Source organism: Streptomyces griseoflavus (genome assembly GCF_014649995.1).
Lineage (GTDB): Bacteria > Actinomycetota > Actinomycetes > Streptomycetales > Streptomycetaceae > Streptomyces > Streptomyces griseoflavus.
The window spans coordinates 57,672-170,511 of record NZ_BMUC01000001.1; the positions used below are offsets into that span (position 1 = coordinate 57,672).

The 112,840-nt window shown below is 71.0% G+C and carries 105 protein-coding genes, 6 tRNA genes, 2 pseudogenes and 1 riboswitch (2 of these 114 only partly in view); of the genes and pseudogenes, 65 read left to right on the plus strand and 48 right to left on the minus strand.

Going from position 1 to position 112,840, the window contains the following annotated elements; all coding sequences use genetic code 11:
- The 5 genes from IE172_RS00225 to IE172_RS00245 form a co-directional block, all read left to right on the plus strand.
- Positions 1-356, plus strand: partial view of a beta-N-acetylhexosaminidase gene (locus tag IE172_RS00225; RefSeq protein WP_190094977.1) — the final stretch only. It extends 1,303 nt beyond the left edge of the window; 356 of the gene's 1,659 nt are visible here — the last part of the coding sequence; its start codon lies beyond the left edge, outside the window; it ends in the stop codon at positions 354-356.
- 309 nt (positions 357-665) lie between these two features.
- Positions 666-1,559 (plus strand): FAD binding domain-containing protein, encoded by an 894-nt coding sequence (locus tag IE172_RS00230; RefSeq protein ID WP_190094978.1) that lies wholly within the window; start codon positions 666-668, stop codon positions 1,557-1,559.
- Positions 1,556-3,517 carry a 2Fe-2S iron-sulfur cluster-binding protein gene (locus IE172_RS00235; RefSeq protein WP_190094979.1) on the plus strand — a complete coding sequence of 654 codons (1,962 nt, stop codon included), beginning with the start codon at positions 1,556-1,558 and terminating at the stop codon, positions 3,515-3,517. The genes IE172_RS00230 and IE172_RS00235 overlap by 4 nt, the downstream gene beginning before the upstream one ends.
- The gene (locus tag IE172_RS00240) at positions 3,514-5,820 is read left to right on the plus strand and encodes a xanthine dehydrogenase family protein molybdopterin-binding subunit (RefSeq protein WP_190094980.1); all 2,307 of its coding nucleotides are present in this window, start codon (positions 3,514-3,516) and stop codon (positions 5,818-5,820) included. The genes IE172_RS00235 and IE172_RS00240 overlap by 4 nt, the downstream gene beginning before the upstream one ends.
- Positions 5,821-6,053: 233 nt before the next feature.
- Positions 6,054-7,238, plus strand: a complete 1,185-nt coding sequence (locus IE172_RS00245) for an SUKH-4 family immunity protein (RefSeq protein ID WP_190094981.1) — start codon at positions 6,054-6,056, stop codon at positions 7,236-7,238.
- A gap of 45 nt (positions 7,239-7,283) precedes the next feature.
- Here the strand turns inward: IE172_RS00245 and IE172_RS00250 are convergent.
- Both IE172_RS00250 and IE172_RS00255 read right to left on the minus strand, forming a co-directional pair.
- Positions 7,284-7,381 (minus strand) — tRNA-OTHER (locus tag IE172_RS00250).
- Between the two features lie 73 nt (positions 7,382-7,454).
- Positions 7,455-7,526, minus strand: a tRNA-Cys gene (locus IE172_RS00255).
- Positions 7,527-7,744: 218 nt separating this feature from the next.
- On the opposite strand from IE172_RS00255, the gene IE172_RS00260 reads away from it, so the two are divergent.
- The 6 genes from IE172_RS00260 (at position 7,745) to IE172_RS00285 (ending at position 13,514) form a co-directional block, all read left to right on the plus strand.
- On the plus strand, positions 7,745-9,202 hold the full coding sequence (locus IE172_RS00260; RefSeq protein ID WP_190094982.1) for an MFS transporter: 1,458 nt from the start codon (positions 7,745-7,747) through the stop codon (positions 9,200-9,202).
- A 36-nt stretch (positions 9,203-9,238) separates the two neighbouring features.
- Positions 9,239-9,439 (plus strand): ribbon-helix-helix protein, CopG family, encoded by a 201-nt coding sequence (locus IE172_RS00265; protein ID WP_190094983.1) that lies wholly within the window; start codon positions 9,239-9,241, stop codon positions 9,437-9,439.
- Positions 9,436-9,825: a type II toxin-antitoxin system death-on-curing family toxin gene (locus IE172_RS00270; protein ID WP_190094984.1), complete on the plus strand. Its 390-nt coding sequence runs from the start codon at positions 9,436-9,438 to the stop codon at positions 9,823-9,825. The genes IE172_RS00265 and IE172_RS00270 overlap by 4 nt, the downstream gene beginning before the upstream one ends.
- 118 nt (positions 9,826-9,943) lie before the next feature.
- Positions 9,944-11,746, plus strand: coding sequence for a DEAD/DEAH box helicase (locus tag IE172_RS00275; protein WP_435804206.1), 1,803 nt, complete (start codon positions 9,944-9,946; stop codon positions 11,744-11,746).
- 279 nt (positions 11,747-12,025) lie between these two features.
- Positions 12,026-12,667: an IclR family transcriptional regulator gene (locus IE172_RS00280; RefSeq protein WP_190094986.1), complete on the plus strand. Its 642-nt coding sequence runs from the start codon at positions 12,026-12,028 to the stop codon at positions 12,665-12,667.
- Positions 12,668-12,722: 55 nt separating this feature from the next.
- On the plus strand, positions 12,723-13,514 hold the full coding sequence (locus IE172_RS00285; RefSeq protein ID WP_190094987.1) for a S16 family serine protease: 792 nt from the start codon (positions 12,723-12,725) through the stop codon (positions 13,512-13,514).
- An 18-nt stretch (positions 13,515-13,532) separates the two neighbouring features.
- Here the strand turns inward: IE172_RS00285 and IE172_RS00290 are convergent, their stop codons facing one another.
- From IE172_RS00290 to IE172_RS00310, 5 genes are read right to left on the minus strand one after another with little or no spacing between them, the layout of a single operon-like run.
- A complete protein-coding gene (locus IE172_RS00290; protein WP_190094988.1) occupies positions 13,533-14,510 on the minus strand; it encodes a glycine betaine ABC transporter substrate-binding protein in 978 nt (325 codons plus the stop codon).
- A complete protein-coding gene (locus IE172_RS00295) occupies positions 14,507-15,373 on the minus strand; it encodes an ABC transporter permease (protein ID WP_190094989.1) in 867 nt (288 codons plus the stop codon). The genes IE172_RS00290 and IE172_RS00295 overlap by 4 nt, the downstream gene beginning before the upstream one ends.
- Positions 15,370-16,629, minus strand: coding sequence for a betaine/proline/choline family ABC transporter ATP-binding protein (locus tag IE172_RS00300; protein ID WP_190094990.1), 1,260 nt, complete (start codon positions 16,627-16,629; stop codon positions 15,370-15,372). The genes IE172_RS00295 and IE172_RS00300 overlap by 4 nt, the downstream gene beginning before the upstream one ends.
- A gap of 4 nt (positions 16,630-16,633) precedes the next feature.
- Positions 16,634-17,281, minus strand: a complete 648-nt coding sequence (locus IE172_RS00305) for an ABC transporter permease (protein ID WP_190094991.1) — start codon at positions 17,279-17,281, stop codon at positions 16,634-16,636.
- A gap of 30 nt (positions 17,282-17,311) precedes the next feature.
- Complete coding sequence (locus tag IE172_RS00310) at positions 17,312-17,782, minus strand: Lrp/AsnC family transcriptional regulator (RefSeq protein ID WP_190094992.1); 471 nt, start codon at positions 17,780-17,782, stop codon at positions 17,312-17,314.
- 122 nt (positions 17,783-17,904) lie between these two features.
- Between IE172_RS00310 and hppD the strand changes: the two genes are divergently transcribed.
- Positions 17,905-19,053 (plus strand): 4-hydroxyphenylpyruvate dioxygenase, encoded by a 1,149-nt coding sequence (hppD, locus tag IE172_RS00315; protein ID WP_190094993.1) that lies wholly within the window; start codon positions 17,905-17,907, stop codon positions 19,051-19,053.
- A 69-nt stretch (positions 19,054-19,122) separates the two neighbouring features.
- Here hppD and IE172_RS00320 read toward each other — a convergent pair whose 3' ends face one another.
- Positions 19,123-20,520, minus strand: a complete 1,398-nt coding sequence (locus IE172_RS00320) for a tetratricopeptide repeat protein (RefSeq protein WP_190094994.1) — start codon at positions 20,518-20,520, stop codon at positions 19,123-19,125.
- Between the two features lie 104 nt (positions 20,521-20,624).
- Here IE172_RS00320 and IE172_RS00325 point away from each other — a divergent pair, with 104 nt between their 5' ends.
- The 3 genes from IE172_RS00325 to IE172_RS00335 all read left to right on the plus strand — a co-directional run bounded on the left by IE172_RS00325 (position 20,625) and on the right by IE172_RS00335 (position 24,445).
- Positions 20,625-22,040, plus strand: a complete 1,416-nt coding sequence (locus IE172_RS00325; protein ID WP_190094995.1) for an FAD-binding oxidoreductase — start codon at positions 20,625-20,627, stop codon at positions 22,038-22,040.
- A gap of 112 nt (positions 22,041-22,152) precedes the next feature.
- Complete coding sequence (locus IE172_RS00330; RefSeq protein WP_190094996.1) at positions 22,153-23,586, plus strand: RDD family protein; 1,434 nt, start codon at positions 22,153-22,155, stop codon at positions 23,584-23,586.
- Positions 23,587-23,725: 139 nt separating this feature from the next.
- Positions 23,726-24,445: an RDD family protein gene (locus IE172_RS00335; protein ID WP_190094997.1), complete on the plus strand. Its 720-nt coding sequence runs from the start codon at positions 23,726-23,728 to the stop codon at positions 24,443-24,445.
- Between the two features lie 22 nt (positions 24,446-24,467).
- Here IE172_RS00335 and IE172_RS00340 read toward each other — a convergent pair whose 3' ends face one another.
- Entirely contained in the window at positions 24,468-24,767 is a 300-nt protein-coding gene (locus tag IE172_RS00340; protein WP_190094998.1) for a hypothetical protein, read from the minus strand.
- Positions 24,768-25,156: 389 nt separating this feature from the next.
- Here IE172_RS00340 and IE172_RS00345 point away from each other — a divergent pair, with 389 nt between their 5' ends.
- Together IE172_RS00345 and IE172_RS00350 are read left to right on the plus strand one after the other, a co-directional pair.
- Positions 25,157-27,511, plus strand: coding sequence for an immune inhibitor A domain-containing protein (locus IE172_RS00345; protein ID WP_190094999.1), 2,355 nt, complete (start codon positions 25,157-25,159; stop codon positions 27,509-27,511).
- 134 nt (positions 27,512-27,645) lie between these two features.
- Positions 27,646-27,978 (plus strand): hypothetical protein, encoded by a 333-nt coding sequence (locus IE172_RS00350; RefSeq protein ID WP_190095000.1) that lies wholly within the window; start codon positions 27,646-27,648, stop codon positions 27,976-27,978.
- A 94-nt stretch (positions 27,979-28,072) separates the two neighbouring features.
- Here the strand turns inward: IE172_RS00350 and IE172_RS00355 are convergent, their stop codons facing one another.
- Together IE172_RS00355 and IE172_RS00360 are read right to left on the minus strand one after the other, a co-directional pair.
- Positions 28,073-28,666 carry an isochorismatase family protein gene (locus tag IE172_RS00355; protein ID WP_190095001.1) on the minus strand — a complete coding sequence of 198 codons (594 nt, stop codon included), beginning with the start codon at positions 28,664-28,666 and terminating at the stop codon, positions 28,073-28,075.
- An 82-nt stretch (positions 28,667-28,748) separates the two neighbouring features.
- Positions 28,749-30,101: a nicotinate phosphoribosyltransferase gene (locus IE172_RS00360; protein ID WP_190095002.1), complete on the minus strand. Its 1,353-nt coding sequence runs from the start codon at positions 30,099-30,101 to the stop codon at positions 28,749-28,751.
- Positions 30,102-30,207: 106 nt separating this feature from the next.
- On the opposite strand from IE172_RS00360, the gene clpS reads away from it, so the two are divergent.
- The 8 genes from clpS (at position 30,208) to IE172_RS00395 (ending at position 37,081) form a co-directional block, all read left to right on the plus strand.
- Entirely contained in the window at positions 30,208-30,516 is a 309-nt protein-coding gene (gene clpS, locus IE172_RS00365) for an ATP-dependent Clp protease adapter ClpS (protein WP_190095003.1), read from the plus strand.
- Between the two features lie 55 nt (positions 30,517-30,571).
- The gene (locus IE172_RS00370) at positions 30,572-31,174 is read left to right on the plus strand and encodes a DUF2017 domain-containing protein (protein ID WP_190095004.1); all 603 of its coding nucleotides are present in this window, start codon (positions 30,572-30,574) and stop codon (positions 31,172-31,174) included.
- A gap of 366 nt (positions 31,175-31,540) precedes the next feature.
- A complete protein-coding gene (locus IE172_RS00375) occupies positions 31,541-33,076 on the plus strand; it encodes an alanine/glycine:cation symporter family protein (protein ID WP_190095005.1) in 1,536 nt (511 codons plus the stop codon).
- 419 nt (positions 33,077-33,495) lie between these two features.
- Positions 33,496-34,920 carry an amino acid permease gene (locus IE172_RS00380; protein WP_190095006.1) on the plus strand — a complete coding sequence of 475 codons (1,425 nt, stop codon included), beginning with the start codon at positions 33,496-33,498 and terminating at the stop codon, positions 34,918-34,920.
- Between the two features lie 130 nt (positions 34,921-35,050).
- The gene (locus tag IE172_RS00385; RefSeq protein ID WP_190095007.1) at positions 35,051-35,473 is read left to right on the plus strand and encodes a M67 family metallopeptidase; all 423 of its coding nucleotides are present in this window, start codon (positions 35,051-35,053) and stop codon (positions 35,471-35,473) included.
- Positions 35,474-35,592: 119 nt separating this feature from the next.
- Positions 35,593-35,688: a putative leader peptide gene (locus IE172_RS35310; RefSeq protein WP_356079428.1), complete on the plus strand. Its 96-nt coding sequence runs from the start codon at positions 35,593-35,595 to the stop codon at positions 35,686-35,688.
- 103 nt (positions 35,689-35,791) lie between these two features.
- Entirely contained in the window at positions 35,792-36,124 is a 333-nt protein-coding gene (locus IE172_RS00390) for a MoaD/ThiS family protein (RefSeq protein ID WP_190095008.1), read from the plus strand.
- Between the two features lie 6 nt (positions 36,125-36,130).
- Positions 36,131-37,081, plus strand: a complete 951-nt coding sequence (locus tag IE172_RS00395) for a PLP-dependent cysteine synthase family protein (RefSeq protein ID WP_190095009.1) — start codon at positions 36,131-36,133, stop codon at positions 37,079-37,081.
- Positions 37,082-37,141: 60 nt separating this feature from the next.
- Here IE172_RS00395 and IE172_RS00400 read toward each other — a convergent pair whose 3' ends face one another.
- Positions 37,142-37,312 carry a hypothetical protein gene (locus IE172_RS00400; RefSeq protein WP_190095010.1) on the minus strand — a complete coding sequence of 57 codons (171 nt, stop codon included), beginning with the start codon at positions 37,310-37,312 and terminating at the stop codon, positions 37,142-37,144.
- A 202-nt stretch (positions 37,313-37,514) separates the two neighbouring features.
- Here IE172_RS00400 and IE172_RS00405 point away from each other — a divergent pair, with 202 nt between their 5' ends.
- Positions 37,515-38,267, plus strand: coding sequence for an MBL fold metallo-hydrolase (locus IE172_RS00405; RefSeq protein ID WP_190095011.1), 753 nt, complete (start codon positions 37,515-37,517; stop codon positions 38,265-38,267).
- Positions 38,268-38,368: 101 nt separating this feature from the next.
- Here IE172_RS00405 and IE172_RS00410 read toward each other — a convergent pair whose 3' ends face one another.
- On the minus strand, positions 38,369-39,631 hold the full coding sequence (locus IE172_RS00410) for a PTS transporter subunit EIIC (RefSeq protein ID WP_190095012.1): 1,263 nt from the start codon (positions 39,629-39,631) through the stop codon (positions 38,369-38,371).
- Positions 39,632-39,907: 276 nt separating this feature from the next.
- On the minus strand, positions 39,908-41,221 hold the full coding sequence (locus tag IE172_RS00415; protein ID WP_190095013.1) for a PTS transporter subunit EIIC: 1,314 nt from the start codon (positions 41,219-41,221) through the stop codon (positions 39,908-39,910).
- A gap of 187 nt (positions 41,222-41,408) precedes the next feature.
- Between IE172_RS00415 and IE172_RS00420 the strand changes: the two genes are divergently transcribed.
- From IE172_RS00420 to rdgB, 4 genes are all read left to right on the plus strand, one after another.
- Entirely contained in the window at positions 41,409-41,642 is a 234-nt protein-coding gene (locus tag IE172_RS00420) for a PTS sugar transporter subunit IIB (protein ID WP_190095014.1), read from the plus strand.
- Between the two features lie 109 nt (positions 41,643-41,751).
- Positions 41,752-42,489, plus strand: coding sequence for a ribonuclease PH (gene rph / locus IE172_RS00425; protein ID WP_190095015.1), 738 nt, complete (start codon positions 41,752-41,754; stop codon positions 42,487-42,489).
- 144 nt (positions 42,490-42,633) lie between these two features.
- On the plus strand, positions 42,634-43,032 hold the full coding sequence (locus IE172_RS00430; protein ID WP_190095016.1) for a hypothetical protein: 399 nt from the start codon (positions 42,634-42,636) through the stop codon (positions 43,030-43,032).
- A 37-nt stretch (positions 43,033-43,069) separates the two neighbouring features.
- Positions 43,070-43,672 (plus strand): RdgB/HAM1 family non-canonical purine NTP pyrophosphatase, encoded by a 603-nt coding sequence (rdgB, locus tag IE172_RS00435; RefSeq protein WP_190095017.1) that lies wholly within the window; start codon positions 43,070-43,072, stop codon positions 43,670-43,672.
- Between the two features lie 46 nt (positions 43,673-43,718).
- On the opposite strand, the gene IE172_RS00440 is transcribed toward rdgB, so the two are convergent.
- From IE172_RS00440 to bcp, 4 genes are all read right to left on the minus strand, one after another.
- Positions 43,719-43,790, minus strand: a tRNA-Leu gene (locus IE172_RS00440).
- A gap of 15 nt (positions 43,791-43,805) precedes the next feature.
- A complete protein-coding gene (locus IE172_RS00445; protein WP_229885723.1) occupies positions 43,806-44,303 on the minus strand; it encodes an HNH endonuclease in 498 nt (165 codons plus the stop codon).
- On the minus strand, positions 44,300-44,953 hold the full coding sequence (locus tag IE172_RS00450; RefSeq protein ID WP_190095018.1) for an HNH endonuclease signature motif containing protein: 654 nt from the start codon (positions 44,951-44,953) through the stop codon (positions 44,300-44,302). Before IE172_RS00450 ends, IE172_RS00445 begins: the two co-directional genes overlap by 4 nt.
- 137 nt (positions 44,954-45,090) lie before the next feature.
- A complete protein-coding gene (gene bcp, locus IE172_RS00455) occupies positions 45,091-45,558 on the minus strand; it encodes a thioredoxin-dependent thiol peroxidase (RefSeq protein WP_190095019.1) in 468 nt (155 codons plus the stop codon).
- 140 nt (positions 45,559-45,698) lie between these two features.
- Here bcp and IE172_RS00460 point away from each other — a divergent pair, with 140 nt between their 5' ends.
- From IE172_RS00460 to IE172_RS00470, 3 genes are all read left to right on the plus strand, one after another.
- Positions 45,699-46,046, plus strand: a complete 348-nt coding sequence (locus tag IE172_RS00460; protein ID WP_190095020.1) for a DUF3618 domain-containing protein — start codon at positions 45,699-45,701, stop codon at positions 46,044-46,046.
- Between the two features lie 99 nt (positions 46,047-46,145).
- Positions 46,146-46,448, plus strand: coding sequence for a GroES family chaperonin (locus tag IE172_RS00465; RefSeq protein WP_399980417.1), 303 nt, complete (start codon positions 46,146-46,148; stop codon positions 46,446-46,448).
- A gap of 66 nt (positions 46,449-46,514) precedes the next feature.
- Positions 46,515-46,575: riboswitch (guanidine-III (ykkC-III) riboswitch) on the plus strand.
- A 33-nt stretch (positions 46,576-46,608) separates the two neighbouring features.
- The gene (locus IE172_RS00470) at positions 46,609-46,929 is read left to right on the plus strand and encodes a DMT family transporter (RefSeq protein WP_189561340.1); all 321 of its coding nucleotides are present in this window, start codon (positions 46,609-46,611) and stop codon (positions 46,927-46,929) included.
- Between the two features lie 15 nt (positions 46,930-46,944).
- On the opposite strand, the gene IE172_RS00475 is transcribed toward IE172_RS00470, so the two are convergent.
- Positions 46,945-49,296, minus strand: coding sequence for a transglycosylase domain-containing protein (locus IE172_RS00475; RefSeq protein WP_190095022.1), 2,352 nt, complete (start codon positions 49,294-49,296; stop codon positions 46,945-46,947).
- Between the two features lie 251 nt (positions 49,297-49,547).
- Here IE172_RS00475 and IE172_RS00480 point away from each other — a divergent pair, with 251 nt between their 5' ends.
- The 4 genes from IE172_RS00480 (at position 49,548) to IE172_RS00495 (ending at position 53,000) form a co-directional block, all read left to right on the plus strand.
- Positions 49,548-50,348 (plus strand): ABC transporter permease, encoded by an 801-nt coding sequence (locus tag IE172_RS00480; protein ID WP_190095023.1) that lies wholly within the window; start codon positions 49,548-49,550, stop codon positions 50,346-50,348.
- A gap of 64 nt (positions 50,349-50,412) precedes the next feature.
- Positions 50,413-51,177, plus strand: coding sequence for an ABC transporter permease (locus tag IE172_RS00485; protein WP_190095961.1), 765 nt, complete (start codon positions 50,413-50,415; stop codon positions 51,175-51,177).
- Positions 51,178-51,184: 7 nt separating this feature from the next.
- On the plus strand, positions 51,185-52,162 hold the full coding sequence (locus tag IE172_RS00490; RefSeq protein ID WP_190095024.1) for an ABC transporter ATP-binding protein: 978 nt from the start codon (positions 51,185-51,187) through the stop codon (positions 52,160-52,162).
- Positions 52,163-52,217: 55 nt separating this feature from the next.
- Positions 52,218-53,000, plus strand: a complete 783-nt coding sequence (locus IE172_RS00495) for a DUF1707 SHOCT-like domain-containing protein (protein ID WP_190095025.1) — start codon at positions 52,218-52,220, stop codon at positions 52,998-53,000.
- Between the two features lie 136 nt (positions 53,001-53,136).
- Here the strand turns inward: IE172_RS00495 and IE172_RS00500 are convergent, their stop codons facing one another.
- Positions 53,137-54,522 carry an SGNH/GDSL hydrolase family protein gene (locus tag IE172_RS00500; RefSeq protein ID WP_190095026.1) on the minus strand — a complete coding sequence of 462 codons (1,386 nt, stop codon included), beginning with the start codon at positions 54,520-54,522 and terminating at the stop codon, positions 53,137-53,139.
- A 216-nt stretch (positions 54,523-54,738) separates the two neighbouring features.
- Here IE172_RS00500 and IE172_RS00505 point away from each other — a divergent pair, with 216 nt between their 5' ends.
- Together IE172_RS00505 and IE172_RS00510 are read left to right on the plus strand one after the other, a co-directional pair.
- Entirely contained in the window at positions 54,739-56,193 is a 1,455-nt protein-coding gene (locus IE172_RS00505) for a DUF445 domain-containing protein (protein ID WP_438817000.1), read from the plus strand.
- An 81-nt stretch (positions 56,194-56,274) separates the two neighbouring features.
- Positions 56,275-57,753: an MFS transporter gene (locus IE172_RS00510; RefSeq protein ID WP_190095028.1), complete on the plus strand. Its 1,479-nt coding sequence runs from the start codon at positions 56,275-56,277 to the stop codon at positions 57,751-57,753.
- A gap of 215 nt (positions 57,754-57,968) precedes the next feature.
- Here IE172_RS00510 and IE172_RS00515 read toward each other — a convergent pair whose 3' ends face one another.
- Complete coding sequence (locus tag IE172_RS00515) at positions 57,969-58,271, minus strand: hypothetical protein (RefSeq protein WP_190095029.1); 303 nt, start codon at positions 58,269-58,271, stop codon at positions 57,969-57,971.
- A gap of 216 nt (positions 58,272-58,487) precedes the next feature.
- Between IE172_RS00515 and IE172_RS00520 the strand changes: the two genes are divergently transcribed.
- Both IE172_RS00520 and IE172_RS00525 read left to right on the plus strand, forming a co-directional pair.
- Positions 58,488-58,916 (plus strand): Hsp20/alpha crystallin family protein, encoded by a 429-nt coding sequence (locus IE172_RS00520; protein WP_190095030.1) that lies wholly within the window; start codon positions 58,488-58,490, stop codon positions 58,914-58,916.
- Between the two features lie 127 nt (positions 58,917-59,043).
- Positions 59,044-59,547, plus strand: a complete 504-nt coding sequence (locus IE172_RS00525) for a DUF2267 domain-containing protein (RefSeq protein ID WP_190095031.1) — start codon at positions 59,044-59,046, stop codon at positions 59,545-59,547.
- Positions 59,548-59,622: 75 nt separating this feature from the next.
- Here IE172_RS00525 and IE172_RS00530 read toward each other — a convergent pair whose 3' ends face one another.
- Positions 59,623-60,234: a hypothetical protein gene (locus IE172_RS00530; RefSeq protein ID WP_229885724.1), complete on the minus strand. Its 612-nt coding sequence runs from the start codon at positions 60,232-60,234 to the stop codon at positions 59,623-59,625.
- Positions 60,235-60,434: 200 nt separating this feature from the next.
- On the opposite strand from IE172_RS00530, the gene IE172_RS00535 reads away from it, so the two are divergent.
- From IE172_RS00535 to IE172_RS00545, 3 genes are read left to right on the plus strand one after another with little or no spacing between them, the layout of a single operon-like run.
- On the plus strand, positions 60,435-60,812 hold the full coding sequence (locus IE172_RS00535; protein WP_190095032.1) for a VOC family protein: 378 nt from the start codon (positions 60,435-60,437) through the stop codon (positions 60,810-60,812).
- 38 nt (positions 60,813-60,850) lie between these two features.
- Positions 60,851-61,432, plus strand: a complete 582-nt coding sequence (locus IE172_RS00540; RefSeq protein WP_190095033.1) for a sugar O-acetyltransferase — start codon at positions 60,851-60,853, stop codon at positions 61,430-61,432.
- Between the two features lie 19 nt (positions 61,433-61,451).
- On the plus strand, positions 61,452-61,994 hold the full coding sequence (locus IE172_RS00545) for a TetR/AcrR family transcriptional regulator (RefSeq protein ID WP_190095034.1): 543 nt from the start codon (positions 61,452-61,454) through the stop codon (positions 61,992-61,994).
- Between the two features lie 65 nt (positions 61,995-62,059).
- Here IE172_RS00545 and IE172_RS00550 read toward each other — a convergent pair whose 3' ends face one another.
- Complete coding sequence (locus tag IE172_RS00550) at positions 62,060-62,938, minus strand: septum formation family protein (RefSeq protein ID WP_190095035.1); 879 nt, start codon at positions 62,936-62,938, stop codon at positions 62,060-62,062.
- Positions 62,939-63,106: 168 nt separating this feature from the next.
- The gene (locus tag IE172_RS00555) at positions 63,107-63,994 is read right to left on the minus strand and encodes a class I SAM-dependent methyltransferase (RefSeq protein WP_190095036.1); all 888 of its coding nucleotides are present in this window, start codon (positions 63,992-63,994) and stop codon (positions 63,107-63,109) included.
- Positions 63,995-64,069: 75 nt separating this feature from the next.
- Between IE172_RS00555 and IE172_RS00560 the strand changes: the two genes are divergently transcribed.
- Both IE172_RS00560 and IE172_RS00565 read left to right on the plus strand, forming a co-directional pair.
- Entirely contained in the window at positions 64,070-64,705 is a 636-nt protein-coding gene (locus IE172_RS00560) for a TetR/AcrR family transcriptional regulator (protein ID WP_190095037.1), read from the plus strand.
- Positions 64,706-64,832: 127 nt separating this feature from the next.
- Positions 64,833-65,390 carry a DinB family protein gene (locus IE172_RS00565; RefSeq protein WP_190095038.1) on the plus strand — a complete coding sequence of 186 codons (558 nt, stop codon included), beginning with the start codon at positions 64,833-64,835 and terminating at the stop codon, positions 65,388-65,390.
- 488 nt (positions 65,391-65,878) lie between these two features.
- Here the strand turns inward: IE172_RS00565 and IE172_RS00570 are convergent, their stop codons facing one another.
- From IE172_RS00570 to IE172_RS00580, 3 genes are all read right to left on the minus strand, one after another.
- Positions 65,879-66,295, minus strand: coding sequence for a hypothetical protein (locus IE172_RS00570; protein WP_190095039.1), 417 nt, complete (start codon positions 66,293-66,295; stop codon positions 65,879-65,881).
- 267 nt (positions 66,296-66,562) lie between these two features.
- The gene (locus IE172_RS00575; protein WP_190095040.1) at positions 66,563-66,787 is read right to left on the minus strand and encodes a DUF397 domain-containing protein; all 225 of its coding nucleotides are present in this window, start codon (positions 66,785-66,787) and stop codon (positions 66,563-66,565) included.
- Complete coding sequence (locus tag IE172_RS00580; RefSeq protein WP_190095041.1) at positions 66,788-67,633, minus strand: helix-turn-helix domain-containing protein; 846 nt, start codon at positions 67,631-67,633, stop codon at positions 66,788-66,790.
- Positions 67,634-67,849: 216 nt separating this feature from the next.
- Here IE172_RS00580 and IE172_RS00585 point away from each other — a divergent pair, with 216 nt between their 5' ends.
- Positions 67,850-68,470, plus strand: a complete 621-nt coding sequence (locus IE172_RS00585) for an ATP-binding protein (protein WP_190095042.1) — start codon at positions 67,850-67,852, stop codon at positions 68,468-68,470.
- A 64-nt stretch (positions 68,471-68,534) separates the two neighbouring features.
- On the opposite strand, the gene IE172_RS00590 is transcribed toward IE172_RS00585, so the two are convergent.
- Positions 68,535-69,392, minus strand: a complete 858-nt coding sequence (locus IE172_RS00590) for a DUF6551 family protein (RefSeq protein ID WP_190095043.1) — start codon at positions 69,390-69,392, stop codon at positions 68,535-68,537.
- Between the two features lie 404 nt (positions 69,393-69,796).
- Entirely contained in the window at positions 69,797-70,036 is a 240-nt protein-coding gene (locus tag IE172_RS00595; protein ID WP_190095044.1) for a hypothetical protein, read from the minus strand.
- A 402-nt stretch (positions 70,037-70,438) separates the two neighbouring features.
- Here IE172_RS00595 and IE172_RS00600 point away from each other — a divergent pair, with 402 nt between their 5' ends.
- From IE172_RS00600 to IE172_RS00610, 3 genes are all read left to right on the plus strand, one after another.
- Positions 70,439-70,804 carry an iron chaperone gene (locus IE172_RS00600; protein ID WP_190095045.1) on the plus strand — a complete coding sequence of 122 codons (366 nt, stop codon included), beginning with the start codon at positions 70,439-70,441 and terminating at the stop codon, positions 70,802-70,804.
- Between the two features lie 149 nt (positions 70,805-70,953).
- The gene (locus IE172_RS00605; RefSeq protein WP_190095046.1) at positions 70,954-71,280 is read left to right on the plus strand and encodes a hypothetical protein; all 327 of its coding nucleotides are present in this window, start codon (positions 70,954-70,956) and stop codon (positions 71,278-71,280) included.
- A gap of 305 nt (positions 71,281-71,585) precedes the next feature.
- Positions 71,586-72,419, plus strand: a complete 834-nt coding sequence (locus tag IE172_RS00610; protein ID WP_190095962.1) for an alpha/beta fold hydrolase — start codon at positions 71,586-71,588, stop codon at positions 72,417-72,419.
- Between the two features lie 75 nt (positions 72,420-72,494).
- Here the strand turns inward: IE172_RS00610 and IE172_RS00615 are convergent, their stop codons facing one another.
- Positions 72,495-73,508, minus strand: a complete 1,014-nt coding sequence (locus IE172_RS00615) for an SEC-C domain-containing protein (protein WP_190095047.1) — start codon at positions 73,506-73,508, stop codon at positions 72,495-72,497.
- A gap of 241 nt (positions 73,509-73,749) precedes the next feature.
- On the opposite strand from IE172_RS00615, the gene IE172_RS00620 reads away from it, so the two are divergent.
- Positions 73,750-74,073, plus strand: coding sequence for a DUF6412 domain-containing protein (locus IE172_RS00620; protein ID WP_190095048.1), 324 nt, complete (start codon positions 73,750-73,752; stop codon positions 74,071-74,073).
- Between the two features lie 214 nt (positions 74,074-74,287).
- Positions 74,288-75,007: a YidC/Oxa1 family membrane protein insertase gene (locus IE172_RS00625; protein WP_190095049.1), complete on the plus strand. Its 720-nt coding sequence runs from the start codon at positions 74,288-74,290 to the stop codon at positions 75,005-75,007.
- A 105-nt stretch (positions 75,008-75,112) separates the two neighbouring features.
- On the opposite strand, the gene IE172_RS00630 is transcribed toward IE172_RS00625, so the two are convergent.
- Together IE172_RS00630 and IE172_RS00635 are read right to left on the minus strand one after the other, a co-directional pair.
- Positions 75,113-75,595, minus strand: coding sequence for a heme-degrading domain-containing protein (locus tag IE172_RS00630; protein ID WP_190095050.1), 483 nt, complete (start codon positions 75,593-75,595; stop codon positions 75,113-75,115).
- A complete protein-coding gene (locus tag IE172_RS00635) occupies positions 75,592-76,659 on the minus strand; it encodes a Gfo/Idh/MocA family protein (RefSeq protein WP_190095051.1) in 1,068 nt (355 codons plus the stop codon). The genes IE172_RS00630 and IE172_RS00635 overlap by 4 nt, the downstream gene beginning before the upstream one ends.
- 77 nt (positions 76,660-76,736) lie before the next feature.
- Between IE172_RS00635 and IE172_RS00640 the strand changes: the two genes are divergently transcribed.
- The 5 genes from IE172_RS00640 to IE172_RS00660 all read left to right on the plus strand — a co-directional run bounded on the left by IE172_RS00640 (position 76,737) and on the right by IE172_RS00660 (position 81,337).
- On the plus strand, positions 76,737-77,828 hold the full coding sequence (locus tag IE172_RS00640; RefSeq protein ID WP_190095963.1) for an ROK family transcriptional regulator: 1,092 nt from the start codon (positions 76,737-76,739) through the stop codon (positions 77,826-77,828).
- Positions 77,829-77,952: 124 nt separating this feature from the next.
- The gene (locus IE172_RS00645; protein ID WP_190095052.1) at positions 77,953-78,357 is read left to right on the plus strand and encodes a hypothetical protein; all 405 of its coding nucleotides are present in this window, start codon (positions 77,953-77,955) and stop codon (positions 78,355-78,357) included.
- Positions 78,358-78,662: 305 nt separating this feature from the next.
- A complete protein-coding gene (locus tag IE172_RS00650) occupies positions 78,663-79,442 on the plus strand; it encodes an HAD-IIA family hydrolase (protein ID WP_190095053.1) in 780 nt (259 codons plus the stop codon).
- Positions 79,443-79,541: 99 nt separating this feature from the next.
- Positions 79,542-80,204, plus strand: coding sequence for a class F sortase (locus tag IE172_RS00655; protein ID WP_190095054.1), 663 nt, complete (start codon positions 79,542-79,544; stop codon positions 80,202-80,204).
- 101 nt (positions 80,205-80,305) lie between these two features.
- Positions 80,306-81,337, plus strand: a complete 1,032-nt coding sequence (locus tag IE172_RS00660) for a glycoside hydrolase family 6 protein (RefSeq protein ID WP_190095055.1) — start codon at positions 80,306-80,308, stop codon at positions 81,335-81,337.
- A gap of 81 nt (positions 81,338-81,418) precedes the next feature.
- On the opposite strand, the gene glxA is transcribed toward IE172_RS00660, so the two are convergent.
- The 3 genes from glxA to IE172_RS00675 form a co-directional block, all read right to left on the minus strand.
- On the minus strand, positions 81,419-83,359 hold the full coding sequence (gene glxA / locus IE172_RS00665; protein ID WP_190095056.1) for a radical copper oxidase GlxA: 1,941 nt from the start codon (positions 83,357-83,359) through the stop codon (positions 81,419-81,421).
- The gene (locus IE172_RS00670; protein WP_190095057.1) at positions 83,356-85,398 is read right to left on the minus strand and encodes a glycosyltransferase family 2 protein; all 2,043 of its coding nucleotides are present in this window, start codon (positions 85,396-85,398) and stop codon (positions 83,356-83,358) included. Before IE172_RS00670 ends, glxA begins: the two co-directional genes overlap by 4 nt.
- 462 nt (positions 85,399-85,860) lie before the next feature.
- Positions 85,861-85,934, minus strand: a tRNA-Lys gene (locus IE172_RS00675).
- Between the two features lie 684 nt (positions 85,935-86,618).
- Between IE172_RS00675 and IE172_RS00680 the strand changes: the two genes are divergently transcribed.
- Positions 86,619-87,788 carry an SPFH domain-containing protein gene (locus tag IE172_RS00680; protein WP_190095058.1) on the plus strand — a complete coding sequence of 390 codons (1,170 nt, stop codon included), beginning with the start codon at positions 86,619-86,621 and terminating at the stop codon, positions 87,786-87,788.
- Positions 87,789-87,912: 124 nt separating this feature from the next.
- Complete coding sequence (locus IE172_RS00685; protein ID WP_190095059.1) at positions 87,913-88,518, plus strand: lytic polysaccharide monooxygenase auxiliary activity family 9 protein; 606 nt, start codon at positions 87,913-87,915, stop codon at positions 88,516-88,518.
- 53 nt (positions 88,519-88,571) lie between these two features.
- On the opposite strand, the gene IE172_RS00690 is transcribed toward IE172_RS00685, so the two are convergent.
- From IE172_RS00690 to ehuB, 6 genes are all read right to left on the minus strand, one after another.
- Positions 88,572-88,645, minus strand: a tRNA-Lys gene (locus tag IE172_RS00690).
- A gap of 109 nt (positions 88,646-88,754) precedes the next feature.
- On the minus strand, positions 88,755-89,513 hold the full coding sequence (locus tag IE172_RS00695; RefSeq protein ID WP_190095060.1) for an IclR family transcriptional regulator: 759 nt from the start codon (positions 89,511-89,513) through the stop codon (positions 88,755-88,757).
- A 235-nt stretch (positions 89,514-89,748) separates the two neighbouring features.
- Positions 89,749-90,534 (minus strand): ectoine/hydroxyectoine ABC transporter ATP-binding protein EhuA, encoded by a 786-nt coding sequence (ehuA, locus tag IE172_RS00700; protein ID WP_190095061.1) that lies wholly within the window; start codon positions 90,532-90,534, stop codon positions 89,749-89,751.
- Complete coding sequence (ehuD, locus tag IE172_RS00705; RefSeq protein ID WP_190095062.1) at positions 90,524-91,174, minus strand: ectoine/hydroxyectoine ABC transporter permease subunit EhuD; 651 nt, start codon at positions 91,172-91,174, stop codon at positions 90,524-90,526. Before ehuD ends, ehuA begins: the two co-directional genes overlap by 11 nt.
- A complete protein-coding gene (gene ehuC, locus IE172_RS00710; RefSeq protein WP_190095063.1) occupies positions 91,174-91,887 on the minus strand; it encodes an ectoine/hydroxyectoine ABC transporter permease subunit EhuC in 714 nt (237 codons plus the stop codon). The genes ehuD and ehuC overlap by 1 nt, the downstream gene beginning before the upstream one ends.
- Entirely contained in the window at positions 91,884-92,813 is a 930-nt protein-coding gene (ehuB, locus tag IE172_RS00715; protein ID WP_190095064.1) for an ectoine/hydroxyectoine ABC transporter substrate-binding protein EhuB, read from the minus strand. Before ehuB ends, ehuC begins: the two co-directional genes overlap by 4 nt.
- A 186-nt stretch (positions 92,814-92,999) precedes the next feature.
- On the opposite strand from ehuB, the pseudogene IE172_RS35315 reads away from it, so the two are divergent.
- Positions 93,000-93,167: pseudogene (locus IE172_RS35315) on the plus strand (DUF3830 family protein); the annotation flags it as partial.
- Between the two features lie 111 nt (positions 93,168-93,278).
- Here IE172_RS35315 and IE172_RS00725 read toward each other — a convergent pair.
- Positions 93,279-94,226, minus strand: a complete 948-nt coding sequence (locus IE172_RS00725) for a D-2-hydroxyacid dehydrogenase (RefSeq protein ID WP_190095065.1) — start codon at positions 94,224-94,226, stop codon at positions 93,279-93,281.
- 562 nt (positions 94,227-94,788) lie between these two features.
- On the opposite strand from IE172_RS00725, the gene IE172_RS00730 reads away from it, so the two are divergent.
- Together IE172_RS00730 and IE172_RS00735 are read left to right on the plus strand one after the other, a co-directional pair.
- Entirely contained in the window at positions 94,789-95,514 is a 726-nt protein-coding gene (locus IE172_RS00730) for a maleate cis-trans isomerase family protein (RefSeq protein ID WP_190095066.1), read from the plus strand.
- Between the two features lie 97 nt (positions 95,515-95,611).
- Entirely contained in the window at positions 95,612-96,718 is a 1,107-nt protein-coding gene (locus IE172_RS00735; protein WP_190095067.1) for an LLM class flavin-dependent oxidoreductase, read from the plus strand.
- Here IE172_RS00735 and IE172_RS00740 read toward each other — a convergent pair.
- Complete coding sequence (locus IE172_RS00740; protein ID WP_190095068.1) at positions 96,694-98,547, minus strand: putative bifunctional diguanylate cyclase/phosphodiesterase; 1,854 nt, start codon at positions 98,545-98,547, stop codon at positions 96,694-96,696. The two genes, IE172_RS00735 and IE172_RS00740, sit on opposite strands and share 25 nt — an antisense overlap.
- A gap of 478 nt (positions 98,548-99,025) precedes the next feature.
- Here IE172_RS00740 and IE172_RS00745 point away from each other — a divergent pair, with 478 nt between their 5' ends.
- Positions 99,026-100,243, plus strand: a complete 1,218-nt coding sequence (locus IE172_RS00745) for a M6 family metalloprotease domain-containing protein (protein ID WP_229885725.1) — start codon at positions 99,026-99,028, stop codon at positions 100,241-100,243.
- 67 nt (positions 100,244-100,310) lie between these two features.
- On the opposite strand, the gene IE172_RS00750 is transcribed toward IE172_RS00745, so the two are convergent.
- The 5 genes and pseudogenes from IE172_RS00750 to IE172_RS00770 all read right to left on the minus strand — a co-directional run.
- Positions 100,311-100,384: transfer RNA gene (locus IE172_RS00750), tRNA-Lys, on the minus strand.
- A complete protein-coding gene (locus tag IE172_RS00755) occupies positions 100,375-100,968 on the minus strand; it encodes a bifunctional DNA primase/polymerase (protein ID WP_190095070.1) in 594 nt (197 codons plus the stop codon). The genes IE172_RS00750 and IE172_RS00755 overlap by 10 nt, the downstream gene beginning before the upstream one ends.
- 125 nt (positions 100,969-101,093) lie before the next feature.
- The gene (locus IE172_RS00760; protein ID WP_190095071.1) at positions 101,094-101,459 is read right to left on the minus strand and encodes a DUF8844 domain-containing protein; all 366 of its coding nucleotides are present in this window, start codon (positions 101,457-101,459) and stop codon (positions 101,094-101,096) included.
- 149 nt (positions 101,460-101,608) lie between these two features.
- Complete coding sequence (locus IE172_RS00765) at positions 101,609-102,289, minus strand: DUF2238 domain-containing protein (RefSeq protein ID WP_190095072.1); 681 nt, start codon at positions 102,287-102,289, stop codon at positions 101,609-101,611.
- A 163-nt stretch (positions 102,290-102,452) separates the two neighbouring features.
- Positions 102,453-102,668: pseudogene (locus tag IE172_RS00770) on the minus strand (helicase); the annotation flags it as partial.
- Between the two features lie 527 nt (positions 102,669-103,195).
- On the opposite strand from IE172_RS00770, the gene IE172_RS00775 reads away from it, so the two are divergent.
- A complete protein-coding gene (locus IE172_RS00775) occupies positions 103,196-107,311 on the plus strand; it encodes a LamG-like jellyroll fold domain-containing protein (RefSeq protein ID WP_229885726.1) in 4,116 nt (1,371 codons plus the stop codon).
- Between the two features lie 134 nt (positions 107,312-107,445).
- Positions 107,446-112,840, plus strand: partial view of a polymorphic toxin-type HINT domain-containing protein gene (locus IE172_RS00780; protein ID WP_229885727.1) — the 5' portion only. The gene runs 1,541 nt beyond the window's last position; the window shows 5,395 of its 6,936 coding nt (coding positions 1-5,395); the start codon lies at positions 107,446-107,448; its stop codon lies beyond the right edge, outside the window.

Here is a 112,840-nt window from a genome sequence, read left to right on the forward strand (position 1 = left end):
TGCGCACCCTGGAGGACGTCTACCGGTTCGAGCCCGTCCCGGCGGAGCTGACGCCGGAGGAGACCGCACGGGTCCTGGGCACCCAGGCCAACGTGTGGACCGAGGTGATGGAGGACCAGGGGCGCGTCGACTACCAGACCTTCCCCCGGCTCGCCGCGCTCGCCGAGGTCGCCTGGAGCGACCTGCCCGCCCCCGCCGACCGGGACTTCGCCGGCTTCGAACGGCGGATGGAGGCCCACTACCGGCGCCTGGACGCCCTCGGCGTCGCCTACCGGCCGCCCACCGGGCCGCTGCCCTGGCAGCGGCGCCCGGGCGTGCTGGGACGCCCGATCGACGGCCCGCCGCCCCACCGGTAGCCCGCACCCGGCACCCCGGGGCGCCCGCCCGCCCCGGGGCACCGGACGGATCCCGCGCGTGCGTTCGCTCCCGGCCGAACGGGTCGTGCGATACGGGCACGGGAGCGGCCGAAGACCGCCAAGGCGCGCCACACCGGCGATGACGGGCCAAATCGGCCATGTCCGGGGTGAGGTGGGCGAATGCCACCTAGCGGACCCCCGTCTTCGGCGCCTGCCAAGATGTGCCAGAGTTGCCACGTCCGCCCTGTGAGCACGTACCGTACGGCGCACAGGTGGACCAGGTGGGGCCGCGGGAAGGGGCAGCCGGTTTTGAGCACGCACGCACCGCAGGCGGCGCAGGCCGTGACGCTGCCCACGACCCTGGACGAGGCCGTGGCGGCGCTCACCGCCATGCCCGCCGCCGTGCCCGTCGCGGGTGGCACCGACCTGATGGCCGCCGTCAACTCCGGGCAGCTCAGGCCCGCCGCGCTGGTCGGCCTCGGCAGGATCAGCGAGATCCGCGGCTGGCAGTACCTGGACGGCCACGCGCTGCTCGGCGCCGGTCTCACCCACGCCCGCATGGGCCGCCCCGACTTCGCCGCCCTCATCCCCGCGCTCGCCGCCTCCGCGCGGGCCGCGGGCCCCCCGCACATCCGCAACGCCGGCACCCTCGGCGGCAACATCGCCTCCGCCGCCCCCACCGGGGACGCGCTGCCCGTACTGGCCGCCCTGGAGGCGACGCTGGTCGTCGCCGGCCCGGGCGGGATCCGCCGCGAGGTCCCGGTGTCGCACCTGCTGGCCGGAATGGACCTGCTGCGCCCCGGTGAACTCATCGGCTACGTGCGCGTGCCGCTGCTGCACGCCCCCCAGGTCTTCCTGAAGGCCACCGGCCGCACCGGCCCCGGCCGAGCGGTCGCCTCCGTCGCCCTCGTGCTCGACCCCGCCCGCCGCGGGGTGCGCTGCGCGGTGGGCGCCATCGCGCCGATGCCGCTGCGGCCCCTGGAGGCCGAGCAGTGGGTCGCGCAGCTCATCGACTGGGACAACAACCGCGCGATCGTGCCCGAGGCACTGAGCGCGTTCGGGGAGTACGTCGCCGCGGCCTGCATCCCCGACGCCGCCCCCGGCGAGGACGGCACCGTCCCACCGCTTCCGCCCGCGGTACTGCACCTGCGGCGCACCGTCGCCGCGCTGGCCCGACGAGCACTGGGGAGGGCGCTGTCGTGACCGACGACCAGCACGGAGGGGGCACGCCCCCGGGCGGCAGCCGCTGGGACCCGCTGCCCCAGGGCGACTACGACGACGGCGCCACCGCCTTCGTCAACCTGCCCGAGGGGGGCATCGACGCGCTCCTGGACGCCATGGAGAGCCCCCTCGCCGCGCCCGGCCACGGCTACGTGCCGCCGCAGATAACGGTCACACCCGCGACCACCGCGGGCACCGACCCGGCGGCCACCGGAACCTGGTCCGTGCCCGGCGCGCCCGCCGACGGCGCCCAGTGGCACGACCCGCAGGCCTCCGGGGCGGACCCGGCGGCGGACCGGTTCACGTACGACCCGGGTGCGAGCGGGCAGTGGACCTACGAGGAGCCGTCCGCGGAGAACCCCCCGCCGGGCCAGGACGTCACCGGCCAGTGGTCGATCCCCGTGGCCGGCGGCGACCTGCCGGACGAGTCGGGCGAGTTCACCACGTCCTCCCTGGTCGAGCAGTGGGGCGGCGGCACCCCTCCGGCCACCCTGCCGGGCGGCGCCCCGGCCCCCTGGGCCACCACCGAGTCCATCGGCCGCCCGTGGGGTCCCGGCGTCCCGGGCGTCCCCCAGGAGGCCGAGCGGCACGACGGCGGACACGGCCACCGGCCGTCCGGCCCGGACGAGTACGGCGGGCAGCCCGCCCACGACACGCACGGCACGCAGGACACGCACGGCACGCACGAGCAGCCCGCGCACGACGGGCCCCGGCCCGCCGGCCACCTGCCCGAGCCGGAGCAGCCTTCGCCGGGCGAACCCGGCCGGGACGAGACCCGCGCACCCCACCGGCCGTCCGGCCCCGGCGAGTACGGCGGGCAGCCCGCCCACGACACGCAGGACACGCACGGCACGGACGGCACGCAGGACACGCACGGCACGCACGACACGCACGAGCAGCCCGCGCACGACGGGCCCCGCTCGGCGGGCACGCCCCAGCCGCTGCCCGCCGACGGCGCCGCGCAGCCGCAGTGGCGGACCGGCGCGGAGGCCCCCGACGGTGCCCCGGCCGAAGTCCACGAGCACCCGCACCCCGGCGCCCAGGCAGCCGCCGAGCCCCTCCCCGGCCCCGGCGGGACCCCGGAGGCTCCCGAGGACGCCCACGGCTCCCACGACGCCACCGACACCCCGGCGGACCCCGCCCCCGCCGGCGCCCCCGACGCGGCCGCCCACCCGGACGACGCACCCGCGCCCGGCACCCCGGACGGTTCCACGACACCGGGCGACCCGGACGGCCCGGACGGACCCGACGGCGACCCCGGCATCACGGTCGCCCCCCACGACGACCACCCCCTCGCCTCCTACGTCCTCCGCGTCAACGGCACCGACCGGCCCGTCAGCGACGCCTGGATCGGCGAGTCGCTGCTCTACGTGCTGCGCGAACGGCTCGGCCTGGCCGGCGCCAAGGACGGCTGCTCGCAGGGCGAGTGCGGCGCCTGCAACGTGCAGGTCGACGGGCGGCTCGTGGCGTCCTGCCTGGTCCCCGCCGTCACCGCGGCCGGCAGCGAGGTCCGTACCGTCGAGGGCCTGGCCCAGGACGGCCGGCCCTCCGACGTGCAGCGCGCCCTCGCGCGGTGCGGCGCCGTCCAATGCGGCTTCTGCGTCCCCGGCATGGCGATGACCGTGCACGACCTCCTGGAGGGCAACCCCGCGCCCACCGAACTGGAGACCCGCCAGGCCCTGTGCGGCAACCTGTGCCGCTGCTCCGGCTACCGGGGCGTGGTGAATGCCGTCAAGGAGGTCGTCGCCGAGCGCGAGGCGCACGCCGAGTCCTCCGGGTCCGACCCCGACGGCGAACCGGACGCGCCCCGCATCCCGCACCAGGCGGGCCCCGGCGCCGGTGGCGTCAACCCCTCGGTGTTCGGCGCCCCCGGACCCCACGAGCAGCCCCATGACCCGCCGCAGGACCGGCCCTACGGCCAGGACGGAGGCCAGGCGTGAGCAACGAGACCGTCACCGCGCAGGCCGCCGAGACCGCCCCGGAGCCGGAACCGGTCCCGCACGGACTCGGCGTCTCCCTCCCGGCCGCCGACGCCCGCGCCAAGACCGAGGGCACCTTCCCCTACGCCGCCGACCTGTGGGCCGAGGGCCTGCTGTGGGCGGCCGTACTGCGCTCCCCGCACCCGCACGCCCGCATCGTGTCCATCGACACCACGCACGCCCGTGAGATGCCCGGCGTCCGCGCGGTCGTCACCCACGAGGACGTCCCCGGCGACCCGGTGCACGGCCGCGGCACGGCCGACCGCCCGGTCTTCGCCTCCGAGGTCGTACGCCACCACGGCGAGCCCATCGCGGCCGTCGCCGCCGACCACCCGGACACCGCGCGGATGGCCGCCGCAGCGGTGATCGTCGAGTACGAGGTGCTCGACCCGGTCACCGACCCCGAACAGGCCTTCGAGGCCGAACCGCTGCATCCCGACGGCAACCTGATCCGGCACATCCCGCTGCGCCACGGCGACCCCGACGCGGCAGGCGACGTGGTCGTCGAGGGCCTGTACCGGATCGGCCGTCAGGACCCCGCCCCCATAGGGGCCGAGGCCGGCCTCGCCGTGCCCCGCCCGGACGGCGGCGTCGAGCTGTACCTGGCGTCCACCGACCCGCACGGCGACCGGGACACCGCCGCCGCCGCGTTCGGCCTGGAACCCGATCGGGTGAAGGTCGTCGTCACGGGGGTGCCCGGCGCGACCGCCGACCGCGAGGACCGCGGATTCCAGCTGCCCCTCGGCCTGCTCGCGCTGAAGACCGGCTGCCCGGTGAAGCTCACCGCCACCCGCGAGGAGTCCTTCCTCGGCCACACCCACCGCCACCCGACCCTCCTGCGCTACCGGCACCACGCCGACGCCGAGGGCAGGCTCGTCAAGGTCGAGGCGCAGATCCTGCTCGACGCGGGCGCCTACGCCGACACCTCCTCCGAAGCCCTGGCCGCCGCCGTCGCCTTCGCCTGCGGCCCCTACGTCGTGCCGAACGCCTTCATCGAGGGCTGGGCCGTACGCACCAACAACCCGCCCTCCGGTCATGTGCGCGGCGAGGGCGCCCTCCAGGTGTGCGCCGCCTACGAGGCGCAGATGGACAAGCTCGCCAAGAAGCTCGGCGTCGACCCGGCGGAACTGCGCATGCGCAACGTCATGGCCACCGGCGACGTCCTGCCCACCGGCCAGACCGTGACCTGCCCGGCCCCCGTCGCCGAACTCCTCCAGGCGGTGCGCGACTTCCCGCTGCCGCCGCTGCCCAAGGACACCCCCGAGGACGAGTGGCTGCTGCCCGGCGGCCCCGAGGGCGCGGGGGAGCCGGGCGCGGTGCGCCGGGGCGTCGGCTACGGCCTGGGCATGGTGCACATGCTCGGCGCCGAGGGCGCCGACGAGGTGTCCACCGCCACCGTGCGGGTCCAGGACGGCGTGGCGACCGTGCTGTGCGCGGCCGTCGAGACCGGGCAGGGCTTCTCCACCCTGGCCCGGCAGATCGTCCAGGACACCCTCGGCGTCGACGAGGTGCACGTGGTGCCCGTCGACACCGACCAGCCCCCGGCCGGACCCGGCTGCCGCGGCCGGCACACCTGGGTGTCGGGCGGCGCCGTCGAACGCGCGGCGAAGATGGTCCGCACCCAGCTCCTCCAGCCGCTCGCGCACAAGTTCGGCATGTCCACCGAGCTGCTCCAGATCACCGACGGCAAGATCACCTCGTACGACGGCGTGCTGTCCACGACCGTCACCGAGGCGCTGGACGGCAAGGAACTGTGGGCCACCGCCCAGTGCCGCCCGCACCCGACGGAACCGCTGGACGAGGCCGGCCAGGGCGACGCCTTCGTCGGCATGGCCTTCTGCGCGATCCGCGCGGTGGTCGACGTCGACATCGAGATCGGCTCGGTACGGGTCGTCGAACTGGCGGTCGCCCAGGACGTGGGCCGGGTGCTGAACCCGGCACAACTGGCCGCGCGGATCGAGGCGGGCGTGACCCAGGGTCTGGGCGCCGCGCTCACCGAGAACCTGCGCACCCCGCGCGGTCTGGTCCGCCACCCCGACCTCACCGGCTACGCCCTGCCGACCGCGCTGGACGCGCCGGACATCCACATCGTGAAGCTGGTCGAGGAACGGGACGTGGTCGCGCCGTTCGGCGCGAAGGCGGTCAGCGCGGTGCCGGTGGTGACCTCGCCGGCGGCGATCGCCTCCGCGGTGCGGGCCGCCACGGGACGCCCGGTCAACCGGCTGCCGATCCGCCCGCAGGCCGCGGTGGTCACCGCGAACTGAGACCCGCCCCGGGTCTTTTCCGCCGGGAGGCAACGCAAGCGGTTGCTGACGCGTCCTGAGAGGTGACGGGGCGTCGCGTTCGGCGCGCCCCGGTCTTTGAGCCGTTGTCAGTGGTGGCGCGTAGTGTGGCGATCAGTGGGGGACGGCCGCCGGGCCCGGAAGGGCCCCTGCCGTCCTGCCCGGGGCGGGACGTTCGCGGACCCGGGACCGAGCACACGCATCGCGGGGGAATCATGAGCACGACCGACACCGTTGTCGCCGCGGCGATCACACTCACCGACGCCGACCTCGACCCCTCCATCACGCACGCGTCCACGCGCCGCTGGCTGACCGGCCCGGGACTGCCCGCGGACAGCGGCCTGTTCAGCTTCGCCGAGCTGGCGCGGCGGGGCGGCCCGCACACCGTGGCCGACTCGACGGCCGGCCCCGACGACCGGCTCCCGGCCCGGCTGCGGGACCAGTTCGTCATAGGCGGTCTGGTGGGCCCGGCCGGCCTGGAGACGGAGTCGGTGCTGCTCGACGGCGCCACCGGCGAGGTCTCCACGACGTACTTCTTCCACGACCGCCCGGACCTGATGGACCGCCGCCCGCTCGCCCCGTCCCTGCCGACGCTGGTGCGCTTCGCCGCGGCGACGGACGAACTGGCGGGACTGCGCGGCCAGTTCGCCGCCTACGCGGGCCGGTACGGCACCAAGGCGGTCGCGGAGGCGTCCCGCCAGCTGCTGGCGGTCTTCGAGGAGGGCACGGACGGCGGCGAACCGGCCCCGTTCTGGCGGATGGCCGCGCTGATCCGCCCGCTGGCCCTGGTGGCGGGCCCCGGGACGGCCTCCGGCCTGGCCCTGGACCTTCCCCTGCGCCTGCTGGACGAGGAGTTCGGCCGCGGTGGTGTCGTCCGCTTCGAGGAGGTCGACTTCCCCTCGACGCTCACGCACGAGCCGACCCGCCGCTTCCTGCGCGAGACGGGCCTGCCGGAGGACGGCTTCCTCTTCTCCCTGGACACCGACCTGCCGCTGCGCACGCTGGCGGAGTACTACGCCGACGGCTGCCGGGGCGAGCTCCCCGACGCCCTTCCGCCGGCCCGCGCCGAGCGGCTGATACGCCTCGGCCACCTGGTGGAGGACCACAGCCTGGTCGTCGACGGCACCACGGGCGCGGTCCTCAGCTGGAACGAGGGGGAGGAGACCCTCCGCCCCCTCAACACGGACATCTCCACGCTCGCCTTCACCCTCTGGCTCCTGCACCGGGAGCGCTCCCTCGACGAGGCGTCGGGCCACGCGCTGACCAGCGACGCCTACGACCAGCTCGCGCTGACGATGATCCAGGTCCTGTCCTCCATCGACCCCACCGGCACCACCCCCGACCTGGACTGGCACTACTGGACCCAGCTGTTCCAGGACGAGGCGGGCGGGGTGCTCTGACGTGAGGGGGGCGGGGTGCTCCGGGGAGCGCCTCGCCCCGTGGGGAGGCCGTGGCGGGAATGGAACCCGCGTACCTCCCCGCGAGCGGAGCTCGCTGTGGGATGCGGCGCAGGCGAGTCCCTGGGCCACTCGGGCACACGGCCGTGTCGGGAGTGAGCGTCGGGGTCCGACGTGACGGGGGGCGGGGTGCTCCGGGGAGCGCCCCGCCCCGTGGGGAGGCCGTGGCGGGAATTGAACCCGCGTACCTCGCTTTGCAGGCGAGTCCCTGGGCCACTCGGGCACACGGCCGTGTCGGGGGCGGTGCGCCCTGCGGCGCCCCGCCGTTCCGAACCGGTGTGACGACCGTACGGCGGGCCGGAAGCGGTGCTCAAGGGAAAGCCGGGTGCCGCAACGGGACTGCCACACGCCGTTCATGAACGGGCGGACCGGTCCTACGACCAAGGTCCGGTGCCGGTCCCGACCCCCGACAGGCGTCAAAGCGGAGCGTGCGCCTTACTCTGGCGGTCATGACCGCCCCGAACCCGCGCGACACCGATGTCGCCGAGCCCGCCGACGTCCCCTCACCGGCCCCCGCCCCCGACGACACCGTGCTGAGCCGCCCCTACCGGGCGCTGAGCATCGGGGTGGTCTCCGTCGTGCTGCTGATCGCCTTCGAGGCGACGGCGGTGGGTACGGCGATGCCGGTCGCGGCGCGCGAGCTGGACGGGGTGTCGCTGTACGCGTTCGCGTTCTCGGGGTACTTCACCACGAGCCTGTTCGGCATGGTGCTGTCCGGCCAGTGGTCCGACCGGCGCGGCCCGCTCGCCCCGCTGACCTGGGGCATCTCCTCCTTCGCCGTCGGGCTGCTGCTCGCCGGGACGGCCGGGGCGATGTGGCTGTTCATCCTGGGGCGGGCCGTGCAGGGGCTCGGCGGCGGCCTGGTGATCGTCGCGCTGTACGTCATCGTCGGACGCGCCTATCCGGAACGGCTGCGCCCGGCGATCATGGCCGCGTTCGCGGCGAGCTGGGTCGTCCCCTCGATCGTCGGCCCCCTCGCCTCCGGCGCCGTGACGGAGCACATCGGCTGGCGCTGGGTGTTCCTCGGCATACCGGCCCTCGTGGTGTTCCCGCTGGCACTCGCCCTGCCCCAGATACGCCGCCTCGCCTCCGGCCCGGTGGGCGAGGGCACCGACGCCCCCGCCTCCTTCGACGGCCGCCGCATCCGGCTGGCCCTGGCGATCTCCTTCGGCGCCGGGCTCCTCCAGTACGCCGCCCAGGACCTGCGCTGGCTGTCCCTCCTGCCGGGCGCGCTGGGCGCGGCCCTCCTCGTCCCCGCCGTGCTGGGCCTGCTCCCGCGCGGCACCTACCGGGCGGCGCGCGGTCTGCCCTCGGTGGTGCTGCTGCGCGGTGTGGCCGCCGGTTCCTTCATCGCGGCGGAGTCCTTCGTCCCGTTGATGCTGGTCACCCAGCGGGGCCTCAGCCCGACGATGGCGGGCTTCTCCCTCGCGGCGGGCGGCGGCACCTGGGCGCTGGGTTCCTGGATCCAGTCCCGGCCCCGGCTGGAGCCGTACCGGGAGCGTCTGATGGCCCTCGGCATGCTCCTGGTGGCGGCGAGCATCGCGGCGGTCCCGACCGTGCTGATCGAGGCGGTGCCCGCCTGGACGCCGGCGGTCGCCTGGGCGTTCGGCTGTCTCGGCATGGGCCTGGTGATCTCCTCCACCAGCGTCCTGCTGCTCCAGCTCTCCGCCCCCAAGGAGGCCGGCACCAACTCCGCCGCCCTGCAGATCTCCGACGGCCTCTCCAACGTCGTCCTCCTCGCCGTGGGCGGCGCCGCCTTCGCGGCCCTCGGCGGCGGCACGGTCAGCCACGCGGCCACGGAGGCCACCGCCTCCCACCCGGCCGCCTTCGTCGCCGTCTTCCTGCCGATGGCGGCGGTGGCCCTGGCGGGGGTGTGGGTGGCGACGCGGGTGCGAGTCGCTACGTAGTACCACTTTGGGGTCATCAAGCGGTACCGTTTTGGTATGGCTATGAACCTGCGCCTCCGCGACGACCAGACGGAAGCTCTCAAGCTGCGCGCCGAGGAGGAGGGTGTCAGCATGCACGCGATACTGCTGCGCGCCGTGGACGACTACCTGGCCCGGACCGCGCACCAGGCGTTGGTCCGGAAGGCGGCCAAGGAGCAGACTGCCAAGTGGGCCGAACTGCTGAAGCGGCTCAAGTGACGTACGTCTATCTGACGGCCGAGGATGTTCTGGCCATTGCCGAGGACGCCGTCGACGACCAGCGGATCGCGGTGCGCGATGCCGGGCTGCTCGAGTCGGCCGTTCATCGCCCCTCGGCGTCGATGTTTGGGCAGGAGGCGTACGCCGACCTGTTCGACAAGGCGGCGGCACTCCTGCAGTCCCTCGTCATCAACCGTCCGTTCGTCGACGGGAACAAGCGCACGGCATGGGTGTCCTGTGTCGTCTTCCTGGCGCTGAACGAGGCGCAGTTGCGCCCCGACGTCGACGCGGCGGAACGGCTGGTCATCGCCGTGGCGACCGGCAGTCTGGACGAGGTCGAGGCCATCTCCGAGGCGTTGAGGGACTTGGCCGAACAAGGGGTGTGACTTGAGTCCCACCCCGGCCGGTCGCGGCCCGGTACCGGCGCCGCCGCGACCGGGCCCTCGGTAGGGTGGCCCGGTCGTCCCGCGCAGATGCGCCGCACCCGAACCACCCCCGACGGAGATCGTGACTACCACCGCCGGCACCGCGTCCCACTCGCACCACCTGTCCCCGGCCTTTCCCGGGCGGGCCCCCTGGGGTACCGCGGGGAAGCTGCGGGCCTGGCAGCAGGCGGCGATGGACAAGTACATCCAGGCACAGCCCCGGGACTTCCTGGCGGTCGCCACGCCCGGCGCCGGCAAGACGACCTTCGCGCTGACGCTGGCCTCCTGGCTGCTGCACCACCACGTGGTGCAGCAGGTGACCGTCGTCGCGCCGACCGAGCACCTGAAGAAGCAGTGGGCCGAGGCCGCCGCGCGGATAGGCATCAAGCTCGACCCCGAGTACAGCGCGGGCCCGCTCGGCAAGGACTACGACGGGGTCGCCGTCACCTATGCCGGTGTCGGTGTGCGTCCCATGCTGCACCGCAACCGGGTCGAGCAGCGCAAGACCCTCGTCATCCTCGACGAGATCCACCACGCCGGTGACTCCAAGTCCTGGGGCGAGGCCTGCCTGGAGGCGTTCGAGCCGGCCACCCGGCGGCTCGCGCTGACCGGTACGCCGTTCCGCTCCGACACCAACCCCATCCCCTTCGTCACCTACGAGGAGGGCGACGACGGGATCCGGCGCTCCTCCGCCGACTACACCTACGGGTACGGTTCCGCCCTCGCCGACAACGTCGTCCGCCCGGTCATCTTCCTGTCGTACAGCGGCACCATGCGCTGGCGCACCAAGGCCGGGGACGAGATCGCCGCCCGCCTCGGCGAGCCCATGACCAAGGACGCCGTGAGCCAGGCCTGGCGCACCGCGCTCGATCCGCGCGGCGAGTGGATGCCGGCCGTGCTGCGCGCCGCCGACCAGCGGCTCACCGAGGTCCGCAAGGCCATACCGGACGCCGGCGCCCTGGTCATCGCCGCCGACCAGGACTCCGCGCGGGCGTACGCCAAACTGATCCGCGAGATCACCGGCAGCAAGCCCACCGTCGTCCTGTCCGACGACACCGGCGCGTCCAAGAACATCGACACCTTCAGCAGCGGCACCGACCGCTGGATGGTCGCCGTCCGCATGGTGTCCGAGGGCGTCGACGTCCCGCGCCTCGCCGTCGGCGTGTACGCCACCACCATCTCCACCCCGCTGTTCTTCGCCCAGGCCGTCGGCCGTTTCGTGCGGTCCCGGCGGCGCGGCGAGACCGCGTCCGTGTTCCTGCCGACCATCCCGGACCTGCTCGGTTTCGCCAACGAGATGGAGCGCGAGCGCGACCACGTCCTCGACAAGCCGAAGAAGGACGGCGAGGAGGACCCGTACGCCGAATCCGAGAAGGAGATGGAGGAGGCGAACCGGGAGCAGGACGAGGACACCGGCGAGCAGGACATGCTGCCCTTCGAGGCGCTGGAGTCCGACGCCGTCTTCGACCGGGTGATGTACAACGGCGCCGAGTTCGGCATGCAGGCCCACCCCGGCAGCGAGGAGGAGCAGGACTACCTCGGCATCCCCGGACTCCTCGAACCCGACCAGGTGCAGCTGCTGCTGCAGAAGCGGCAGGCCCGGCAGATCGCGCACAGCCGCAAGAAGCCCGCCGAGGAGGCGGACCTCCTGGAGATGCCCGCCGAGCGGCGCCCGGTCGTCTCCCACAAGGAGATGATGGAGCTGCGCAAGCGGCTCAACAACCTCGTCGGCGCCTACGTCCACCAGAGCGGCAAACCGCACGGCGTCATCCACACCGAACTGCGCCGGGTCTGCGGCGGCCCGCCCTCCGCCGAGGCCACCCCGGGACAGCTGCGCCAGCGGATCGAAAAGGTGCAGGAGTGGGCCACACGCATGCGATGACACCGTGGGGACGTAGGGGGACAAACGGAACCACTTCCCGGTGAGAGTGCCCGGATTCTGGACGGAGGCTTCCGCTCACCGGACCGGCTCGCTACTGTCCCCGCAACGCACACGCCCCGTGGCAGCGCCGCCGCGGAGCGCAGCCGTGAAGCGACTGTGCCCGGGGAGACCGCCGGGCCGCCGGCCGATCGGCGGCCTCTGAAGCGCGTGACCGACGGGACTCGGTGACGCATCCGCCGTGAGAGGACCGCCGACCTCACCACTGAAGGAGTGGGCGTCGTGACCGCGGAGACCTCTCAGACGCTCGACAGGGGACTACGGGTCCTCAAGCTGCTCGCCGACACCGACCACGGGCTGACCGTCACGGAGCTGTCCCACAAACTGGGCGTGAACCGCACCGTCGTGTACCGGCTGCTCGCCACGCTGGAGCAGCACGCGCTGGTACGCCGTGACCTGGGCGGACGGGCTCGGGTCGGACTCGGTGTGCTCAGGCTCGGACGGCAGGTGCACCCGCTGGTGCGGGAGGCCGCGATGCCGGCGCTGCGGTCGCTGGCGGAGGACATCGGCGCGACCGCGCACCTGACGCTGGTGGACGGGGCGGAGGCGCTGGCCGTGGCGGTGGTGGAGCCGTCGTGGACGGACTACCACGTGGCGTACCGGGCCGGGTTCCGGCATCCGCTGGAGCGGGGGGCCGCGGGCAAGGCCATCCTGTCCGCCCGGCAGCGGACGGCGGACGACCCCGGGTACACGCTGACGCACGGCGAGCTGGAGGCGGGGGCGTGCGGGGCCGCCGCTCCGCTGCTGGGCGTGACGGGCGTCGAGGGCAGCGTGGGGGTCGTCATGCTGGCGGAGGTCGTACCGGAGCGGGTCGGCGCGAGGGTGATGGACGCGGCCCGGGAGGTCGCCGAGGCCCTGCGCTGAGGCGGCCGCGCCCGCGGGCCGTCGTGCCGCGACCGCCCGCGGCTACGATGACTGCGTGCTCTCCCGCCTCACACGTCCCCAGACCGTGGCCGCCCTCGCCGTGCCGGCGGCGGCCCTGCTGGCCACCGCCGCCTTCGCGCCGCTGCCCTTCTCCGTCGCGCAGCCCGGCCTGACCGCGAACGTGCTCGGGGAGAACAAGGGGACGCAGGTCATCACCATCTCCGGCGCGCCCGTGCGGAAGACCAGCGGGCAGCTGCGGATGACGACCATCGAGGCGACCTCCCCGGACACCCGTGTCGGCCTCACGGACGTGATCGACAGCTGGTTCAGCACCGACCAGGCGGTCATGCCCCGCGACTCGGTCTACCCCAGCGGCGGCGACGTCAAGGAGATCGAGCGGTACAACCGGGAGCAGATGGAGCAGTCCCAGGACGAGGCGACCCGGGCCGCGCTGAACTACCTGGACCGCGCCGACGAGAACATCGACGTCACGCTGAGGCTCGCCGACGTCGGCGGCCCCAGCGCCGGCCTGCTGTTCTCCCTCGGCATCGTCGACAAGCTGAACGGCGACGGCAGCGGCGGCGACCTCACCGGCGGCCGGGTCGTCGCCGGCACCGGCACGATCGACGAGAAGGGCGTCGTCGGCCCCGTCGGCGGCGTCCCCCTGAAGACGCAGGCGGCCCGGCGCGACGGCGCCACCGTCTTCCTGGTGCCGAAGGCCGAGTGCGCCGACGCGCGCACGGAGCTCCCCGAGGGTCTGCGCCTGATCCCCGTGACCACCCTCGAGGGCGCCGTGCGGGCACTGGTCGACCTGGAGAAGGGCACCGGCAAGGTCCCCAGCTGCTAGCCGACGGGACGACAGACCCTAGCCCTCCTTGACGAACCCCTCGTCCACCATCCAGTCCAGCGCCACCTGGTGCGGGTCCTCCCCGTCGACGTCCACCTTCGCGTTCAGCGTCTGCGCCACGTCGTTGTCGAGCTTCGCGGTGACCGGGGCGAGGACCTCGGCGATGGCCGGCCACTTCTCGAACGTGCCGGAGTTGACCGTCGGTGCCGCGTTGTAGTTGGGGAAGAACCTCCGGTCGTCCTCCATCACCACCAGGTTCATCGACTTGATGCGCCCGTCGGTGGTGAAGACCTCCCCGTAGGTGCAGGCGCCCTTGGCCGTCTGGGTGTAGATGATCCCGGTGTCCATCTGCGTGACGTTGCCCGCCGGGATGTCCATGCCGTACGCCTTCTCCATGCCCGGCAGGCCGTCCGCGCGGTTGGCGAACTCGCCCTCCACGCACAGCGTCACCGCACCGGGGTCGGACTTCGCCAGCTCGGCCACCTCGGAGAGGGTCCGGGTGCCGTACTTCTCGAAGTTCGCCTGGTTCATGGCCAGGGCGTAGGTGTTGTTGAGCTCCGAGGGCTCCAGCCAGGTCACCCCTTCCTTCACGTCCGCGTCCCGCACCGCCAGCCACTGCTCGCGCGGGTCGGGGATCGGCTTGCTGTTGCCCTGGTACGTGATCCACGCGGTGCCCGTGTACTCGAACCCGGCGTCCGCGTCGCCGTTGACGACGGCCTCCCGCGAGCCCACGGACCCCTGGATGCCGGTCCGGTCGATCACCTCGGCGCCGGCCGCCTGGAAGGCGATGCCCATGATCGCGCCCAGGATGAGCTGCTCGGTGAACTCCTTGGAGGTGACGGTGAGTTTCGCACCCTCCAGCGGCTTGCCCTCGCCGACCGAACCGGGTTCCACGTCGTCGACCATCGGCGAGCCGCTGGTCAGCCCGCATCCGGGGGCCGCCGCCAGCAGCATCCCGGCCAGGAACAGGCGGACACCGGCACGTGCCCGGCTCATGGCCCCGCCTCCAGGCCCCGCGGCCGCAGCAGCAGTTCCGCCAGCGAGGCCAGCCAGTCCACCAGCAGCGCGAGCGCCACGGTGAGGATCGAGCCCACCACCAGCACCGGCATCCGCTGACTGGTGATCCCGGTGGTGATCAGTACGCCGAGCCCTCCGCCGCCGCCGAACGTGGCGAGCGTCGCCGTGCCGACGTTCAGGACGAGCGCCGTCCGCACACCGGCGAGGATCAGCGGAACGGCCAGCGGCAGCTCCACCCGCGTGAGCACGCCCAGCGGGGACATGCCGATGCCGCGCGCCGCCTCCAGCAGCGTCGGGTCGTTGGCCTTCAGGCCGGCGATCGTGTTCGACAGCACGGGCAGCACGGCGTAGGCGATGATGCCGATCAGGGCGGCCCTGCGGCCGATGCCCAGCCAGATCACCAGCAGCGCCAGCAGACCGATCGCCGGGGTGGCCTGGCCCATGTTGGCCAGCGTCATCGCCACCGGGGTGGCCCTGCGGAACATCGGACGGGTCAGCAGGATGCCCAGCGGGATCGCGATGATCAGCACGAAGAACGTGGAGATCACGGTGAGTTCGATGTGCTGCCACAGGGCCTTGGACACCTGCCCGTTCGACAGCGCGTTGCGGGTGAGCGCGTCGAGGTCCGCCTGCTCGAACCACAGCCAGGTCGCGAGCAGCAGGGCGATCAGCGCCACCGGAAGGAACGTCAGCTTCCGCCAGGTCACCCGGGGGAGTCGCGCGGCCGTGGGCCGGGGGACGGCCCCGGTGCCGTCGCCGGACGGCCCGTCGTCGCCGTCGGGCGGGGCCGGGTCCGGCGTCCCGTGCCCGTCCTCGGGCCGCCACCCGGAAGAGGTCCTCACGCCTTCGCCTCCCCCTCGAAGCCCTCCTGCTCGGCGTGCGTCTGCGAGGCCTGCTGGTCCTGGAGGCCGGCCTGCGCCTCCCTCGCCTCCAGCCGGTCCGCCTCCAGCAGCTCGTGCACGGAGTTCATCAGCGTCTCCACGTCCACGACGCCCTCGTACGCGCCGCGCCGCCCGGTGACCGGGACCCGGCCGGTGTTGTCGGTGAGCACCGCCTCCAGCGCGTCGCGCAGGGTCGCGTCCCGGGTCACCGTGTCACCGACCAGCGCGCCGGCCCGGGCCAGGGACCCCTTGGCGCGCATCATGTCGCCGCGCCGCAGCCACTTGTAGGGGCGGCCCCGCTTGTCGAGCACCAGCACCTCGTTGGTGCCGCCGGAGCGGAGCTTGCCGAAGATCTCCTCCAGCGGGTCGTCGACGCTCACCGTCGGGTAGTCGGTGATCCCCACGTCCCGCACCCGGGTCAGGTTGAGCCGCTTCAACGCCGCTCCCGCGCCGACGAAGCCGGACACGAAGTCGTCGGCGGGGTTGGTGAGGATCGCCTCCGGGGTGTCGAACTGCGCGATGTGGGAGCGTTCGCGCAGCACCGCGATCCGGTCGCCGAGCTTGATTGCCTCGTCGAAGTCGTGGGTGACGAACACGATCGTCTTGTGCAGCTCCCGCTGGAGCCGGATCAGCTCGTCCTGGAGGTGGTCCCGGGTGATCGGGTCCACCGCGCCGAACGGCTCGTCCATCAGCAGCACCGGGGGATCCGCCGCCAGCGCCCGCGCCACGCCCACCCGCTGCTGCTGACCGCCGGAGAGCTGACGCGGATAGCGGTCGTGGAACTCGGCCGGGTCCAGCCCGACCAGGTCCAGCATTTCCTCGACCCGCGCCCGCACCCGTGCCGCCGGCCAGCGCAGCATCCTCGGCACCAGGGCGATGTTCTGCGCCACCGTCATGTGCGGGAACAGCCCGCTCGCCTGGATCGCGTACCCGATCTTGCGGCGCAGCCGTACCGGGTCCATGTCGGTGACGTCCTCGCCGCCGATGCGGATGCGGCCGGCCGTCGGCTCGATCAGCCGGTTGATCATCTTCAGCAGGGTGGACTTCCCGCAGCCCGACGGGCCGACGAGGATCACCGTCTCGCCTTCCCTGAAGTCCATGCTGACGTTGTCCACGGCCGGCAGCGCACTGCCCGGGTACCGCTTGGTCAGGCCCTCCAGCTCGATGGTCGCCCCGACCGACCGGGACTCCGTCTCCGGCGCCGGGGGACCAGCCACGGAATCAGGCACGGATCCCCCCGGGGATGGTGAGCCGCCCGATCAGGACGTACGCGGCGTCGAACAGCAGGGCGAGGACGATGATCCCGAGGGTGCCGGCGAGCACCTGGTTCAGCGCGTTCGAGCTGCCCAGGGAGGCGATCCCGCGGAAGATCAGGTTGCCCAGGCCGGGCCCGGAGGCGTAGGCGGCGATGGCCGCGATGCCCATCAGCATCTGGGTGGAGACCCGGATCCCGGTCAGGATCGGCGGCCACGCCAGCGGCAGCTCCACCCGCGTCAGCCGGGCCGCGCGCGACATCCCGATCCCCTTGGCCGCGTCCACCAGCGACGGATCGACCCCGCGCAGGCCCACGATCGCGTTCCGCACGATGGGCAGCAGCCCGTACAGCGTCAGCGCGATCACCGTGGGCGGCACGCCGAGTCCCACGATGGGGATCAGCAGACCGATCATGGCCAGCGCGGGGACGGTCAGCAGGGTGGCGGTGGTGATCGTGGCGAGGTTGCCCGCCCACTCGCTGCGGTAGGTGACCACCGCGATCACCACGCCGAGCAGGGTCGCCACCACCATGCACTGGAAGACGACGCTGGCGTGCTGGTAGGCGTCGACGAGGATCTGCTGATGCCGGCTCCCCAGGTACTCCCAGAAACTCACAACGGCTCACCCCAGCTCGGCCAGGTCGGGTCACTCGCCGAGCGCGGCCTGCTCCACCAGCGGGATGATCCGCAGCGGAACGGGGTTCTCCATGACGATCGCCGTGGAGGCCCGGACGATGCCATCAAAACCGACCACGCGGTCGATCACCCGCTGGAGATCGGCGTTGGAGCGTGCCACCAGCCGGCACATCATGTCCCCGGTACCGGTCGTGGTGTGCAGCTCCAGCACTTCCGGCACACCCGCCAAGTGGGCCCGCACGTCGGCTCCTTGACCCTGCCGGATCTGGAGCGTGGCGAACGCCGTGACCGGGTAGCCGAGGGCCGCCGGATCCACCTCGGGGCCGAATCCGCGGATGACTCCGTTCGACTGAAGCCGGTCGAGACGCGCCTGCGCCGTCCCGCGCGCCACCCCCAGCCGACGGGACATCTCCAGCACCCCGATGCGCGGCTCGCGCGCCAGCAGCAGGATGATCCGCCCGTCCAGATGATCGATCGCCATACCGGCCTCCCCGATGGTCATCCTGTACAGAAAGCCCGCACCGACGGGCCTCCGGCTGAACACATTGCCCAGTGAACAGGCAAACTATTGCGCACCTTGCAGGGCTGGCCCACCCTGCACCTATGACGCAGACCACAGACCACACTCCCGCAGCGACCGCCCGGCAGGCCGACCCCTTCCCGGTCAAGGGAATGGACGCGGTCGTCTTCGCCGTGGGCAACGCCAAGCAGGCGGCGCACTACTACTCCACCGCCTTCGGCATGAAGCTGGTCGCCTACTCCGGACCGGAGAACGGCAGCCGCGAGACCGCGAGCTACGTCCTGGAGAGCGGCTCCGCCCGCTTCGTGTTCACCTCGGTGATCAAGCAGTCCACCGAGTGGGGCGCCTTCCTCGCCGACCACGTCGCGGCGCACGGCGACGGCGTGGTCGACCTCGCCATCGAGGTCCCGGACGCGCGCGCCGCGTACGCCTACGCCGTCGAGCACGGCGCCCGCCCGGTCGCCGAGCCGTACGAGCTGAAGGACGAGCACGGCACCGTCGTCCTGGCCGCGATCGCCACCTACGGCGAGACCCGCCACACGCTGGTCGAGCGCTCCGGCTACGACGGCCCCTACCTGCCCGGCTACGTCGCCGCCGACCCGATCGTCGAGCCGCCGGCCCAGCGCTCCTTCCAGGCCGTCGACCACTGCGTCGGCAACGTCGAGCTCGGCCGGATGAACGAGTGGGTGGAGTTCTACAACAAGGTCATGGGCTTCACGAACATGAAGGAGTTCGTGGGCGACGACATCGCCACCGAGTACAGCGCGCTGATGTCGAAGGTGGTCGCCGACGGCACGCTCAAGGTCAAGTTCCCGATCAACGAGCCCGCCATCGCCAAGAAGAAGTCCCAGATCGACGAGTACCTGGAGTTCTACGGCGGCGCGGGCGTCCAGCACATCGCGCTGAACACCAACGACATCGTGCACACGGTCCGCCAGATGCGCGCGGCCGGTGTGCGGTTCCTGGACACCCCCGACTCGTACTACGACACCCTCGGGGAGTGGGCGGGGGAGACGCGGGTGCCGGTGGAGACGCTGCGCGAGCTGAAGATCCTCGTCGACCGTGACGAGGACGGCTACCTGCTGCAGATCTTCACCAAGCCGGTCCAGGACCGTCCGACGGTGTTCTTCGAACTCATCGAACGCCACGGCTCCATGGGCTTCGGCAAGGGCAACTTCAAGGCCCTCTTCGAAGCGATCGAACGCGAACAGGCCAAGCGCGGCAACCTGTAGCCGCCCCGACACCGGGCAGTCGTGCCGCCCCGCGGCACGACTGCCCGCGTCAGTCGCGGAGGGCGGCGCTCAGGAGGACTCGGGCCCCGCCTGCACGGAGGGCTCGCCCAGGCCGGCCAGGGCGGCCTCGGCCCGGGGCGCGCCCAGGGGGGAGAACCACGGGTTGATCTGCAGGGCCTCCCTCAGGTGCCGCCGCGCCGCCCCGTACCGCTCCAGCGACCGCTCGATCATCCCCCGGTGGAACACGTACAGAGCACTGCGCACGCCCCCGCCCTGCGTCCCCTCCGTCGCCCGCACGGCGAACGGCAGCGCCTCCTCGTGCTCCCCGGCACGGTGCAGCGCCCATCCCAGCGCGTCCGCCACCTCCGTCGACGGCCCCCGCTCCCACGCCGCACGCAGCCGCCGCACCGCACCGGCCGCGTCCCCGTGGTCCGCCTCGAACCGGCCCAGCACCAGCGACTCGTCCGCCCCGTGCGCCGCGGCCACCCGCACCCGCTCCCGCAGCACCGCGTACTGCGCCTCCGCCGCCCGCTCCAGCCCCAGCGACTCGTACAGCTCGCCCAGTTCGAGCGCGTACTCCGGCCGCGGCTGCCGCGCCAGCGCCGTCCGGTACGCGCCCAGCGCCTCCGTCGTCCGCCCCAGTGACGCCAGTGCCCTGCCCTGGCCGGCCTGCGCCGCCCGCTGGTCGGGGTCGATCCGCACCGCCTCACGGAAGTGCCGCAGCGCGTCCTGGCGGTCACCGCGTTCCCAGGCGAGCTGCCCGGCCCGTTCCAGGTACGCCGCCCGCTCGGCCGGTTCCGCGGCGGCCGACGCCGCGTCCGCCAGCTTCGCCGCCGCGTCCTCCCGCCAGCCCCGGTCCCGGTACACGGCCGCCGCCCGCGCCATCACCGCCGGGCCGGTGCGCAGCCCGGTGAGCCGCTCCAGCAGTTTCCCCGTCTCCTCGTCGTCGCCGAGCCCCGCCGACGCCTCGATGAGCAGCGGGTACGTCGTCCACCGCGTCGGCTCCAGCTTCCGCGCCGCCTCGCCCCACTCGCGTGCCCCCGCGTGGTCCCGCCGCGCGTTCGCCAGCGCCGCGAGCCCCCGCAGCGCCGGGGCGTTGCCCTCCGGCCGCAGTCTCAGCGAGGTGCGCAGCGCCTTCTCGGCCCGTGACCAGTACGCCGGGTCCGCCAGCCGCAGCCCCTGTGCCACCCGGGCCGAGCCGAGCACCGCCCAGGCCGCGGCGTCCCCGGGGTGCCGCTTCAGGCGCTGCTCCCGGTCCGCCACCAGTGCCCGAAGATCCGGCAGCGCGGCCGGTACCCCGCTGCCGACCGCGGCCAGCGCACGGGCCTCGGGGGTCGGCGCGGGCGGCGCCGCCTCGCCCCACGGCAGCAGCACCAGCGCTCCGCCCAGCACGGCGCACCCGGTGACGGAGGCGAGCAGCGCGCGGTGGCGCGTCCGCCGGCGGGGCCCACACGGCTTGTCGTCCATGGCGCACACTGTGCGTCACACCCCGCTTACGTACGATGATCACACCCCGTGGTGACGCGGGTGCCGTACACGGGGTTCACACCGATGGCCCCGGGTGCGACGCTGTGATCATGAGCCGTATCGAAGCGCGAAGCGATGAAGACACGGTGACGGCCGGCCCTCTCGTCGACCGGCTGCTCGGCGGCCTCCCCGCGGACGCCGTCCTCACCGACCCCGACGTCACGGCCTCCTACGCCCACGACATGGCCAGCTTCTGCCCGGCCGGCAGCCCCGCGGCGGTCGTGCTGCCGCGCACCGTCGAACAGGTCCAGCACGTCATGCGCACCGCCACCGAGCTGCGCGTCCCCGTCGTCCCGCAGGGGGCCCGCACCGGACTGTCCGGCGCCGCCAACGCCTCCGACGGCTGCATCGTGCTCTCCCTGACCCGGATGGACCGCATCCTGGAGATCAGCCCGGTCGACCGGATCGCCGTCGTCGAACCCGGCGTCGTCAACGCCGCGCTCTCCCGCGCCGTCGGCGCACACGGCCTCTCCTACCCGCCGGACCCCTCCAGCTGGGAGACCTGCACCATCGGCGGCAACATCGGCACCGCGTCGGGCGGGCTGTGCTGCGTGAAGTACGGCGTGACGGCCGAGTACGTCCTCGGCCTGGACGTCGTCCTCGCCGACGGCCGCCTGATGACCACCGGCCGCCGCACCGCCAAGGGCGTCGCCGGGTACGACCTGACCCGTCTGTTCGTCGGCTCCGAGGGCTCCCTCGGCATCGTCGTCCGCGCGGTCCTCGCCCTGCGGCCCAAACCGCCCGCGCAGCTGGTGCTGGCCGCCGAGTTCTCCTCCGGCGCCGCCGCGTGCGACGCGGTGTGCCGCGTCATGGCCGGCGGCCACGTCCCCTCACTCCTCGAACTCATGGACCGTACGACGGTCAAGGCGGTCAACGACATGGCCCGCATGGGCCTGCCGGAGTCCACCGAGGCGCTGCTGCTGGCCGCCTTCGACACCACCGACCCGGCGGCGGACCTCGCCGCCGTCGGCGCGCTCTGCGAGGCCGCCGGTGCCGTCCGGGTCGTCCCGGCCGAGGACGCCGCCGAGTCCGAACTGCTGCTCCAGGCCCGGCGGATGTCGCTGGTCGCGCTGGAGGCGGTCAAGGGCACCACGATGATCGACGACGTGTGCGTGCCCCGCTCGAAGCTCGGCGAGCTCATCGACGGCGTGGAACGGATCTCCGAGAAGTACCGGCTGGCCATCGGCGTCGTCGCGCACGCGGGCGACGGCAACACGCACCCGACGGTCTGCTTCGACGCCACCGACGCGGAGGAGTCGCGGCGGGCCCGGGAGTCCTTCGACGAGATCATGGCGCTCGGTCTGGAACTCGGCGGCACCATCACCGGCGAACACGGCGTGGGCGTGCTCAAGAAGGAGTGGCTGGCGCGCGAACTCGGCCCGGTGGGCGTGGAGATGCAGCGGGCCGTCAAGAAGGTCTTCGATCCGCTCGACATCCTCAACCCGGGCAAGCTCTTCTGACCCGAAGGTGCCCGAAAGGGGTGGGGTCCGGCCGGACGGGCGGTCAGGCCCCCGCCCGTCTGATAGATGTGGTCCCCCGACCCACCCCATCGAGCAGATACGGGACGACGGAATGAGTGCCCCAACCCCGGCCCCCGGTGACGACAGGCCCCGCGAAGGGTACTACCCGGACCCCTCCATTCCCGGATACGTCCGGTACTGGAACGGCGCCTCCTGGGTCCCCGGCACCAGCCGCCCGGCGCCCCGGGACGGCGAGGCGCTCGCGGCGCCGTCCGGCGCGGGCCCGGCGCTGCCCTCCGTCGAGGAGACCGGCCCGCACTTCTTCGACGAGGACCCGGTGGACGAACCGGCGCCCGCGCCGCCCTCCGCCGCGTCCCCGTCTACCGCGCCGTCGCCCGCCGAGGCGCAGCACGGCAGCAGGCCCGAACCCGCCTCGGCCTGGGGCGCGGACCGCTCCCACCAGTCCGGCTTCGGCGGCGACCAGGACCGCAGGGTCTCCTGGGGCACCGACCCGCGCGTGCCGCACCCGGCAGCGCCGTCCGCCCCGTCCGCCCCGCAGACCCCGGCCGCGGACACCCCGGACCCTGCCGCGGGCCCGGCCGGCGGGGGCACGTTCGTGTTCCGCAGGCCGGGGGCGAGCGACCGCCGGGCGGCCGACGCCGGTGCCGAGGACGAGGGCACGATGACCTTCCGTGCCGTCACCCCGGACGCGGGTGAGCGGAACCAGGGGCAGGGTGCCGCCGCCGGACGCCCCGGCTTCGGTGCCGGAAAGGCCGCGGCCGCCCGCGCCGCCGCCGCCCCGGCACCCTCCGGAGCGCAGCCGGCCACCGCACCGGCCGTCCCCCCGCAGACCGCCGCCCCCGCCCCTTCCGGAGCCCCCGCCGCCCCCGTGGCTGCCGCTGCCGCCGTGTCCGGCTCCGCGCCCCTGACGACCGGCTCCGGTGGCGGTCAGTCCTCCTGGGCGCAGCAGGTGCACCGGCTCGCCGGTGGCGAGGAGCCCCCGGTCGCGCCGTGGAAGCCGCCGGTCGAGGACCCGTTCCAGGCAGCCGCCCGCCGTCAGGCCGAGGCCCGCCCCGCCGCGCTCGGCAAGCGGCTGGCCGCCCGGCTGCTGGACACGCTCGTCGTCGGCGCCGTCACCGCCGCGGCCGCCGTGCCGCTCGGCATCGCGGCCATGGACCACATCGACGCGAAGATCGAGGCGGCCGAACTGTCCGGACGGACCGTCACGGTCTGGCTGCTGGACGGCACCACCGCGGTCCACCTCGGCGTCGTCCTCGCCGTCCTCCTCCTCACCGGTGTCCTCTACGAGGTGCTGCCCACCGTCAAGTGGGGGCGGACCCTCGGCAAGAAGCTGCTGGGCCTGGACGTGCGGGACATCGAGGGCCACGAAGCCCCCGGCTTCGGCGCGGCCCTGCGACGCTGGCTGGTCTACAGCGTTCCCGGGCTGCTCGTCGTCGGTGTCGTCGGCGTCCTGTGGTGCCTGTTCGACAAGCCGTGGCGGCAGTGCTGGCACGACAAGGCCGCGCACACGTTCGTCGCGGGCTGATCCGGCGGGCTGATCCGGCGCGGCTGATCCGCCGGGCTGGTGTGACCGGCTGACGCGCCGGGGGCGCCCGCCGCCTCCGGTACTCCGGACGGCGGCTCGCCGGATGCGGGGGAGCGGGGTTCGCGGTCGACTCGGGTGCATGACCACCGAACCGCCCCCCGGCTCCGGTCAGCAGCCGCCGGACGACGACCCGTTCAAGAAGCACCCCCCGCCGGGCGGCCCCGGCTCCCCGGGGTCCGGCTCCCCGTACGGCCCCGGCCCCGCGGGCGGCGGCGACCCCTACGGCAGTGGCGGCGGTCCGTACGGCGGTGGTGGCGGCCCGTACGGCGGCGGCCCTCCCGGCGGCGGTCCGTACGGCGGAGGCAGCCCCTACGGGGGTGCTCCCGGAGGCCCTTCCGATCCCCTGGCCGGCATGCCCCCGCTCGCCGACAGCGCCAAGCGCACCCTCGCCCGCATCATCGACATGATCCTGGTCGGGATCGTGGTCTTCCTGCTCACCTGGCCGTTCGGCGTCAACGAGTACAACGTCGACGGCAACAACATCAACGTCGGCAACGGCTTCGTGCAGTCCGCCGTCGCCGCCGTGCTCTACATCGCCTACGACACGGTCCTGACCGCCCGTACCGGCCAGACCCTGGGCAAGAGGCTGCTGCACCTGCGGGTGGCCGACCTGTCCGACGGCTCCACCCCGTCCGTGCAGACCTCGCTGATGCGGGCCGCCGTGCTGTGGCTGCCGTTCGCGTTCTGCTGCGCCTGCGTGTGGACCGTGATCTGTGGCGGCTGGAGTTACTTCGACCGGCCCTTCAAGCAGGGCCTGCACGACAAGGCGGCCAGGACCGTGGTGGTCAGCACGGGATGACGCCGGCGGGCGGGGGAACCGGTCAGGAAGCGGCCCGCTCCCGCACCGGCTCGCGCACGGAGTCCCGTACCGGTCCGCGCGCCGGAGCGGGGACGGTGGCCCGGACCGGCCGCGGGGCCGCGGGCCGGGCCGGCGCCGCGGGGCGCCGGGGCGCCGGCACGGTCACGGCGACCAGCAGTCCCAGGGCGAGTGCCGACACGGCGACCACCGCGACGCCCGGGCCCGAACTCGTACCGGACAACAGCAGCATGGCGAGGGTGGAGAAGATCACCGTGCACGAGCCGTAAGCGAACTGAGCCACAGTAGGACGGGGCATGGCCATCGTGTCCTCGGGAGTCGGGGGCTGTCGGCCTGGCTTTCCGCCGGTTCAAGGGCGATGCGCCAAGCGACTCTAACCGCGAGGGTGCCCGAGCGGAAAGCGCGGTAAGCGTGACCTCACCGAAGGGGCCGGTGCACAGGGGGCGCACGGAGTCATGACGTCCACCACGTGGACGGTCGTACGCGCCCGCTCGGGTTCGGTCGGAAGTGTCCGGAAAGCGAACCACGGCTCCGCATAACGCCATTGACCTGTCCAAGTCAAGGTCTGTTTTTTCTGCCGAACCTCTAGTCAAATGTCGTCACTTGACTACACGCGTTGATCACGTGCGTGCGGGACCTTCCACCGACGGAACCTCCTACGGCCGCGCGTGCGCTCGCGGGAGGGGATCTCAAGTGACCAGTAGAACCTGGACGTTCAGAGCGGCCGCGACAGGCGTGGCACTCGCGGCGGTCACCGCCACCTGCTCTGCGTTCACCGTGGCACAGGCCGACACGGCTGACCAGGCCGACCGGCCCGGCGCCGTGGAACGGCACGACCCGGCCGAGCGCCACCACGTCGAGCACGACCTCGAGGGGCCGCTCTCCAAGACGCAGGCGGCCCAGCGAGAGGAAGCCCTCAACCAGGTCATATCCGGTAAAGCCTCGGTCAAGGACCGTCAGGGTTCGAAGGTCGTCCAGCTCAAGGGCAAGAAGGGCGACTCCAAGTACGTCGAGCTCGGCCGCGAGAAGACCGACAAGATCTTCACGATCCTGGTGGAGTTCGGCGACAAGATCGACAGCCGCTACGGCGGCACCCCTGGCCCGCTGCACAACCAGATCGCCAAGCCGGACCGCAAGGTGGACAACTCCACGGCCTGGCAGGCGGACTACGACCAGGAGCACTTCGAGGACCTGTATTTCGGTTCCGGCAAGGGCGTCAACTCGGTCAAGACGTACTTCGAGAAGCAGTCCTCCGGCCGCTACTCGGTCGACGGCGAGGTCTCCGACTGGGTCAAGGTGCCCTACAACGAGGCCCGTTACGGCTCCAACAAGTGCGTCCCCGACAACTGCGCCTGGTTCGCGGTGCAGGACGGCGTGACCGCCTGGGCCGAGCAGCAGAAGGCCGCCGGCCAGACCGACGCCCAGATCAAGGCGCGGCTGTCCCAGTACGACGAGTGGGACCGCTACGACTTCGACGGCGACGGCGACTTCAACGAGCCCGACGGCTACATCGACCACTTCCAGATCGTGCACGCCGGTGAGGACGAGTCCGCCGGCGGCGGCGCCCAGGGCGAGGACGCGATCTGGGCCCACCGCTGGTACGCCTTCGGCACCGACGCCGGCGCCACCGGCCCCGAGCAGAACAAGCTCGGCGGCACCCAGATCGGTGACACCGGCATCTGGGTCGGCGACTACACCATCCAGCCGGAGAACGGCGGACTCGGCGTCTTCGCCCACGAGTACGGCCACGACCTCGGTCTGCCGGACCACTACGACACCCAGGGCGGCGAGAACTCCACCGGGTTCTGGACGCTGATGTCCTCGGGCTCCTGGCTGGGCACCGGCAAGAACGAGATCGGGAACCTGCCCGGCGACATGACCGCCTGGGACAAGCTCCAGCTCGGCTGGCTCACCTACGACACGGCCAAGGCCGGCGTCAACTCCTGGCACAAGCTCGGCCTCGCCGAGTACAACACCAAGCACAAGCAGGCGCTGGTCGTCCAGCTCCCGAAGAAGGCCGTCACCACCGAGGTCGTCGCCCCGGCCGAGGGGAAGACCCAGTGGTGGAGCGGCAGCGGTGACGACCTCCGGAACACGCTGACGCGCAGCGTCGACCTCACCGGGAAGACGTCGGCCGCGCTGACTCTCGACGGCTGGTACGAGATCGAGGCCGACTACGACTTCCTCTACGCCGAGGCGTCGACCGACGGCGGTGTCAACTGGACCGCCCTGGACGGCACGGTGGACGGCTCGCCGATCCCGCGCGACGGCAGCGACAAGCCGGCCCTGCACGGCACGGTCGACAGCTACAAGAAGCTGGCGTACTCCCTGGACGCCTACGCGGGCAAGAAGATCGACCTGCGCTTCCGCTACCAGACCGACGGCGGCGTGGCCCTCAAGGGCTTCGCGGCCGACCGCATCACGGTGACGGCGGACGGCTCCGCGCTCTTCACGGACAACGCCGAGACCGCCGACGCCGCCTGGACGGCGAAGGGCTTCTCCCGCATCGGCGCCTCCTTCACCAAGGACTACGCGCAGTACTACATCGCCGAGAACCGGCAGTACGTGTCGTACGACGAGACGCTGAAGGTCGGCCCGTACAACTTCGGCTTCGCCAACAGCCGTCCGGACTGGGTGGAGCACTTCCCGTACCAGAACGGTCTGCTGATCTGGAAGTGGGACACCTCCCAGCAGGACAACAACACCAGCGTGCACCCGGGTACCGGTCTGCTCCTCCCGGTCGACTCGCACCCGGCCGCGCTGAAGTGGTCCGACGGCACGCTGATGCGCAACCGCATCCAGACCTACGACGCGCCGTTCAGCACCTACCGCACCGACGCCCTGACGCTGCACAAGGCGGACGTGGCGACGTGGATCCCCTCGTCGAAGGGTGTGTCGGTCTTCAACGACCGCACCAGCACCTACTACGACGAGTCGAACCCGACCGGCGGTGTGAAGGTCACTGACACCAACACGAAGATCAAGATCGTCAAGGAGGCCAAGAACGGCTCCACGATCGAGCTCGAGGTCGGTCCCGCGGGCAGGTAAACAGCATCCTCGCAGGTCAGACCACGATCGGCGGTGACCCCCTGGCGGGTCACCGCCGATCCGTGTTTAGGTGCCTCCTGTGACTCTCTTATTGACACCTGTTCCGACACCGGCTGACACGGGGGTGTGACCGCATGGCCGCAGGAGGTTTCTGCAAGCTGCCGAACGGCACGGTGGTGGTGGCGCTGAACCTGCCCAGCCCCGCCGCCGGCGCACCCGCCGGGGTCCGGGTCCTCGTCCACGCCCAGAACCGCGCCCGTGCCCTGACCAGGCTGCGCAACCTGGGCCTGCGGGCGATCTACCTGCGGGGCAACGCGGCCCCGCCGACCCCCGACGAGATCACCGCGGTCCTGCACCACCCCGACGGCCTCATATGGCGTACGGCGCCGGAGGCCGACCCCCTGACGGTGGAACTCTGGCACCCGATCAGGGCCCTGCTCGGACGTCCCACGGGGGCCCAGGCCTAGCGGCCGACGCCTCCCGGACGCGGGCAGTCGTGCCGCCGGGGGGTGGGCGTCCGGTGCCGCGGGCCGCGGCACACCCGGGCCCGCCCCCGCCCGGTCACTGCACCACGGGCTTCCCGGACATCTCCACCCCCGCCGAGCGCAGCTCCTCCAGCGCCCGCTCCGTCGTCCCCGCCGCGACCCCCGCCGTCAGGTCCAGCAGCACCCGCGTCCGGAACCCCTCCCGCGCCGCGTCCAGCGCGGTGGCCCGCACACAGTGGTCGGTGGCGATCCCCACCACGTCCACCTCCTCGACCTCCCGCTCCCGCAGCCACTCCGCCAGCGGCGTCCCGTTCTCGTCCGCCCCCTCGAACCCGCTGTAGGCGGCCGCGTACGCGCCCTTGTCGAACACCGCGTCGACCGCCCCGGACGTCACCGCGGGAGCGAAGTTCGGGTGGAACCCGACTCCCTCCGTCCCGGCGACGCAGTGCGCGGGCCAGGACCGCTCGTAGTCGGGGTTGTCGGCGAAGTGCCCGCCGGGCGCGATGTGGTGGTCGCGGGTGGCCACCACATGCTGGTAGCCGCCGGCCGAGGCGGCCTGGCCGATCAGCTCGGTGACGGCGGCGGCCACATCCGCCCCGCCGGTCACGGCGAGGCTGCCGCCCTCGCAGAAGTCGTTCTGCACGTCGACGACGATCAGTGCGCGGCGCATGGCGTTGTCCTTCGCTGAGGGGTCGGTCAAGTGGGGTGAGAGGGGGACGACACGGACGGGGAGGCGGTGGGGGGCACCGCCTTTAGCTACCCGAGGGCCCGGGCGCGTACTCCGTCGGAAGCACGGGTTCCCCGCGGGACAGCTGTGTAGCGGACAGCGGCAGCGAGGCGCGCGCCGCGGCGTGCCGGTCGCGGACCACGTCGAGCGGCTCGCGGACGAGCACCTCGCCGCCCTCGACCAGCGGCACCAGCAGCTGCTGTCCGGCCAGCTCCTCGGGGACCTCGCCGGTGCCGACGACCTCCGCCTCGGCGACGCCGTACGCGTCCAGCCGCCGGGCCGCCCACTTGCGGCCGCCGACGGAGGTCTTGCCGCCGGTGGACTTCTTCGCCACCGGCACCAGCGGCGCCCCGGGATCGGCGGACTCGGCGCGGGCGACCAGCTTGTACACCATGGAGGCGGTCGGGTGGCCCGAGCCGGTCACGAGCTGCGTCCCCACCCCGTAGGAGTCCACCGGTGCCGCCGCCAGCGAGGCGATGGCGTACTCGTCCAGGTCCGAGGTCACGGTGATCTTCGTACCGGTGGCGCCCAGCTCGTCGAGCTGCTGGCGCACCCGGTGCGCCACCAGCAGCAGGTCACCGGAGTCGATCCGCACGGCGCCCAGCTCCGGCCCCGCGATCTCGACGGCCGTGCGGACCGCCTCGGCCACGTCGTACGTGTCCACCAGCAGCGTCGTGCCGCCGCCGAGGGAGTCCACCTGGGCGCGGAAGGCGTCCCGCTCGCTGTCGTGCAGCAGGGTGAAGGCGTGCGCGGAGGTGCCCACGGTCGGGATGTCGTAGCGGAAACCGGCCGCCAGGTCGGAGGTGGAGGCGAAGCCGCCGATGTAGGCGGCCCGGGAGGCGGCCACCGCCGCCAGCTCGTGGGTGCGCCGGGCACCCATCTCGATCAGCGGCCGGTCGCCGGCCGCCGACGACATCCGGGACGCCGCGGCGGCGATCGCCGAGTCGTGGTTGAGGATCGACAGGATCACCGTCTCCAGGAGCACGCACTCCGCGAAGCTGCCCTCGACCCGCAGGATCGGCGAGCCCGGGAAGTACACCTCGCCCTCCGGGTAGCCCCAGATGTCACCGGAGAAGCGGTAGCCGGCCAGCCAGTCCAGGGTCGCCCCGTCGACGATGCCCTTCTCGCGCAGGAACGCGAGGACGTCCGGCTCGAAGCGGAAGTTCTCCACCGCGTCCAGCACCCGCCCGGTCCCGGCCACCACACCGTAGCGGCGCCCGTTGGGCAGCCGCCGGGTGAAGACCTCGAACACGCTGCGCCGTCCGGCCGTACCGGCCTTCAGCGCCGCCTGCAGCATCGTCAGCTCGTACTGGTCCGTGAAAAGCGCCGTCGACGGCACACCCACCCGTCGGCCACGCCCAAGGTCTGCTGTGGTCATGGCAGGGATGCTACCCCCATTTCGTCAGTTTGACGATTTCAGTTCGGGGGGCCGGAACAGCGGGCCGGTTTGTGCGACCACCCCCCTGCGGTGGCAGCATGGGGATGTGACGTCACCCGCACCCCTGGAGATCGAACGCACCGAGTCGGCGGAGGAGGTCTTCGCCGTACCCGAGCCCGACGTCCCGTGGGTCACCATCGTCCACAACGACCCGGTCAACCTCATGAGTTATGTGACGTACGTCTTCCAGTCGTACTTCGGCTACTCCAAGGACAAGGCCACCAAGCTCATGATGGACGTCCACCACAAGGGCCGGGCCGCCGTCTCCAGCGGTACGCGCGAGGAGATGGAACGCGACGTGCAGGCCATGCACGGCTACGGACTGTGGGCCACCCTGCAGCACGACCGGAAGTGACCGAGCCGGACATGACCCGACCCCTCCCGCAGGACCGGAAGTAGCGATCGCCGCCATGCCAGGAACCTTCGAACCGCTCCCCGGCGGCGGCGCGGCCGTCGCCCTCGACGACGTCGAGATCTCCATCATCCGGTCGCTGGCCGTGCAGATGATGGAGCTCATCGGCCCCGGGCCCGCCGGTGAGGGCTCCGGCGACCCGCTCGCCGACCTCTTCGCCGAGGGTCCGAGCGAGCCGCCCTCCGACCCCGTGCTGCGCCGCCTCTTCCCCGACGCCTACGGCGCCCCCGGGGGCACCCCGCAGCCGGCGGAGGCCGAGGAGCAGCGGGCGCACTCCGCCGAGTTCCGCCGCTACACCGAGAACGACCTGCGGGCCGGCAAGCGCGACAACGCCCTCGCGGTGATCCGCTCCCTGGACGCGCTCAGCCCGGCGGGCCGGGGCGACGCGGTGCTCAAGCTGTCCCCCGACGAGTCCCGCCAGTGGCTCGGCGCGCTGAACGACCTGCGCCTGGCGATCGGTTCCCGGCTGGAGATCAGCGACGAGGACGACAGCGACCTCCTCTTCCACCTGCCCGACGAGGACCCGCGCAAGCCGATGGTGATGGCGTACCTGTGGCTGGGAGGGCTGCAGGAGACGCTCGTCGCGACGCTCATGCCGTAAACATGCTCGATACATCCATATATATCCCCTGATGTGTTCGCTCAGGAGAACCTCAAGTCCGGATAACGATCCCGTCACCGCCCCTGCGTTTTTGCCGCGTAGGGGCGTTTTCGTGTGATCCGCATCACTCGTCGCCAGGTAAACAGCGTGGTAAGAATCGGCAACTCGCTTGCGGCCCACCCTCAGCCGTGAGTGAGGAAGCCGGCCACCGCCGGCGTGGAGAACCAGCACGACAAGAGGACGACGGCCCCGGCCCACCGGGTCCGCCGCCCACCGCCGTCGCCGAACGGGACGGGGCCCCCGCCCACGACGTCACCCGCTCCGCTGCGCACGCCAGCACGTCCCCGCGCCACCTGAGGAAGTTCGATGTCACTCGACTCCATCACGCAAAACATCGACGACGCCGTAAGTGATTTCTTCGACCCTGTCGCGACCACCGTCGGCGACATCGTCTTCTACACCGTCCCGGTCGGTGACGCGGATCTTCCGCTCATCGTCGCCTGGCTCGTGATCGCCGGCCTGGTCTTCACCGGCTGGTTCGGTCTCGTCCAGGCGCGCAAACTGAAACTCGCCCTCGACGTCGTCCGCGGCAAGTACGACGAGAAGGACGCGCCCGGCGAGGTCAGCCACTTCCAGGCACTGACGGCCGCGGTCTCCGGCACCGTCGGCCTCGGCAACATCGCCGGTGTCGCCGTCGCCGTCTCCATCGGCGGCCCGGGAGCCACCTTCTGGATGATCCTGTGCGGCCTGCTCGGCATGGCCACCAAGTTCGTCGAGGTCACCCTCGGTGTGAAGTACCGCGAGGAGCACGCCGACGGCACCGTCTCCGGTGGCCCCATGCACTACCTGCCCAAGGGCCTCGCCGAGCGCTTCGGCCGCGCCGGCGCCAGGCTCGGCAAGGTGCTCGCCGTCCTGGCCTCCGCCATGATCCTCTTCTTCGGTCTGTTCGGCGGCAACCTCTTCCAGACCAACCAGAGCTACGCGCAGATCTCCTCCACCTTCGGCGGCGAGGACGGCTTCCTGGCCAGCTCCGCCGGTGCCGTGCTCTTCGGTCTCCTGGTGGCCACCCTGGTCGGGCTCGTGCTGCTCGGCGGCATCCGCTCCATCGCCTCCGTCACCAGCCGCCTGGTCCCCGCCATGGCGATCATGTACGTCGTGGCCTGCCTGGTCGTCATCCTGACGAACGTCACCGCCGTGCCCGACGCGATCGGCAGCATCTTCCAGGGCGCCTTCGAGGCGGACGGCGTCGCGGGCGGCATCATCGGCGCCCTGATCGTCGGCTTCCAGCGCGCCGCCTTCTCCAACGAGGCCGGCATCGGCTCCGCGCCCATCGCCCACTCCGCGGTCAAGACCAAGCACCCCGCCAGCGAGGGCCTGGTCGCCCTCCTGGAGCCCTTCATCGACACGGTCGTCGTCTGCACCATGACCGCGCTGACCATCGTCATCGCCAACCCCGCCAGCTGGGGCGAGGCCCGCGAGGGCGAGAACATCGGCGGCGTCACCATCACCTCCGACGCCTTCGCCACCGTCCTGCCCTGGTTCCCCCACCTGCTGACCGTCGCGGTGCTGCTGTTCGCCTTCTCCACGATCCTCACCTGGGGCTACTACGGCCTCAAGGCCTGGACGTACCTCTTCGGCCGGAGCAAGGCCAGTGAGATGACGTTCAAGGCGACCTGGAGCGTGTTCGTGATCGCGGGCTCCCTGCTCTCCCTCGACTCGCTGATCAGCCTCGCCGACTCGGCGCTCTTCCTGCTCGCCGTGTTCAACATCATCGGCCTCTACCTGCTGGCCCCCGTGGTCAAGCGCGAGCTCAACTCCTTCCTGGAGTACACCCGGACCCGCCGGACCGGGTCCGGCGCCGAGGCCGAGAACGCCGAGGTCAAGGTCACCGACGCGCCCTAGCGGCACGGTCCTGACCCGAGGGGCCCGTCCGTACCGTCACCGGTGCGGACGGGCCCCTTCCCCTTGTCGTTCCACCTGCGACGTGTGCACAGACGTTCGCTCAATGGACTCTCAAATCCGAATAACGATCGCGTCAAACGAGCGGCCGCGTTTTCGTTCCACGGTCACCTTTCTCCCTATTTTCCTGTGATCCGTGTCTCACCGAACACGGCGAATCGGTCCGGCCGCCGTGGTAGACCTGCACAACCGCCCGGCGAACGCCACCCGAACGTTCGGCCGGGTGCGCCATCGAGCCGGTCACCGCCGGCCAGGCACGAGCGGGCTTGCCGAGTCGGCTCAGCTCCATCAGTCCGGGGGGACCGAGACCCGATCCGCGGCCGACAGCGGCCCGGGTCGGCATGGAGAAAGGCGCAGCACACATGGCCTCACCGCAGGTCGACACGGAGTCCGTCCCCGAGGAGGGGTACGAACGCGGCCTCAACAGCCGCCAGGTCCAGATGATCGCGATCGGCGGCGCCATCGGCGTCGGACTCTTCCTGGGAGCCGGGGCGAACATCGCCAAGGCCGGCCCCAGCCTGATCGTCATGTACGCCCTCGCGGGCGTGATCATCTTCTTCATCATGCGGGCCCTCGGAGAGCTCCTGCTCTACCGCCCCGTCTCCGGCTCCTTCGCCGAGTACTCCCGCGAGTTCCTCGGCCCGTTCTTCGGCTACTTCACCGGCTGGACGTACTGGCTGATGTGGGTGGTCACCGGCATGGCCGAGCTGACCGCCGCCGCCATCTACATCAACTACTGGTTCCCGGCGATCCCGCAGTGGACGTCCGCGCTGGTCTTCCTGATCATCCTGTTCGGCGCCAACCTCATCTCGGTGAAGCTTTTCGGCGAGATCGAGTTCTGGTTCTCGATGGTCAAGGTCACCGCGATCATCGGCATGATCGTGATCGGCCTCGGTGTCCTCACCCTCGGCTTCAGCCAGGCCGGTGACACCGCCGCCGTCTCCAACCTCTGGGCCTTCGACGGCTTCTTCCCCAAGGGCATCGGCTCCTCCCTGATGACCCTCCAGGGCGTCATGTTCGCCTACCTCGCCGTCGAGCTCGTCGGTGTCACCGCCGGCGAGTCCGAGAACCCCGAGAAGACCCTCCCCAAGGCGATCAACACCCTGCCCTGGCGCATCGCCCTCTTCTACGTCGGCGCCCTCACCGTCATCCTGTGCGTGGTCAAGTGGACCGAGTTCTCCGCCGACGCCAGCCCTTTCGTGAAGGCGTTCGCCGTCATCGGCATCCCCGCCGGCGCCGGCATCGTCAACTTCGTCGTGCTCACCGCCGCCCTGTCCTCCTGCAACTCCGGCATGTACTCCACCGGACGCATGCTGCGCAACCTCGCCGACAACGGCGAGGCCCCGCGGCGCTTCAGCCGGCTGTCCTCCCGCAAGACCCCGGCGCTCGGCATCGTCACCTCCGTGGTCTTCATGGGCATCGGCGTCGTCCTGAACTACGTCGTCCCGGAGAAGGCCTTCGGCTACGTCACCTCCATCGCCACCGCCGCCGGCATCTGGACCTGGCTGATGATCCTGATCAGCCACGTCCTCTACCGCCGCAAGGTCGTCGCGGGCCGGCTGCCCGCCTCCTCCTTCCCGGCACCCGGCGGCTCGGTCTGCTCCTACATCGCGATCGCGTTCCTGCTGTTCGTCACCGTGCTGATCGCGATCGACGCCGACGCCCGGATCTGCCTGTACGTGATGGCCGGCTGGGCCATCGCCCTCGGCACCGGCTGGGCGGTCCTCAAGAGCCGCAACCCGCAGGTCACCCGGCGCGACGAGAGCCACTTCGAGAAGGTGGGCTGACCCCCACCCGGGACGCCGGCCGCGGGGAGCACTCGTGGGCCTCCCGCGGCCATCCGCTCAAGGCGTCCGGCATGCGGGCCGTTCCGTACCACCCCTCGGTACGGAACGGCCCGTTGCCTATCCTGGGCCCATGCTGACCATCACCCAGGCGCTGTACGACCAGATCGTGGCCCACGCCCGCGAGGACCACCCCGACGAGGCGTGCGGCGTGGTGGCGGGCCCGGTGGGCGCCGGCCGCCCCGAGCGCTTCATCCCCATGCTGAACGCCGCCCGCTCGCCCACGTTCTACGAGTTCGACTCCCAGGACCTGCTGAAGCTGTACCGGGAGATGGACGACCGCGACGAGGAACCCGTGGTCATCTACCACTCCCACACCGCGACCGAGGCCTACCCCTCCCGCACCGACGTCACCTACGCCAACGAGCCCGGCGCCCACTACGTCCTGGTCTCCACCGCCGACACCGACGACGCCGGCGAGTTCCAGTTCCGCTCGTTCCGCATCGTCGAGGGCGAGATCACCGAGGAGGAGGTCAAGGTCGTCGAGGCCTACTGACCGCCGCCCGGCCCGGTCCCGCGGCGCGAACCCCGGCCCGTCCCGTATCGCGGAAGCGAGGTGTCCGTACAGTGAGATCACACTCCGGAAGCCCGTCCGGGAATCGATACGATGACCCCATGGTTCTTCTCGATGTGAGCGACACAGCGCCGGGCACCCTGCTCGTGGCGCGGCTGCACATCGATCTGTGCCGGCTGAACAGCGCCATCTGTTGACCCCCGCTGCCGCCGTACGGCCGAGAGCCGCGGCGGGCTTCCGCGTGCCGCCGCGCGCCCTTCCCGAACCCACGACAGACACATCCGACAGGAGCCCTCAGCCATGGCCATCGAGGTCCGCATCCCGACCATCCTCCGCCAGTACACCGACGGACAGAAGGCGGTGGAAGGCACCGGGAGCACCATCGCCGAGCTCTTCACCGACCTCGAGACCCGGCACACGGGCATCCACGCCCGCATCGTCGACGGCGAGCAGCTGCGCCGCTTCGTGAACGTCTACCTCAACGACGAGGACGTCCGCTTCCTCGACGGCATCAACACCAAGCTGTCCGACGGCGACAGCGTGACGATCCTGCCGGCCGTGGCAGGAGGTTCTGCCGCGGCGAAGCCGCGTCCGGTCGGGGTGGCGGCCGGGCGACGGGCGGGAATGGCCTGATAGCCGATGCGTTACGACTCCCCGCTGGCCGCGGTGGGCAACACCCCCCTGGTGCGCCTGCCGCGGCTCTCGCCGTCCGCCGACGTCCGCATCTGGGCGAAGCTGGAGGACCGCAACCCCACCGGCTCCATCAAGGACCGCCCCGCCCTGTTCATGATCGAACAGGCGGAGAAGGACGGCCGCCTCACCCCCGGCTGCACCATCCTCGAGCCGACCAGCGGCAACACCGGCATCTCCCTGGCCATGGCGGCCAAGCTCAAGGGCTACCGCATGGTCTGCGTCATGCCCGAGAACACCTCGCAGGAACGCCGTGACCTGCTCGGCATGTGGGGCGCGGAGATCATCTCCTCCCCGGCCGCCGGCGGCTCCAACACCGCCGTGCGCGTCGCCAAGGAACTCTCCGCCGAACACCCCGACTGGGTGATGCTCTACCAGTACGGCAACCCGGACAACGCCGGCGCGCACTACGCGACCACCGGCCCCGAGATCCTCGCCGACCTGCCGTCCCTCACCCACTTCGTCGCCGGCCTCGGCACCACCGGCACCCTCATGGGCGTCGGCCGCTACCTGCGCGAGAACAAGCCCGACGTCAGGATCGTCGCCGCCGAGCCGCGCTACGACGACCTCGTCTACGGCCTGCGCAACCTCGACGAGGGCTTCGTCCCCGAGCTCTACGACGCCTCCGTCCTCACCACCCGCTTCTCCGTCGGCTCCGCCGACGCCGTCACCCGCACCCGGGAACTCCTCCAGCAGGAGGGCATCTTCGCCGGCGTCTCCACCGGCGCCGCCCTGCACGCGGCGATCGGCGTCGCCAACAAGGCGCTCAAGGCGGGGGAGTCCGCCGACGTCGTCTTCGTCGTCGCCGACGGCGGCTGGAAGTACCTCTCGACCGGCGTCTACACGGCCGCCACCACCGAAGAGGCCATCGACACCCTCCAGGGCCAGCTCTGGGCCTGACACCGCGGCGGTGTCACCACACGGCGTCACCAGGGGCCGGAGACCCTCGTCTCCGGCCCCTCACGCGTCCCCGGAACCGTGATCCGGCCCGCCGCCGTCCCGGGACCCGCCGCGCCTCCCGGGCGCGCGCCGCCGCCGGGTCCGGTGCCCCCGCCCCCACCCGTCGACGAGCGACGTGACGAACGCGAGCAGCACCACCGCGACGAGCGCGAGCCACCAGGCCGTGTCCATGCCCAGACCGTACCGGCGCCGACCACCCCCACGCGTCTTTCCCGTCACCGGCATGTACGGCTTCCAGCCGAACCGGTGACAGCACAGGTGAGTTCGCCCACAACAGCCCCTGGTGGAGGAGCGACCGAAGGTTTCGCGCCTTACGCTCGACAAACCGCACGACCCCCGTCTCTCCACACCCGCCAGCGGAGGTTTCTGCTTCATGAAGCTCACCGTCGTCGGCTGCTCGGGGTCGTTCCCGTCCGCGGAATCGGCCTGCTCGAGCTACCTCGTCGAGGCCGACGGCTTCCGGCTGCTCCTCGACATGGGCAACGGTGCCCTGGGCGAGCTGCAGCGCCACTGCGGTCTCTACGACCTCGACGCGATCTTCCTCAGCCACCTGCACGCCGACCACTGCATCGACATGTGCGGCTACTTCGTCGCGCGCTACTACCGGCACGACGGCGGCCGCTGCGAGCCCATCCCGGTCTACGGACCCGAGGGCACCGAACACCGGCTGACCATCGCCTACGCCGACACCCCCTCGGCCTCCTCCATGAGCGAGGTCTTCGACTTCCACACGGTCAAGCCGTCCACCTTCGAGATCGGCCCGTTCCTCGTCCACACCGAACGCGTCGCGCACCCCGTCGAGGCGTACGGCATCCGCATCGAGCACGGCGGGAAGACGCTGACCTACTCCGGTGACACGGGCGTGACCCCCGCCCTCGACGACCTCGCCCGCGACGCCGACCTCTTCCTGTGCGAGGCCGCCTTCACGTACGGCAAGGAGGACATCCCGGACCTGCACCTCAACGGCCGGGAGGCGGGGGAGACGGCGGCCCGCGCGGGCGCCCGCCGCCTGATCCTCACCCACATCGCCCCGTGGACCGACCCGCAGATCAACCTCACCGACGCCCGCGCCGTGTACGACGGACCGGTGGGCCTGGCGTCGCGCGGAGCCACCTACGTGATCTGAAGCAGGACGCCGGCGGACGGCACACGGGACGCCCGCGGACAGCACGAAGGCCCGGCCGGATCGGCCGGGCCTTCGCGCGCGTCAGCGGGCGGGGGCGGGGGTTACTTCGCCTCCGCCTTCTGCAGTTCCGCCAGCTCCTCGTCCGACTCCCGGCCGGGCGTCGGCAGGTTGAACCTGGTGATGGCGAAGCGGAAGACCACGTAGTAGACCGCCGCGAAGCACAGGCCCACCAGAGCCAGGCCCCACGGGTTGCTGGCGATGCCGAGGTTGAGGAAGAAGTCGACCGCGCCGGCCGAGAAGCCGAAGCCGTCCTTCATCCCCAGCGCCCACGTGAGCGCCATGGACACACCGGTCAGCACCGCGTGGATGGCGTAGAGCACCGGCGCGATGAACATGAAGGTGAACTCGATCGGCTCGGTGACACCCGTCACGAACGAGGTGAGCGCGAGGGAGAACATCATGCCGCCGACGACCTTGCGGCGCTCGGGCCGGGCACAGTGCACGATGGCCAGGCAGGCCGCCGGCAGGGCGAACATCATGATCGGGAAGAAGCCGGTCATGAACTGGCCGGCGGTCGGGTCACCGGCGAGGAAGCGCGCGATGTCACCGCTCTTGCCCTCGTACTCGCCCGCCTGGAACCACGGGAAGGAGTTCAGCAGGTGGTGCATGCCGATCGGGATGAGAGCGCGGTTGGCCACACCGAAGACACCGGCGCCGACGGCCCCCGAGCCCACCAGCCACTCACCGAAGTTGTGCAGGACGGTGCCGAGGACCGGCCAGATGTAGCCGAAGACGATGCCGATCAGCAGACCGGCGAAGGCCGACAGGATCGGCACCAGGCGGCGGCCGCCGAAGAAGCCCGCCCAGTCCGGCAGCTTCGTGCGGTAGAAGCGCTGGTAGAGCAGCGCCACCACGATGCCCATCACCACGCCGCCGAGGACCTTGGCGTCCACCGGCGCGTCCACCATCACGACCTTGCCGTCGACGGCCGTCGCCACCTGGGGAAGGTTCTCGTCGGTGAAGGTGCCCAGGACGTTCTTGAAGACCAGGTAGCCGACGACCGCCGCGAGAGCGGTCGAACCGTCCGACTTCTTCGCGAAGCCGATCGCGATGCCCACGGCGAACAGCAGCGCCATGTTGTCGAGGATCGCGTTGCCGCCGGCCGCCATGAAACCGGCGATCTTGGTGACGAAGCCGGGGAACGAGTCGCGCCCCAGCATGTCGTCGTTGCCGAGGCGCACCAGCAGCGCCGCCGCGGGCAGCACCGCGACCGGCAGCATGAGGCTGCGGCCGATGCGCTGCAGGACGGCCATCGCGCCGGCGCCCCTCTTCTTGTCGGCGGTTGCCGTGCTCGCCGTGGTCATCGTGTTCCTCCTGTGGGCAAGGCGCCGCCAGGGGACCACATGAGGACGGCGGCGTCCCGAACGCGCGGCGGGAAGCCCGCGCGCAAGGTCTACACCACCAAGTGGTGTAGACCTTTTGTAGCACGATGAAGGCCCCGTAAGGAACCCGCGATTCCGCCACCACCGGGCTACGCACCGTGCCCGCCGCCGACCCGGAGCCGACCGTTCACAGGCGCACCGAAAAGCCCCCGGACCACAGGATCCGAGGGCTCGAACAGCCACCTCCACCCCAAGAGCTCACGCCTTCGTCGTGTCCTCCACCTCCTCCTCCGCCTCCCGCCCCGGAGTCTTCAGATCGAACCGCGTGATCGCGAACCGGAAGATCACGTAATACACCACCGCGAAGCACAGACCGATCGGAACGATCGCCCACGGCCTCGTCGCCAGATTCCAGTTGATGACGTAGTCGATCAGCCCCGCCGAGAAACTGAACCCGTCGTGCACCCCCAGCCCCCACGTCACCGCCATCGACACACCCGTCAGCACCGCGTGCACCACGTACAGCAACGGCGCCACGAACAGGAACGAATACTCCAGCGGCTCCGTGATCCCCGTGACGAACGACGTCAGCGCCACCGACAGCATCAGCCCGCCGACCTCCTTGCGCCGCGCCGGCCTCGCACAGTGCGTGATCGCCAGCGCCGCCGCCGGCAACGCGAACATCATGATCGGGAAGAAACCCGACGTGAACTGCCCCGCGTCCGGATCACCCGCCAGGAACATGTTGATGTCACCGTGCACCACCGACCCGTCCGGCTTCGTGTACGAACCGAACTGGAACCAGATCGGCACGTTCAGGAACTGGTGCAGCCCCACCACCAGCAACGCCCGGTTCGCCACACCGAACACACCCGCGCCCCACGCGTCCAGACCGTCCATCCAGTCACTGAAACTCTCCAGCGCGTCACCGATCGGCGGCCACACCCACAGACACAACGCCGCGAACACGATCGCCGCGAACGCCATGATGATCGGCACCAGACGCCGCCCGTTGAAGAAACCCAGCCAGTCCACCAGCCTCGTACGGTGGAACCGCTGCCACAGGAACGCCGCCATCAGCCCGATCACGATGCCGCCGAACACCCCCGGATTCTGGAACGTGAACGCCGTCACCGTCCCCGACCCGTCGGTCACCCGGCACCCCACCTGCGGCACCGCCACCGAACCCTCCGGACAGTCCTCGGGGAACTGACGCAGCACATTGAAGTAGACGAGGAACCCCGCCACCGCCGCCAGCGCCGTCGACCCGTCCGACTTCCTCGCCATCCCGATGGCCACACCCACACAGAACAACAGCGGCAGCCCCAGCGAACCGTCCAGCAGGGCACCCCCCGCCCCCACCATCACCTTCGAGACGTCCGTCCACCCCAGACCGTCGTCCCCGAACACATCCGGCTGCCCCAGCCGGTTCAGGATGCCCGCCGCCGGCAGCACCGCGATCGGCAACTGCAGACTCCGCCCCATCTTCTGCAGACCCAGGAACAACCGGCTCCACCGCTCCCGCGCCGGACCCGCCGTAGGCTCGGCACCGGCGGAACTGTCGGCACTCATCCGGCCCCCTTCGCTGGAACACGGCCACGACGGGTTTGTCGACAGTCCGCCCGGTGGTGTAGACCAGTGGGCGGGGGCGGACCCGCCGTCGTGACGCCATCATTCGGCACCCACGACAAGGCCGCTCGCAAAGCTGGGCCAACTGTGGGTTACTGCGACAAAGCGGTTCGCATCAGGGAGAACGAACATGGCCACCAAGGCTGAGAAGATCGTCGCCGGACTCGGCGGCATCGACAACATCGACGAGATCGAAGGCTGCATCACCCGCCTCCGCACCGAAGTCGTGGACCCCGCCAAGGTCGACGAAGCCGCCCTCAAGGCCGCCGGCGCCCACGGCGTCGTCAAGATGGGCACCGCCATCCAGGTCGTCATCGGCACCGACGCCGACCCCATCGCCGCCGAAATCGAAGACATGATGTGAACCACCGCACCTGAACCACCGCACCCGAACCACGGCCAAAGCCACACCTTCAGGGCCCCTCCCCACCGCGGAAGGGGCCCCTCCGCCGTCTACGGCTAGGCTCGGCGCCATGTCTCGAATCGACGGCCGCACCCCCGACCAACTCCGCCCGGTCACCATCGAACGCGGCTGGAGCAAGCACGCCGAAGGATCCGTCCTCATCTCCTTCGGCGACACCAAAGTCCTCTGCACCGCCTCCGTCACCGAAGGCGTCCCCCGCTGGCGCAAAGGCAGCGGCGAGGGCTGGGTCACCGCCGAATACTCGATGCTCCCCCGCGCCACCAACACCCGCGGCGACCGCGAATCCGTCCGCGGCCGCATCGGCGGACGCACCCACGAGATCAGCCGGCTCATCGGCCGCTCCCTGCGCGCCGTCATCGACTACAAAGCTCTCGGCGAGAACACCATCGTCCTCGACTGCGACGTCCTCCAGGCCGACGGCGGCACCCGCACCGCCGCCATCACCGGCTCCTACGTCGCCCTCGCCGACGCCATCACCTGGGCCCAGGGCAAGAAACTCATCAAGCCCGGCCGCCGGCCCCTCACCGGCACCGTCAGCGCCGTCTCCGTCGGCATCGTCGCCGGCACCCCCCTCCTCGACCTCCGCTACGAAGAAGACGTCAAGGCCGACACCGACATGAACGTCGTCTGCACCGGCGACGGCCGCTTCGTCGAAGTCCAGGGCACCGCCGAAGCCGAACCCTTCGCACGCGACGAACTCAACGCCCTCCTCGACCTCGCCGTCACCGGCTGCACCGAACTCGCTACCGCACAACGCACCGCCCTTGATACCGTCCTCCAAAAGTAAAAGGCAGACCAAGGACAGTGGCCGACGCGGAGCAACCGCGCCGGCCACCCCCGCGTCTGACCCCATACGGGAGCCCGGCCCCACCGGCCGCCACCCCGCCGACGCACCCGGGCCCCACCGGCCCGACGAGGGAGGGACCGATCCATGGCCGCGAGCCGCCGACGCCGCACCACAGCCGTCGCCGCCACCCTGGCGGCCGTCGCGCTGACCGCCGGACTCACCACCGGCTGCGCCGCCGTCGACAAGGCACTGGACTGCGTCCAGACCGCCGACGCCATCGCCGACAGCGTCACCGAGATGCAACAGGCCGTCGAGAACGCCGGCAACGACGTCACCCAGCTCCAGGAGTCCCTCGACTCCATCGACAAGAACCTCACCGACATCGGCGAGAAGACCGACAACGCCGACGTCTCCAAGGCCGTCGACAACCTCGACCAGGCCGTCGGCAACGTCCGCACCTCCGTCGAGAACGGCGACGCCACCCCCGACATCAGCCCCATCACCGACGCCGCCGGCGAACTCACCAAGGTCTGCACCCCGTAGCGGACCGGCCGCCCGTGGGCCCGGACATACTGGGCCCATGACCCGCCTGATCCTCGCCACCCGCAACGCCGGAAAGATCACCGAACTCCGCGCGATCCTCGCCGACGCGGGCCTGCCCCACGACCTCGTCGGCGCCGACGCCTACCCCGACATCCCCGACGTCAAGGAAACCGGCGTCACCTTCGCCGAGAACGCCCTGCTGAAGGCCCACGCCCTCGCCCGGGCCACCGGCCTCCCCGCCGTCGCCGACGACTCCGGCCTCTGCGTCGACGTCCTCGGCGGCGCCCCCGGCATCTTCTCCGCCCGCTGGTCCGGCACCCACGGCAACGACGAGGCCAACCTCGACCTGCTCCTCGCCCAGCTCTCCGACATCGACGACGCCCACCGCGGCGCCCACTTCGCCTGCGCGGCAGCCCTCGCCCTCCCCGACGGCACCGAGCGCGTCGTCGAGGGCCACCTCACCGGCACCCTCCGCCACACCCCGGCCGGCACCGGCGGCTTCGGCTACGACCCGATCCTCCAGCCCGACGGCGAGACGAGGACATGCGCGGAACTCACCGCCGAGGAGAAGAACGCCATCAGCCACCGGGGCAAGGCCTTCCGCGCCCTGGTACCGGTGGTGCGGGAGCTGTTGGGCTAGTGCAGAGAGGGGTCCTGCCTCTGTCGAGACAGGACCCCTTCATGTGTACGCCCGGTCGGATTCGAACCGACAGACACGACCACCTAAAGGTCGCCGCTCGCCGTTGGCGTACGGGCGCCAGCACGGGTCCACCTTACTGGGCGGAAGTCCACCGTCGCTGGCCTCCGCGGCACCAGGTGTCCGTAGCGGAGTGGCAATTGGGGCAAAGCAGTCGCAAGTTCTCCCTGCGATCATCGCTCCAGTCCCCGTTGATGTGATCGATCTCCAGGGTCATCGGCTTGCCGAGCCACTCGGGCCCCGTACCGCATTCGGCGCACTTGTTCGGCACGCCCACCTCGTGGAGCGCCCGACGCAGGAGCACCGTCTTCGTCCGCCGTTCGCCGTCGTGCTTGACCAGGATGTCCGCGGACGTCCTGAGTGGGGTCGTACCGGGCCTGCCCCGCTGATGAGCCTGCCCCAGGAAGTGCGCCGTCGAGATGTTCTCCTCACTCAGCCACTGCCGCAGCAGGAGGCGCTGAGTGCCGCTGTCAGGGCGCCCCAGCCGGCGCAGTGCCGCGGCGATCGAAACGGACTCGGCAACCGCCTTGCGCAGTTCTTCGGTGGCAGGCCGCGCCCGCTCACGGGCGTTCACGCCGTGCTCCCGGTGGTACGCCGCTTGGCTCTGCCACGGTAGTTGTCCGTGGTCGCATGGCAGTTGGGGCACAGCATGCGGAGGTTGCCGATGCGGTTGTCGCGCCAGTTGCCGTCGATGTGGTCGACCTCGAGGGGCAGTGCGCGGCCTCGCCACGAGGGGTCCGTGCCGCACAGCGCGCATCGCTCCGGTACGCCCGAGGTCCTCATCGCCCACTTGAGCCGGTCGCTCGGAATGCGTCTGGCCTGGCCGGTCGGCTGTTCGACGAGGAGCTTGTCGGCTGTCCGTCGCTGCCGGGGTTTGCCGCGGCGGGTGGGGATCTGGAAGTGCGAGGTGTCGATGCCGTACGACTTGATCCGGCGGCTGATGTGAGTGTGGTGTCCACCGACCACTTCCAGTCCGAGGTACCTCAAGACCTCGCACATGTTCGTCGAGTCCGAGACCGCCTCCTGGAGCAGTTCCCGAGTCCACTTCACCCCCTCCCGCTGGAAGTGCGACGTCTCGACACCGAGTCGCTTCATCCGTCCCAGCACGTACTGCCGCGTCGAACTCCTCGGATCCACCCCCAACCGCACCAACGCCTCCGTCAGCGTCCGTGCCCCGCGGGCGGCCTCCTCCAGCCGCTCCCTGGTGTACGCACTGGTCCCCATCGGGCCCCCTCCGTCTCTCGGCCACCCGTTCGTGGCGTCGTACGGAGTAACGAACCGGATATCGGACGGTCACGTGCGGAAAGCGGAGCGGCCCGTACCGGTGAGGGGTGGTACGGGCCGCTGCGGGGAAGGACGGGTCAGATGCCGAGGTCCTTGATGATCTTGGCGACGTGGCCGGTCGCGCGGACGTTGTAGAAGGCGTGTTCGACCTTGCCCTGTTCGTCGACGACGATCGTGGAGCGGATCACGCCCACGTAGGTCTTGCCGTAGTTCTTCTTCTCGCCGAAGGCGCCGTAGGCGTCGAGGGCCTGCTTGTCGGGGTCGGCGAGGAGGGTGACCTTCAGGGACTCCTTCTCGCGGAACTTCGCGAGCTTCTCCGGCTTGTCGGGGGAGATGCCGATGACGTCGTAGCCGGCGCCGGCGAGCAGCTCGAGGTTGTCGGTGAAGTCGCAGGCCTGCTTGGTGCAGCCGGGAGTGAGGGCGGCCGGGTAGAAGTAGACGATGACCTTGCGGCCCTTGTGGTCGGCCAGGGACACCTCGTTGCCGTCGGCGTCGGGCAGGGTGAAGGCGGGGGCCTCGTCCCCGGGCTGGAGGCGTTCGCTCATCGGTCTGGGTCTCCTCGTACGTACGCGCTGGGTGGATCGGGTGCCGGGATCGAGGGTAACCGGGGGTCCTGACAGTGCGTGGCGGCGTGGAGCTGACAGACTGTCCGGCACAGGTATCAGCGGATTTCGGAGGCGGCACGGTGGCGGACACGGCGGACACCAGAACCCCGGCGCAGATCGAGGCGGACATCGAGCGCCGTCGTGCGGTGCTGGCCGAGACCCTGGACGAGATCGGGGTGCGGGTGCACCCGAAGACGATCATGGGGGACGCGAAGGCGAAGGCCGTGTCCCACGTGGATCACACGCTGGGCCGGGCGTATGTGCGGGTCAATGGTGTGGTGAGTGGGGTGAAGGGCCAGTTCGTGGACGCGGAGGGTTCGCCGCGGCTGGAGCGGGTCGTGCCGGTGGCGGTGCTGCTGGTGGGGGTCGTGGGGCTGCTGGCCCTGGGGTCCCGTCGGCGGTCCGTGCCGGCGCGGCGTCGGCGTTGACCCCTCCCGGGCGGGTTCGGGGCGAAGGCAGGTAGGTTTCAGGTCGTGAGCGCCAAGAGACACGAGCAGGGTTCCCAGGACGACAAGCTGCCCATTCGGATGCTGCACGATCGCGTGCTGGTGCGGCAGGACACGAGTGAGGGTGAGCGGCGTTCGGGGGGCGGCATTCTGATTCCCGCGACGGCGGCGGTGGGCCGTCGGCTGGCCTGGGCCGCGGTGGTCGCGGTGGGGCAGAACGTGCGGACCGTGGAGCCGGGTGACCGGGTGCTGTTCGATCCGGAGGACCGGGCGGAGGTCGAGGTGCGCGGGACGGCGTACGTGCTGATGCGGGAGCGTGATCTGCACGCGGTGGCCGCGGACCGTTTCGAGGGTTCCGAGGATTCGACGGGCCTGTACCTGTAGTTCTGTGAGTGAGGGGGCTGGTGACCATGGTCACCAGCCCCCTCACCGTGTTCTGGGCTACGGTGGTGGGACCCATGGGGCCCCGACGAGACGCGCCGTACCGGGGTGAAGGCAAAGACGACGCACCCCCGTTTCGGTTCGTGTTCCGGAGGTGTCCGTCATGGCGTGGGTTCTGTTGGTGGTGGCCGGTCTGCTGGAGGTCGGCTGGGCGATCGGTCTGAAGTACACGGAGGGGTTCACCCGGCTGGTGCCGAGTGTGCTGACCGGTGCGGGGATCGTCGCGAGCATGGTGTTGCTGTCGTACGCGGCTCGTACGCTGCCGATCGGTACGGCCTACGGCGTGTGGGTGGGGATCGGTGCGGCGGGGGCCGCGGTGATGGGGATGCTGGTGCTGGGTGAGCCGGTGACGGCTGCCCGGGTGTTCTTCATCAGTCTGCTGGTGGTCGCGGTGGTGGGGTTGAAGGCGACGTCCGGGCACTGAGCGGGGGCGTCGGGGTCATTCGTCCCGGCGGGTGTGCTGGGTCAGCGCGCCGGTGAGGCCGGCGGGGCCGGTGCGGTGGTCGTCCCCGTTGCTGTCGCTGTAGCCGGTGCCGCCGCCGGTGTCCGTGCCGCTGTCGGTGGTGCCGCCGTCGCCGCCGGTGGTGTCGCCGGGGGTGCTGCTGTCGTCGCCGGGTGTCTCGCGGGTGGGTTCGTCGCTGTCGTCCGGGGTGCTGCTGCGGGTGTCCTCGTCGTCCGGTGTGCCGCTGTCGCGGTCGGTGGGGCGGCCCGAGGAGGAGGGGCTGTCGCTGGAGTCGGAGGGGGGCGGCTGGCTTTCGAAGGCGCCGGGTTGCATCCGGAGGTTGAAGCCCTGCACGGGGTGGCCTTCGAGGGCTTCGCGGGTGTACTGGCCCCAGATCTCGGCGGGTGCGCCGCCTCCGTTGATGCGGGGCAGGCCCATGGCGCCGTAGAGGGATTTGTGGCCGGCGGTGACGGGGTCCTGGCCCATGACGGCGACGACGGTGGCGAGGTCGGGGGTGTAGCCGGCGAACCAGGCGGCGGTGTCCTCCTCGGCGGTGCCGGTCTTGCCGGCGGCGGGGCGGCCGGCGGTCTGGGCGGCGGTGGCGGTGCCGCTCTCGACGACGCCGCGCAGGACGGCGGTGGTGGTGTCGGCGGCCTGGCGGCTGACGGCCTGGCGGGTGCGGCGTTCGGGCAGGTCGACGGTCTTGCCGCCGTAAGTGACCTTTTCGAGGAGGGTGTAGCCGCTGTTCTTGCCGTGGTTGGCGAGGGTGGCGTAGGCCTCGGCCATGTCGAGGACGCTGGCGCTGGCGACGCCGAGGGCGATGGAGGGTCCGGCGTCGTCGAGGCTGGGGGTGTTCTCGGACAGTCCGAGGTCGATGGCGGTGCGGCGGACCTTGTCGGGGCCGACGTCGACGGCCATCTGGGCGTAGACGGCGTTGACGGATTTGTCGGTGGCTTCGCGGACGGTGATGTCGCCGTAGTCGCGGTGGTCCTCGTTCTCGGGGGCGTAGCGGGCGCCGGGCCAGCCCTGGACGGGGCGTTCGCTGGTGCCGTCGTAGAGGGTGGTGGGGGTGATGCGGCGGCCGTCCTGGGTGCGGGACTTGTGTTCGACGGCGGCGGTGAGGACGAAGGGTTTGAAGGAGGAGCCGGTCTGGAAGTCCCGGCGGGTGGCGTTGGGGGTGTACTGCTTGACGTAGTCGATGCCGTTGTACATGGCGACGACCTTGCCGGTCTTGGGTTCGACGGAGGCTCCGCCGGCGCGGACGTAGGTGTCGACCTTGCGGTTCTCCTGGTCGAGCCGGTCCATGAGTTTGTCGTTGACGGCGTCGACGAAGGCGTCCTGCTTGTCCTTGTGGAGGGTGGTGGTGATGCGGTAGCCGCCGGTGTCGAGGGTGTCCTCGTCGACGATGTCGTTGTCGGTGAGGTACTTCTTGACGACGTCGACGATGTAGCCGCGCTGGCCGGACATGCCGGTGGAGTGGGTGGTCTCCTTGGGGGTGGGGAACTTCATGCCGGCGCGTTCGGTCTCGGTGAGCCAGCCTTCGTCGACCATGCCGTCCAGGACGTAGTTCCAGCGGTTCTCGACGGTCTGCCGGTTCTCGGGGTGGGTGATGACGTCGTACTGGCTGGGGGCGTTGAGGAGGGAGGCGAGGTAGGCGGCGCGGCCGGCGTCGAGTTCGGAGGCGTCCATGTCGTAGTAGGCGTGGGCGGCGGCCTGGATGCCGTAGGCGCCGCGGCCGAAGAAGCTGGTGTTGAGGTAGCCCTCGAGGATGTCGTCCTTGCTCTGGTTGCGGTCGAGTTTGATGGCGATGAAGAATTCCTTGACCTTGCGGGTGACGGTCTGTTCCTGGCGCAGGTAGTAGTTCTTCACGTACTGCTGGGTGATGGTGGAGCCGGACTGTTTGCCCTTGCCGGTGGCGGTGTTCCAGGCGGCGCGGACCATGGCCAGGGGGTCGACGGCGGACTCGGTGTAGAAGTCGCGGTCCTCGGCGGCGAGGATGGCGTGCTGGGCGTCCTCGGAGATCTGGCCGAGGGTGACGTTCTCCCGGTTGACGTCGCCGTCGCGGGCGATGACGGAGCCGTCGGCGTAGAGGTAGACGTTGGCCTGCTGGGTGGCGAGGGCGTTGGCGGCGGGGATCTGTACGAGGTGGTAGCCGAGGAAGAAGCCGCCGATGACGAGGGCGGCGGTGACGAGGGCCGCGGCGAGTACCGTGCGCCAGGTGGGGACGTAGCGGCGCCATCCGGTGCGTGGGGGTTTGGTGCCCTTCTTGCCTTCGGGGGCGTCGGCCGCCTGGGGCTTCTTCGGTGCCCAGCCCTTTCCGGGCTGTCGCGGCTGCGGCTCGTCGCTCATGTCGTGCTCGGACTCCTGTTTCGCCTCGTTCGTTCCTGTACGCCTGATGCGTCCCCCTTATTCAAGACTGTCGCATCCGGTGGCGCGTTCCGCGGCCTCGGCGCGCGTCGTGCGCGCTTGCGGCTTGTCACACGCATGGCCCCGCCGGGGGTTGTCATGCGGTGGATGGTGTGGAAATCGCGTGGCCGGTGGGCGGGCGGGCGCACTAGGCTCCTGCGCTTCGGTGCCGGGCGCGGGAGGGAGGGGCGGGGGTGGGTTCGTGGCGTGTGTACCCGGCCGTGGTGGTGGGGGGTTTCCGGCGGTACGCGACGTATCGGGTGGCGACCGCGGCGGGGGTGTTCACGAACACGGTGTTCGGGCTGATCCTGGTGTACACGTATCTGGCACTGTGGGAGGCCCGGCCGGGTCTGGGCGGGTACGACCAGGCGCAGGCGGTCACGTATGTGTGGCTGGGGCAGGCGCTGTTCGCGATGCTGGCGTTCCAGGGCGGCGGGTTCGAGGTCGAGCTGATGGAACGCATCCGTACGGGTGAGATCGCGGTGGACCTGTACCGGCCGGTGGATCTGCAGTTGTGGTGGCTGGCGAACGATGTGGGCCGGGCGGTGTTCCAGCTCCTGGGGAGGGGGGTGGTGCCGTTCGTCTTCGGTGCGCTGTTCTTCCCCACGGCGTTGCCCGGGGAGGTGGCGGTGTGGGGGGCGTTCCTGCTGGTGCTGATGGCGGCGCTGGTGGTGAGTTTCGCGATCCGTTATCTGTTCGCGTTGAGTGCGTTCTGGCTGCTGGACGGGCAGGGTGTGGCGCAGGCGCTGATGGTGACGGGGCTGTTCTGCTCGGGGATGACGCTGCCGTTGAACGCCTTTCCGGGTGGTCTGGGTGAGGTGGTGCGGGTGCTGCCGTGGGCGGCGCAGTTGCAGGTGCCGGCGGATGTGCTGATGGGGGAGTCCGCTCTGTGGGAGGCGTTGGTCTTCCAGGGGGCGTGGGCGGTGGCGTTGCTGGCGGTGGGCCGGCTGGTGCAGTCGGCGGCGACGCGGCGGGTGGTGGTGCAGGGTGGCTGAGGTGGGGGTGCGGGGGGCGTCCCGGGCGGTGGAGGGGGTGCGGGCGTACGGGCTGATCGCGGGGATGTGGATCCGGTCGACGATGGCCTACCGTGCCTCGTTCGTCCTGACGGTGGTCGGCAATCTGCTGCTGACGGGGTTGGACTTCGTGACGATCCTGCTGATGTTCTCGCAGGTCGACGCGCTCGGTGGGTGGACGCTGCCGGAGGTGGCGTTGTTGTACGGGCTGTCGGTGACGGCGTTCGGGATCGCGCAGCTGGCGTTCGGTTCGGTGGCGTCGCTGGGTGGCCGGGTGCGGGACGGTTCGTTCGACACGCTGCTGGTGCGGCCGGTGCCGGTGCTGGCGCAGGTCGCCGCGGACCGGTTCGCGTTGCGGCGGGTGGGCCGGGGCGTGCAGGGGGTGGTGGTGCTGGGCTGGGCGCTGGTGGCGGTCGAGGTCGACTGGTCGGTGGGGAAGGTGCTGCTGGTGCCGGTGACGGTGGTGTGCGGTGCGGTGATCTTCTCGGCGTTGTTCGTGGCGGGCGGTGCCTTCCAGTTCCTGGCGCAGGACGCGGCGGAGGTGCAGAACGCGTTCACGTACGGGGGGACGACGTTGCTGCAGTATCCGCCGTCGGTGTTCGGCCGGGACCTGGTGCGGGGGGTGACGTTCGTGCTGCCGCTGGCCTTCGTCAACTGGGTGCCCGCCGCCCATCTGTTGGGGCGTCCGTATCCGCTGGGGCTGCCGGAGGGGGCGGCGTTCGCGGGGCCGCTGGTGGCGCTGGTGTGTGTGCTGCCGGCGGCGGCGGTGTGGCGGCTGGGGCTGAGGTCGTACCGGAGTACGGGGAGTTAGGCGGGTCGTGGTGGAGGCGTTCATCGAACTGGAGCGGGTCGAGAAGGTTTTCGAGGTGCGCAGGAGGACGGGGTTCCTGAGGAGGGAGCGGCGGCAGGTGCGGGCCGTGGACGCGTTGTCGTTCACGGTGGCGCGTGGGGAGATGGTCGGCTACATCGGGCCGAACGGGGCGGGCAAGTCGACGACGATCAAGATGCTCACCGGGATCCTGACGCCCAGCGGGGGGCGGCTGCGGGTGGCGGGGATCGACCCGTCGCGGGAGCGGACGCGGCTCGCGCACCGCATGGGGGTGGTGTTCGGGCAGCGTACGACGCTGTGGTGGGACCTGCCGCTGATCGACTCGTACAAGCTGATGCACCGCATGTACCGCATTCCGGACGCCCGTTACCGCGAGAACCTGGACCGGCTGGTGGAACACCTCGACCTGGGGGAGTTGTTGGACGTGCCGGTGCGGCAGCTCTCGCTCGGTCAGCGGATGCGGGGGGACATCGCGGCGGCGCTGCTGCACGATCCGGAGGTGCTGTACCTGGACGAGCCGACGATCGGTCTGGACGTCGTCTCCAAGACGCGGGTGCGGGACTTCCTGCGGGAGTTGAACGCGGAGCGGGCCACGACGGTGCTGCTGACCACGCACGATCTGCAGGACATCGAGCAGTTGTGTTCGCGGGTGATGGTCATCGACCACGGTCGGCTGGTGTACGACGGCGCGCTCGCCGGGCTGCACGAGGCGGGGGAGGGCGAGCGGACGCTGGTGGTGGACCTGGAGCGGGAACTTCCGCCGATCGAGGCGCCGGCGCCCGCGCGGGTGGTGCGGGTGGAGGGGCCGCGGCAGTGGCTGGCGTTCCCGGCGTCGGAGCCGGCTGCGGGACTGGTGGCGCGGATCGTGGCGGAGTACCCGCTGGTCGACCTGTCGGTGCGGGAGCCCGACATCGAGGCGGTGATCGCGAAGATGTACGCCGACCGGACGGACCGGGCCGTTCCGTGACCGGGCCCGGAGCCCTCGTAGCCGTGTGACGGGGACAACTCGTAGGCTGCTCCGTATGACCGACGACGCAGCCGCACCGGACCTCCGCGCATCCGACGCCGACCGTGAACGGGTCGCCGACATCCTGCGGGACGCCCTCGCGGAGGGCCGCCTCGACATGGAGGAGTTCGGGGAGCGGCTGGACGCGACGTACCGGGCGCGCACCTACGGGGAGCTGACGCCGATCACCCGGGACCTGCCGGGCCACGGCACGACGGCGGTGCCCGCGGTGTCCCTGACGAAGGACACGGAGCCGGGGGGCGGCTGGGGTGAGCGGATCGTCGGCGCGAGCGACTCGGGCTCGTCGTCGTGGGCGGTGGCGGTGATGTCGGGCTTCCAGCGCAAGGGGCACTGGACCGCTCCGCGGCGCTTCAACTGCTTCGCCTTCTGGGGCGGCGGTGAGATCGACCTGCGCGAGGCGTACTTCGAGGACCGCGAGATCGTGATCAACGCGGTCGCGATCATGGGCGGGGTGGACGTCATCGTGCCGCCCGGCGTCGAGGTCGTGGTGCGCGGTGTCGGCATCATGGGCGGCTTCGACCACCGCGAGGAGGGCGTGCCGGGCGAGCCGGGCGCGCCCAGGGTGGTCGTCACGGGCCTGGCCTTCTGGGGCGGCGTGGGCGTCCAGCGCAAGCTCCCCCGGGCGGAGAAGCAGCGCCTGCGCGAGGAGCGGCGCCGGGAGAAGCTGGAACGCAGACAGGACCGTCGCCGTGAACTGGGGTCGTCCGTGCAGGACCACATGGACCGGTACAACGACCTGATCAAGAAGCGTCACCCCGACCGCCACGAGGACCACTGACCCGCCCCAGCCTCTCGGCTCCCTCCGCCCTTCCAGCCCCTCCGGCGTTTGAGGAGCGGGGGTCCGGGGGCAGCGCCCCCGGGGACGGGACGGGAAGGGGCGGCGGGGGCGAAACAACCCCTCGGGGGCCGCCCTCTCACAACTCCGCCGGCACGCCCCCCTCCAGCACCCCCGGATCGAACTCCTTCGCCATCCGCACGTACCCCCGGTCGCTCAGGTGCAGATGGTCACCCGAGTCGTACACCCCCCGCAGCCGCCCCGGATCGTACGGATCCCGCACCGCCCCGTCGAAGTCCACGACCGCGTCGAACACGCCCCCCGCCCGGATCTCCGCGTTGATCCGCTGCCGCACGGCCTCCCGCGCCTCCGTGTACCCCCGGTGCCCCCGGAACGGCATCAGCGTCGCCCCGATCACCCGCACGCCCCGCCCGTGCGCCCGCCGCACCAGCGTCTCCAGCCCGGCCACGATCGGCTCCGGATCGGCGGCCCCCGGTGTCCGCAGGATGTCGTTGATGCCGAGCACGACCACCACGGCCCTGACGTTCGTCCGCCCCAGCACGTCCCGTTCGAACCGGTGCAGCCCGCTGGGGTTCTCGGCCGGCCGCCCCAGCCCGTCGGCGAGCACCCGGTTCCCGCTGATCCCCGCGTTGACGACGCTGTAGCGCGGCACGTCCCGCCCGGCGGCGACCGCCGACCGCAGCCGGTCGGACAGCACGTCCGGCCAGCGGGTGTTCGCCCCGGTGGTGGAGGTGACCCCGTCGGTCAGCGAGTCCCCGAGGACGACGACGGTCCCGTCGGCCTCGTTGCTCAGCACGTCCAGCGCGGTCGCGTACCGCCAGACCTTGCTGCGCCCGGTGTAGGCCGCGCCGGTGGTGTCCCGGGTGTGCTCGCCCGGGGCGACGTAGGAGATCTGGCGGGCGTGCCGGTGGTAGGTCACCGGTCCGGATTCGGCGGGGGAGTACGTCGTGATGAGCACGTCCCCGTCGTGCGGGACGGCGATGCGGACCGCGTCGCTCGTCACCTCGCCGCCGGCGGGGACGACGACCGACGGGCGTCCGGCGAAGGTGAGCCGCCGCATGGTGTCCGCGAGGGCCTGTGCCGTGTCCGGGTCGGCGGAGACGGCGAGGGAGGCGTGGGAGACGGTGAGCGGTGACTGCCCGTAGAGGTTGGACAGGGTGACGCGGGCGCCGCTGCCGCCGGCGCTGGTGTGCACGACGTTGCGCACGGAGCGGCCGGCGAGTCCGGTCAGTTCGGTGCCGGGTTCGCCGCCGACCGGGGCGGCCGTCCAGGAGGTGACCCAGGTGCCGGTGGAGACGGGAGCGGCGGGGTTGTTCAGGGCGCCACCCCCGTTGACGTCGCCCATGCCCCTGGCGACGGTGTCATGGCGTTCGGTGCCCTCGTCGGCTGCGACCCCGACGTAGATGGTGGCGGAGACCGCCACGATCGCGGCGACGACGGCGGCGAGCAGGGCGCGCTGCCTGGCGGGAGGGGCTCCCGCGCCCTCGTCACGACCCCGGGTCATGCTGTTCGGTTCTCCTCGGGAGACGGGAGCCGGATGCTCCGATCTGATGAACCCATGATGTGTCATGGGCCGGGCAGGTTGAGGGGAGGGACCCTTGGGTGACGGGACCCTTGGGTGATCCCCCTGGACAAACCCCCTCCGGACAGACGCCGGGAACTCCTGTTCCGTTCCAGGAGTCGGTCAGGAAGGGACAATGTGTGAGGGATCACCGGACGGGTGGAGCGGATGGAACGGACTGGATCGGCGCGCATGCCGGAAGCATCGGAGCCGGCGGGCCCCGCGCAGCGGGACGCCGGGAGCCGAGGCGGGGCCGGAAGCCGGAGCGACGCCGAAAGCCGGAGCGAAGGCCGGGGCAACGGCGGCGACCGAGGCGAGCATGCCCGCCCCGGCGCCTTCACCAACCGTGCGATGAACACGTTCAGCCCCGCGGACGAGGAGAAGCGGCGCGGAGTGCGCCGGATGAAGCTCACCGCCACCGGCCTGCTGGTGTTCGTCGCGGTGGTGTACGTGCTGGCCAAGTGGGCCTCCCACCAGGGCGCCGGCCCCTGGGCGGGCTATGTCGCCGCCGCGGCCGAGGCCGGCATGGTCGGCGCGCTCGCCGACTGGTTCGCCGTCACCGCCCTCTTCCGTCATCCCCTCGGCCTGCCCATTCCGCACACGGCGATCATCCCCAGGAAGAAGGACCAGCTCGGCGTCTCCCTCGGGGAGTTCGTCGGGGAGAACTTCCTCTCCGAGGACGTGGTGCGCGGGCGGCTGCGCGCGGTCGGCATCGGCAGCCGGCTCGGGACCTGGCTGGCCGTGCCGGAGCACGCCGACCGGGTGACGGCCGAGCTGTCGGCGGCGCTGCGCGGCGCGCTGACCGTGCTGCGCGACTCCGACGTCCAGGCGGTGGTCGGTGAGGCCATCACCCGCCGCGCCGACGCCCAGGAGATCGCGCCCGGCATGGGCAAGATGCTGGAGCGGATCGTCGCCGACGGCGGCCACAAACGGGCCGTCGACGTGATCGTCACCCGCGCGCACGACTGGCTGGTGCTGCACAGCGACACGGTGATGGACGCCGTCCACGGCGGCGCCCCCGGCTGGACGCCCCGGTTCGTCGACCGCAAGGTCGGTGAGCGGGTCTACAAGGAGCTGCTGCGCTTCGTCACCGAGATGCGCGACATGCCCTCGCACCCCGCGCGCGGCGCCCTCGACCGTTTCCTCACCGACTTCGCCTCCGACCTGCAGGCCGACACCGACACCCGGGCCCGGGTCGAGCGCCTCAAGAGCGAGATCCTCGGCCGCGGCGAGGTGCAGGACCTGATCGCCTCCGCCTGGACCGCCGTTCGCGCCATGATCGTCTCGGCGGCGGAGGACGAGCGCAGCGAGCTGCGGCTGCGGGTGCGTGCCTCGCTGCTCTCCCTGGGGGCCCGTCTGTCCCTCGACCCGAAGATGCAGGGCAAGGTCGACGGCTGGCTGGAGAGCGCGGCGGTGTACGTGGTGACCACCTACCGCAAGGAGATCACCTCGCTGATCACGGACACGGTGGCGAGCTGGGACGCCGAGCACACCACCAAGAAGATCGAGGCCAACATCGGCCGGGACCTGCAGTTCATCCGGATCAACGGCACGGTGGTCGGTTCGCTGGCCGGTCTGGTGATCTACACGGTGTCGCGGGCGCTGGGGGCGTAGGGCCACCGGTGGGGCGGGGGGCGTAGTACCGCCGCTTAGGGGGCACCCGACGGACGTTCACTTTCCCGGAGGAGGGCGTCCATGGCCGCAGCGCAGTCAGCGTCGGGTCGCACGATCACCACGGACATCTCGGCCCGTCTGGACCGGCTGCCGTGGTCGCGCTGGCACTGGTCCATCGTCATCGGTCTGGGCACCGTCTGGATCCTCGACGGGATGGAAGTCACGATCGTCGGCAACATCGCCAGCCGGCTGGCGGAACCCGGCAGCGGTCTGGACATCTCCTCCGGCCAGATCACCGGCATCGCCGCCGCCCTCTATGTGACCGGTGCCTGTACGGGCGCGCTGTTCTGGGGGCGGCTGACCGACATCTACGGCCGCAAGAAGCTCTTCCTGATCACCCTCGCCGTCTACCTCGCCGCCACCGCGCTGACCGCGATCTCCTTCGACACCTGGTGGTTCTTCCTCTTCCGCTTCCTCACCGGCTTCGGCATCGGCGGCGAGTACGCGGCCATCAACTCCGCGATCGACGAGCTGATCCCGGCGTACTACCGGGGACGCGTGGACCTGATCATCAACGGCAGCTACTGGCTGGGCGCCGTCGGCGGCGCGCTGCTGTCGATCGTCGCGCTGAACACGTCGATCTTCCCGGCGAACGTCGGCTGGCGGCTGACCTTCGCCCTGGGCGCGGTCCTCGCCCTGGTGATCCTCCTGGTGCGTCGGCACGTCCCGGAGAGTCCACGATGGCTGCTGATCCACGGCCGGGAGGACGAGGCCGAGGCGATCGTCCGCGACGCCGAGAAGATGATCGAGGCGGAGAAGGGCGAACCGCTGCCCCCCGCCGAGGGCGAGATGGTCATCCACCAGCGCAAGCGGACCACCTTCACCGAGATCGCCCACACGGTCTTCGCCAAGTACCGCAAGCGGTCGGTCCTCGGCTTCTCCCTCTTCATCGGGCAGGCGTTCCTCTACAACGCCATCACCTTCGGCTACGGCGCGATCCTCACCCAGTTCTTCGACGTCCCCTCCGGGAACACCGGGTACTACTTCGCCGTCATCGCCATCGGCAACTTCCTGGGCCCTCTGCTGCTCGGCCACCTGTTCGACACGGTGGGGCGGCGGATCATGATCTCCGGGACGTATCTGCTCTCAAGTGTGCTGCTGTTCGCCACGGCGTGGCTCTTCGACCAGGGCTCGCTGAGCGCGACCACCATGACGGCCTGCTGGTGCGCGGTCCTGTTCTTCGCGTCGGCCGGCGCGTCCAGCGCCTACCTCACGGTCTCGGAGATCTTCCCGATGGAGACCCGGGCCATGTCCATCGCCTTCTTCTACGCCATCGGCACCGCCGCGGGCGGCATCAGCGGGCCGCTGATCTTCGCCGAGCTCACCGGCTCCGGCAAGGTGCCCGACGCGGTCCTCGCCTTCCAGATCGGCGCGGGTCTGATGTGCGCGGCGGGCATCGTGGCCGCGTTCCTCGCCGTGAACGCGGAACGCCGCCCCCTGGAACACGTCGCGAAGCCACTGTCGGCGGCCAAGGTCGAGGGGGAGCCGGCGGAGAAGTGACGAGGCCGCGGAACGGCGCCGCCGGACCCGCGGAAGCACATCGATCACGTCACGTCAGGGCGCCCGAGCGTCGTCGCCGGGCGCCCACGGCACGGGCGCGGCACGACCGCGCCGTTCACGACCCCGTGCCGTCCAAGGCCGTTCCGTCCCGCGTCGGACAGGCCCCCCGCCCCTCCGGTCCCCCCGCCCCTCCGGGCCCCGGGCCCGCCCGGCCCTCATCCGCGCCGGTCGGCCACCGCCCACGAGGTGAGCGCCACGGCGCCCGCCACCCCGAACACGGCCGGCCACGCGCCGACCTTCTTCGCCAGCGGATGCGATCCCGCGAACGCGGCGACGTACGCGGCCGACAGCACGCCCGCGGTCACCCCGCCGGCCCGCTCCCGCCACTCCCGCGCCGCCGCGACCCCGGCGGCCGCGAGGACCACCCCGCCCAACTCCCGCTTCCGCGTCCACCGGGCCACGCCGTACCCGCCGACGAGCCCTCCGGCCGCCATCACCGCACCGGGAACCTTCGCCATGCCGTCTGCCTCCTGCCACTGCGCCCACCGGGGCCGGCGTCTGCCGGACTCCCGAGGCTAACGCGCGCACCGGCACCCCCCGCGACCAGGCCCGGAACACGCCCACCCCACCCAAGCTGAGTCAGGTGTTGTCAACTTTCCTCTCCATGGGCTATATAAATAAGTGACCCCGTAAGGGCATCGCACCGATGACACCGCAGAGAGGAGCGACCTGTGATGCTCATGCGTACCGACCCCTTCCGCGAACTCGACCGTTTCGCGCAGCAGGTCTTCGGTCCGGCCTCCGCAGCCCGCCCGTCGGCGATGCCGATGGACGCCTACCGGGCGGGGGACGACTTCGTCGTCCACTTCGACCTCCCCGGCATCGACCCCGAGTCGATCGAACTCGACGTCGAGCGCAACGTCCTCAACGTGCGCGCCGAGCGCCGCTCGCCGGCCCCCGAGGGCGCGGAACCGGTGGTCGCCGAACGGCCCACCGGCACCTTCACCCGCCAGCTCTTCCTCGGCGAGACCCTGGACACCGAGCGCATCGACGCCTCCTACGAGTCCGGCGTCCTCACCCTGCGCGTCCCGGTGGCCGAGCAGGCCAAGCCGCGCCGCATCCACATCACCGGCGGCGACAGCCGCAAGCAGATCAGCAGCTGACAGCACCCCGAGCGTCCCGCGGGCGACCGGCCGGAAGAGCGCCGCCGGTTCGCCCGCGGGACGCACCCCCGTGCCCGTCCGTCCCCGGGTGGGCGACCAGGCCCCGCAGAAGGAGAGGAGCCCGTACATGACCACCCTGACCCCGGACCGCCCCGCCGTCACCGGCCCGGACTCGACGCTCCCGGCCCCGAGGCCCGTCACCGACCCCGGCGGCCGCGGCCGCCGCCGGGACGACGGCTGGCGCGAACTGGTCGACGCGGTCCGGGAGTCGGGCCAGTACCCGACGAGGGCGGAGGCCGAGAGCGTCACCCGCGTCGTCCTGTCCGCCCTCGGCGGCCACGTGGTCGGCGACGAACGCGTCGACCTGGCCCGCGCCCTGCCCGAGGAGGCGGCGCGCGTGGTCGCCTCCCAGGTCCCGGCGACCCGGGTGCTGACGGCGGCGGAGTTCGTCGACTCGGTGGCGCGCCGCGTCGAGGGCGCGACCCCGGCCACGGCCCGCTGGGACGTCAGCTCCGTCCTGAGCGTCCTGCCCGCCCTCGTGGGCGACGCCCTGGTGACCCGCGTCCTGGCCCAACTGCCCCCGGGCTACGCCCTCCTCTTCGGCCGGGCGGAACTCACCCCGGTGGGCTGACCCCCGCCCTCGGGCCCGGCCTCGGAACCCCGGCTTCGGGGCCCCGGCCTCATGGCCCGCTTCGGGACCCCCGCCTCAGGGCTCCTGCCGGGCCCCGCCCCCGGTGCCCGTGTCCGCTGCTTGGGCTCCGGTGCCCGTGTCCGTGTCCGCCGCTTCGCCCCCGGCACCCGCACCCGCACCGGTGTCCGTGTCCGCCGCTTCGCCCCCGCCCGCCGCGGCCCGCGCCCGGCGCTCCGAGATCCAGCCCGCCGAGACGGCCGACGCCACGGCGGCGAGGGCGAAGCCCGCCAGGCCCGGGTTGACGTACCCGGGCACGTCACCGTTGTCGTAACTCCCGCCGTCACTCGTCTCGCACGCGAACCCGAGCGGGACGAAGCCCACCCGGTAGCCGGTGATCTCCACCCCGGCGGCGGCCCGCTCCTCCCACCCGGCCGTACGGCATGACCGGGGCGGGGACGAGTCCGTCCCCCCGTCCTCCGCCGTCACCACCGCCCCGAGGACGGCCAGCAGGCCCCAGGCGTAGAGGGCCGCCGCGCCGGCCGCGGACAGCGCCGCGAGCCCCCGGAGCGCGGCGTGACGCTCCTTGAGCCCCGACAGCCCGTCGGCCACGGCCCCGACGCCGTACCCCACCAGCCCGAAGAAGGCCCCGACCAGAACCAGCAGGAACAGCGGAGCCAGAAACCACACGACGGGCCTCCCCGGCACGAAGATCGAATCCGCACAGTCCACCAGCCCCACCCGCGCCCGACCGTGGCGGAAGCCACAATTCCGGTAACAGCCAAGTCACAGGGCTTCCCCCAGTGGACCGGAAACCGTTCGACCGTCCTCCGTCCCGTACGCGATGCTGCGAGCCGACACCCCACCGACTCGGCCCGCCCGGAGGACCGTTGAACCCCACCATCCGCCACATCACCATCGACTGCGCCGGCGACCCGTACGACCTCGCCCGGTTCTGGAGCGAGCTGCTCGGCAGGCCGCTGGCCGAGGACGACAAGCCGGGCGACCCGGAGGCCCTGATCGCGGACCCGCAGGGCGGTCCCGCGCTCCTGTTCGTCCGGGTCGGCGAGGGCAAGACGGCCACCAAGAACCGCCTCCACCTCGACCTCTGGCCGACGGGCCGCACCCGCGCCCAGGAAGTGGCCCGCGCCGTCGGGCTCGGCGCCCGTCAACTCGCCGACCACACCCGGCCCGACGGAACGGGCTGGGTCACCCTGGCCGACCCCGAAGGCAACGAATTCTGCATGGAACGGGGTGAACCGCACTAACCCCGCGGAACCGGAGCCGTGAGCGTACGATCGTACGCATGGCGACGGACTACTTCGCGGACGACCCGCGCACCCACCTCGAACGGATGCTCGCAGGCGACCTCTACATCGCCGATGACCCCGAGATCGCCCGGCGGCAGCGGCAGGCCATGCGGCTCGCCGCCCGCTACCAGGCCGCCTACCTGGAGGACCCCGCCGAGGCCCGGACGATCCTCGCCGAACTGCTCGCCTCCGCCGGGGAGGACATCGACGTGCGCCCGCCGCTGTACGTCGACTACGGCAGCAACATCAGCATCGGCGCCCGTACCTTCGTCAACTACAACCTGACCGCGCTGGACGTCGCGCGGATCACCATCGGCGAGGACTGCCAGATCGGACCCAACGTCCAACTCCTCACCCCCACCCACCCCGTGGAGCCGGGCCCCCGCCGCGACAAGCTGGAGGCGGCGCTGCCCATCACCATCGGGGACAACGTCTGGCTCGGCGGCGGAGTCATCGTCTGCCCCGGGGTGAGCATCGGCGACGACTCCGTCATCGGCGCCGGCGCGGTGGTCACCAGGGACATCCCCGCCGGTGTCGTGGCCGTCGGCAGCCCGGCCCGCCCGGTCCGCACCCTCTGACGGCGCGGCGCCCGCACCCATGGCCACCGGACACACCGACCCCCAGCGCCGGGACCGCATCCTCGCCGCCACCCTCGACCTGATCGCCGAGGAGGGCGTCGCCGGCGTCTCCCACCGCAAGATCGCCGCCCGGGCCCGGGTCCCCCTGGGCTCGATGACGTACCACTTCACCGGCATCGACGACGTACTGCTGGAGGCGTTCACCCGCTACTCGGACCACGTGGTGACCCTCTTCGAGCAGCACCTGTCCGCCGCCGCCACCCCCGACGAGGCCCGCGAGGCCGTCACCGACCTCATCCACACCCTCTCCGAGGGCCCCCGGCGCGACCTGATCCTCACCCAGGAGCTGTACACCCTGGCAGCCCGCCACGAGCCCTACCGGGCCCTCTGCACGCGCTGGATGCGACGCAGCCGCGACCTCCTGGAGCACCACTTCCCGCCGCCCACCGCCCGCCAACTCGACGCGCTCATCGAGGGCCTGACCCTGCACCGCGCCCTGGACGACGCACCGCCCGACCGCGACCTGACCCGGGAAGCGGTCCGGCGCGTCACGGCCCCGTAGCCCGGCAGCCGGACCGCCGCCGTGCCCGGCGGCGGTCCGCGATCCGGAACCCGCCCGGCGGGGCGTCAGCCCGCCCAGACCTCGGCCTCGTCGGCCGGGACGGTGGTGGCGAGCCCCAGTTCCTTGCGGGCGGCGACCGACGCGTTCGGGTCGATGCCGGTGAACGCCGGGTCGTAGGCGGTGTAGAACGCGTCGACGTCGGCCGCGTTCGCGGCCTTCTTCCAGTCCCCGGCCGCCTTCTCCAGCGTCCCGCGGAGCTTGCCGACCTCGGCGCCCTCGATACCGCCCAGGCCCTTGACGTGCGCGTCGAGGGCGGCCGCGACGGCCTTGGCCTGCGCCTTGTAGCCGGCCAGGTCCTCCTCGACGGTCTCCTTCTCGGGCTGGTTCGCCCACAGCGCCTCGTACAGTGCGTTCGAGCCCTTGAGGTACGTGAGCTGCTGCGGCTCGAGGGACTTCGCGGACTCCAGCGAGCCGCTGACGGTGGTCGTCTCCGCCGTGTACGTGCAGCTCACCGCACGGTCCCCGGTCACCCAGCTGTCCGCCGTCGGCGTGTAGTAGAAGAGCGCGACGCCCTTGGGGAGCGCCCAGGTGTCCGGGGCGTACTTCTGCGCCTCGACCGGGCAGCGGTCGTCCGCGATCGCCGTGACCCCGTCGTCGCCGGGGTACTCCTTGCCCTCGTCGATCGCGAACTCGCCGACGACCTGGCCCTTGTGCGCCTCGTCGCACGGCACGACCTCGACGGTGTACGCCGTCCCCTCCGCCTTGCCGTTCGGGTTGTAGCAGTCGCCGACGTCCAGCGAGTACACCGAACGCTGGCGGGCCACCTTCTTCGCGCCGTCCTTGGCGCTCTCGGTGAGGTCGGAGCATCCCACCGCGCCGATCGCGAGCAGGGCGACAACAGCGGATATCCCACGAAGGGAACGGGGCGGGCCGACGATAGCCATGGCGCGTACATCCTCTTATCTGATCTTTATGAAGGCGCGCGCATCGTATGCCATCCCAGTGACCCGGCTGTGCGAGGGCCCTCACCTCGTCGCAGCATCTACGACTCGCCATCGGCCGAGAGGGTTGTACGCCCCCTCCACGCAGGTCGAGGCGCGAAGGGGGAGGGGTCACGCCGGCCCGCGCCCCCCGGCCGTCCGCCGCCGTCCGTCCTCCTCCCCGCCGCCCGGCGAAGCGGTGACGATCCACACGGACCCGGGGATACGGACACCGCCGGCGGTCTCGAAGTCCTTGAGCCCCTCGCGCACTTCGGACCGGAGACGGGCGACGACGGCCGCGTCTACACCGCGCAGGTTGTGGCGCGTGGGCCCCATGGAGAAGAGGAAACCGGCGGCGTCCTCGGCGTCCGTGCCGAAGGCCATGGGCGCCTCGGCGGGCGTCACCTCCACGTCCGTGAAACCGGCGTCGGTGAGCACGTGGCGGATGCGCGCGGGGTCGAGGAGCGAGCCCATGCCCCGCGCGGCGGGGGACGCCTCGCGCAGGTACGGCGTCAGCGCGGCGGTCGCCCGGGCGTAGGCGCTGTCCGGACCCCCGGGGTGCGGCCCGAGGAAGGCGAGCCGGCCGCCCGGCGCCAGCGCCCGCCGGAGGTGCGCGAAGGCCGCGACGGGGTCCGCGAAGAACATCACCCCGCCCCGGCTGAGGACCACGTCGAACGCGGCGCCGGGAAAGGGGTGCACCTGGGCGTCACCCTGCTCGAAGACGACGTTGCCGAGACCCTCCGCGGCGGTGGACCGGCGGGCCCGCTCCAGCATCGGCGCCGACAGGTCGACCCCCACGACGCTCCCGTAGCCCGCCCGCCGCGCGGCGAGACGCGTCGTCCGTCCCGTGCCGCAGCCGACGTCCAGGACCCGGTCGCCTGCCGCGATGTCCGCCGCGGCGAACAGGGGCGCGTTGAACGCCTCCAGCATCGCGTCGTACCGCTCCGGATGCTCGGCCCAGTGGATCCCCTCCCAGTCGTTCCACGCCTCTGCCTGCTGACGGTTCGCGATGGCACGCACGGCCCACCCTCCCTCTCACCGGAGCTTTCACTAGGGCGTAACTCTAGAGTCGCACTCTAGATATAAACTCCAGTCATGGCTGAGGGCAAGAGGAAACGGGGCGACAAGGCCCAGGAGACGCGCCGCCGGATCATCGACGCGGCCGGCGCGCTGTTCGTGGAACAGGGGTACGGGGCGACCCGACTGCAGGAGATCGCCGACCGGGCGGGCGTCGCGGTACAGACGATCTACTTCGTCTTCCGCAACAAGCCCTCGCTGCTCAAGGAACTCGTCGACGTCGCGATCGCCGGCGACGACGACCCCGTGCCGACCCTGGACCGCCCCTGGTTCACCGAGGTCACCTCCGCGCCCACCGCCGCATCCGCCCTGGCCGCCCTGATCCCGGGCACCCGCGCCACCCTCGAACGCGTCGCCGCCCTCGCCGAGATGGTCCGCGCCGCGGCGGCCACCGACCCCGAGATCCGCGACCTGTGGCCCGAGCACACGGACCCCCGCTACACGGTGCTCGCCACGGCCGCGAAGGCCCTGACCCGGAAGCCGGGCGCCCACCCCACCCTCTCCACCGACGAGGCGGCGGACATCCTCTACGCCGTCCTCAGCCCGGAACTCTTCCTCGTCCTCACCCGCGACCGCGCCTGGCCCCCCGCCAAGTGGGAGCGCTGGGCCCACGACACCCTCAGCTCACAACTGCTCGCCCCGAAGGGGACGTGACCGGGTGGAGACGTGCCCTCGGCGGCCGCGCTGCCCCTCCCCGGCCCTACTAGGACAAGATCTGACCTCTTTGACTCCTAGCGTGGTACTCGACCGACGGAGCAGCACTACCGGAAGGCGAAGAACCATGAGCCGCAACGAGCAGACCACCCCCGAACCGGCCCCTACCCCGGCCGTGACCGGCGAGCGCGCCGACCTGCTGGAGGTCCTGGCCAAGCACCGCCACTTCCTGCGCCTCACCACCCGCGACCTGACCGACGAACAGGCCGGCCTGCGGACCACCGCGAGCGAGCTGTGCCTGGGCGGCCTGATCAAGCACGTCACCGCGGTGGAGCGGGGCTGGGCGCGCTTCATCGTGGAGGGACCCTCGGCGATGGGGGACTTCGCGGACAAGACCGAGGCCGACCTGGCGCGCTGGGCCGACGAGTTCCGCATGCTGCCGGGCGACACGCTGGCCGGTGTCCTCGACAACTACGCCGAGGTGGCCCGCCGCACCGACAACCTGGTCGCCACCCTGCCCGACCTCGACGCCGCCTGGCCCCTGCCGAAGGCCCCCTGGTTCGAGCCCGGCGCCCACTGGTCCGCCCGCAGGGCCTTCATGCACATCGTCGCCGAGACCGCCCAGCACGCCGGCCACGCCGACATCATCCGCGAGTCGCTGGACGGGGCGAAGTCCATGGGCTGAGACCGGCCGACGGGCCACGGGGCCATGGGAGCGGGGCGACATCCGGAGCCGCCCCGCGGCTCTGCGGCCGACCCGCCGCCGGCGGTGGCGCCCCCGGGCGCACTCCGGGCCCCGCCGTCCCTGCGCACCCGCCCGGACCCCCGACCCGCTGGCGTCTCCCCTCACCGGCATCGACGACGTACGAGTCGGACCCGCCGCCTACACTCCGGGCCCTGAGCGTCTCCCTCTACTACTCCGCGTACCGCGCCACCCCGTTGACGAACGACGAGACCGCCGCCGTCGAACGCGCCTTCGCCGCCCACATGGCATCGTTCCCGTACGAAGACGAGCCAGGACACGGGCCGACGTCCCGCCCGGCAGCACCCGGAACTCCGCGGCCCGTCGGGCCCGGTCCACTCCGGTCAGGGCCGTGAAATCCATGGCCAGAGGCCGGTCAGGACGAGGGCCGCGCTCACGATCACCTATCCCTTCGTGTTCCCCGCCTTCTTTCAGAAGTCAGGAGTGGAATGCAGGATGTAAGGAGGCCATGAGACCGAACCCTTTTTGGCGTTCATTGCGCTGGAGCGGTTCCCGAAGAAGTACCTGAAGGTCCGAACCCGCTTGCTGTCGTCTCCGGCGAGTTGGCTGTTGGTGACCTTCACCTCGCAGTACCTGTCGGATCCCCAGTCGGTTTTCTCTTCGGAGGACACCTCGAAGACGAGGCTGGCCACCTCGTACTTCATCCGGTCTTCCCGCAGGTTCTTCTGGTCGTCCAGGCAGGCGGCGTAGAACGTCCTGACTATCGCCTTCCGTGCTTTCCTCTCACTTGCCCACCCCTTAACAGCGGTTGCAGCCAACCCAACTGCCGCACTAGCGAGCGCGCCGCCCACCTTCAGGTCCCGGTTCGGACTGTTCGAAGAACTCATCCAGACCCCCCCTATCGAAGTCGCGTTCTATTCGACCGGTTTGACCTCCTGAGTGATACCCAACTTCCCGGAGCGACAACATTTCTACGGGACGGTAACCGCTTGGTGGTGAGAAGCATTCACCATGCCGCGATCATTTGTGAACGAGCATGACCGATTCAACCTCGGTCTTGCATGAGGGCCCACCGGCGGAATCGGTGGACCCTCATGCAAGATCGAGGTTAGACGCGTCGCTTCGGGCAACGCGCACCGTCGGGAGCGGAGTTGCTACCTACTGTGGGGCATCGCCGGCTGTTTCCGCCTCAGCCCTCCCACGAAGCAGCGCCATGCACTGGCCTCGACAGACACGACAGAGCCGGCCGCATCCTTGGAGTCACGTATGAGCACACCGTGTGCGACATGTGCGCACTCCACGCACTCGGTTGCGTTCGCGCCACTGTAAGACGACTTGAACCATGTGCGTTCATCACGGGCGGGAGAGCGGGCGGGCATCTACAGCTCCTTGCGTGCGCGGTGGATCAGGGTGGAGGAAGCCTCCATGTCCAACGCTTGTGCGCGAAGGTACTCGAACGCAAGTCTGTATCGCTCCAGTTCCTCGTCCTTTTCCAGGAAGAGGGATCCGGTGTGGAAGTCCACGTAGACCACGTCGAGAGCTGACTCCGTACCGCCGATGATCACGAAGCTGCCAAGAGCGGCACCATGGGCTCCGTTCGAGAACGGCAGCACTTGTAGTGTGACGTGCGGTGACTCATTGGCTTCGAGTAGTCGCCCGAGCTGCTCCTCCATGATCTCCGGTGAGCCGACAACCCGGCGGATCACGGACTCATCGAGGATGGCCCACAGCCGGAACGGCTTTGGACGGGTGAGGATCTCCTGGCGTTTCATCCGGATGTCCACCAGCCGCTCGATCTCGGCCGGTTCCAGAGGGATCTCGTTGGCCTTCTGCAGAGCGGTGCTGTAGGCGCGGGTCTGAAGCAGCCCGGGGACGTAGACGCAGGAGAAGTGATCCTCACGTACGGCCTCGTCCTCAAGAGTGAGCAGGAGGTTCATGCTCTCGGGGATGGCGTCGGCGAACGAGCTCCACCACCCTTGCTGCTTGGCGTCCTTTGCCAGGCGCACCACGGCCTCACGCTCGGCGTCCGTGGCGCCGTACTCACGGCACAGCGCGTCCACGACGATCCACTTCACCGGCCCCGCCTGCGTCTCGTACCGGCTGACCGTTGCCTTCGATACGCCGACCAGTCCGCCGGCCTCTTCCAGGGTCATCCCCTTGCGGGCGCGCAACTTGCGAAGCATCGCTCCGAGTTGGCGGCGGCGTGTGGTGGTCCGTACGGACATGGAACTCCTCAGGCGCTGACCCGGGCAGGTGCTCGGGGTGTGAACAGGCTAGGTAGCGCGGCAGCGCACTCACTATGCGATTCACTCGATCGAGGACCATGAGAAGTTACATGGCGAGAGTTCTCTGTGTCATTCTCGGTGACGGACAGCTACGCAATGCAGCCGTTCGGACACGGCAGGCGCAGCATGCGCGTGGCACGGGAGGGAGAACCGCTTATGCCCGGGATCGACATCAAGGACCGTCAGCGCCGCTGTGTCCTGCCGTTCGAGGCGCTTCCGGCGGAAGTACGGCTGCTGCGGCGGGCCGCCGTCACTCAACTCAGCCAGTGGGGAGTGCCGACCGCCGACGACGTGACGCAGCTCCTCGTGACGGAGCTGGCGACGAACGTCATCAAGCACGTGGGTGAGGGATCGCCGGCGACCCTGATCCTGGAGTGGAAGCGCGAGCGGCTGCGCGTCGAGATGCACGACAAGGGCAGCTCGCTCCCCTCAGTGCGCACCGTCGACTGTGATGCGGAGTGCGGCCGCGGCTTGCACCTGCTCGCTGCCATGGCCGTGGATTGGGGGACCGTTGTTACGGCGCTGGGCAAGGCGGTGTGGTGCGAGATCGAGCTGGGCTCGGATGCCGTGTGCCTGCGTACGGAGCGGGCCATCGACGCATTGGAACGCTACCGGGAACGAGGCGGGAGCGTCCTGCACGGGCGGTGCGAAGCAGTGCTGGAGGAGTCGGCGGTCGAGCTGATCGCCGACCTGCTGCACTGGACGTCCGCGCGTGGCCTGGACCCGGATGACGTACTGGACCGGGCGCAGATGCACTACGAGGCCGAGGCGGCCTGAGAGTTGCCCCGTAGATCATCTACGGGGCAACGCCTGCGCGGTATGGCCGCTGAAGGGTGTTCGGCTACTCGAAGATGTTCGGGACGGGGATGCGGTTGACGCGGCGGCTAGCGTTCCAAGCTGATGCGACTGCCAAGTGGGCCGCTTTGAGGCGGCCCTTGGTGCCGTCGTGGCGCGTGTTGTTGTTGGTGGCGATGGTCTGGATCTTGGCTCTGAAGGATGTGGGATCACCCTGGCGCTTGAGCTTCTGTGCCAATTCCTGAGGATTCACTACATCGTGATGCTTGGACATTACGGTGGCGATCCCGCCGATGGTGACGGAGTGCCAGGTGTCGGAGGTGCGGCCCCAAGCATCCTCAGCGATGGTGAGCGACAAGTCCAGCATTTCAGGACCGTGCTCCATGACGATGCTGAGAATCCCCTTGATGCCGCGCACGCCGTTCACGCTGCTGCTGCCAACCTTGAGCTGATGCTTTTCCAGAACGGTATGAGTGTCCTGGAAGAGCGGATGCCCGGCCAGTACGCCGATCCTGAACTCGTCGTTCGGTCCGACTTTCGAAGACTCCTTGTTCTTGATAATGAACAGCGACGCCTCGTTGGCCATCGAGAGGCCGGAGTGGACCTCACAGGTGATGCTCTGGACAGCCTCGCGGACTTCCTCCGCGGCCGAGACCGTTTCGTTCAGGATGAGCTGGCAAGCGTAGACGCGGTGCATACCATCTACGGCGTACAGGCCGTCATGGCGGCGCGAGAGGATCGGTGTTCCCAAGGCGGTGGGGACCAGCTTCTCGGCGATGGCCGCAGCACGGGCCTTATTGAGGTTGCGCTGCGCGCGGGGGTCGAACTTGACGGTCCGCGGATCCACCTTGATGTACTCGATCGAGTGGTCCGGAATGTCGTAGCTGTAGTCCTTGCTGGGCAAGGCTTCTCCTCTTGTGTCAGCACCCCAATGGGGGTGACGGCGACACATGTCAGCTCCCGAGTGCGGGAGACGGCGACTGGGTAGCGATCATGCTAAGAGCCAACTGGGTTGGGAGGAAGGCCAGTTAACAATCTGGGACACGTGTCTCTGAGCTGAGCATGCCGGACTGCCCAAGGGTGTGAGCATGGGAGGCGCCACTGAGGGCGGATGCCGGGGAACGTGGCCGCTCTGCGTGACGCGGCAGCCCTCACCGCACCGCAGCGAGCGAGACTGTCCGCGTGGCGATCGGAGCGTTCCTCTCCTCCGGGAGGCGTAGCTGATCACCCGATTAAGGGCCGAAGGGGCGGTACCCCGGAAGGCGAGTGTCGGGCCCCCGCCTGAAGCGCCAGCACGGTCGCAATGCGTCAGTGAACGACATCCGGGAAAGCCTCGGTGATGATATCGATCAGCGCGCGGGCGCCTGCGGCGTCGAGTTGAACACTCTGGCTGATCTTGTTAGGGATGGCGCGGTCGGTGGATCCGTAGGTGTCTAGCTGGAGGATGCGACGACCATCGATGGTGAACGCTCGATAACCGCATGTGACCGGTCCGTGGACCTTCTGGGCGTCCGATGGAACCCGCTGAAACTCTTCGATCAAGGCCATGCGCACACCTTGCCATGCGCTTAGAGGGCCTTCAACTGCCGTGTCTGCACAGTCTGTCCGGAATCGCCGTCTCGTTCATAGATCCTCTGGCGCTGGCTTAAAGTCGTGCAGGCGCAGTCCGAAACCTGTGGCTTCAAGCGCGGTGTCGCTGAGGCTAACTCTTCATGATCTCTGCGGTATGTGGATGGCGTGATGTAGTCGCCAGAAGTCGGACGGGACCACGAACGGCTGTCCTCAAGCGAGAAGTTGGGAATGTATGCGTCCTCCGGTTTGCCCAGGCCGACGACGTCGGCCATTGCGCCGGACCTGCCGGTCAGGGTCCACCCCCGGTCTTGCTAGTGATCTTCGAGGTCAGACTTGGTGAGGATGCCCTGTGTTTTGCCGCCGCCCTAAACTCCCCACATGGTGCAAAGCTCAGCGCAGAACGTGGACGCCTACCTCGCCGAGGTCCCCGACGGGCGCAGGGACGTGCTGGCCAGGCTGCGTGAGCTGTGCCGGGCCGAGCTGCGGGGGTTCGACGAGGTCATGGCGTACGGCATGCCGGTGTATGAGCGGGGCGGTGTCGCGGAGGTCGCGTTCGCGAGTCAGAAGCAGTACATCTCGTTCTATCTGATGCGCGGCGATGTCCGGGACGCGTTCGCGGAGCGGCTGGCCGGGCGGGACATGGGCAAGGGGTGTCTGCGGTTCCGCAAGCCGGAGGGTGTGGACTTCGTGTTGCTGCGGGAGCTGTTGAGGGCTGTTGCGGCTGCTCCGGGGGCGGTCTGCTGACGGGCCCTCGTTCGGCAGTCGGGGCGTGGCGGAGATTGCCTGGTCCTGCCCTGGTCGGGTGCTGTCCGGTGGGGCGAGCATGGGGGGATCTTCGAGCCGGCGGCGTCGCTCTCGTTCCGGTTCTCGTCCGCGGGGAGGGGAGTGGCCTCATGGTGTGGGTGGTGGGGATCGGCGTGCTCGTGGGGTTGCTGATGCTCGCGTCGGGGGTGGGCGCGTTGCGGACGGGGTGGGTTCTGCCTTCGGCGCGCCGTCATGTCGTCAGGCCGAAGCTCTACGGCCTCGGGGCCCTGTTCATGGGTGTGTCCCTTCTTTTGCAGGGCCTCTTGTACTTCCGCGTGCTGCCGGGTGTTCCCTCGGAGGTCCGCTACGCCGGCGGCAACGCCCTTCTGCTGGGAGGGCTGCTTCTGGTCGCCCTGAGTCAGGTGCTGCCGCGGCGCGGGGGCGGCTCGGTCGGCGCGGGGCCGTCGGGAGGCTGAGGGTCGGTGATGCCGGGGGTGGCCTCCTGCAACCACCGGTAGAGGGGTGATCTCGGCCCGTCGGAGGAGGGGTGGGCCGGTCGTGGCGGGTGGAATGGGGTGGTGCGGCCGGAGTGATCCGGTGGTGCCCCTCGGGTGGGGAGGCGGGCCGGTTCGTCGGTGGGGCGGTCCCGGCTCAGGCCGCAGGCTGCCCGGGCGGACGACGAACAGATTAGTTGCGCACAATTTAGTTGTGCGCAACTGGATTGGGCGTTAGGTTCTATCCAGTGCTCGACACCGACCCCTCACGGAAGGCAGCAACCACCATGCCGTTCATCACCGTCGGCCAGGAGAACTCGGCCTCCATCGACCTGTACTACGAGGACCACGGCAGCGGGCAGCCGGTCGTGCTGATCCACGGGTACCCGCTCGACGGGCACTCGTGGGAGAAGCAGGCCGCGGCCCTGCTGGACGCGGGGTACCGGGTCATCACCTACGACCGGCGCGGGTTCGGCCGGTCCGGTCAGCCGACCGCCGGCTACGACTACGACACCTTCGCCGCCGACCTGAACACGGTGCTGGAGACGCTCGACCTGCGGGACGCCGTTCTCGTCGGGTTCTCCATGGGGACCGGGGAAGTCGGGCGCTACCTGGGCACGTACGGGTCCGGGCGGGTCGCCAAGGCCGCGTTCCTCGCCTCGCTGGAGCCCTACCTGCTCAAGACCGACGACAACCCCACGGGCGTCGACGGGAGCGTTTTCGAAGGCATCGAGCAGGCCGTCACCGAGGACCGCTACGCCTACTTCAGCGCGTTCTTCCAGGACTTCTACAACCTGGACGAGAACCTCGGCACCCGCATCAGCGAGGAGGCCCTGCGCAACAGCTGGAACGTGGCCGCCGGATCCTCCTGGTACGCCTCGCGGGCCTGCGTGTCGACCTGGACCACCGACTTCCGCGGTGACCTCGGCAAGGTCGACGTGCCGGCGCTGATCCTGCACGGCACCGCCGACCGGATCCTGCCGATCGAGGCCACCGGTGAGCCGTTCCACCGGGCGCTTCCCCAGGCCGAGTACGTCGTCGTCGAGGGCGCCCCGCACGGCCTGCTGTGGACCCATGCCCGGGAGGTCACCGACGCCCTGCTCGCCTTCCTGGCCAAGTAGCCGACCGGAGGGAGGAGCAGGGGGCGCCCGTCCGCAGGTCCCAGCCGGGCGGGCGGGCGCACCGTCCGCGGGCGGTCAGTCGGCGCCGTGGCAGTCGCCGTACGTCCGGCCCGAGCCGCACCAGCAGGCCGCCGTCCGCTCCGGCGGCCAGGCCGTGGCCCGGCCCCGGGCCGCCAGGGTGGTCGCGTACTGGGGGAGGAGGGCCGGGTCGGCGGGGGAGGTGAGCTCCGAGGCGGCGAAGGCCTCGTACGACGGGACGGTGCCCGTCACGATGCCGAGGTTGCCGGTGCCGGAGGCGGAGAGTTCGCGCAGGTCGGCCTCTATCGACGCCAGATGGGCCTCGTAGGAGGGGTACTCCTCGGCGAGGGCCGGGTACGCCTCCGTCAGTTCCGTCAGTTCCGCGGCCGGCCAGTGCAGGACCGCGACCGGGAACGGGCGGGACATGGCCTCACGGAACGCGCCCACCTCCGCGCGCAGGCGGAGGATCTCCGCCTGCAGCTCCGCCGGGTTCTCCGAGCCCAGGGACCACACCCGCTTGGGGTCGTGGAGCTCGTCCAGGGTGATCGGGAGGGTGTGGACGGTGTCCGCCAGGGCGTCCCACTCGTCGTGCGTCGCGCCGAGCATCCGGCGGACGCGGTGGCGGCCGAAGAGGAGGGGGTGGGCGGCGCGCGGGGGCTGCGGCGCTCCGGTCAGCAGGAGGCGTACCGCCTGCGTGTACGTCTCGTGCGCCTGCTCCAGCTCGTCGTGCGCCTCCAGGGACTCCGCGACGATCACCCAGGGGGCGGGGTCGCGGGGGGCGGCCGAGCGGATGCCGGTGATGATCGCGCGGGCCTCGGCCTCGTGGCCGTACTCCCAGAGGTTGGAGGCCTTCAGGGCGCGGACCAGGAACGGCTGCTCCAGGGCCGCGTCCGAGGCGAGGAGGCGGTCGTAGAGGGTGGTCGCGGCGGGGCGGTCGCCGGAGAGTTCGCGGTGGGCGGCGGCCCGCAGGAGCAGGGCTTCGGCGTCCTCGGGGTAGAGGTCCGCGGTCCGCTCCAGGCGGGCTGCTTCAGCGGTGTGGTCGACGTTTTCGGCAGGCGTGTCGGGGCGCATGGGGGACACCGTACTGCCGACGGGTGACAGAAGGTGAGGGCGCAGGGGGGCCGCAGGGGGGCCGCACGGGGGCGGCGGGCGTTCCGGGGCGGGCGGCCGGGGGCGCGTTTCCGGGGCGGTGCCGGCCGATTTTCGGTTCGGTGGAACCGTCGGGCACCTCCCGTGCGTTGTGGGGGGTGCGGAGGCGAGGCCGGGCTCCACCCGGCGCGAGAGAGGGACGCGGGAGAGGGAGGGGCGGCGAGTGATCCGGCACCGGGTGACCGTGCGGTCCGCCTTCGGCGTGCTCCTCCCGCTGCTCCCGCTCCTCCTCGTCCTGCTGCCGGCCGCCGGCGGGCTCTCCGTGGTCGACGTCGCGCTCGCCGCGACCGCCGCCGCCGGCAGCGCGCTCACCGTCTGCTCCGTCGTCGCCGCGCGCAGCGCGCCCGTCGTGCCGCCCACCCGGGTCCGTACGGCCATCCGCGACCGTGACCGGCGCACCGCCTTCCTCGCCCAGCGCGACCCCGACGCCAAGGGGCGCACCCGGCCCCGGGCTCCGGGACACGCCCTCCTGGCGACCGCCGCGTAGGGCACCTCTTCCGGGTTCCTCCCCGTATCTTCCGGGGCCTTCCCGCACCCTCGGGTTCCGTCCCGCACCTTGCGGGGCCTTCCCGCAGCTTCCGGGTTTCCCTCCCGCACCGTGCCCTGCCGCGGGTCGTCATGCCGCCATCCCCCACGTCCGCCCCGGTGCCCCCGGGACTTCCGGACTTCCGGCACGACGAGACCCCCGGAGGGCTCACCCCATGTCCGTCTTCGCCGGCCTGGTCGAGAACCTGGCCGCCCTGCTCCAGCCGCTGTTCGGCGCCTTCGCCGCGGCTGCCGCGATCGTCCTGTTCACCGCGCTCGTACGCCTCCTCGTCCACCCCCTCTCCCGGGCCGCCGCACGTGGCCAGAAGGCCCGGACGGCGCTCCAGCCGCGCATCGCCGAGCTGCGCCGCAAGCACGCCCGCGACCCCGAGAAGCTCCAGCGGGCCGTGCTGGAACTGCACACCCGGGAGAAGGTGTCGCCGCTGTCCGGATGCCTGCCGAGCCTGTTCCAGCTGCCCGCGTTCTTCCTGCTGTACCACCTGTTCTCCAGCGAGACGATCGGCGGGCGCGCCAACGAACTCCTCGGCCACCGGTTGTTCGACGCGCCGCTGGGCGGACGGTGGGCGGACGCGCTCGCGGACGGCGGGGTGTTCGGCGGGGCCGGGCTCGTGTACGTCGGGCTGTTCGCGGTCGTCACGGTGGTCGCCTGGTTCGGCTACCGGCTGTCCCGGCGGATGACGGACGCCGCCCGGGCCCTCACGGCCGGTGCCGACGACGCGCGGCAGGTGCCGGGGCTGGCGGCCGTCACCAAGGTGATGCCGTTCATGTCCTTCTTCACGCTCGTCACCGTCGCGGTGATGCCGCTGGCGGCGGCCCTGTACATGGTGACGAGCACGACGTGGAGCGTGGTGGAACGGTCCGTGCTGTACCGGTGAGGGCGGCGGCGCGGGGTGGGTTCTCCGCCCCCGCCGCCCCTTCCCTTCCCGTCCCCGGGGGCTACGCCCCCGGACCCCCTTCGCGCAGTTCCCCGCGCCCCTAATTCACTGAGCGTTGGTCAGGAAGTGGTGCAGGGCTTCCACCACCAGGTTGTGGTCCTCCAGTTGGGGGAGGCCGGAGACGGTCACCGCGCCGATGACTCCCGCGCCCCGGACGGTGAGGGGGAAGGAGCCGCCGTGGGCCGCGTAGGTGTCGGGGTCGAGGCGGGAGGAGGCCTCGAAGGTGGTGCCCTTGGCGCGGTGGCGGGCGCCGACCAGGTAGGAGGCGGAGCCGTAGCGCTCGACGACCCGGCGCTTGCGGGCGATCCAGGCGTCGTTGTCGGGGGCGGAGCCGGGCAGCGCGGCGTGGAAGAGCTGCTGGCCGGCGCGGTGGATGTCGATGGCGACGGGGGCGCGGCGCTCGCGCGCCATCTCCACCAGCAGGGAGCCGAGGGCCCAGGCGTCGTCGTGGGTGAAGTGCGGGAAGACCAGGCGGCGTTCCTGCGCCTCCAGCTCCTCCACGGTCGGGGTCGCGTCGGGGGTCGTCACAGGGTCACCGTCACCTTCTCGTCGGCGGAGCGGCGCGCCGCTTCCAGTACGTCGAGGGCGGCCGCCGCCTCCAGCGCGGTCACCGGGTTGGGGCCGCCGGACAGCAGGGCCCGTGCCACGGCCGCGTAGTAGGCGGGGTAGTCGCCCGGGAGGGTCGGTACGGGGTGGCCGCCGCCGGTCACCGGGGACTCCCCGGCGCCGATGCGGCCCCACAGCTCCTCGGGCTCCAGGCCCCAGCCGGTGCCGGGGCGCAGGCCGTCGCGCAGGGCGGCCTCCTGGGGATCGAGGCCGTGCTTGACGTAGCCGGATGCGGAGCCCAGGACCCGGAAGCGCGGGCCGAGCTGGGCCGTGGTCGCGGAGACGTACAGGTGGGAGCGGACGCCGCCGGCGTGCGTGAGCGCGATGAAGGTGTCGTCGTCGGTGCGGGCGCCGTCGCGGCGGATGTCCGTCTCGGCGTAGACGGAGGTCACCGGGCCGAAGAGGACCAGCGCCTGGTCGACGACGTGGCTGCCGAGGTCGTAGAGCAGACCTCCGATCTCCGCGGGGTCGCCGGACTCCCGCCAGCCGCCCTTGAGCTGCGGGCGCCAGCGCTCGAAGCGGGACTCGAAGCGGTACACGTCGCCGAGTGCGCCCTCGTCGATCAGCTTGCGCAGGGTGAGGAAGTCGTTGTCCCAGCGGCGGTTCTGGAAGACGGAGAGGAGCAGGCCGCGTTCCTCGGCGAGCGCCGCCAGTTCGCGGGCCTCGGCCGCCGTGCCGGCGATCGGCTTGTCGACGACGACCGGCAGGCCGGCCTCGAGCGCCGTCCGGGCGAGCGGGACGTGCGTCCGGTTCGGGGACGCGATGACGATCAGGTCCAGGTCGCCGGCGCGCGCGAACAGCTCGTCCGGGGTCGCGGCGACGCCTGCGTCGGGGAACTCGGCGCGTGCCTGCTGCTGCCGCTCGGGGTTCGAGGTGACGACCGTGTCGAGCGCGAGGCCCTCGGTCGCGGCGATCAGCGGGGCGTGGAACACGGAACCCGCGAGGCCGTAGCCGACGAGGCCGACGCGGAGGGGAGTGCCAGTCATGCCCCCCACTTTCGCAACGCTGTTGCCAAAGTGCAAGCGAACGGGAGAATGGACGGGTGAACAGGACGAACGACGGCATGGGCGGGGCCCAGCAGGGGGCGAACCTGCTCGCCCTGCGCAGCCACAACACCGCGCTCGTGCTGGACCTGCTGCGGACCGCCGGGGCGGACGGCATCAGCCGGCTGGAACTCGCCGAACGCACCGGGCTCACCCCGCAGGCGGTCAGCAAGATCACGGCCCGGCTGCGGGAGGACGGCCTCGCGGCGGACGCGGGACGCCGGGCGTCCACCGGCGGCAAGCCGCGCACGGTGCTGCGCCTGGTGCCGGAGGCGGGACACGCGGTGGGCGTGCACCTGGACCGGGACGAGACCCGGGCGGTGCTGGCCGACCTCGACGGGACGGTGGTGGCCCGGCGGAGGGCGCCGCTGGACCTGGGCGCGGGGGCGGAGGCGGTACTGGCCGGAGTGGCCGGCGTGGTGGAGGCGCTGAGGGGCGACGGGGCGGGAGCGCGGACGCCGTTGGGCGTGGGGGTCGCGCTGCCCGGGCCGCTCGATCACCGGCGGGGTGTGCTGCACCGGGTGACGGGGTTCCCCGAGTGGGACGGCTTTCCGCTGCGGGACGCGCTGGCGGAGGTGCTGGGGGTGCCGGTCGTCGTCGACAAGGACACCAACGCGGCGGCGCTGGGGCTGGCGGTGGGCGGCGAGGGCGGCTCCTTCGCCTATCTGCACCTCGGTACGGGGCTCGGTGCGGGGCTGGTGATCGGGGGGAGCGTGCACCGGGGACCGCGCACCGCGGCGGGGGAGTTCGGGCACCAGGTGGTGCAGCTCGACGGGCCGCCGTGCGGGTGCGGCGACCGGGGATGCGTGGAGGCGCTGTGCCTGGGGGCCGTGGCACGCGGCGAGGTGGGGGAGGCGGCGCGCGTGCTGGGGGCGGGGGCCGCGAACCTGGTGGGGCTGCTCGACATCGACCGGATCCTGCTGGGCGGGCGCACCGTGGAGGCGGACTCGGCGGCGTTCGTACGGGGCGTGCGGGCCGTGCTGGACGCCCGTGCGGAACGGACGGGGGACAGGGCGGTGCCGGTGCGGCTCGCCCCCGGGGGCACGTTCGGGGTGGCGGAGGGGGCGGCGCAGCTGGTGCTGGCTCCGGTGTTCGGACGGGGGGACGCGTGAGGAACCCCGCGGGCGGGGGCGCGGAGCGGCGCCGCCGCGCACCGCGCACGGACGGTGCCGCGGCAGGCCGCCGAACGGACACGGACCCGCGAGGCGGCGGCGGCCTTCTGTCATCCTCCTTGCCATGTCCGCACGAAGACGAAGACTGCCCCGGCACCGTGCCTGGCCCCTGACCACCACCGACGTCACCGAGTGTCTCGGCCCGCACATGAGCCGCGTCACGGACCTGCGGTTCCTCACGGGACACGACAGCGGGACCATCGTCCTGGGAGCGGCATGGGTCGCCCCGAACCCCCGCAACTACGGCCGTGGCATGGACCCGGACATGGTCGGCTTCCGCATCGACGTCCACCCGGTCGACGCCACCGTTCGTGCCGCCACCCGCGCCGTTCTCCGGGAGTCGGCCCTCCCGCAGCTCCACGCATGGGTCACGCGGGCGATCGCCGCCGACGAGACGTGGCAGTTGACCGACCACCAGCGTTACTGGCGGCTCACCGACGGCCGCCTCACCCACCACGACGAGGCGTGAGAAACGAACCGCACCGGGCTACTTCGCGGTCAGCGCGGTGACCAGTTCGTCCAGACCGCCGAACCGCCCGGCGGGCTGGTCATCGCCGTGCCGGGGGCGTCGCCGCCCGCCGGCCGGGCCGGCGGGGGACGGGGGCGCGTCACGCGGGGCGGCGCCGGCGGGTGCGGGCGGGGTGGACGGGCAGCGCGAGGGACGCTCGTGGTGTGCGCGTCGGAGCGGGGACGCACGGCGGCCGTTCCCTCGTGATCTCGGTCTGTTTAGGCTGGGGCGCACGGCAGGACCGCGTACGGCAGGAGATCCCGCACATGGCAGACCGCAAGCCCATCGCATCGTGGCTCACCGACATGGACGGCGTGCTGATCCACGAGGGCGTACCGATCCCCGGCGCCGACGCGTTCATCAAGAAGCTGCGCGAGTCCGGCCGGCCCTTCCTGGTCCTCACCAACAACTCGATCTACACCGGGCGTGACCTGCACGCCCGGCTGCGCCGCATGGGCCTGGACGTCCCGATCGAGAACATCTGGACCTCCGCCCTCGCCACCGCCCAGTTCCTGGACGACCAGCGCCCGGGCGGGTCGGCGTACGTCATCGGCGAGGCCGGGCTCACCACCGCGCTGCACGACATCGGCTACGTCCTCACCGACCACGAGCCCGACTACGTGGTGCTGGGGGAGACGCGGACGTACTCGTTCGAGGCGATGACCAAGGCGGTCCGGCTCATCAACGACGGCGCCCGATTCATCTGCACCAACCCCGACGAGACCGGCCCGTCCGCCGAGGGCCCGCTCCCGGCGACCGGCGCGGTGGCCGCGCTCATCACCAAGGCCACCGGCAAGCAGCCGTACTTCGCGGGCAAGCCGAACCCGCTGATGATGCGCACCGGGCTGAACACCCTCGGGGCCCACTCCGAGAGCAGCGCGATGATCGGCGACCGCATGGACACCGACGTCCTGGCCGGCATGGAGGCCGGAATGCAGACGTTCCTGGTGCTCACCGGCCTGACCCGGCCGGAGCAGGTGGAGGACTTCCCCTACCGGCCGTCGAAGGTCGTCGACTCCATCGCGGACCTCGTCGACCTGATCTGACGGCGTTCACCCGTCCGGAGCAGGCGTCGCCCGCGCGGGCATGCGGGACCCGGCCCTCCGGGGGACCCTCCAGATGTCTGGAGGTTCACGATGGGTTCGGTGCGTGACACGCTCCGTGCGGACGAGGAGTGCCGGGACCGGCCTCCCTCCGGTACGGGGCGGCTGTTCGCCGGAGTGGCCTGGCTGGTGCTGCTGCTCGGGCTGTGGACGTGGGGCGGCGGGGGACCGGACGGCTTACCCGCCGGGAGCACGGCGGGGCCCGCCACCGGAGACATGGCGGCCGCGGGGCGGCCGGACCCCCCTGCCGCGGACAGCCCGGCCACCGCGGCTACTGCGGCAACCCCGGCCACCGCGGTCCCCGCGGTGCCGCGGCGTCCGGAGATCCCCGGCCTCGGCCTGCGGGCGCCCGTGGTCGCCGGTGCGCCCAACGCGCGGGGCGTCCCGCGGCCGGCGGGGCGGGCGGGCGCGGTCGCCTGGTACCCGGACGGCGCGACCCCGGAGGCCGCGGGCCTCGTCCTGCCGGCGGGCCCGTCCGGCGCCGGGGGCCGGATCGCCGTCGGACAGGAGGTGCGGGTGGTCCGCGCGGACGGCGGGGTCGACGGGTTCACCGTCGCGGAGGTCCGCGGCGGGAGCGACGCCCGCCAGGTGTCCGGAGCGCGGCGCGACGGGCTGCGGCTGATCCTCTGCGGCAACGACGCCGGCCGGACGTCCGGCGGCTGCGCGAGCCCCGTCGTCGTCCTCGCCCGTCCGACCGGCGGGTGACCGCCCGGGCGAGGCGGGCACACGGCCTCGTGGGTGCCGCGGGACGTATGTCAGGATTGGGGCTCGGAAAACATGGAACAAGTGCACCCAAGGGGGGTTGGATGTACGGCAGCAGGGGGGTCGGGGCGTTCGCCGGGAGGCGGGCGTCGGCAGCGGTGCTGGGGGCGGCGCTGCTGGTCACGGGGTGTTCCTCCGGTGACGGCGACGGCGACGGCCGGGGCGACGCGGCCGACGCGGCCGTCACGCAGCAGCCGAAGGAGACCGACCCCTTCTGGGTCAACCCCGACGGCCTGTCCGTCCGCAAGGTCGCCGAACTCCAGGGCGACGGCAAGAAGGCGGAGGCCGAGCAGATCCGCAAGATCGCCGAGCAGCCCGTCGGCGAGTGGATCAGCCCGGAGAAGCCCGAGGAGCAGGCCCGCGGTTACACCGAGGGCGCCGAGAAGGCCGACCGCACCGCCCTGCTGGTCCTCTACAACATCCCGCACCGCGACTGCGACCAGTACTCACGCGGCGGCGCCGCCGACGGCGACGCCTACCGGGACTTCGTCGACGCCGTGGCCCGCGGCATCGGGGACCGCCCGGCGACGGTGATACTCGAACCCGACGCGGTACTGCACCTGGTGGACGGCTGCACCCCGCAGCAGTACCACGAGGAGCGCTACGACCTGCTCAGCGGCGCCATAGACAAGCTCAAGGGCCTGAAGAACACCAAGGTGTACCTCGACGCGGGCAACGCCGGGTGGGGCAACCCCGACCAGATCTTCGACCCGCTCAAGCGGGCCGGCATCGACCGGGCCGACGGCTTCTCGGTGAACGTGTCGAACTTCTACACCACCGAGGAATCCATCGCCTACGGCAAGCGGCTCTCCGCCAAGGTGGGCGGCAAGCCGTTCGTCATCGACACCAGCCGCAACGGCAACGGCCCCTACACCGAGGGCGACCCGAAGGAACGCTGGTGCAACCCGCCCGGCCGCGCCCTGGGCGAGACCCCCACCGTGGACACCGCCGACCCGCTGGTCGACGCCTACCTGTGGGTGAAGCGGCCCGGCGAGTCGGACGGCGAGTGCAAGGGCGGCCCGAAGGCCGGCCAGTGGTGGGCGGACTACGCCCTGGAACTGGCCAAGGGCTCCTGAGAAGCAGCGCGAAGTGCCCCGCACCCCCTCGGGGGTGCGGGGCACTGACGTGCGCGCGGCGCCAGGGGTGTCGAAGTCCCCCTAGGGCACCTGCACCCACTGCGCCTTGCTGGGCGTGCCGTCACCGGTGTTGACGAAGAGCATGTACCAGCCCGCCTGCACCAGGTTCCGGTTCTTCGGGACCGTCACGGTGATCTTGTCGCCGTCGGTCGTGAAGTCCAGCTCGATCGACCGCTGGTCCACGTCGGTCACGTGGGTCGAGGCGCTCGGCCGGATCAGCCGTACGCTCTTGACCGACGCGGCGTCCTTCGAGGTGAAGGTGCCGGACCCGCCCCGCTTGATGGTCCCGGGACCGTCCTTCAGTTCGGGCTGGGCCTCCTCGCCGTACAGGTACGGCGGGGTGTAGATCTCGACGCGCTGCTCGAACTCGCCCGGCTTGGTGTTCGCCTTGTCGGCGTAGAGCGAGTCGGAGCCGAAGAACATCAGGCGGCCGTCGGGCAGCAGGATGGAACCGGAGTGGTAGTTCCGGCCCACCAGCGGGTCGGCGACCCGCCTCATCTCGTTCTTCGCCGTGTCGTAGATCCGCGCCTCGAGGATGTTGGAGTCGCTGCGGCCGCGGTAGTCCTCCGAGCCGCCGGAGATCAGCACGTCGTCGTTGGGCAGGATCGAGGCCTGCGGGTAACGGGTGCCCTTGTCCATCGAGGGACCGTCGACGAACTTCGGGTCGTCGGCCTTGAGGTCGACGATCCGGGTCTTCTCACTGGCCAGCCGGGACTCGCCGACCCCGCCGCCGCCGATCACCATGTACTTCTCGTCCTGCGCGGGCGGCAGCAGCACCGTGCCGGAGGTCTCCAGCATGTTCGGGTCGCTCAGCCCGGGGACCTTCTCGAACTTGTTGGACTCCACGTCCCAGATGCCCGGGTCGCGGCCCACGTCGTCCGGCCCGTAGCCCGCGTTCGAACCCGAGTAGAACACCTTGCCGTTCTGCATCAGGAACAGCGCCGGGTACGTCGGGAACTGGCGGACCTTGTCGGTGTAGGTCCACTTCTTGGTCTCGGGGTCGTAGATCTCGTTCTTGCCCGGGACCAGCTGGCCGATGTCGTCGAGGCCGGAGACGCTGAGGATCTTGCCGTCGCTCAGGGTGGTGAGCGTCGGGTACCAGCGCGACTCCTTCATCGGGTCGACCTTGATGTACTTCTCGGCGATCGGGTCGAACTCGAAGGCGTCGTCGATGCCCTGGAAGTCCTTCTTGTCCAGGGCGAGCTTCTCGGCGATGCCGTACGTGTTCTGCGCGTCCTCGCCGGAGAGCCCCTGCACGGTGTAGTTGTCCTGCGTGCCGGTGGCGTACTTGTTGCCGTTCTTCTCCGCCTCGACGTAGGTACGGCCGTAGCCCGGGGTGTTGCCCAGGAACGCGCCGGTCTCCTTGTCGAAGTTCTTCGTCGCGCGCGGGACGAGCACGGGGTCCTTCGAGACGAAGGTCTTGCCGTTCTCCTTGCCGACGAATTTGGTCCCCGCCGGCAGGGTGATCGGCTTGTCCGGGTTCTCGTTGTGGACGACCATCAGGCCGCCCGCCTTCTTCACGTCACCCTTGAGCTTCTCGTACCGCTTGGTGCCGCCCGCGATGAGCAGGTTGCCGTTGGCCAGCTGGGTGTGGCCGGTGCAGAACAGGTCGGCGGGCGTCGGCACCTTCTTGATGGTCCCCTTGACCGGGTCCCAGATCCGGGTGTCGTACTGCTTGGCGTCGAAGTTGTCCTGGTTGTTGCCCGAGCCCGCGACGAGCAGCACCTTGCCGGTGCGCAGCAGCGCCGCGTGGATCGTGTTCTGCCGGTACTCCTCGGGAAACTCGACGATCTCCCACTTGCCGTTCGCGGCCTTGTACTCCGGCTGGTTGATCTTGTACTGGTGGTATTTCTCGGTGCCGACGCGATACAGCCACGGCCCGTTCATCCCGGCCAGCGCTAGTACCACCGCCGTGCCTATCGCGATACGACGGGCGCGACGGCGGCCTGCACGGTCAGTCATTCCTTACGTCCCCCAAGTCCACCAAGGGCGATTTGCATGGTCTGGTCGTTACCGGGGTTGGCGCCCCCGGGCCCTCCCGGCCCTTCGGGGCCGCCCGATCCGCCCGGTGCGCCGTGGGAGCCGGCCCAGCTGGGCCGGGCGTGCGGCTCGTGCGGGGCGTACGGCTGCTGCGCCTGCGGCAGCTCCTGCGTCCGGGGCGCCTCGGCGGCGTCCGGCTGCCGTCCCCCCGCGTGGGCACCGGGCTTCTTCCGGTCCTGCCGCATGCCGTGGCGCCAGGCGAACATCGGCGCGGCGGTGATGAGCAGGGCGAAGGTCGCCCAGATGACCATCGCCGGGTGCGAGTGTCCGTAGACGAAGCCCGCGGCGATGGAACCGGCGAAGATCAGGATGAAGTACCAGTGGTACCGGAAGGTTCCGAACCAGGTGTCCGGGCTGGCCGAGTCGCCCTTGGGGGTGACCACGAACTTGCTCTTCTTGCGCAGGACGGAGTCGATCAGCGCCTTCGCGTAGAGCGGTGCCGACAGCGCGGACATCACCATGCCGGCCACACCGCCGGAGCCCTCCGGCTCGTGCGGCGAGACGTTGTGGCGGCGGTTCCAGATGTAGAGGCCGATCTGCAGCGCCGAGGCGTTGCCGTAGAGCATCAGCCAGATGGTGGGGTCGATGTTCACACCCGAGGCGCCCAGGCCCAGGAACAGCGCGCAGCTGATCGCCGCGAGGATCCAGTTGAGGGCCGACATCGGATAGAAGATGATCATCATCGTGTAGTTGAAGAGCTTGCTCGGCGGGAGCGAGTAGAAGCCCTTCCAGTACTGGCCGATGATCGTCTCGTACGTGCCGCGCGACCAGCGCATCTGCTGGGTGAAGAAGTCGGTCCAGGCGTTGGGGCCCTCACCGACGGCGAGCACGTCCGGGGTGTAGACCGAGCGCCACTTCCTGCCCGTCGCCGGGTTCTTGTGGCGGTGCATCTCGAAGCCGGTCGCCATGTCCTCGGTGATCGAGTCGTACAGACCGCCGATCTGCTTGAGGGCCTTGATGCGCACCGCGTTGGAGGTGCCCACGAACATCGGCGAGCCGTAGCGGTTGCCGGCGCGCTGGATCAGCGCGTGGAAGAGGAACTGCTGGGACTCGGCGGCCTTGGTGACGAAGTTGTCGTAGTTGCCGTAGACCTGCGGGCCGATGACGAAGCCGACGTCCGGGTCGCGGAAGAAGCCGAGCATCCGCTCCAGGTAGTTCGGCAGCGGGATGTGGTCGGTGTCGACCGACGCGAAGTACTCGTAGTCGTCGCCGTGCGCGTCCAGCCAGGCGTTGTAGTTGCCGTGCTTGGTCTTGGCGCGGTGGGCGCCCTTCTTCTGGTTCCACTTCGCGACGCCCTTGCGGGAGAAGTGGCGCACGCCGAGCCGGGCGCAGACCTCTTTCACCTCGGGGTCGTCGCCCTCGTCGAGCAGCCAGACGTGCATGGTGCCCCGGTGGCGGATCTTGACGGCCGCCTCCAGGGTCTTCGTCACCATCTCGATCGGCTCCTTGCCGGGCACGAACGAGGTGAGGAAGGCCACGCGGGTGCCGGTCTCGGGCACCACCGGGATCGGGTCGCGGGCGACCAGGGTGGCGTGCGCGTTCGACAGCACGTTCATGCAGCGGAAGAACTCGATCAGGCCGATCGAGACGAGCATGACGATGTCGAGGGCCGGCAGCCACTCGAACTCGACGTAGTCCCGCTCGGTCCAGTGCGCGGGCTGGAGCAGCCACACCAGCAGCACCAGCGACAGCACCGGGGCCGCGGCCAGCATCAGCGCGATGCGGATGCGGTGCGGCTCCTGGCCGATCAGCGAGCGGTACTGGACCTTGTAGGGCTTGTTCGGATCGGGCTGGGTGAGGGGACCCGCGAGCCGGCTGTAGTGCTCGTAGTCGTATCTCGGCAGCGTCTTCTTGATCCGGCGGAACGTGCCCGTGTTTCCTGTCCTGTGCGCAGGCACCCTGAGCTGGGTGGTCTCGGACGGGTCGTCGTCCTTCCGGGCGCCCGTCGGCGTCGACGTCATGAGTCATCCCCCCACACGCGCCCCGCGCGTGTTTCGTCGCTTCCTTACGTCCGCGGCGGTCCCCCTCGACCTCCACGTACGTGTCAATGGTTGACCGCTGTCACCACGTCACCCACACCTTATAGACACGGCACAGCGCTCTTCCGGTTGCATGATGCCCCCCTCGGCATCACCCGCCGAACGGGGTCCCTGACCCCGCTCCGCCGGCAACCGGTTCCCTTTCCCCCCAACAACCGCGCATCCGCGGTTTCTTGAAGAGACCAGGGTCTACGGTGTTCATCATGATCGCAAGGTGCGAAACACGGTGTACACCGGGCATACGCGGCCATTGTGACGCCCGGGGAAGAGCGGTGGGGCCGCTGTTCCATACGGGGCGCGAGGGGGTTCCGCTCAACGGGCGCGAGGGGAGAACCGGCCAAAACCGACGGGCCCCCCGTCTGCACGAGGGGCCCGTCCTGTCGGTGCGCCGCCAGGGACTCGAACCCCGGACCCGCTGATTAAGAGTCAGCTGCTCTAACCAACTGAGCTAGCGGCGCGCGCTGACGGCGTAACTCTACAGGACCCCGGAGGCTGCCTCGGACCACCCGGGCCGCGCGGCGTCCGAGGCCGTCCCACCCGGGCGCTTACGTCGTTCGGACCGTCAACATGCGCGTGCGCTGGACGGTTGCCAGACTGGCCGTCGTGCGCAGTCGTGGAGGAACCGGCCGGGAGTGTGAGGGGAATCGCATGGAGTCTCCGGTGTTCGCGGACGTCGCCCCGGCCGGTGACCGCGACCGTCCCGGCCGTGTGTTCGACGTGGCTTGTTCTGATCCCGGCGCGCACGACACGTACGTCACGGAACCCGGCCGGACGCCCGTCCGCCGCGGTGCCGGGCCGTACCGTGCCCCGCTGCCGGGCCGACGCCGGACGGCGGAGACCCGCGGGGTGTGCCAGGAGGCGCGGGGGTGGCGGGGCGCCGCCGCCGCGGACGGGCCGCCGGGCCCGCCGGCCCGCGAGTCACCGGTGTCGCGGGAGGGTCGGGGAGGCCGTTGCGGAGCTTCCGCTTCCGCGTGGGGCGGAGGGCTCCTCGTGCCGGGCCGGCCGGGCCCGGACACCTGGCGGCAGCTCTTCTCCTGACGGTGTCCCCGGCCCGCAGGCAGTTCCACCGGCCACCGGGCACTGACCGGCGGCCGGGTCCCCGAACGTGACGCATCTGGCGCGGAGGCTGGAGGCAGGCGCGCATGACCACGACGACGTCCCACATCCCCGAGCACGTCCCCGAGCCCGGGCAGCCGCCGGACGGTGCGGCGGCCGCCCGGCCGGTCCGGCTCATCCACACCGAGTCCACCACCGAGATCCCCCTCCACCTGCTCTTCCGTGACGACCGGGGCGGTGACGACGCGTCCGGGCCGGGCCCGGTGCGGGTGCGGCCCGCGGTCGTCGCGCACCGGCCGGGCGCGGGGCGGGACAAGGGGGAGCGGTCCCGCCCGGGGGTCACCGACCGGTCCCGCCCGGCCGTCGCCCAGGTCGATCCCGCGCTGGTGGAGCGGCCCGCCCGGGTGCTGCCCGGAGCCGTGGGAGTGGTCGCGGGACTGGTCGGGACGGCCGGGTGCGCGGCCGCCGCCTGGTGGGCGGGTGTGACACCGGCGTTCGCCGTGGAGGGGCTGGGGGTCCCGGCGCGGGCCGGTGCGGCGGGGCCCGGTCCCGCCCAGTGGGCGGCGTTCGCGGGCGCCGGGACGCTCGGGCTGTTCGGGTTCGGCGGGCTGGCCCGCGGCAGCACCGGGCGGGCGTGGGTGCTCGGCCTGTTCGGCCGCTACCGGGGGACGGTGCGGCGCACGGGCCTGATGTGGGTGAACCCGCTGCTGCTGCGCCGCCGGGTCGACGTGCGGCTGCGGCACTGGCGGGGCGAGCCGATGCCGGCGGCCGACCGGGGCGGGGTCGCGCTGCGGGTGGCGGTGCAGGTGGTGTGGCGGGTGCGGGACACCGCGCGGGCCACGCTGGGTGTCGAGGACCACGAGCGCTACCTGCGCGAGTGCGTGGAGTCGGCGCTGCTGCGCGTCCCGGTGGCGGCGCCGGGGGCGGGGCGCGGTGAGGTGGAGGCGACGCGGGACGCGTTGACCCGGCTGGTGGCGGCGGACACCGGGCCGGTGGGGGTGGAGGTGTTCGCGGTGCGGCCGGTGCGGGTGGAGTACGTGCCGGAGGTGGCCGCCGCGATGCACCGGCGCCGGATCGCGGCGCTGGACGCCCAGCACCGGGCGAGTGTGCTCAGTTCGGTCGTGGATTCGGTGGAGGACACGGTGACCCGGCTGACGATGCGAGGGCTGGTGGCGCTCGACGACCACGAACGCAAGGTGCTGGTGAAGGATCTGACGGTGGCGTTCTGCGCGGGCCGGGGGGAGACGGGGCCGTGAACGGAAGGAGAACCGGGCCTGCGATTGGTATGGACATGTTCAAGGGGCGCCCATAATCTGAACTTGGTCTAGACCTACTCGCACGGCTCACCGAAACTCCCCCACGTTCACCAGGAGCGGCAGCATGCGCACACGGACCAAGCTGTACGCAGCCGCGGTGGGACTGGCCACGACCGGAGCACTCGTGTTCTCCTCCGGTGGTGCCAGCGGCCACGGCTACACCGACCTGCCGGTCAGCAGGCAGAAGCTCTGCCAGAACGGCACGGTCACCAACTGCGGATCCATCCAGTGGGAGCCGCAGAGCGTCGAAGGACCGAAGGGCTTCCCCGCCTCCGGGCCCGCCGACGGACGGATCTGCTCGGCGGGCAACACGCCGTTCGCCCAGCTCGACAGCCCGCGGACCCCGTCGGGCGGTGCCTGGCCGACCACCCGCGTGTCCGGCGGCCAGAACTACACCTTCCGGTGGCAGTTCACGGCCATGCACGCCACCACCGACTTCAAGTACTACGTCACCAAGCCGGGCTGGAACCAGAACCACAACCTGGCCCGGTCCGACCTCAACCTCACACCGTTCCTGACGGTGCCCTACAACGGCCAGCGTCCGCCGGGGACCCTGTCGCACAGCGGCCGGCTGCCGTCCGGGCTCAGCGGCCACCACGTGATCCTCGCGGTGTGGACGGTCCACGACACGGGCAACGCGTTCTACGCCTGCTCCGACGTCACGTTCTGACCCCGCCCGAACACGTCAAAGGGCCTCTCGCTCCCACGAGAGGCCCTTCCAGGTGCGCCGCCAGGGACTCGAACCCCGGACCCGCTGATTAAGAGTCAGCTGCTCTAACCAACTGAGCTAGCGGCGCATGACTCCCGCCGTCCGCTTCCGCGGTCGGCGACAGAAAAATACTACCCGGTCCCGGGGGGTGGTTCCGACCACCCGCCCGGGCGCCGGACAGGGCCGGGACAGCACACCTAGATCGTCAGCGAGAGCAGGACCGGCGCGGCGTTGCGGTTGAGGGTGTCGGCGGCCCGGCGCAGCCGGTGGGCGTGCTCGACCGGGAGGGACAGCGCCAGACAGCCCACCGAGGAACCGGCCGTGATCGGGACGGCCGCGCAGACCGTGCCCACCGCGTACTCCTGGAGGTCCAGGACCGGCACCGTGGGCGGCTGCGACGCGAGCCGGGACAGCAGCAGCCGGTCGCTGGTGATGGTGCGCGAGGTGAGCCGGGCCATCCGGTGCCGGGCGAGGTGGTCGCGCCGGCCGTCGTGGTCGAGCTGGGTGAGCAGGCTCTTGCCCATCGCGGTGGCGTGCGCCGAGGAGCGGAAGTCCACCCACTCGTTGACCTTCGGGGTGGCCGGGCCGTCGGCGTACTGGGTGACCTGTACCTCGCCGTCGACGTACCGGGTGATGTAGACGGCGGCGCCCACCGAGTCGCGGAGCCGGTCCAGGGTCTGCTGGAGCTGGTCGCGCAGTGCCCGCTCGTGCCCCTCGGCGGAACCGAGGCGGGCGAAGGCCGCCCCGGTGACGTACGCCCCGTCGGCCGTCTGCTCCACGTAGGCCTCGCGGCGCAGCATCCGCAGCAGCGTGGTCAGCCGCTCCGCGGGAATGCCGCTCTCGCGGGCGAGTTCGGTGTCGTTGACTCCTGTGCCGCGCCGCGCCACGGTCTCCAGGACGCGCAGGGCGTCCTGGACCGAGTGGTACGACGCGCTCGGCTCCTGCCTCAGCGCCACGGTTTCCCCCTGCGCTCGCTCGTGGGTCCTCTCGTCACGTCCCCGTCCGCCCGGACACGGCCAAGGGCCGCGATCCGGTCAGCCAATCCCCTCCACGATAGCCGTCAAGCGGCTTCCGGGAAGCGGGGGTTGACGAGATCGCGGCCCTCCCAACTGCGACGCCGACCCACTGGCATATGCCAATGGGATGACCCAGAGCGTGGACCTCGGGCGTTGCCCGCGTCACGGCCCGTGACTACAGGACCGCGCTGAGAAATTCCCGCGTCCGGTCGTTCTCCGGCTCGTTGAAGATCTTCTCCGGCGGACCCGTCTCGATCACCCGGCCCGCGTCGAACATCAGCACCTGGTCGGAGATGTCCCGGGCGAAGTTCATCTCGTGCGTCACGCAGAGCATGGTGATGTCGGTGGTGCGGGCGATCTCCCGCAGCAGGTCCAGGACGCCCGCGACCAGCTCCGGGTCCAGCGCCGAGGTCACCTCGTCGAGGAGGAGCACCTTCGGCCGCATCGCCAGCGCCCGCGCGATCGCCACGCGCTGCTGCTGGCCGCCGGAGAGCTGGGACGGGCGGGCGTCGCACTTGTCGGCCAGGCCCACCATGTCGAGCAGGCCCTTGGCCCGCTCCGCCGCCTCGTCCTTGGACATGCCGAGCACGGTGACCGGAGCCTCGGTGATGTTGCGCAGCACGCTCATGTTCGGGAACAGGTTGAACTGCTGGAACACCATCCCGATCTGCTTGCGCACCTCCCGCCGCTCCTTCTCGGTCGCCGGGAAGAGCTTCTGCCCGTCCACGGTGATCGTGCCCTCGTCGGGCTTGAGCAGCGTCATCAGCAGCCGCAGGATCGTCGTCTTGCCCGACCCGGACGGGCCGATCAGGGTGACGTGCTTGCCGGCGTCGACGGAGAAGTCCAGGTGGTCGAGGACGGTGTTCGTCCCGAACCGCTTGGTGACCTGCTCCAGGCGTATCAGCTCGCCGGAGCTGCGCCCGGGGCTTTTCTCGGGGTGGGGAAGAGTGTCAGTGGGCAAGGCGTCGCTCCAGGGCTCGCAGGGCAAGGGAGGCCAGGTAGGAGACGATGATGAAGGCCACGCCGATCACCGTCAGGGGCTCGGTGAACTGGAAGTTCTGCTGCGAGAACAGACGTGCCTCGCCGAGCATCTCCAGCACCGTGATCGCCATCAGCAGCGGCGTGTCCTTCAGCATGGAGATCACGTAGTTGCCGAGGGCCGGGACCACACGGCGGATCGCCTGGGGCAGCACCACGGCCGTCCAGGTCCGCCGCACCGGCAGGTTGAGCGCCGTCGCGGCCTCCCACTGGCCGGCCGGCACCGCCTCGATGCCGGCCCGGTAGACCTGCATCGTGTACGTCGAGTAGTGCAGCCCGATGGCGACCACACCGGTGGTCAGCGCCGAGAAGGTCACGTTCCACTCGGGCAGCACGTAGAAGAGGAAGAACAGCTGCACCAGCAGCGGGGTGTTGCGGACGAACTCCGTGACCGCGCCGACGGGCCAGGTGACCCAGCGCGAGGGCACCCGCATCAGCAGCGCCCACACCAGGCCGAGGACGAACGACAGCAGCGACCCCAGGACGAGGATCTGCAGGGTGACCAGCAGACCGTCCCAGAAGTGCGGCATGAAGTCGGAGACCGCGCTCCAGTCCCATTCCATCAGGCGGCACCCCCCACGTTGCTCGTCTCGGGCCGCTTCAGCTCCGTGTCGGGCTCGCGCACCGGTGCCTTCCCCACGCCCGTCTTCAGCTTCTTCTCCAGCCCGCGCATCACCCGCGTCAGCAGGAACGCGATCACGAAGTAGATCAGCAGGACGTACGTGTAGATCTCCGCGCTCTCCTGCAGCGCCAGGCGCACCAGGTTGCCGCTGAACGCCAGGTCACCCATGCCCATGATCGACACCAGGGCGGTGCCCTTGAGCAGTTCGATCAGCAGGTTGGAGAACGGCGGGATCATCTCCGGCACCGCCTGCGGCAGCAGGATCAGCCGCATCCGCTGCCAGGGCGTGAAGCTGAGCGCGATGCCGCCCTCCTTCTGCGCCGGGTCGACCGCGCCGAGCGCGCCGCGCACGATCTCGGAGCCGTACGCCCCGTAGGTCAGGCCCAGCGCCAGGGTGCCCGCCCACATGGGCACGAGCTGCCAGCCGAAGGCCGGCGGCAGCACGAAGAACACCCAGAAGATCATCACCAGTGCGGAGGTGCCGCGGAACACCTCGGTGTAGAAGCCCGCGAGGAAGCGGACGATCCACAGGCGGTGGGTGCGCGCGACGCCGACCACGAAGGAGACGGCCGTCGCCAGCAGCGAGCTGAAGAAGAGCAGCTGGATCGTGACCCAGACACCCTCGAGTACCAGTTCCCACAGTCCGGATGTCATCCGCCGCACAACTCCTTCGCGGTCAGATCGGTCATCTCGTCCTCGGTGAAACCGAAGGGCTTGAGGATGCGCAGCAGTTCGCCGCTCTTCTTGAGCTTGTGCAGCTCGACGTTGAAGGCGTCCCGCAGGTTGGTCTCGTTCGGGCGGAAGGCGAAACCGCCGCCGTCGGTGTGCGGCTCGCCGTCGACGAGGGGCTGGAACGCCTCCGTCGCCTCGGTCTTCGCCGACTTCTTGACCACCTCGCGGACGGTCAGGGCCGTGCCCGCGAAGACGTCCACGCGCCCGGCCTCGACGGCGTTCAGGCCGGCCACCTGGTCGGGCACGATGAGGATGTCGCTCTCCTTGATCCCGGCCTCCACCGCGTAGGCGATCTCGGCGTATCCGGTACCGGTCGCGAACTTGGCCTTCTTCTCCACGACGTCCTTGTAGTCGCGCAGCCCGAGCGGGTTGCCCTTGCGCACGATGAAGGCGTCGAGCATCTGGTAGTCGGGGTCGGAGAAGATGACCTGCTGGCAGCGGTCGGGGTTGATGTACATCCCGGCCGCCACCACGTCGAACTGCTGCGACGCCAGACCCGGGATGAGGGAGCCGAACTCCGTCGGCACCGGCTGCACCCGGTCCACTCCGAGCCGCTTGAAGATGACCTTCGCGAGCTCCGGCGCCTCGCCGGTCAGTTCTCCGTTCCTGTCGATGTACCCGAAGGGGATCTCGCCCGCGATGCCGAGCCGGGCCACACCCTGCGCCCTCAGCCGTTCCAGGAGGTCGCCGCCCTTCACGTCGGAGGCGGTGGCCACCCGTGAGCAGCCGGCGGCCCCCAGGGCGCCGAGCGCCGCGACCCCCGCGAGCAGCGACCGGCGAGTGGGCCCGGCTGTCTGGAACCTTCGGTCGGATATGCCCCCCGGAGGGGTTCTGTGTGGTGGAGCCATGGGCGCGCAGCTACCCGAAGCCAGTCCGGTTATGCCGATCTTTTTCAGTCCGATGTCCCGGCCCGGCGCCCCTGACCGCGGGGCCGCCGCGCACCGCCGTGCAGGGTCCGGACGACCGCTGCGGCGCAGTCCCGCTGGTCACGCGCGGCGTCGCCCGCACGGTCCGGCTGCCGGCGACGGGCCCCGGTCACCTGTGCGACCGTCCGGAAAACGCTGCCCCTCCACGGTGACGCCCATTACTCCATATGGGGCGGTAACGAACTCCGCGCACCATTTCCTCTCAAAACGGATATATGGCCACCCCGCGAGGGCCCGGCCGTCACGCCCGTTCCGGGCGATCCGTGCTGCTTCCCCCGCGCGGGCGCCGAGCCGGACACCGCGTCCCCCGGTGACGGCCGCGAGGCCCGCCCCGGCATCCACCCCGGTGGACCCGGCCCTGTCCCGCGAGCGCCACGGCCTGCGGCGTCAGTGACCCGGTACGTACCCGCGCTGCTTGTCGACCACGTTCACCAGGGGCTCGCCCGCCACCCACCGCTCGAACAACTCCACGAACTGTGCGCCGAGTTCGTCCCGCCAGCCGACCGTGTCGCCGCTCATGTGCGGCGACACGACCAGGCCCGGCAGCTCCCAGAGCGGGCTGTCCGGAGTGAGCGGCTCGGTCGCGAAGACGTCCAGCGCGGCCCCCGCGATCCACCGCCCGCGCAGCGCCCCGGCCAGCGCCTCCTCCACGACCAGCTGCCCGCGGCCGATGTTGACGAAGTGCGCGGACGGCTGCATCAGCCCGAACCGGCGGGCGTCGAACATGCCCCGCGTCCCCTCGGTCAGCGGAGCGGCCGCGATCACCCAGTCCGCGCCGGCCATCAGCCGGTCCAGGTCCTGCGGGCCGTGCACGCCGGACCGCGCGGTCCGCCCGACCAGCGCCGTCCGCACCCCCAGCGCGCCGAGCGTGCCGGCGATCGCCCGCCCGATCGGGCCCGAGCCCACCACCACGGCGCGGGTCCCCGCGACCCGGCGCGTCTCCCGGTGCCGCCAGGTCCGCTCCCGCTGGAGCTCCAGCGTCCGCGGCAGGTCCTTGGCGAAGGCGAGGACGAGGGCCGCCACGTACTCGGCGATCGGCCGGTCGAAGATCCCCCGCGCGTTGGTGACGACGGTGTCGGACGCGGCGAGTTCCGGACAGAGCAGATGGTCCACGCCCGCGCTCGCCGTGTGCACCCAGCGCGGCCGGGGACCCTCACCGGGCCACGCCCCGCGCACCGCGTCGGAGGTGAAGTCCCACACCAGCAGCACGTCCGCGAACGGCAGCCGGCCGGCGAGCGTCGAGGCGTCCGCGTGCTCCACCCTGACCCGGCCGGTGAGCCTGCCGAGACGGGGGAGCGGATCGGCGTCCAGGACGAGCAGCGTGGGGGTGGTCAAGGGGTTCGCCTCCAGGCTCTCCGGGCACGGTGCGGCTCCCCGGCGGCAGCCGGTGACGACGGGTCGACCAGGCGCTGACCGGTGGATGACCAGGGCGGACCGACCACGCTCGCACCCGGGCCCGCCTCCGTCAACACGGGCGTTCCCCCGATCCGTTGCGCGCTCCTCCCCGGGGCGGGGCCGGGGCCGGCCCGGACGTCTCCTTCACCGGCCGCGCCCTCACGGGCCCGGCCCCTCCTGAAGGTCACCCACCGGGCGGTGGTGGACTTGGCCCGGCGGGCGGCGGACGGCCTTACGCGCGGCCCGGACGCGCTGTTCCCGTCCCGCACCGGCCCGCCGGCCCATGAGGCCGCCCCCGGCCGGAGGCGGAACCGCGCATACCGGCCATCTCGGCCAACCAGGTGACCATGTGGGCGGCGCTGCGCCGATTGGGTACCCGAGCGGTGGGACCGTATCAGGCGCTGATCGACGCGTCGGCGCGCTCCGGGACCGTTTCGCCGGGCCGGGCGTCCGGTCCGGTACCGCCGGACGTGCCGGAAGAGAAGCAGCAGGAAGGCTGGACATGACCGCACTGGGATTCCTCTATCCGGGCCACTCCGCAGAGGACGACTATCCGCGCATCGAGCAGTTGCTGGGCAGCGACGTCCGGGTGGACCTGGTGCACACCGACATCGGCGAGGACGCGCAGCGGATGGACACGCTGCTCCAGATGGGCGCGCCCGACCGCCTGGCGGCCGGCCTCCAGCAGCTGCGCCTGTCCGGAGCGGACGCGGTGGTGTGGGCCTGCACCAGCGGCAGCTTCGCGCACGGCTGGGACGGCGCCCACGAGCAGGTGCGCAGCCTCGCCATGGCGGCCGGCATGCCCGCCTCGTCCACGTCCTTCGCCTTCGTGCACGCGCTGCGCGAGATCGAGGCGCGGCGGGTCGCCGTCGGCGCCACCTACCCGGACGACGTGGTGGCGCTCTTCGCCGACTTCCTGCGCGCCGGCGGCGTCGAGGTCACCGCCACGCACAGCTCCGGCACCGCCGCCGCGGCCGGCAGCTGGGGCGAGGAGGAGCTGTTCGCGCTGGCCCGCGCGGCCGACACCCCCGACGCCGACGCGGTGCTCCTGCCCGACACGGCCCTGCACACCGTCGCCCACATCCCCGCCCTGGAGAAGGAACTGGGCAAGCCGGTCCTCACCGCCAACCAGGTCACCGCCTGGGAGTGCCTGCGCCTGGCGGACCGCCGGGTGAACGCCCCCGAGCTGGGCGCCCTGTTCACCCGGGAGCCGATCGTCCAGGTGTGACCGCGGACCGCGTCCGGGCCGGTCACGGAATAGAAGGGGTGCCGCGCCTGTTGTCGAGCGGGAACAGAGCACGGCGACACACAGGAGGCACCCCACCGTGGCCGCAGACGACACCGCAGCCGACGGGATACGAGGCACGGCCCACGGGGACGCGCCCGTCCCGCTCTCGGTCCTCGACCTGGTCACCGTGGGCGCGGGCAGCACCGCCACCGACGCGCTGAGGACCAGCGTGGAGCTGGCCCGCCTCGCGGAGTCCCGCGGCTTCCACCGCCACTGGGTCGCCGAGCACCACTCCATGCCGGGCGTGGCCTCCTCCTCCCCGGCGGTCATCCTGGCCCACCTCGCCGCCCACACCGAGCGCATCCGCCTCGGCTCCGGCGGGGTGATGCTGCCCAACCACGCCCCGCTGGTGATCGCCGAGCAGTTCGGCACCCTGGAGGCCCTGGCCCCGGGCCGGATCGACCTCGGCCTCGGCCGCGCCCCCGGCACCGACGGGGCCACCGCGGCCGCCCTGCGCCGCACCGACCGGCTGAACGAGGGCGCCGACGACTTCCCCCAGCAGCTCGCCGAGCTCACCCGCTTCCTCGACGACGACTTCCCCGACGGCCACCCCTACGCCCGCATCCACGCCGTCCCCGGCCCGGTGCAGGCGACCTCGCCCGGCGGCGTGCAGTCCCCGCACCGCCCGCCCCTCTGGCTGCTCGGCTCCTCCGGCTTCAGCGCCCGGCTGGCCGGCATGCTCGGCCTGCCGTTCGCCTTCGCCCACCACTTCTCGGCGCGGAACACGATCCCGGCGCTGGACCTGTACCGCGACTCCTTCCGTCCCAGCGAGGTCCTGGACGCGCCCTACGCCCTGATCGGTGTCTCCGCGCTGGCCGCGGACGACGAGAAGGAGGCCCGCCGCCAGGTGCTGGCCGCCGCGCTCAACATGGTCCGGCTGCGCACCGGGCGCCCGGGGCTCGTCCCCACGCCGGAGGAGGCGGAGGCGTACGACTTCTCCCCGGCGGAGCGGGAGTTCGTCGACTCGTGGAACGCCAACGTCGTGCACGGCACCGCGGACGAGGTCCGCGCGGGCCTGGACGCACTGCGCGAGCGCACCGGCGCCGACGAGCTGATGCTCACCGCCAACGCCCACGGCGGTGACGTACGGCTGCGCTCCTACGAGCTGATCGCCGACGTCTACGGATTGCCCACGCCCGCCTGAACCCCGGGCGTGCCCAGCAGTTCGGAGATGCGGTCCGGCGACACCGGCCTGGAGTACAGCCAGCCCTGACCGGTGTCGCACCCGATCCGGCGCAGCCGGGTCGCCTGCGCCGAGGTCTCCACGCACTCCGCGGTGACGGTCAGGCCGAGCCGGTGGGCGAGCTGCACCATCGCCTCGACGATGACCTCGTCCGCCGGGCTCGCCTTGGCGGTGCGGTCCTCGATCTGGAAGCCCCGCACGAAGGAGCCGTCCAGTTTCAGCACCGACACCGGCAGCCGGCTGAGGTAGGCCAGGTTCGAGTAGCCGGTGCCGAAGTCGTCGATGGCGATGCGCACGCCCATGTCGCTGAGCGCCTTCAGGGTCTGGATCGGCCGGCCGGAGGAGCCCATCACCGCCGACTCGGTCAGCTCCAGCTGGAGCAGTTCCGGCGCGAGGCCCGTCTCCCGGAGGATGTCCGCGACGTCCGCCACCAGGTCGGAGTCCCACACCTGACGGACCGCCACGTTGACGCTGACGAAGATCGGCGGCCCGTCCGGGTGCTCCACCTGCCAGGCGCGGGCCTGCCGGCAGGCGGTGCGCAGCACCCAGCGGCCGAGCGGCACGATCGAGCCGTCCTCCTCCGCCAGGGGGATGAACCGGTTCGGCGTCAGTGTGCCGAAGCGGGGGTGGTGCCAGCGGACCAGCGCCTCCACCCCGTGCACCCGGTCGTCCTCCATGCCCACCAGCGGCTGGTACTCCAGCGCGAACTCGCCCCGGTCGATGGCCGGGCGGAGCGTGGAGGCGAGTGCCTGCCGGGTCACCCGGTGGGCGTTGCGTTCCGGGTCGAAGAAGGTCCAGCGGGCCTTGCCGTCGGCCTTCGCCCAGTACAGCGTCGTGTCGGCGGCCTGCATCAGCGCGGTGGGGGTGGTCCCGGCGGCGTGCCGCTCCACCACCCCGATCGACGCGGAGACCGACAGCCGCCGGCCGGACAGGTCGAACGGCGCCTGGATCGCGTCGAGCAGTGACTCGGCGAGGTCGGCGAGTTGTTCGGTGCCGGTGGAGTCCTCCACGAGCAGCGCGAACTCGTCCCCGCCGAGCCGGGCGACCAGCGGTGTGCCGGTCCTGGCCGCGTCCTTCGCGCACCGGGTGAGCCGCTCGGCGACGGCGGTCAGCAGCTGGTCGCCGACGCGGTGGCCCAGGGTGTCGTTGACGGCCTTGAACCCGTCCAGGTCGAGGTAGCACAGCCCGATCCGGCCGGTGCCGCTCTCCTCGTACGATTCCGCCTCCAGCGCCTCGGTCAGCCGCTCGAAGAACAGGGCGCGGTTGGGCAGCCGGGTCACCGGGTCGTGCATCCGTACGTGCCGCAGGCGCTCCTGGAGTTCCCGGTGGTCGCTGATGTCGGCGACCGACAGCAGTACGCCCCCGTCGTCGGCGGGCAGCGGGGCGACCGTCACCCGCACCCACAGCGCGTGTCCCTCGGGATGTTTCAGCCGCCGGGTGCAGCGCAGCCGGGCCCGCCGTCCGCGGAGCATCTCCCGGTAGGCGTGCCAGGCGCGGGTGTCGGAGGTCAGGTCCACCAGGTCGGCGGCGACGGCCCCGGTCAGGGTGTCCTGGTCGCGGCCCAGCAGGCCGGCGAGGGCCGCGTTGGCCCCGGTCACCAGGCCCTCGCGGTCGACCACGGCCATCGCGAGCGGCGCGGCCGTGAAGACGGAGCGGTACGACGGGGGAGACGGCGCGAGGGCCCGCACGACGGGGGGTCCCGCACCGGCAGAGGTGATGATCTCACTCTCCGTGACGACCCGCCGGTCGAGTTCCGCCGCGGGCGCCGGCCCTTCGGACGTTCCGCTCACCACTCGCTCCCGCAGTGCACTCGATCGCTGTCCGCCGCTGTCCGTGCAGGAAAGTCTCTCAGTACCAGGAAGTGTGCCGATCATAGAGGTCCGCGCCGGGGCCTTCCAGCCACTGTCCGGTCTTCCGTACGGATCCGCATCTCCGCCCGATCGTTTCTGCCCACGGGTGCACGGCTTATGCGGCCCTCCGACCAGTTGTGACGTTCCGTGAGTGAACAGGGTGTCGACCCCGTTCGGCCCCGTTCGGATTTCCGCCGTTCTCACCCGTCCGGTGCAGTTGAACAGGGCGCAGTATGACAAACCACCACAGTCTGGGGTGCGGTGTCCCGCGAACCGTCTCCCGGAGGTCCCCGTGCCGCGTCAGCTCACCCCGGGACGGCTCGGTCGTGAGGCACTGCGCGACCGGTTCCGCCGATCGGGTGCACGGACCCTGGCGGGCCGGCCGGGCGCACGGCCCCGTCTGCGCACGACCGCGGCGATGTGCACCACCATGTCGGCGCTCGCGGCGACCTCCATGGTCAGCGTCCCCTCCCACCCCGAGCCGTTCTCCGCGGCACCCTGCGCCCTCACCCGCACCGACGCCCACCACTCCGAGGGTCTGGACACCTGGAACGCCGCCTACCCCCGCCCCACCCGGTCCCTGGACGCGGTGATGGTGTTCCTCTCCTTCCCCGACTCCCACCCCCTGACCACCCCCGCCGAACTCGCCGCCGACCACTTCCCCGCCACCAGCCGCTTCTTCCGGCAGGCGTCCTACGGCAAGTTCACCCTGCGCCCGCACCCCCTGCGGCAGTGGATCCGCATGCCGCGGCCCTCCACCGCGTACGCCATAGAGCGCGACTGGACCGTCGCCCACCGGGCCGCCTACCTGCGCGACGCGCTCGCCGCCACCGACCGGCACGTCGACTACGCGCGCTACGACGTCGTCTACTTCGTCGCCGACCCGGACGCGCCCGGGGTGGACTCCGACGCCACCAAGGTCGTCAACCTGGACCGTCCGCTGCGCGCCGACGGCACCGACATTCGCCGGGTCGTCACCGTGTTCGAGAACCACCCCCCGGACCGGCTCGTCCTCGCCCACGAGACCGGACACGTCTTCGACCTGCCCGACCTCTACCACCGGCCGGTGGACGGCAAGGGCGACTGGGACACCCACGTGGGGGACTGGGACCTGATGGGCAGCCAGTTCGCCATGGCCCCCGACCTGTTCGCCTGGCACAAGTGGAAGCTGGGCTGGCTGGAACCCCGGCAGGTGCGGTGCGTGCAGGACGCGGGGCCGGTGCGGCTGACGCTGGAGCCGCTGGCGGCGGGGCCCGGGACGCCGGTGACGGGGGCGGCGGGGGCGCCGTCCTTCGGCCTCGGGCGGGGCACCAAGCTCGCCGTCGTGCGCACCGGCGCCGACAGCGCGCTCGCCTTCGAGGTGCGCGGCCGGGCCGGCAACGACACGGCGGCCTGCCGGCAGGGGGTGCTGGTCTACCGGGTGAGCGCCGGCACCCGCTCCGGACGCGGCCCCATCGAGGTCGTCGACGCCCACCCGCACACCGAGGCCTGCGGGGAGGACTCCGTCTACCCGCCCCTCGCCGACGCGCCGGTCGCCCTCGGCGAGAGCTTCACGGTGCCGGGGACGTCCGTACGGGTGGAGGTGGAGGGGCGCACGGCGTCCGGGGCGTGGACGGTGAAGATCAGTACGCGGTAGCCGGGCCCTGTGGCCTGTCCGGACACGAGTGAGGCCCCTCGCTGCTGCGAGGGGCCTCACTCTGTCGTGCGCCGCCAGGGACTCGAACCCCGGACCCGCTGATTAAGAGTCAGCTGCTCTAACCAACTGAGCTAGCGGCGCCTGCTGACGTCGTAGACATTAGCATCACGATCCGCGGGAGGAAAAATCGATATCCGCACGGCCGCGCGGGCCGCCCGCACGGCCGCCCACAGCAGCACCTCCGGACCCGGCAGCCAGGGGCGACGCGTGTCGGGGGCGACCAGCCAGCGGGCGACCGGCACGGCGCCGGCGGAGCCCGCGGGTGCGGGCGCCGGGACGGTCACCGCGTCGCCGGCGCCGTGGCACAGCAGTGGCGGAACGCCGTCCGTCCGCGCGCCCCGCGCACCCCACTCCTCCCACTCCAGGAGGACCGGCAGCCGCTGTGCCGTGCCGGGCGCGGCGAAGAGCAGCGTCCGCCCGCGGAACTCGGCCACGGGGCCGGACCCCGGCCCCTCCTCCCACATCCGGTCCAGCATCCGGCGCCCGAACGTCGCGGGCACGCTCACCACGTCGAAGACCACACCGCAGGGCAGCACGACCGGCGCGTGCGGCCGCTCGCCCCAGTGCGCGAGCGTGCCGCGCTGACACGTCCCGGCCGAGGCGAGCCAGGCGGCGCCGTCCGGGGTGACACCGCTGACGTCGGAGACCTTCCGTGGGCTGCTCATGGGGATACGTCTACCGCCAGTGAGGGAACGGTTCCGCAGAGTTGCGGGAACCGGGGACGCGGCCGTGGGCGAGGAGGTATCGTGCCCACCCGGCATATGCCACGCCCGTTCGAGCGGCATGCCGCTCAGGCGGGTTCGACCTGCCCCGGCCCTTCCCCGCTCCGCATCAGATCCCGGCCGAACTCGACCATCTTCTTCGCGTAGTCCTCGGTCCACTCGGCGCGCTCGGCGATGTCCGCCGCCGTCAGCCGGTCGAAGCGCCGCGGGTCGGCGAGCTGGGCCGCCGCCATCGCCTGGAACTCCGTCGCCCGGTCCGCCGCGGCCCGGAACGCGAGCGTCAGCTCGGTCGCCCGCTCCAGCAGCGCGCGCGGATCCTCGAGCGACTCCAGGTCGAAGAAGTGCTCCGGATCCGAGGCCGCTGCCGCGGGCTCGAACAGCAAGGGCGCGGGGCGTAGCCGCGGCTGTTCCCGACGCGGCGCCTGCTCCGCCATGAGATCTCCTCCACGTACGACGAACGACCCCCGGTAGGCGGGCCACCGTCCATTGTCCCGCGCCCGCGCAAGAGGGCGTCGGCACACGTCGGGATCCGCCGGGCTCGCCGGGGAGCAGGGGTACGGCGGCCACGTGGGGGGCGCATCCGTCAGTCCTTGGCGGTGACCCCCAGGCGGGTGAGGCTGCGGTCGTGGGGGCGGCTGAGGAGGAGGAGGGCGGTGGTAGCGCCGATCAGGGCGCAGAACATGTCCCACTGGGTGTCCCAGACGTCGCCCTGCGTCCCGAGGAACGCGTCGGCCGCCTGTCCTCCGATCACGGCCGCCAGCCACTCCAGCAGCTCGAAGGTGGCGCTGAAGGCGAGGCAGGCGCAGACCGCCAGCGGGGCGAGCCAGCGGCTGCCGCGCAGGGGCGAGGTCCGCATGAGGAGCTCGCGGACCAGGATCGCCGGGACGAAGCCCTGCATGAGGTGCCCGAAGCGGTCGTAGGGGTTGCGCTCCAGGCCGAGCCAGTCGCGTACCCAGTCACCGGCCGGGACCTCGGCGTACGTGTAGTGGCCGCCGACGACGAGGACGACGGCGTGGGCGGCCAGCAGGCCGCAGAGCAGGCCGCTCAGCGGGAACCTGCGGCGCAGCAGGACCGCCATCGGCAGGCCCACCATCACCCACACCGTCTCCAGCACCCAGGTGGTCGGGTCCTTGGCGCCGAACGCCGACGCCACCAGCGCCACCGCGACGAGGACCGCGAGAACGGCGGGCAGCCGACGGCCGCCACGGCCCGGGACGGACAGGGTGCCGGCCGGTGATCCGGCGGGCGCGGGGAAGGACGGCATCAGTGGCTCCTCATGTCCAAGGCCCCCGACTGTCCGGCCGTCCGGCCGCCCGGGGTGTACGGCCATCCTCGGCACGCCCTGACACCCGGGCATGAGTACGCCTACTCAACTACCCGCCCGCAAAACCTCGTTGGCGCCCTGAGTGGGCCGGCCCCGTGGACGGTCAGGGCCGCCAGGGCACCCGGTGTTCGGACAGGTGGGCGAGGACCGCGTGGTTGGCCTCCCAGCCGTCCGGGAATTTGACGAGGGTGCCGAGCTGGACGGGTTCCGTGGACGGGTAGTCGTCCAGGAGGTCGGTGACTCCCTCGCGGCAGACCACGATGCAGGCGTGGCGGTGGCGGGAGGCGAGGACGCACAGGCGGCCGGTCTCCAGGTGGAAGACGGGAGGCCGCTACGGCACCGTGCAAGTGGCTTCCGCAGTCGAGTGCGAGCTTTCAGCAGCTGCTCGCCCTCGCGTCCTGCGGCGTGGACGAAAGTGACGACGACGCACTCGAACGGGTGCCCTGGGCTACGTCGGCAGCGCCTCCGACCGAACCTGGGTGGGGCACGCCGTACCTAGGTCGTTACGTGATCAAGCCTCTCAAAGCAATTCCCAAACGTAACGATCATCACGCGCGTTACGCGCAACTGGGGGTCATTGTCCCTTTACTGACCGTTGACCTGACGCTGCGTAAGGGGGTTAGTTACGGAAGGCAACTATGTGGGCGCTGTGGGTCGGGTGTGGCGGGGATGTGGAGCCGAAGGCGAGGCAGTCGCAGGGCTGTTGGCGTCCTGATGGGCGTGGCATTGGCTTTTGGGTTGACTCCGGCGCTGACCGGTGAGGCCGTGGCGGGTGTACCGGCATCGCCAAGAAACACGGCGGAGGCTGAGGGTGCAGGCGGTCTGACCGAGGCCGATGCGATGGCCATGGCCAAGAAGACCGGTGAACCGGTGGAGATTGCCTCGCTGCGGGGGGAGGCGAGCGAGGTCTTCGCGACTCCGGACGGTCAGTTGCAGGCGCGTGAATACCTACGCCCCGTCTGGACAAGGGACCGCGGTGGTTGGGTGCGCATCGACACCGATCTGACGGCCACGAAGGAAGGCGCCATCGCTCCCAAAGCGTCGGCGACGGACCTGGAATTTTCCGGCGGAGGAGAGAGCCCGCTCGTGCGGATGCGACGCGCCGGGCGCGAGCTGAGCCTGACGTGGCCGACACCGCTGCCAAAGCCCACGGTGGAGGGACCGGAAGCTACGTACCCTTCGGTACTGCCGGGCGTCGATCTGCGCATGACGGCACAGGAGGACGGGTTCACACAGCTCTTGGTGGTCAAGTCGGCCGAGGCAGCTGCGAGCCCTGAACTGACGCAGGTCCGGTTGGCGCTGCAGACACAGGGCTTGTCGGTGGAGGAGACCGACGAAGGGGGTCTTCACGCACTCGACAAGGGGTCCGACGCGCCAGTATTTGAGGCCCCGAGGCCGGTGATGTGGGACTCCAGCCCGGGTGAGGCCCCCGCGGGTGCCGAGCCGGACAGGACAGCCCAAGATGCCGAATCGGCGGTGGTGCAGAACACTGCAGCCGCGACCACAGGCCTTGCGGGCGAGAGCCCAGGGGCTGGAGAGTCGGGCAAACTTGCCCCTGTCGGGGTTGAGGTGCCGGACGGACAGAACGAACTGGTCCTGACGCCGGATGCCGAGATGCTGAAGGGTGAGGACACCACATACCCCGTCTTCATCGATCCGCAGTGGTACTCGCCCAAGGCCTCCGCATGGACGATGGTGTCCAAGTACTGGGCCTCTTCGCCGCAGTGGAAGTTCAACGGCGACTCCGATTCGGGCATGGGCTACTGCAACTGGAATTACTGCAAGCCCAATGACACCAAGCGCCTCTTCTACCGCCTCCCCGTGTCCAAGTTCGCCGGCCGCAGCATCCTGTCGGCCGAGTTCGTCGTGCGCAACACCTGGTCGGCGTCGTGCTCCGCTCGGGGTGTGCAACTGTGGCGCACAAAGGACATCAGTTCCTCGACCACATGGAACTCCCAGAACAGCTCGGGTTTCTGGATCGACCACCTCCAGACCTCCAGCTTCGCGTACGGACACGACGGGTGTGCGGCCAAGGACGCCGAGTTCAACGTCAAGTCGGCAGTGCAGCAAGCCGCGAACGGCAAGTGGTCGACGATGACGTTCGGTCTTCGAGCGTCCAGCGAGACTGACGGCTACGGGTGGAAGCGGTTCTCGGACGACGCCTTCCTGCGGGTCGAGTACAACCGCCCGCCGCCGCAGGTCAAGATGTCGCAGCTGACCATGGAGTACGGCGGCGCCTGCAAAAGCCACTCCGCCCCGGCTCGCATTCGTACGCTGGGCAAGCTGTACGCGGACAACGTCACAGACCCCGACGGCGACACCGTCGCCGTACAGTTCCAGGCCAAGTGGGACTCGGGGGACGGCAAAGGGCTCATCGTCCGCTGGTCTCCCAAGCTGACCAGCTACAAGAAGTCCGGTTCGAACTTCTCCATCACGATGCCCTCGGTGCCGGCGAACAAGACGGCCCACTGGTACGTGAGGTCTCACGACGGCGCGCAGTACTCGCCCTGGTCGACCACGGGTGACCCCACGGCCTGCTACTTCGTCTACGACACCGCGGTGCCGAGGGCGCCCGCTGTCTCCTCCGGGGAGTATCCGGCCTCCGACCCGGACAACCCGGAGGACCCTTGGTATGACGGTGTTGGCAAATACGGCTTCTTCGACATCAAGGCAGCCGACACCGATGTGACCAAGTACTGGTTCGGCATCAACAGTGATCCGACCTCGAAGAACAGCCTCACCACGACATCGGGCGCAGCGAAGACGGCCCCGGTACTGCCGGCCAAACCCGGGCTCAACTTCTTTACAGCTCAGGCCTTTGACGCAGCCGGTAACGGCAGTGAGGTCCGCACCTATCAGTTCAGGGCCAAAGCCGGACAGCCCGAGCGAGCGACCTGGCAGTTCGACGAAGGAGCGGGAGCCACCCAGGCCGTGGGCTCCGCCGGAGCCCGCACCGCCATGCTGCACGGAAACGCCACCATGGGAGCGGAGGGCAAGAAGGGCACTGCTTTGCACGTGGACGGCGCCAGCGGGTACGCGGCCACTGATATACCGACGGTCAACACCGCGAACGGCTTCAGCGTGTCCGCTTGGGTGAAACTCGATGAGATGCCCACGGATGCCGCTGTCGTAGCAGCGCAGCCAGGTAATCACTCACCCGGTTTCGAGCTGTACTACTCCCTCGGCTACAACCGCTGGGTCTTCAACCAGTACACCTCCGACACCCCCGGGGCCTCCATCGCCCGTGCCATGGCACCGCAGGCGGGTGGGGTGAGCGCTGGGGATTGGACTCACCTGGTGGGGGTGTACAGCGGGGGTGACAAGGAACTTCGGCTCTACGTCAACGGAACCCTGGCAGGGGCGACGCCGTACACGACGGCCTGGGACGCACGCCGCGGCCTGCAGATCGGAGCCGCCAACCTCAACGGCAGGGTCACGAACTACTTCCCCGGCACCATCGATGAACTGAGGCTCTTCGACAAGCCGGTCAGCGCTACCGAGGTGACACGCCTGTACGGCCTCGAACCCATCGGTAACGGGCGTACTGCCCGCGCTGTATTCGGCATGGACGAGGAAGCCGGGGCCACCGAGACCGTCGGATACGCGGACACCCAGCCCTTGAAGCTCGTCGGCGGCGCACAGCTCGGAACACCCGGGGTCGCACGCCGCGCGCTGTCGCTGAACGGCAGCAGTGACTACGCCCACACCACTGCTCCGCATGCGGACACCCAGCGGCCCTTCACCATTTCGGCGTGGGCCAGGTTGGATCGCACCCCTGACCAGGCGGCCACGATCGTGGCGCAGCTGGGGCAGAACCGTCCGGGATTCGAGCTGTACTACTCGAAGACCCACAACCGCTGGGGCTTCACGCAGTACTCCGCCGACGTCGCCGGAGCCACCCAGATCCGTGCTCTTCAGCCCGATGGAACCACCGCACGTGTGGGCGAGTGGGTGCACCTGGTGGGCGTCCACGACGCCGTCGCCGAGACCCTCACCCTGTACGTCAACGGGGCGAAAGCCGGCAGCGTCGCGCAGACCAAGCCCTGGTACGCCGGTGGCCGGGTCCAGGTGGGCGCGCTGAGTATCGACGGTGGCCGGCTCATTCAGTACTTCCCCGGTCAGATCGATGACGTGCGAGTGTTCGACCGGCCGGTCTCTGCCGACGAAGTGGGACAGCTGTTCCGGCAACGCCCCCTGGTCAAGGGTCGCTGGTTGCTGGACGAGACCACCACGACCAGTCCAATCACCAGTCCGGACGCCTCCGCCGAGAACCGAGCACTGATCCTGGGCGGCGGTGCGAAGACCGGGGCCGGATGGGTGGACGACGGTGCTCTCGAACTGGACGGGATCGACGACCACGCCGCCACCGCCGCGCCCGTGGTCGACACGAGCGCCAGTTTCACAGTGATGGGCTGGGCCCAGTCCGCAGGTGTGCCGACTGGAAGTGCGGCGGTACTGAGCATGCCCGGCGCTGCCAGCAGCGCCTTCACGGTACGGCACGTACCCGCGCCCGAGGGTGATCAGAGCGCAGGACGGTGGCAGCTTTCGATACCGGATTCCGACGCGGCGGGCGCAACGGTCGTGAGCGTCGAAAACAGCCAGTTCTACGACGCACGAGACTGGAACCACTTGACGATCGTCTACGACGGCTTCACCAAAGAGGCGAGGCTGTACGTGAACGGGGAGTTGGAAGAGGTCGCTTGCGCGGACACCGACGGCGACGGCGAGTCCGACAACTCCACCTGCGCCGACCGGATGTCATGGTCCGAAAACGTGTTGTCGTACAAGGCGGCAGGAGGACTGCAGATCGGCAGAGCCAGAACCTCCGGCGCGTGGGGCGAGTACTGGCCCGGAGCTGTCGACGACGTGTGGGTCTTCCAGGGTGCGCTGAGTGAGTTGCAGATCGCCCGTCTGTCACTGGGCTGGCCCGGGGCCCCCACCGAGGTGCCCGGTACTGACTGAGCCAGAGGAAGTGCCCGGCCCGAAACCGCGGTCATCCAGGAGCCGGCACGGCCACCTTCCTGAGAACGCCAGACAGGCCGTCGGCCTTCTCCATTCGAACCCCACCGCACGGCCCCGTATGACGAAGGACGAGGATGAACGGTAGATCACTGACGCGACTCCGTGCGCTGCGCCGCCGCGTCGCCCTGGCCTCGGCCACGGTCATGGTCGGCACGTTGCTCCAGGCGGCAGCCCAGCCCACCTCGGTCGCGGCCGACCGCGGTACCGGCCGCCCTGACCTGCCCGTGTCGGACAAGCCGGTGGCGGTCTCGGCGGTCCCGGTGACCCCACGAGACCAGACGAAGGGCCCTCGCACACCCGCGAAAGCGCCTCGAGCGGCTTGGCCCCTGGGGGGTGTAGCGACTGTCGACCCGCCCGAGGGTTCCTCGTCCGTCGTCCGGGCCAAGGGGTTGCCGCTGGCCGTGGGCGGCAAGCAGGCACCGGAGAAGATCCGGGCCCGTCTCTTCGACCGCGAGACCGCAGGGCGGGCGGGCACGGACGGTCTGCTGTTCAGTCTGGAGGCCGATGGACCGGCCACAGCCGTCAGGAAGAAGCCTGTTGTACGGGCGCGGCTCGACTACTCCTCCTTCGCCGAAGCGTTCGGGGGCGGCTACTCCGACCGGCTGCGGCTTGTTGAGCTTCCGGCCTGCGCGCTCACCACTCCTGACAAGAGCGGATGTCGTGAGGCCACGCCGGTCGAGGCCGTCAACGACACCGAGGCGAAGACCCTCACCGCCCCGAGCATCATCATGAAGTCCTCCGGCGCTACCGTCCTCGCGGCCGTCGCGGACGATGAAGGCATGGGTGGCGACTACAAGGCCACGCCGCTGTCACCGTCGGCGCAGTGGAGCACCAGCCTCAACACGGGTGACTTCTCCTGGTCGTACGCGATGAACGTGCCTGACGTGCCGGGCGGGTTGGTGCCGAGCGTCGGGATGTCCTACTCCTCGGGTTCCGTCGACGGCCGTTCCGGCAACACCAACAACCAGGGCTCCTGGCTCGGTGACGGCTTCGACATGTGGCCCGGCTTCATCGAGCGGCGCTACAAGTCCTGCACCGACGACGGGGTCGAGCACACCGACGGAGGCAAGCCGGCCGACCTGTGCTGGGCGTACGACAACGCGTTCATCTCCTTCAACGGCAAAGGCGGCGAACTGGTGCCCGACGGCACCGACGCCTTCCGGCTGCGCGATGATGACGGCACAAAGATCCAGCGGCTGCGCGGGTCTTCATCCGACGTGCGGTCCAACGGCGCTCGGAACGACGAGTACTGGAAGGTCACCACGCCGGACGGGGTGCAGTACTTCTTCGGCTACAACCGGCTGCCCGGATGGGCCGAAGGCAAGGAAACCACCGACTCCGCCTGGACAGCACCGGTCTTCGGCGACGACGCGAACGAGCCCTGCCACGCTGCGACGTTCGCCAACTCCTGGTGCCAACAGGGCTGGCGCTGGAACCTTGACTACGTCGTCGACCCGCACGGCAACGCCATCGCCTATTACTACGACAAGGAGTGGAACTCCTACGGCCGCAACCTGGACGAGAAGGCCAACACACGTTACGTGCGCGGCGGTTACTTGGATCGGATCGAGTACGGCCTGCGAGCCAACGGCATGTATGCCCAACCGTTGGCAAAGGTCGACTTCACCAGCGGTGAGCGGTGCCTGACCGATACGAACACCACCTGCGCCGACATCAGCAAGGACGCCTTCTACTGGTACGACACCCCATGGGACCTGAACTGCGACGAAAGCGCCACCTGTGACCAAGGTCGGCTCTCCCCGGTGTTCTTCACCCGCAAGAGGCTGACCTCCGTCGCGACCCAGGTGTTGAAGTCCGGAAGCTTCGTGAACGTCGACTCCTGGAAGCTGGTCCACCGCTGGGGTATGGCGGACACCGACTATCAGCTGCTCCTGGACTCCGTGCAGCGGTCCGGCCACTCGGCCACCCCGGCGATCACCCTGCCCAAGACCACCTTCGGGTACGTCCAGCTCGCCAATCGGCTCGACAGGACCGGCGACGGATTCGCCCCGTTCATAAAGGCCCGCCTGGCCAATGTCACCGACGAGGCAGGCGGCCAGATCGACGTCGGCTACTCGGTACCGGTCTGCGACGCGGGCGCTCTCCCTACCCCGCAGACCAACACCACCCGCTGTTTCCCGCAGTACATCGGCGGCAGCTCCTCCGACGACCCGGACCTGCACTGGTTCAACAAGTACGTCACCTCCACCGTCACCCTCACCGACCGCACCGGCGGCGCACCCGACCAGGTCACCGCGTACGAGTATCTGGACGGCGCGGCGTGGCACTACGACGACGACGACGGACTGACGAAGGAGAAGGAGAAGACCTGGTCGCAGTGGCGTGGCTACGGCCACGTCCGGGTGAAGACGGGCGGGCAGGGTGGCGCGGCGGCGATGAAGTCCCAAGCCGACACCTATTTCCTGCGAGGCATGGACGGTGACCGCCTCGCACCCAGCGGCGGAACCAAATCGGTAGACGTGGCGCTTGACAGCGGCGAAGGCGCCCCGATCACCGATCACGAGTCGGCCGCCGGGTTCGCCTACAAGACGGTGCAGTACGCCGGCCCCGGCGGCCGGGTACTGGACAAGACCGTGAACCGGCCCTGGCACCACGAGACCGCGAAGAAGTCCCGCTCCTGGGGCACGGTGACCGCCAACCTCACCGGCACGGCGCAGGTCCGCTCGTGGACCTCACTGGACGACGGCTTGGGCGCGAAGTGGCGCACGACCACAGTGAACAACTCCTTCGACACCGTCGCCGGACGCATCACCCGCACCGATGACCGTGGCGACGACGCAACGGCTGTCGACGATCGGTGCACCCGGACGACCTATCCGACGGCCGGCACGATCCTCACCCTGCCCGCCCGCGCGGAGACTGTCGCCGTGAACTGTGCCGTCACGCCCGACCGCACCAAGGACGTCATCTCCGATGCGCGCACCGCCTACGACGGACGGGCTTACGACGCCGCTCCCACCAAGGGCGATGCCACGGCGACCGCAGTCCTCAAGTCCCACAACGGCACCACCGCCACTTACACGGAGAGCGGTGCCACCTACGACACCTACGGTCGCAAGCTCACCTCCACCGATCTGACCGGCACCGTGACTGTCACGGTCGCCTCCGGTGCCCTGACCAGGACTGCCCGCACCGACGGCCTGACGACGACCACCGCCTACACACCGACGACGGGCTTCCCGGCCTCCGCCAAGGTCACCACCCCGCCCGCGGCATCTGCCGACAGCAGTACCGCGCTGACCACGACCACGACGAACGACCCGTCACGTGGCGTGCCGCTGAACCAGACAGACGCCAACGGCAAGGTCACCAACTTCGCGTACGACGCACTCGGCCGCAAAACCAAGGTATGGCTTGCCGACCGGCGGACAGACGCCGTCCCGACGTACGAGTACACCTACAAGGTCACCGGGGATGCCCCGATCACCGTCGGCACCAAAATCATCGGCAACGACGGTGCCCAGGTCACCTCTTATGTCCTCTACGACGGCTTCCTGCGGCCCCGCCAATCCCAGTCCCCGGGCCCCGACGGCGGACGGCTGCTCACTGACACCTTCTATGACGAACGTGGTTTGACGGGTAAGGAATTCCTGTCCTACTACGCGACCGCAGCTCCCTCCACGACGCTGGTCGAGCCGAAGGACGCCCTTGGCGTCGAGACCCAGAACCGCTACACCCACGACGGCCTCGGCCGGCAGACCGAGCACCGCCAGATCTTCGGCAATGGTGATGGTGGCAAGATCCTCAACACCACCCGTACCCTTTACGGAGGCGACCGCACCACGGTCATACCGCCCGAAGGCGGCACCGCCGTCACCACCCTCACCGACGCCCGCGGGCAGACCACCGAGCTGCGCCAGCATCACCAGCGTGCCGCGGAGGCCTCGTACGACACCACCCGGTACGGCTTCACTTCGGCAGGCGCACTGGCCGAGGTGACCGACCCGGCGGGCAACGAGTGGCGGTTCACGCACGACCTGCTCGGCCGCATGACACGGTCCGACGACCCCGACAAAGGCACCACCCGCTACCACTACGACGACCGGGGCCGGCTCACTTCCACGGTCGACGCCCGCGACACCACACTCGTCAACGTCTACGACGGCCTCGGTCGCAAGACCGAAGTGCGCTCCGGCTCCAACACCGGCCCGCTACGCGCCAAATGGACCTACGACACGATCAGCGGAGCCAAGGGCCACCTCGCCGAATCCTCCCGCTACGCCGACGGCGGACTGGCCTACACCTCCAAGGTGGTCGCCTACGACCGTCTCTACCGACCGCTGCGCACGTCGGTGACAATCCCGGAGTCCACAGCCAATGCCGGCCTGGCCGGCACGTACCTTTCCGGCACCTCGTACAAGGTGTCCGGTCTCGTCGCCGCGGTCGGCCTGCCCAAGGCAGGGTCCCTTGCCGCGTCCTCGGTGGCCTTCGCCTACGAGGACGACACGCTGCGACCTGTCGCGGTGGACGGCCTTGCGGGTCTGAAGGGCACCACGTCGTACAGCCTGACCGGCAAACCGCTGCAGTACGAACTGTCCGACTCGGACGGCAAGAAAGCCTGGGTCACCAACACGTACGAGCCGGGCACCCAGCGACTGTCGTCCACCCGGGTCGACCGCGAGGATGTCGCAGGCGTGGACCAGGCATCCACCTTCCGCTACGACGAGGCCGGCAACGTCCTGTCCGTGTCGGACACCTCACGCTCCGGCACGGACGCCCAGTGCTTTACCTACGATCATCTGCGCCGGCTCACAGAGGCCTGGACCCAGTCCACCACCGACTGCGCGAGCACGCCCAGCGCCCCGGTGCTCGGGGGCCCCGCCCCCTACTGGACCTCCTACGGCTACGACAAGACCGGCAACCGCACCACTGAGGTGGAGCACGACATCACCGGTGACGCCAAGAAGAACGTCACCAGCACGTACGACTACCCGGCCCCGGGCCCGACTTCGGTCCGCCCGCACGCCCTGAAGGCCCTCACCCGCACCGGCCCTGGCGTGACCTCGGGTGACTTCTACACCTACGACGCCATCGGCAACACGGACACCCGCACCCTGGGTGACGGCACCACTCAGGACCTCGACTGGGACGCCGAAGGCCGACTGGTCAAGGTCACCGAGCCCGTCGAAGGCGGCTCGCCCAAGGTCACGGAGTACGTCTACGACGCCGACGGCAACCGTCTGATCGACCGGACACCCACCGAGACCACGCTTTACGTGGGCGGCACCGAGATCACGGTCGCCAAGGGCAGCACTACGCCCCGTGGCACCCGCTACATCGATCTCGGTGGCGGGCACACGGCCGTCCAGGGAGACGACGGGAAGGTCTCCTTCACCACCGCCGACCACCATGGCACGGCACTGCTGGCCATCGACGCGGTCACCCAGAAGCTGACCCAGCGCCGGACCCTTCCCTTCGGCGGGATCCGAGGCGGCGAACCGGCGAACT

What these genes read in the sequence shown, in the direction of transcription:
- IE172_RS00410 (WP_190095012.1), bottom strand. Translation starts at nt 39,631, where the DNA reads ATGACCACGGCGAGCACGGCAACCGCCGACAAGAAGAGGGGCGCCGGC.
- IE172_RS00645 (WP_190095052.1), top strand. Translation starts at nt 77,953, where the DNA reads ATGTCCGCACGAAGACGAAGACTGCCCCGGCACCGTGCCTGGCCCCTG.
- IE172_RS00685 (WP_190095059.1), top strand. Translation starts at nt 87,913, where the DNA reads ATGCGCACACGGACCAAGCTGTACGCAGCCGCGGTGGGACTGGCCACG.
- IE172_RS00265 (WP_190094983.1), top strand. Translation starts at nt 9,239, where the DNA reads ATGGCTATGAACCTGCGCCTCCGCGACGACCAGACGGAAGCTCTCAAG.
- IE172_RS00415 (WP_190095013.1), bottom strand. Translation starts at nt 41,221, where the DNA reads ATGAGTGCCGACAGTTCCGCCGGTGCCGAGCCTACGGCGGGTCCGGCG.
- IE172_RS00290 (WP_190094988.1), bottom strand. Translation starts at nt 14,510, where the DNA reads ATGAGCCGGGCACGTGCCGGTGTCCGCCTGTTCCTGGCCGGGATGCTG.
- IE172_RS00600 (WP_190095045.1), top strand. Translation starts at nt 70,439, where the DNA reads ATGGTGCAAAGCTCAGCGCAGAACGTGGACGCCTACCTCGCCGAGGTC.
- IE172_RS00520 (WP_190095030.1), top strand. Translation starts at nt 58,488, where the DNA reads ATGCTCATGCGTACCGACCCCTTCCGCGAACTCGACCGTTTCGCGCAG.
- bcp (WP_190095019.1), bottom strand. Translation starts at nt 45,558, where the DNA reads ATGAGCGAACGCCTCCAGCCCGGGGACGAGGCCCCCGCCTTCACCCTG.
- IE172_RS00545 (WP_190095034.1), top strand. Translation starts at nt 61,452, where the DNA reads ATGGCCACCGGACACACCGACCCCCAGCGCCGGGACCGCATCCTCGCC.
- IE172_RS00540 (WP_190095033.1), top strand. Translation starts at nt 60,851, where the DNA reads ATGGCGACGGACTACTTCGCGGACGACCCGCGCACCCACCTCGAACGG.
- IE172_RS00585 (WP_190095042.1), top strand. Translation starts at nt 67,850, where the DNA reads ATGCCCGGGATCGACATCAAGGACCGTCAGCGCCGCTGTGTCCTGCCG.
- IE172_RS00580 (WP_190095041.1), bottom strand. Translation starts at nt 67,633, where the DNA reads ATGTCCGTACGGACCACCACACGCCGCCGCCAACTCGGAGCGATGCTT.
- IE172_RS00730 (WP_190095066.1), top strand. Translation starts at nt 94,789, where the DNA reads ATGACCGCACTGGGATTCCTCTATCCGGGCCACTCCGCAGAGGACGAC.
- IE172_RS00420 (WP_190095014.1), top strand. Translation starts at nt 41,409, where the DNA reads ATGGCCACCAAGGCTGAGAAGATCGTCGCCGGACTCGGCGGCATCGAC.
- IE172_RS00515 (WP_190095029.1), bottom strand. Translation starts at nt 58,271, where the DNA reads ATGGCGAAGGTTCCCGGTGCGGTGATGGCGGCCGGAGGGCTCGTCGGC.
- IE172_RS00430 (WP_190095016.1), top strand. Translation starts at nt 42,634, where the DNA reads ATGGCCGCGAGCCGCCGACGCCGCACCACAGCCGTCGCCGCCACCCTG.
- IE172_RS00485 (WP_190095961.1), top strand. Translation starts at nt 50,413, where the DNA reads ATGTGGATCCGGTCGACGATGGCCTACCGTGCCTCGTTCGTCCTGACG.
- IE172_RS00525 (WP_190095031.1), top strand. Translation starts at nt 59,044, where the DNA reads ATGACCACCCTGACCCCGGACCGCCCCGCCGTCACCGGCCCGGACTCG.
- glxA (WP_190095056.1), bottom strand. Translation starts at nt 83,359, where the DNA reads ATGACTGACCGTGCAGGCCGCCGTCGCGCCCGTCGTATCGCGATAGGC.
- IE172_RS00610 (WP_190095962.1), top strand. Translation starts at nt 71,586, where the DNA reads ATGCCGTTCATCACCGTCGGCCAGGAGAACTCGGCCTCCATCGACCTG.
- IE172_RS00385 (WP_190095007.1), top strand. Translation starts at nt 35,051, where the DNA reads ATGCTGACCATCACCCAGGCGCTGTACGACCAGATCGTGGCCCACGCC.
- IE172_RS00495 (WP_190095025.1), top strand. Translation starts at nt 52,218, where the DNA reads ATGACCGACGACGCAGCCGCACCGGACCTCCGCGCATCCGACGCCGAC.
- IE172_RS00335 (WP_190094997.1), top strand. Translation starts at nt 23,726, where the DNA reads ATGACCACCGAACCGCCCCCCGGCTCCGGTCAGCAGCCGCCGGACGAC.
- IE172_RS35310 (WP_356079428.1), top strand. Translation starts at nt 35,593, where the DNA reads ATGGTTCTTCTCGATGTGAGCGACACAGCGCCGGGCACCCTGCTCGTG.
- IE172_RS00360 (WP_190095002.1), bottom strand. Translation starts at nt 30,101, where the DNA reads ATGACCACAGCAGACCTTGGGCGTGGCCGACGGGTGGGTGTGCCGTCG.
- IE172_RS00475 (WP_190095022.1), bottom strand. Translation starts at nt 49,296, where the DNA reads ATGAGCGACGAGCCGCAGCCGCGACAGCCCGGAAAGGGCTGGGCACCG.
- IE172_RS00355 (WP_190095001.1), bottom strand. Translation starts at nt 28,666, where the DNA reads ATGCGCCGCGCACTGATCGTCGTCGACGTGCAGAACGACTTCTGCGAG.
- IE172_RS00340 (WP_190094998.1), bottom strand. Translation starts at nt 24,767, where the DNA reads ATGGCCATGCCCCGTCCTACTGTGGCTCAGTTCGCTTACGGCTCGTGC.
- IE172_RS00680 (WP_190095058.1), top strand. Translation starts at nt 86,619, where the DNA reads ATGACCACGACGACGTCCCACATCCCCGAGCACGTCCCCGAGCCCGGG.
- IE172_RS00660 (WP_190095055.1), top strand. Translation starts at nt 80,306, where the DNA reads ATGTACGGCAGCAGGGGGGTCGGGGCGTTCGCCGGGAGGCGGGCGTCG.
- IE172_RS00775 (WP_229885726.1), top strand. Translation starts at nt 103,196, where the DNA reads ATGGCCAAGAAGACCGGTGAACCGGTGGAGATTGCCTCGCTGCGGGGG.
- IE172_RS00350 (WP_190095000.1), top strand. Translation starts at nt 27,646, where the DNA reads ATGGCCGCAGGAGGTTTCTGCAAGCTGCCGAACGGCACGGTGGTGGTG.
- IE172_RS00550 (WP_190095035.1), bottom strand. Translation starts at nt 62,938, where the DNA reads ATGGCTATCGTCGGCCCGCCCCGTTCCCTTCGTGGGATATCCGCTGTT.
- IE172_RS00570 (WP_190095039.1), bottom strand. Translation starts at nt 66,295, where the DNA reads ATGAGTTCTTCGAACAGTCCGAACCGGGACCTGAAGGTGGGCGGCGCG.
- IE172_RS00395 (WP_190095009.1), top strand. Translation starts at nt 36,131, where the DNA reads ATGCGTTACGACTCCCCGCTGGCCGCGGTGGGCAACACCCCCCTGGTG.
- IE172_RS00635 (WP_190095051.1), bottom strand. Translation starts at nt 76,659, where the DNA reads ATGACTGGCACTCCCCTCCGCGTCGGCCTCGTCGGCTACGGCCTCGCG.
- IE172_RS00405 (WP_190095011.1), top strand. Translation starts at nt 37,515, where the DNA reads ATGAAGCTCACCGTCGTCGGCTGCTCGGGGTCGTTCCCGTCCGCGGAA.
- IE172_RS00755 (WP_190095070.1), bottom strand. Translation starts at nt 100,968, where the DNA reads ATGAGCAGCCCACGGAAGGTCTCCGACGTCAGCGGTGTCACCCCGGAC.
- IE172_RS00450 (WP_190095018.1), bottom strand. Translation starts at nt 44,953, where the DNA reads ATGGGGACCAGTGCGTACACCAGGGAGCGGCTGGAGGAGGCCGCCCGC.
- IE172_RS00260 (WP_190094982.1), top strand. Translation starts at nt 7,745, where the DNA reads ATGACCGCCCCGAACCCGCGCGACACCGATGTCGCCGAGCCCGCCGAC.
- IE172_RS00595 (WP_190095044.1), bottom strand. Translation starts at nt 70,036, where the DNA reads ATGGCCTTGATCGAAGAGTTTCAGCGGGTTCCATCGGACGCCCAGAAG.
- IE172_RS00650 (WP_190095053.1), top strand. Translation starts at nt 78,663, where the DNA reads ATGGCAGACCGCAAGCCCATCGCATCGTGGCTCACCGACATGGACGGC.
- IE172_RS00400 (WP_190095010.1), bottom strand. Translation starts at nt 37,312, where the DNA reads ATGGACACGGCCTGGTGGCTCGCGCTCGTCGCGGTGGTGCTGCTCGCG.
- IE172_RS00390 (WP_190095008.1), top strand. Translation starts at nt 35,792, where the DNA reads ATGGCCATCGAGGTCCGCATCCCGACCATCCTCCGCCAGTACACCGAC.
- ehuD (WP_190095062.1), bottom strand. Translation starts at nt 91,174, where the DNA reads ATGGAATGGGACTGGAGCGCGGTCTCCGACTTCATGCCGCACTTCTGG.
- IE172_RS00670 (WP_190095057.1), bottom strand. Translation starts at nt 85,398, where the DNA reads ATGACGTCGACGCCGACGGGCGCCCGGAAGGACGACGACCCGTCCGAG.
- IE172_RS00765 (WP_190095072.1), bottom strand. Translation starts at nt 102,289, where the DNA reads ATGCCGTCCTTCCCCGCGCCCGCCGGATCACCGGCCGGCACCCTGTCC.
- IE172_RS00370 (WP_190095004.1), top strand. Translation starts at nt 30,572, where the DNA reads ATGCCAGGAACCTTCGAACCGCTCCCCGGCGGCGGCGCGGCCGTCGCC.
- hppD (WP_190094993.1), top strand. Translation starts at nt 17,905, where the DNA reads ATGACGCAGACCACAGACCACACTCCCGCAGCGACCGCCCGGCAGGCC.
- IE172_RS00380 (WP_190095006.1), top strand. Translation starts at nt 33,496, where the DNA reads ATGGCCTCACCGCAGGTCGACACGGAGTCCGTCCCCGAGGAGGGGTAC.
- IE172_RS00560 (WP_190095037.1), top strand. Translation starts at nt 64,070, where the DNA reads ATGGCTGAGGGCAAGAGGAAACGGGGCGACAAGGCCCAGGAGACGCGC.
- IE172_RS00510 (WP_190095028.1), top strand. Translation starts at nt 56,275, where the DNA reads ATGGCCGCAGCGCAGTCAGCGTCGGGTCGCACGATCACCACGGACATC.
- ehuC (WP_190095063.1), bottom strand. Translation starts at nt 91,887, where the DNA reads ATGACATCCGGACTGTGGGAACTGGTACTCGAGGGTGTCTGGGTCACG.
- IE172_RS00470 (WP_189561340.1), top strand. Translation starts at nt 46,609, where the DNA reads ATGGCGTGGGTTCTGTTGGTGGTGGCCGGTCTGCTGGAGGTCGGCTGG.
- IE172_RS00575 (WP_190095040.1), bottom strand. Translation starts at nt 66,787, where the DNA reads ATGCCCGCCCGCTCTCCCGCCCGTGATGAACGCACATGGTTCAAGTCG.
- IE172_RS00245 (WP_190094981.1), top strand. Translation starts at nt 6,054, where the DNA reads ATGAGCACGACCGACACCGTTGTCGCCGCGGCGATCACACTCACCGAC.
- IE172_RS00615 (WP_190095047.1), bottom strand. Translation starts at nt 73,508, where the DNA reads ATGCGCCCCGACACGCCTGCCGAAAACGTCGACCACACCGCTGAAGCA.
- IE172_RS00330 (WP_190094996.1), top strand. Translation starts at nt 22,153, where the DNA reads ATGAGTGCCCCAACCCCGGCCCCCGGTGACGACAGGCCCCGCGAAGGG.
- IE172_RS00760 (WP_190095071.1), bottom strand. Translation starts at nt 101,459, where the DNA reads ATGGCGGAGCAGGCGCCGCGTCGGGAACAGCCGCGGCTACGCCCCGCG.
- IE172_RS00745 (WP_229885725.1), top strand. Translation starts at nt 99,026, where the DNA reads ATGTGCACCACCATGTCGGCGCTCGCGGCGACCTCCATGGTCAGCGTC.
- IE172_RS00465 (WP_399980417.1), top strand. Translation starts at nt 46,146, where the DNA reads ATGCTGCACGATCGCGTGCTGGTGCGGCAGGACACGAGTGAGGGTGAG.
- rdgB (WP_190095017.1), top strand. Translation starts at nt 43,070, where the DNA reads ATGACCCGCCTGATCCTCGCCACCCGCAACGCCGGAAAGATCACCGAA.
- IE172_RS00605 (WP_190095046.1), top strand. Translation starts at nt 70,954, where the DNA reads ATGGTGTGGGTGGTGGGGATCGGCGTGCTCGTGGGGTTGCTGATGCTC.
- IE172_RS00310 (WP_190094992.1), bottom strand. Translation starts at nt 17,782, where the DNA reads ATGGCGATCGATCATCTGGACGGGCGGATCATCCTGCTGCTGGCGCGC.
- IE172_RS00640 (WP_190095963.1), top strand. Translation starts at nt 76,737, where the DNA reads ATGGGCGGGGCCCAGCAGGGGGCGAACCTGCTCGCCCTGCGCAGCCAC.
- IE172_RS00375 (WP_190095005.1), top strand. Translation starts at nt 31,541, where the DNA reads ATGTCACTCGACTCCATCACGCAAAACATCGACGACGCCGTAAGTGAT.
- ehuB (WP_190095064.1), bottom strand. Translation starts at nt 92,813, where the DNA reads ATGGCTCCACCACACAGAACCCCTCCGGGGGGCATATCCGACCGAAGG.
- IE172_RS00500 (WP_190095026.1), bottom strand. Translation starts at nt 54,522, where the DNA reads ATGACCCGGGGTCGTGACGAGGGCGCGGGAGCCCCTCCCGCCAGGCAG.
- IE172_RS00625 (WP_190095049.1), top strand. Translation starts at nt 74,288, where the DNA reads ATGTCCGTCTTCGCCGGCCTGGTCGAGAACCTGGCCGCCCTGCTCCAG.
- IE172_RS00320 (WP_190094994.1), bottom strand. Translation starts at nt 20,520, where the DNA reads ATGGACGACAAGCCGTGTGGGCCCCGCCGGCGGACGCGCCACCGCGCG.
- IE172_RS00565 (WP_190095038.1), top strand. Translation starts at nt 64,833, where the DNA reads ATGAGCCGCAACGAGCAGACCACCCCCGAACCGGCCCCTACCCCGGCC.
- rph (WP_190095015.1), top strand. Translation starts at nt 41,752, where the DNA reads ATGTCTCGAATCGACGGCCGCACCCCCGACCAACTCCGCCCGGTCACC.